Origin of the sequence: Microbacterium sp. A84 (assembly GCF_051842815.1) — a bacterium.
In the GTDB taxonomy this organism is placed as follows: domain Bacteria; phylum Actinomycetota; class Actinomycetes; order Actinomycetales; family Microbacteriaceae; genus Microbacterium.
Map to the genome: position 1 here is coordinate 224,543 of NZ_JBPXMS010000004.1, position 110,925 is coordinate 335,467.

114 protein-coding genes, 3 tRNA genes and 1 pseudogene (2 of these 118 only partly in view) are annotated in these 110,925 nt (G+C 64.6%); 53 read left to right on the top strand and 65 right to left on the bottom strand.

All coding sequences use genetic code 11. The features are described 5' to 3' along the window. Positions 1-349: the end of a LysR family transcriptional regulator gene (locus ACSU04_RS15875; protein WP_439290248.1), read on the top strand. Its footprint begins 542 nt before the window's first position; the window shows 349 of its 891 coding nt (coding positions 543-891); the start codon falls outside the window, past its left edge; the stop codon is at positions 347-349. Here ACSU04_RS15875 and ACSU04_RS15880 read toward each other — a convergent pair whose 3' ends face one another. Further along, complete coding sequence (locus tag ACSU04_RS15880) at positions 350-559, bottom strand: hypothetical protein (protein ID WP_439280649.1); 210 nt, start codon at positions 557-559, stop codon at positions 350-352. Positions 560-749: 190 nt separating this feature from the next. Here ACSU04_RS15880 and ACSU04_RS15885 point away from each other — a divergent pair, with 190 nt between their 5' ends. From ACSU04_RS15885 to ACSU04_RS15895, 3 genes are read left to right on the top strand one after another with little or no spacing between them, the layout of a single operon-like run. After that, positions 750-1,079 (top strand): metal-sensitive transcriptional regulator, encoded by a 330-nt coding sequence (locus ACSU04_RS15885; protein ID WP_439280650.1) that lies wholly within the window; start codon positions 750-752, stop codon positions 1,077-1,079. A gap of 50 nt (positions 1,080-1,129) precedes the next feature. After that, on the top strand, positions 1,130-1,387 hold the full coding sequence (locus ACSU04_RS15890) for a heavy-metal-associated domain-containing protein (RefSeq protein WP_439290249.1): 258 nt from the start codon (positions 1,130-1,132) through the stop codon (positions 1,385-1,387). Positions 1,388-1,396: 9 nt separating this feature from the next. Continuing rightward, on the top strand, positions 1,397-3,670 hold the full coding sequence (locus tag ACSU04_RS15895; protein ID WP_439290250.1) for a heavy metal translocating P-type ATPase: 2,274 nt from the start codon (positions 1,397-1,399) through the stop codon (positions 3,668-3,670). Between the two features lie 181 nt (positions 3,671-3,851). Here the strand turns inward: ACSU04_RS15895 and ACSU04_RS15900 are convergent, their stop codons facing one another. The 5 genes from ACSU04_RS15900 to nrdH form a co-directional block, all read right to left on the bottom strand. Continuing rightward, complete coding sequence (locus ACSU04_RS15900) at positions 3,852-4,622, bottom strand: SDR family NAD(P)-dependent oxidoreductase (RefSeq protein WP_439290251.1); 771 nt, start codon at positions 4,620-4,622, stop codon at positions 3,852-3,854. Positions 4,623-4,890: 268 nt separating this feature from the next. Further along, positions 4,891-5,871: a class 1b ribonucleoside-diphosphate reductase subunit beta gene (gene nrdF / locus ACSU04_RS15905; RefSeq protein WP_439280654.1), complete on the bottom strand. Its 981-nt coding sequence runs from the start codon at positions 5,869-5,871 to the stop codon at positions 4,891-4,893. A 40-nt stretch (positions 5,872-5,911) separates the two neighbouring features. Continuing rightward, a complete protein-coding gene (nrdE, locus tag ACSU04_RS15910) occupies positions 5,912-8,098 on the bottom strand; it encodes a class 1b ribonucleoside-diphosphate reductase subunit alpha (RefSeq protein WP_439280655.1) in 2,187 nt (728 codons plus the stop codon). Then, positions 8,053-8,514 (bottom strand): class Ib ribonucleoside-diphosphate reductase assembly flavoprotein NrdI, encoded by a 462-nt coding sequence (gene nrdI, locus ACSU04_RS15915; RefSeq protein WP_439280656.1) that lies wholly within the window; start codon positions 8,512-8,514, stop codon positions 8,053-8,055. The genes nrdE and nrdI overlap by 46 nt, the downstream gene beginning before the upstream one ends. 9 nt (positions 8,515-8,523) lie before the next feature. Continuing rightward, positions 8,524-8,757 (bottom strand): glutaredoxin-like protein NrdH, encoded by a 234-nt coding sequence (nrdH, locus tag ACSU04_RS15920; RefSeq protein WP_439280657.1) that lies wholly within the window; start codon positions 8,755-8,757, stop codon positions 8,524-8,526. A 410-nt stretch (positions 8,758-9,167) separates the two neighbouring features. Between nrdH and ACSU04_RS15925 the strand changes: the two genes are divergently transcribed. The 4 genes from ACSU04_RS15925 to ACSU04_RS15940 are packed head-to-tail and all read left to right on the top strand — an operon-like array spanning position 9,168 to position 13,179. Then, complete coding sequence (locus ACSU04_RS15925) at positions 9,168-10,334, top strand: MFS transporter (RefSeq protein ID WP_439280658.1); 1,167 nt, start codon at positions 9,168-9,170, stop codon at positions 10,332-10,334. Further along, complete coding sequence (locus ACSU04_RS15930) at positions 10,331-11,230, top strand: sugar kinase (RefSeq protein WP_439290252.1); 900 nt, start codon at positions 10,331-10,333, stop codon at positions 11,228-11,230. Before ACSU04_RS15925 ends, ACSU04_RS15930 begins: the two co-directional genes overlap by 4 nt. A 33-nt stretch (positions 11,231-11,263) precedes the next feature. After that, positions 11,264-12,022, top strand: a complete 759-nt coding sequence (locus ACSU04_RS15935; protein WP_439280660.1) for an alpha/beta fold hydrolase — start codon at positions 11,264-11,266, stop codon at positions 12,020-12,022. Then, positions 12,019-13,179 (top strand): acyl-CoA dehydrogenase family protein, encoded by a 1,161-nt coding sequence (locus ACSU04_RS15940; RefSeq protein ID WP_439280661.1) that lies wholly within the window; start codon positions 12,019-12,021, stop codon positions 13,177-13,179. The genes ACSU04_RS15935 and ACSU04_RS15940 overlap by 4 nt, the downstream gene beginning before the upstream one ends. Positions 13,180-13,293: 114 nt before the next feature. On the opposite strand, the gene ACSU04_RS15945 is transcribed toward ACSU04_RS15940, so the two are convergent. Genes ACSU04_RS15945 through ACSU04_RS15965 form a run of 5 tightly spaced genes read right to left on the bottom strand, consistent with a single transcriptional unit; the run spans position 13,294 to position 18,373 of the window. Continuing rightward, the gene (locus ACSU04_RS15945; protein ID WP_439280662.1) at positions 13,294-14,022 is read right to left on the bottom strand and encodes a FadR/GntR family transcriptional regulator; all 729 of its coding nucleotides are present in this window, start codon (positions 14,020-14,022) and stop codon (positions 13,294-13,296) included. A gap of 37 nt (positions 14,023-14,059) precedes the next feature. Further along, positions 14,060-14,839, bottom strand: coding sequence for a 3-oxoacyl-ACP reductase (locus ACSU04_RS15950; protein ID WP_439290253.1), 780 nt, complete (start codon positions 14,837-14,839; stop codon positions 14,060-14,062). A gap of 27 nt (positions 14,840-14,866) precedes the next feature. Continuing rightward, complete coding sequence (locus ACSU04_RS15955) at positions 14,867-16,228, bottom strand: aldehyde dehydrogenase family protein (RefSeq protein WP_439280664.1); 1,362 nt, start codon at positions 16,226-16,228, stop codon at positions 14,867-14,869. Next, positions 16,225-17,037, bottom strand: coding sequence for a gamma-glutamyl-gamma-aminobutyrate hydrolase family protein (locus tag ACSU04_RS15960; protein WP_439290254.1), 813 nt, complete (start codon positions 17,035-17,037; stop codon positions 16,225-16,227). Before ACSU04_RS15960 ends, ACSU04_RS15955 begins: the two co-directional genes overlap by 4 nt. Next, entirely contained in the window at positions 17,018-18,373 is a 1,356-nt protein-coding gene (locus ACSU04_RS15965) for a glutamine synthetase family protein (protein WP_439290255.1), read from the bottom strand. Before ACSU04_RS15965 ends, ACSU04_RS15960 begins: the two co-directional genes overlap by 20 nt. A gap of 151 nt (positions 18,374-18,524) precedes the next feature. Here ACSU04_RS15965 and ACSU04_RS15970 point away from each other — a divergent pair, with 151 nt between their 5' ends. Further along, positions 18,525-20,069 (top strand): amino acid permease, encoded by a 1,545-nt coding sequence (locus ACSU04_RS15970; RefSeq protein WP_439290256.1) that lies wholly within the window; start codon positions 18,525-18,527, stop codon positions 20,067-20,069. A gap of 19 nt (positions 20,070-20,088) precedes the next feature. On the opposite strand, the gene ACSU04_RS15975 is transcribed toward ACSU04_RS15970, so the two are convergent. Beyond that, positions 20,089-20,361 (bottom strand): metal-sensitive transcriptional regulator, encoded by a 273-nt coding sequence (locus ACSU04_RS15975; RefSeq protein WP_439280668.1) that lies wholly within the window; start codon positions 20,359-20,361, stop codon positions 20,089-20,091. Between the two features lie 170 nt (positions 20,362-20,531). Between ACSU04_RS15975 and ACSU04_RS15980 the strand changes: the two genes are divergently transcribed. Next, positions 20,532-21,809 (top strand): DUF445 domain-containing protein, encoded by a 1,278-nt coding sequence (locus tag ACSU04_RS15980; RefSeq protein WP_439290257.1) that lies wholly within the window; start codon positions 20,532-20,534, stop codon positions 21,807-21,809. An 18-nt stretch (positions 21,810-21,827) separates the two neighbouring features. Here ACSU04_RS15980 and ACSU04_RS15985 read toward each other — a convergent pair whose 3' ends face one another. The 4 genes from ACSU04_RS15985 to hutH all read right to left on the bottom strand — a co-directional run bounded on the left by ACSU04_RS15985 (position 21,828) and on the right by hutH (position 27,229). After that, positions 21,828-22,733 carry an arginase family protein gene (locus tag ACSU04_RS15985; protein WP_439290258.1) on the bottom strand — a complete coding sequence of 302 codons (906 nt, stop codon included), beginning with the start codon at positions 22,731-22,733 and terminating at the stop codon, positions 21,828-21,830. Next, positions 22,730-23,905, bottom strand: coding sequence for an imidazolonepropionase (gene hutI, locus ACSU04_RS15990; RefSeq protein ID WP_439290259.1), 1,176 nt, complete (start codon positions 23,903-23,905; stop codon positions 22,730-22,732). Before hutI ends, ACSU04_RS15985 begins: the two co-directional genes overlap by 4 nt. Positions 23,906-24,015: 110 nt before the next feature. After that, entirely contained in the window at positions 24,016-25,680 is a 1,665-nt protein-coding gene (hutU, locus tag ACSU04_RS15995) for a urocanate hydratase (RefSeq protein ID WP_439290260.1), read from the bottom strand. Continuing rightward, on the bottom strand, positions 25,670-27,229 hold the full coding sequence (hutH, locus tag ACSU04_RS16000; RefSeq protein ID WP_439290261.1) for a histidine ammonia-lyase: 1,560 nt from the start codon (positions 27,227-27,229) through the stop codon (positions 25,670-25,672). Before hutH ends, hutU begins: the two co-directional genes overlap by 11 nt. Positions 27,230-27,281: 52 nt before the next feature. Here hutH and ACSU04_RS16005 point away from each other — a divergent pair, with 52 nt between their 5' ends. The 5 genes from ACSU04_RS16005 to ACSU04_RS16025 all read left to right on the top strand — a co-directional run bounded on the left by ACSU04_RS16005 (position 27,282) and on the right by ACSU04_RS16025 (position 31,581). Then, a complete protein-coding gene (locus ACSU04_RS16005) occupies positions 27,282-28,058 on the top strand; it encodes an IclR family transcriptional regulator (protein ID WP_439290262.1) in 777 nt (258 codons plus the stop codon). Positions 28,059-28,122: 64 nt separating this feature from the next. After that, positions 28,123-29,334: an OmpA family protein gene (locus ACSU04_RS16010; protein ID WP_439290263.1), complete on the top strand. Its 1,212-nt coding sequence runs from the start codon at positions 28,123-28,125 to the stop codon at positions 29,332-29,334. A gap of 45 nt (positions 29,335-29,379) precedes the next feature. Next, entirely contained in the window at positions 29,380-29,925 is a 546-nt protein-coding gene (locus ACSU04_RS16015) for a DUF3060 domain-containing protein (RefSeq protein ID WP_439290264.1), read from the top strand. A gap of 4 nt (positions 29,926-29,929) precedes the next feature. Next, positions 29,930-30,646 carry a response regulator transcription factor gene (locus tag ACSU04_RS16020; protein ID WP_439290265.1) on the top strand — a complete coding sequence of 239 codons (717 nt, stop codon included), beginning with the start codon at positions 29,930-29,932 and terminating at the stop codon, positions 30,644-30,646. Beyond that, a complete protein-coding gene (locus ACSU04_RS16025; protein WP_439290266.1) occupies positions 30,643-31,581 on the top strand; it encodes a sensor histidine kinase in 939 nt (312 codons plus the stop codon). Before ACSU04_RS16020 ends, ACSU04_RS16025 begins: the two co-directional genes overlap by 4 nt. Before the next feature lie 113 nt (positions 31,582-31,694). Here ACSU04_RS16025 and ACSU04_RS16030 read toward each other — a convergent pair whose 3' ends face one another. After that, positions 31,695-31,829, bottom strand: a complete 135-nt coding sequence (locus ACSU04_RS16030) for a hypothetical protein (RefSeq protein WP_439290267.1) — start codon at positions 31,827-31,829, stop codon at positions 31,695-31,697. A gap of 143 nt (positions 31,830-31,972) precedes the next feature. On the opposite strand from ACSU04_RS16030, the gene ACSU04_RS16035 reads away from it, so the two are divergent. Together ACSU04_RS16035 and ACSU04_RS16040 are read left to right on the top strand one after the other, a co-directional pair. Next, positions 31,973-32,893 carry an AEC family transporter gene (locus tag ACSU04_RS16035; RefSeq protein WP_439290268.1) on the top strand — a complete coding sequence of 307 codons (921 nt, stop codon included), beginning with the start codon at positions 31,973-31,975 and terminating at the stop codon, positions 32,891-32,893. A 26-nt stretch (positions 32,894-32,919) separates the two neighbouring features. Then, a complete protein-coding gene (locus ACSU04_RS16040) occupies positions 32,920-33,801 on the top strand; it encodes a metallophosphoesterase (RefSeq protein ID WP_439290269.1) in 882 nt (293 codons plus the stop codon). Positions 33,802-33,886: 85 nt separating this feature from the next. Here the strand turns inward: ACSU04_RS16040 and ACSU04_RS16045 are convergent. From ACSU04_RS16045 to galU, 4 genes are all read right to left on the bottom strand, one after another. Next, positions 33,887-33,959: transfer RNA gene (locus tag ACSU04_RS16045), tRNA-Ala, on the bottom strand. Positions 33,960-34,013: 54 nt separating this feature from the next. Further along, positions 34,014-34,871 carry a hypothetical protein gene (locus tag ACSU04_RS16050; protein ID WP_439280681.1) on the bottom strand — a complete coding sequence of 286 codons (858 nt, stop codon included), beginning with the start codon at positions 34,869-34,871 and terminating at the stop codon, positions 34,014-34,016. Between the two features lie 74 nt (positions 34,872-34,945). After that, positions 34,946-35,575 carry a GNAT family N-acetyltransferase gene (locus tag ACSU04_RS16055; RefSeq protein ID WP_439280682.1) on the bottom strand — a complete coding sequence of 210 codons (630 nt, stop codon included), beginning with the start codon at positions 35,573-35,575 and terminating at the stop codon, positions 34,946-34,948. Positions 35,576-35,596: 21 nt separating this feature from the next. After that, a complete protein-coding gene (gene galU, locus ACSU04_RS16060; RefSeq protein ID WP_439290270.1) occupies positions 35,597-36,484 on the bottom strand; it encodes a UTP--glucose-1-phosphate uridylyltransferase GalU in 888 nt (295 codons plus the stop codon). 91 nt (positions 36,485-36,575) lie between these two features. On the opposite strand from galU, the gene ACSU04_RS16065 reads away from it, so the two are divergent. Genes ACSU04_RS16065 through mscL form a run of 3 tightly spaced genes read left to right on the top strand, consistent with a single transcriptional unit; the run spans position 36,576 to position 37,895 of the window. After that, complete coding sequence (locus ACSU04_RS16065) at positions 36,576-37,172, top strand: 5-formyltetrahydrofolate cyclo-ligase (protein ID WP_439280684.1); 597 nt, start codon at positions 36,576-36,578, stop codon at positions 37,170-37,172. Positions 37,173-37,188: 16 nt separating this feature from the next. After that, positions 37,189-37,461 carry an FmdB family zinc ribbon protein gene (locus tag ACSU04_RS16070; protein ID WP_439280685.1) on the top strand — a complete coding sequence of 91 codons (273 nt, stop codon included), beginning with the start codon at positions 37,189-37,191 and terminating at the stop codon, positions 37,459-37,461. Between the two features lie 26 nt (positions 37,462-37,487). Beyond that, complete coding sequence (gene mscL, locus ACSU04_RS16075) at positions 37,488-37,895, top strand: large conductance mechanosensitive channel protein MscL (protein ID WP_439280686.1); 408 nt, start codon at positions 37,488-37,490, stop codon at positions 37,893-37,895. Positions 37,896-37,956: 61 nt separating this feature from the next. Here mscL and ACSU04_RS16080 read toward each other — a convergent pair whose 3' ends face one another. Both ACSU04_RS16080 and ACSU04_RS16085 read right to left on the bottom strand, forming a co-directional pair. Further along, positions 37,957-38,157, bottom strand: coding sequence for a hypothetical protein (locus ACSU04_RS16080; RefSeq protein WP_439280687.1), 201 nt, complete (start codon positions 38,155-38,157; stop codon positions 37,957-37,959). After that, positions 38,150-41,812 (bottom strand): AAA family ATPase, encoded by a 3,663-nt coding sequence (locus ACSU04_RS16085; protein ID WP_439290357.1) that lies wholly within the window; start codon positions 41,810-41,812, stop codon positions 38,150-38,152. Before ACSU04_RS16085 ends, ACSU04_RS16080 begins: the two co-directional genes overlap by 8 nt. Before the next feature lie 197 nt (positions 41,813-42,009). Between ACSU04_RS16085 and ACSU04_RS16090 the strand changes: the two genes are divergently transcribed. Next, positions 42,010-42,519: a methylated-DNA--[protein]-cysteine S-methyltransferase gene (locus tag ACSU04_RS16090; protein WP_439290271.1), complete on the top strand. Its 510-nt coding sequence runs from the start codon at positions 42,010-42,012 to the stop codon at positions 42,517-42,519. A 71-nt stretch (positions 42,520-42,590) separates the two neighbouring features. On the opposite strand, the gene ACSU04_RS16095 is transcribed toward ACSU04_RS16090, so the two are convergent. Next, on the bottom strand, positions 42,591-44,225 hold the full coding sequence (locus ACSU04_RS16095) for a solute symporter family protein (protein ID WP_439280690.1): 1,635 nt from the start codon (positions 44,223-44,225) through the stop codon (positions 42,591-42,593). Continuing rightward, a complete protein-coding gene (locus tag ACSU04_RS16100) occupies positions 44,222-44,569 on the bottom strand; it encodes a DUF485 domain-containing protein (protein ID WP_439290272.1) in 348 nt (115 codons plus the stop codon). The genes ACSU04_RS16095 and ACSU04_RS16100 overlap by 4 nt, the downstream gene beginning before the upstream one ends. 109 nt (positions 44,570-44,678) lie before the next feature. Between ACSU04_RS16100 and ACSU04_RS16105 the strand changes: the two genes are divergently transcribed. Both ACSU04_RS16105 and ACSU04_RS16110 read left to right on the top strand, forming a co-directional pair. After that, positions 44,679-45,536: a LuxR C-terminal-related transcriptional regulator gene (locus ACSU04_RS16105; protein WP_439290273.1), complete on the top strand. Its 858-nt coding sequence runs from the start codon at positions 44,679-44,681 to the stop codon at positions 45,534-45,536. A gap of 71 nt (positions 45,537-45,607) precedes the next feature. After that, positions 45,608-45,946, top strand: a complete 339-nt coding sequence (locus ACSU04_RS16110) for a histone-like nucleoid-structuring protein Lsr2 (protein WP_439280693.1) — start codon at positions 45,608-45,610, stop codon at positions 45,944-45,946. Positions 45,947-45,953: 7 nt separating this feature from the next. Here ACSU04_RS16110 and ACSU04_RS16115 read toward each other — a convergent pair whose 3' ends face one another. Further along, a complete protein-coding gene (locus ACSU04_RS16115) occupies positions 45,954-46,547 on the bottom strand; it encodes a MarR family winged helix-turn-helix transcriptional regulator (RefSeq protein ID WP_439290274.1) in 594 nt (197 codons plus the stop codon). A gap of 68 nt (positions 46,548-46,615) precedes the next feature. On the opposite strand from ACSU04_RS16115, the gene ACSU04_RS16120 reads away from it, so the two are divergent. Beyond that, entirely contained in the window at positions 46,616-48,790 is a 2,175-nt protein-coding gene (locus ACSU04_RS16120; protein WP_439290275.1) for an MMPL family transporter, read from the top strand. Positions 48,791-48,810: 20 nt separating this feature from the next. Here ACSU04_RS16120 and ACSU04_RS16125 read toward each other — a convergent pair whose 3' ends face one another. The 10 genes from ACSU04_RS16125 to ACSU04_RS16170 form a co-directional block, all read right to left on the bottom strand. After that, complete coding sequence (locus ACSU04_RS16125; RefSeq protein WP_439290276.1) at positions 48,811-49,191, bottom strand: hypothetical protein; 381 nt, start codon at positions 49,189-49,191, stop codon at positions 48,811-48,813. A 9-nt stretch (positions 49,192-49,200) separates the two neighbouring features. Continuing rightward, positions 49,201-50,394, bottom strand: coding sequence for a hypothetical protein (locus ACSU04_RS16130; protein WP_439290277.1), 1,194 nt, complete (start codon positions 50,392-50,394; stop codon positions 49,201-49,203). Positions 50,395-50,469: 75 nt separating this feature from the next. Next, positions 50,470-50,541 (bottom strand) — tRNA-Arg (locus ACSU04_RS16135). Positions 50,542-50,562: 21 nt separating this feature from the next. Continuing rightward, entirely contained in the window at positions 50,563-51,267 is a 705-nt protein-coding gene (locus ACSU04_RS16140; RefSeq protein WP_439290278.1) for an ABC transporter ATP-binding protein, read from the bottom strand. Further along, a complete protein-coding gene (locus ACSU04_RS16145; protein ID WP_439290279.1) occupies positions 51,264-54,122 on the bottom strand; it encodes a hypothetical protein in 2,859 nt (952 codons plus the stop codon). Before ACSU04_RS16145 ends, ACSU04_RS16140 begins: the two co-directional genes overlap by 4 nt. Positions 54,123-54,163: 41 nt before the next feature. Next, complete coding sequence (locus ACSU04_RS16150; RefSeq protein ID WP_439290280.1) at positions 54,164-54,769, bottom strand: hypothetical protein; 606 nt, start codon at positions 54,767-54,769, stop codon at positions 54,164-54,166. Next, positions 54,766-55,296, bottom strand: a complete 531-nt coding sequence (locus tag ACSU04_RS16155; RefSeq protein WP_439290281.1) for an RNA polymerase sigma factor — start codon at positions 55,294-55,296, stop codon at positions 54,766-54,768. The genes ACSU04_RS16150 and ACSU04_RS16155 overlap by 4 nt, the downstream gene beginning before the upstream one ends. An 85-nt stretch (positions 55,297-55,381) precedes the next feature. Continuing rightward, positions 55,382-55,879, bottom strand: a complete 498-nt coding sequence (locus tag ACSU04_RS16160; protein ID WP_439280752.1) for an HNH endonuclease — start codon at positions 55,877-55,879, stop codon at positions 55,382-55,384. Positions 55,880-56,210: 331 nt separating this feature from the next. Then, entirely contained in the window at positions 56,211-57,035 is an 825-nt protein-coding gene (locus ACSU04_RS16165; protein ID WP_439290282.1) for a M23 family metallopeptidase, read from the bottom strand. 259 nt (positions 57,036-57,294) lie between these two features. Beyond that, the gene (locus ACSU04_RS16170) at positions 57,295-57,996 is read right to left on the bottom strand and encodes a metal-dependent transcriptional regulator (RefSeq protein WP_439280754.1); all 702 of its coding nucleotides are present in this window, start codon (positions 57,994-57,996) and stop codon (positions 57,295-57,297) included. A 117-nt stretch (positions 57,997-58,113) separates the two neighbouring features. On the opposite strand from ACSU04_RS16170, the gene serC reads away from it, so the two are divergent. After that, the gene (serC, locus tag ACSU04_RS16175) at positions 58,114-59,226 is read left to right on the top strand and encodes a phosphoserine transaminase (protein WP_439290283.1); all 1,113 of its coding nucleotides are present in this window, start codon (positions 58,114-58,116) and stop codon (positions 59,224-59,226) included. A 78-nt stretch (positions 59,227-59,304) separates the two neighbouring features. On the opposite strand, the gene ACSU04_RS16180 is transcribed toward serC, so the two are convergent. Together ACSU04_RS16180 and ACSU04_RS16185 are read right to left on the bottom strand one after the other, a co-directional pair. Next, positions 59,305-59,943, bottom strand: a complete 639-nt coding sequence (locus ACSU04_RS16180) for a DUF3027 domain-containing protein (RefSeq protein ID WP_439290284.1) — start codon at positions 59,941-59,943, stop codon at positions 59,305-59,307. Further along, entirely contained in the window at positions 59,927-60,307 is a 381-nt protein-coding gene (locus tag ACSU04_RS16185; protein ID WP_439280757.1) for a cold-shock protein, read from the bottom strand. Before ACSU04_RS16185 ends, ACSU04_RS16180 begins: the two co-directional genes overlap by 17 nt. 98 nt (positions 60,308-60,405) lie before the next feature. On the opposite strand from ACSU04_RS16185, the gene ACSU04_RS16190 reads away from it, so the two are divergent. Genes ACSU04_RS16190 through ACSU04_RS16200 form a run of 3 tightly spaced genes read left to right on the top strand, consistent with a single transcriptional unit; the run spans position 60,406 to position 64,122 of the window. Continuing rightward, positions 60,406-60,681 carry a multidrug ABC transporter ATPase gene (locus ACSU04_RS16190; protein ID WP_439280758.1) on the top strand — a complete coding sequence of 92 codons (276 nt, stop codon included), beginning with the start codon at positions 60,406-60,408 and terminating at the stop codon, positions 60,679-60,681. Between the two features lie 2 nt (positions 60,682-60,683). Then, a complete protein-coding gene (locus ACSU04_RS16195; protein WP_439290285.1) occupies positions 60,684-62,423 on the top strand; it encodes a helicase-associated domain-containing protein in 1,740 nt (579 codons plus the stop codon). Between the two features lie 55 nt (positions 62,424-62,478). Then, positions 62,479-64,122, top strand: a complete 1,644-nt coding sequence (locus ACSU04_RS16200; RefSeq protein WP_439280760.1) for a DNA repair helicase XPB — start codon at positions 62,479-62,481, stop codon at positions 64,120-64,122. A 163-nt stretch (positions 64,123-64,285) separates the two neighbouring features. Here the strand turns inward: ACSU04_RS16200 and ACSU04_RS16205 are convergent, their stop codons facing one another. Next, positions 64,286-65,227: a lysostaphin resistance A-like protein gene (locus ACSU04_RS16205; protein WP_439290286.1), complete on the bottom strand. Its 942-nt coding sequence runs from the start codon at positions 65,225-65,227 to the stop codon at positions 64,286-64,288. Positions 65,228-65,346: 119 nt separating this feature from the next. Between ACSU04_RS16205 and ACSU04_RS16210 the strand changes: the two genes are divergently transcribed. The 5 genes from ACSU04_RS16210 (at position 65,347) to ACSU04_RS16230 (ending at position 70,041) form a co-directional block, all read left to right on the top strand. Next, a complete protein-coding gene (locus ACSU04_RS16210; RefSeq protein ID WP_439290287.1) occupies positions 65,347-66,495 on the top strand; it encodes a sensor histidine kinase in 1,149 nt (382 codons plus the stop codon). Continuing rightward, the gene (locus ACSU04_RS16215; protein WP_439290288.1) at positions 66,483-67,178 is read left to right on the top strand and encodes a response regulator; all 696 of its coding nucleotides are present in this window, start codon (positions 66,483-66,485) and stop codon (positions 67,176-67,178) included. Before ACSU04_RS16210 ends, ACSU04_RS16215 begins: the two co-directional genes overlap by 13 nt. An 18-nt stretch (positions 67,179-67,196) precedes the next feature. Further along, positions 67,197-67,883, top strand: coding sequence for a response regulator transcription factor (locus tag ACSU04_RS16220; RefSeq protein ID WP_033106665.1), 687 nt, complete (start codon positions 67,197-67,199; stop codon positions 67,881-67,883). A gap of 17 nt (positions 67,884-67,900) precedes the next feature. Next, entirely contained in the window at positions 67,901-69,610 is a 1,710-nt protein-coding gene (locus ACSU04_RS16225; RefSeq protein ID WP_439290289.1) for a sensor histidine kinase, read from the top strand. A gap of 143 nt (positions 69,611-69,753) precedes the next feature. Continuing rightward, a complete protein-coding gene (locus ACSU04_RS16230; RefSeq protein ID WP_439280766.1) occupies positions 69,754-70,041 on the top strand; it encodes a WXG100 family type VII secretion target in 288 nt (95 codons plus the stop codon). Between the two features lie 63 nt (positions 70,042-70,104). Here the strand turns inward: ACSU04_RS16230 and groL are convergent, their stop codons facing one another. From groL to ACSU04_RS16250, 4 genes are all read right to left on the bottom strand, one after another. Further along, positions 70,105-71,724, bottom strand: coding sequence for a chaperonin GroEL (gene groL, locus ACSU04_RS16235; RefSeq protein ID WP_439290290.1), 1,620 nt, complete (start codon positions 71,722-71,724; stop codon positions 70,105-70,107). 111 nt (positions 71,725-71,835) lie between these two features. Continuing rightward, positions 71,836-72,411 (bottom strand): LytR C-terminal domain-containing protein, encoded by a 576-nt coding sequence (locus tag ACSU04_RS16240; protein WP_439290291.1) that lies wholly within the window; start codon positions 72,409-72,411, stop codon positions 71,836-71,838. Between the two features lie 59 nt (positions 72,412-72,470). Then, complete coding sequence (locus ACSU04_RS16245; protein WP_439290292.1) at positions 72,471-72,728, bottom strand: DUF3263 domain-containing protein; 258 nt, start codon at positions 72,726-72,728, stop codon at positions 72,471-72,473. A gap of 9 nt (positions 72,729-72,737) precedes the next feature. Further along, positions 72,738-73,730 carry a DUF2332 family protein gene (locus ACSU04_RS16250; protein ID WP_439290293.1) on the bottom strand — a complete coding sequence of 331 codons (993 nt, stop codon included), beginning with the start codon at positions 73,728-73,730 and terminating at the stop codon, positions 72,738-72,740. Positions 73,731-73,804: 74 nt separating this feature from the next. Here ACSU04_RS16250 and msrB point away from each other — a divergent pair, with 74 nt between their 5' ends. Beyond that, the gene (gene msrB / locus ACSU04_RS16255) at positions 73,805-74,215 is read left to right on the top strand and encodes a peptide-methionine (R)-S-oxide reductase MsrB (RefSeq protein WP_439280771.1); all 411 of its coding nucleotides are present in this window, start codon (positions 73,805-73,807) and stop codon (positions 74,213-74,215) included. Continuing rightward, a complete protein-coding gene (locus tag ACSU04_RS16260) occupies positions 74,212-74,754 on the top strand; it encodes a nitroreductase family protein (RefSeq protein ID WP_439290294.1) in 543 nt (180 codons plus the stop codon). Before msrB ends, ACSU04_RS16260 begins: the two co-directional genes overlap by 4 nt. A 95-nt stretch (positions 74,755-74,849) precedes the next feature. Here the strand turns inward: ACSU04_RS16260 and ACSU04_RS16265 are convergent, their stop codons facing one another. Next, a complete protein-coding gene (locus ACSU04_RS16265; protein ID WP_439290358.1) occupies positions 74,850-75,764 on the bottom strand; it encodes a DMT family transporter in 915 nt (304 codons plus the stop codon). A 103-nt stretch (positions 75,765-75,867) separates the two neighbouring features. On the opposite strand from ACSU04_RS16265, the gene ACSU04_RS16270 reads away from it, so the two are divergent. After that, on the top strand, positions 75,868-76,524 hold the full coding sequence (locus ACSU04_RS16270; protein ID WP_439290295.1) for an SOS response-associated peptidase family protein: 657 nt from the start codon (positions 75,868-75,870) through the stop codon (positions 76,522-76,524). Positions 76,525-76,527: 3 nt separating this feature from the next. Here the strand turns inward: ACSU04_RS16270 and ACSU04_RS16275 are convergent, their stop codons facing one another. Continuing rightward, positions 76,528-77,250, bottom strand: a complete 723-nt coding sequence (locus tag ACSU04_RS16275; protein ID WP_439280774.1) for a tyrosine-protein phosphatase — start codon at positions 77,248-77,250, stop codon at positions 76,528-76,530. A 66-nt stretch (positions 77,251-77,316) separates the two neighbouring features. On the opposite strand from ACSU04_RS16275, the gene ACSU04_RS16280 reads away from it, so the two are divergent. Next, positions 77,317-77,616, top strand: coding sequence for a hypothetical protein (locus ACSU04_RS16280; RefSeq protein WP_439290296.1), 300 nt, complete (start codon positions 77,317-77,319; stop codon positions 77,614-77,616). A 29-nt stretch (positions 77,617-77,645) separates the two neighbouring features. Here ACSU04_RS16280 and ACSU04_RS16285 read toward each other — a convergent pair. Continuing rightward, a tRNA-Thr gene (locus tag ACSU04_RS16285) sits at positions 77,646-77,721 on the bottom strand. 128 nt (positions 77,722-77,849) lie between these two features. On the opposite strand from ACSU04_RS16285, the gene ACSU04_RS16290 reads away from it, so the two are divergent. Next, positions 77,850-78,524, top strand: coding sequence for an AAA family ATPase (locus ACSU04_RS16290; protein ID WP_439290359.1), 675 nt, complete (start codon positions 77,850-77,852; stop codon positions 78,522-78,524). 54 nt (positions 78,525-78,578) lie between these two features. Here the strand turns inward: ACSU04_RS16290 and ACSU04_RS16295 are convergent, their stop codons facing one another. Beyond that, entirely contained in the window at positions 78,579-79,562 is a 984-nt protein-coding gene (locus ACSU04_RS16295; RefSeq protein ID WP_439290297.1) for a protein-disulfide isomerase, read from the bottom strand. 216 nt (positions 79,563-79,778) lie between these two features. Here ACSU04_RS16295 and ACSU04_RS16300 point away from each other — a divergent pair, with 216 nt between their 5' ends. Beyond that, on the top strand, positions 79,779-80,885 hold the full coding sequence (locus ACSU04_RS16300) for an ABC transporter ATP-binding protein (protein ID WP_439280787.1): 1,107 nt from the start codon (positions 79,779-79,781) through the stop codon (positions 80,883-80,885). Positions 80,886-80,951: 66 nt separating this feature from the next. Beyond that, positions 80,952-82,256 (top strand): DUF4032 domain-containing protein, encoded by a 1,305-nt coding sequence (locus ACSU04_RS16305; RefSeq protein WP_439280788.1) that lies wholly within the window; start codon positions 80,952-80,954, stop codon positions 82,254-82,256. An 83-nt stretch (positions 82,257-82,339) separates the two neighbouring features. Here the strand turns inward: ACSU04_RS16305 and ACSU04_RS16310 are convergent, their stop codons facing one another. From ACSU04_RS16310 to ACSU04_RS16330, 5 genes are all read right to left on the bottom strand, one after another. After that, complete coding sequence (locus ACSU04_RS16310) at positions 82,340-82,978, bottom strand: NAD(P)-dependent oxidoreductase (RefSeq protein WP_439290298.1); 639 nt, start codon at positions 82,976-82,978, stop codon at positions 82,340-82,342. 26 nt (positions 82,979-83,004) lie between these two features. After that, positions 83,005-84,015 (bottom strand): 23S rRNA (guanosine(2251)-2'-O)-methyltransferase RlmB, encoded by a 1,011-nt coding sequence (gene rlmB / locus ACSU04_RS16315; RefSeq protein WP_439290299.1) that lies wholly within the window; start codon positions 84,013-84,015, stop codon positions 83,005-83,007. Beyond that, positions 84,008-85,411: a cysteine--tRNA ligase gene (gene cysS, locus ACSU04_RS16320; protein WP_439280791.1), complete on the bottom strand. Its 1,404-nt coding sequence runs from the start codon at positions 85,409-85,411 to the stop codon at positions 84,008-84,010. Before cysS ends, rlmB begins: the two co-directional genes overlap by 8 nt. A gap of 34 nt (positions 85,412-85,445) precedes the next feature. Beyond that, positions 85,446-86,678, bottom strand: a complete 1,233-nt coding sequence (gene ispD / locus ACSU04_RS16325; protein WP_439290300.1) for a 2-C-methyl-D-erythritol 4-phosphate cytidylyltransferase — start codon at positions 86,676-86,678, stop codon at positions 85,446-85,448. A 125-nt stretch (positions 86,679-86,803) separates the two neighbouring features. Continuing rightward, entirely contained in the window at positions 86,804-87,286 is a 483-nt protein-coding gene (locus ACSU04_RS16330; RefSeq protein ID WP_439280793.1) for a CarD family transcriptional regulator, read from the bottom strand. A 134-nt stretch (positions 87,287-87,420) separates the two neighbouring features. Between ACSU04_RS16330 and ACSU04_RS16335 the strand changes: the two genes are divergently transcribed. After that, positions 87,421-87,891: a DNA modification methylase gene (locus ACSU04_RS16335; RefSeq protein WP_439280794.1), complete on the top strand. Its 471-nt coding sequence runs from the start codon at positions 87,421-87,423 to the stop codon at positions 87,889-87,891. A 75-nt stretch (positions 87,892-87,966) separates the two neighbouring features. Here the strand turns inward: ACSU04_RS16335 and ACSU04_RS16340 are convergent, their stop codons facing one another. Continuing rightward, on the bottom strand, positions 87,967-88,650 hold the full coding sequence (locus tag ACSU04_RS16340; protein ID WP_439280795.1) for a response regulator: 684 nt from the start codon (positions 88,648-88,650) through the stop codon (positions 87,967-87,969). Next, a complete protein-coding gene (locus ACSU04_RS16345) occupies positions 88,647-89,870 on the bottom strand; it encodes a sensor histidine kinase (RefSeq protein WP_439290301.1) in 1,224 nt (407 codons plus the stop codon). The genes ACSU04_RS16340 and ACSU04_RS16345 overlap by 4 nt, the downstream gene beginning before the upstream one ends. Before the next feature lie 198 nt (positions 89,871-90,068). Between ACSU04_RS16345 and phoU the strand changes: the two genes are divergently transcribed. Next, positions 90,069-90,782: a phosphate signaling complex protein PhoU gene (gene phoU / locus ACSU04_RS16350; protein ID WP_439280796.1), complete on the top strand. Its 714-nt coding sequence runs from the start codon at positions 90,069-90,071 to the stop codon at positions 90,780-90,782. A 74-nt stretch (positions 90,783-90,856) separates the two neighbouring features. Here phoU and ACSU04_RS16355 read toward each other — a convergent pair whose 3' ends face one another. Beyond that, positions 90,857-91,600, bottom strand: a complete 744-nt coding sequence (locus ACSU04_RS16355; protein WP_439280797.1) for a phosphoglyceromutase — start codon at positions 91,598-91,600, stop codon at positions 90,857-90,859. A gap of 47 nt (positions 91,601-91,647) precedes the next feature. Here ACSU04_RS16355 and ACSU04_RS16360 point away from each other — a divergent pair, with 47 nt between their 5' ends. Continuing rightward, entirely contained in the window at positions 91,648-92,469 is an 822-nt protein-coding gene (locus ACSU04_RS16360; protein WP_439280798.1) for a class I SAM-dependent methyltransferase, read from the top strand. 6 nt (positions 92,470-92,475) lie between these two features. On the opposite strand, the gene ACSU04_RS16365 is transcribed toward ACSU04_RS16360, so the two are convergent. From ACSU04_RS16365 to ACSU04_RS16380, 4 genes are all read right to left on the bottom strand, one after another. Then, a complete protein-coding gene (locus ACSU04_RS16365) occupies positions 92,476-93,414 on the bottom strand; it encodes a hypothetical protein (RefSeq protein ID WP_439290302.1) in 939 nt (312 codons plus the stop codon). Between the two features lie 120 nt (positions 93,415-93,534). Beyond that, positions 93,535-94,656 carry a CAF17-like 4Fe-4S cluster assembly/insertion protein YgfZ gene (gene ygfZ, locus ACSU04_RS16370; RefSeq protein ID WP_439290303.1) on the bottom strand — a complete coding sequence of 374 codons (1,122 nt, stop codon included), beginning with the start codon at positions 94,654-94,656 and terminating at the stop codon, positions 93,535-93,537. A 2-nt stretch (positions 94,657-94,658) separates the two neighbouring features. Beyond that, a complete protein-coding gene (locus ACSU04_RS16375; protein ID WP_439280801.1) occupies positions 94,659-95,261 on the bottom strand; it encodes an FABP family protein in 603 nt (200 codons plus the stop codon). Positions 95,262-95,430: 169 nt separating this feature from the next. After that, on the bottom strand, positions 95,431-95,721 hold the full coding sequence (locus tag ACSU04_RS16380) for a hypothetical protein (protein WP_439280802.1): 291 nt from the start codon (positions 95,719-95,721) through the stop codon (positions 95,431-95,433). A gap of 136 nt (positions 95,722-95,857) precedes the next feature. On the opposite strand from ACSU04_RS16380, the gene ACSU04_RS16385 reads away from it, so the two are divergent. From ACSU04_RS16385 to ACSU04_RS16420, 8 genes and pseudogenes are all read left to right on the top strand, one after another. Then, positions 95,858-96,544 carry a winged helix-turn-helix domain-containing protein gene (locus ACSU04_RS16385; RefSeq protein WP_439280803.1) on the top strand — a complete coding sequence of 229 codons (687 nt, stop codon included), beginning with the start codon at positions 95,858-95,860 and terminating at the stop codon, positions 96,542-96,544. 54 nt (positions 96,545-96,598) lie between these two features. After that, complete coding sequence (locus tag ACSU04_RS16390) at positions 96,599-98,764, top strand: RNA degradosome polyphosphate kinase (RefSeq protein WP_439280804.1); 2,166 nt, start codon at positions 96,599-96,601, stop codon at positions 98,762-98,764. Further along, positions 98,761-99,723, top strand: a complete 963-nt coding sequence (locus ACSU04_RS16395; protein WP_439290304.1) for an NUDIX hydrolase — start codon at positions 98,761-98,763, stop codon at positions 99,721-99,723. Before ACSU04_RS16390 ends, ACSU04_RS16395 begins: the two co-directional genes overlap by 4 nt. A gap of 150 nt (positions 99,724-99,873) precedes the next feature. Then, complete coding sequence (locus tag ACSU04_RS16400; protein ID WP_439280806.1) at positions 99,874-100,986, top strand: phosphate ABC transporter substrate-binding protein PstS; 1,113 nt, start codon at positions 99,874-99,876, stop codon at positions 100,984-100,986. 115 nt (positions 100,987-101,101) lie between these two features. Next, complete coding sequence (gene pstC / locus ACSU04_RS16405) at positions 101,102-102,073, top strand: phosphate ABC transporter permease subunit PstC (protein ID WP_439280807.1); 972 nt, start codon at positions 101,102-101,104, stop codon at positions 102,071-102,073. Between the two features lies 1 nt (position 102,074). Then, a complete protein-coding gene (gene pstA / locus ACSU04_RS16410; protein WP_439280808.1) occupies positions 102,075-103,169 on the top strand; it encodes a phosphate ABC transporter permease PstA in 1,095 nt (364 codons plus the stop codon). Between the two features lie 28 nt (positions 103,170-103,197). Continuing rightward, complete coding sequence (gene pstB, locus ACSU04_RS16415; protein WP_439290305.1) at positions 103,198-103,977, top strand: phosphate ABC transporter ATP-binding protein PstB; 780 nt, start codon at positions 103,198-103,200, stop codon at positions 103,975-103,977. Between the two features lie 204 nt (positions 103,978-104,181). Then, positions 104,182-104,322: pseudogene (locus tag ACSU04_RS16420) on the top strand (type IV toxin-antitoxin system AbiEi family antitoxin domain-containing protein); the annotation flags it as partial. Positions 104,323-104,343: 21 nt separating this feature from the next. Here ACSU04_RS16420 and ACSU04_RS16425 read toward each other — a convergent pair. Continuing rightward, entirely contained in the window at positions 104,344-104,481 is a 138-nt protein-coding gene (locus ACSU04_RS16425) for a hypothetical protein (protein ID WP_439290363.1), read from the bottom strand. Positions 104,482-104,517: 36 nt separating this feature from the next. On the opposite strand from ACSU04_RS16425, the gene ACSU04_RS16430 reads away from it, so the two are divergent. Then, positions 104,518-105,066 (top strand): endonuclease domain-containing protein, encoded by a 549-nt coding sequence (locus tag ACSU04_RS16430; RefSeq protein ID WP_439290360.1) that lies wholly within the window; start codon positions 104,518-104,520, stop codon positions 105,064-105,066. Between the two features lie 107 nt (positions 105,067-105,173). On the opposite strand, the gene ACSU04_RS16435 is transcribed toward ACSU04_RS16430, so the two are convergent. From ACSU04_RS16435 to ACSU04_RS16455, 5 genes are all read right to left on the bottom strand, one after another. Then, on the bottom strand, positions 105,174-106,058 hold the full coding sequence (locus ACSU04_RS16435; RefSeq protein ID WP_439290306.1) for an aminodeoxychorismate lyase: 885 nt from the start codon (positions 106,056-106,058) through the stop codon (positions 105,174-105,176). Between the two features lie 228 nt (positions 106,059-106,286). Then, entirely contained in the window at positions 106,287-106,916 is a 630-nt protein-coding gene (locus ACSU04_RS16440; protein WP_439290307.1) for a DNA-directed RNA polymerase subunit beta, read from the bottom strand. Positions 106,917-106,951: 35 nt separating this feature from the next. After that, positions 106,952-107,707: an anti-sigma factor gene (locus tag ACSU04_RS16445; protein WP_439290308.1), complete on the bottom strand. Its 756-nt coding sequence runs from the start codon at positions 107,705-107,707 to the stop codon at positions 106,952-106,954. Further along, a complete protein-coding gene (gene sigK / locus ACSU04_RS16450; protein ID WP_439280814.1) occupies positions 107,704-108,303 on the bottom strand; it encodes an ECF RNA polymerase sigma factor SigK in 600 nt (199 codons plus the stop codon). Before sigK ends, ACSU04_RS16445 begins: the two co-directional genes overlap by 4 nt. An 88-nt stretch (positions 108,304-108,391) precedes the next feature. Then, positions 108,392-110,107 (bottom strand): cytochrome c biogenesis protein DipZ, encoded by a 1,716-nt coding sequence (locus ACSU04_RS16455; protein WP_439290309.1) that lies wholly within the window; start codon positions 110,105-110,107, stop codon positions 108,392-108,394. 151 nt (positions 110,108-110,258) lie between these two features. On the opposite strand from ACSU04_RS16455, the gene ACSU04_RS16460 reads away from it, so the two are divergent. After that, positions 110,259-110,925, top strand: the 5' portion of a protein-coding gene (locus tag ACSU04_RS16460) for a fasciclin domain-containing protein (RefSeq protein WP_439280816.1). The gene runs 8 nt beyond the window's last position; 667 of the gene's 675 nt are visible here — the first part of the coding sequence; its start codon is at positions 110,259-110,261; the stop codon falls past the right edge of the window.

A 110,925-nucleotide genomic window follows, 5' to 3' on the forward strand; every position in this document is an offset into this window, starting at 1 on the left:
GCGCTTGGTAGAGGAGCCGCTGATCGTGATGAGCCGCGCCCACGGCGTGCGCCAGATGTTTGACAACGCGGTGTCGCGGGCAGGACTCTCGTACACACCCGCCACGGAAACCGAGTCGTCATCGCTCGCACTGGCACTCGCTGCGGCGGGCCGCGGGATCTGCGTGCTGTCGGATGACTCCCGCTATGGCTTGCGCACGGTGCCGATTACTGCTCCGGACGGCGACCTCGTCATCACTCTCTATGGAGTATGGGACGACAAGCACTTCGCACACGCACGGATCGAGCAGTGCCTGGAGGAGCTCAGCGACTTCGTCGCCGAGCTATATCCGCAAGCGTCACGCCGCTGATCAGTTGGCGGCGGGGCCACCATCCCAGTTGTTCGAACGACGCGTTGCGCCACTGCGGCCGCCGCGCATGATCCACGCCATCGCCAGGGTGAACAAGAGCAGGCCAGCGCAGAACACGAGCGCCTGAAAGTCGGGCAGGCCGTGCGAGATGCCCATCAGCACGATCCCGCCGATGAAAAGGACCAAGAAGATGATGAAGCTGAGAATCACGGGTGCCTCCTGTAGTGAATGCCCTATCCAGGATACCCGGATGCCGACGCGGAAATGGCTTTCGGGACGGATGCCTCAGCATCCGCCCTGCCGAAGGCGCTATCCGGACGCCGACGGTTGCCTTCCGTTATCGCACGGATACCCCCAGGGGGTAGTTGACACGCATACCCCCCGGGGGTACTCTCGAGTCATGGAGATCGTCGCAGCACCCACCGATGAGCACGTCAATCACGCCTACACCGCGAACAAAGATGCCCTGCTGAAGCGCCTGGGTCGCATCGAGGGGCAGGTGCGTGGGGTGACCCGCATGGTTGACGACGAAAAGTACTGCATCGACATCCTCACCCAGATCTCTGCCATCAATGCGGCCCTGCACAAGGTCAGCCTCGGTCTCATCGAAGACCACGTCTCGCACTGTGTCGTCGACGCTGCGGCTCAATCGGCCAATACCGGTGATCAGTCGTTCGTGGCGGAGAAGGTCGCCGAGGTGACCACTGCCATCGGTCGACTGCTGCGCTAACGGCCCGTCAACTTATTCATCCCCCGAAGAACCCACCAGAGGAGATCCCAATGAGCAATGAATCAGGACGCGAAGCCATGAACCAGAACGACATCACCCTGAAGATCGACGGCATGACCTGCGGCCACTGTGTTTCCTCCGTGACGGAGGAACTCACAGCCGTCCCCGGCATCAGCAATGTCGAGGTCGCCCTCACCGCGGGCGGCACCTCCACCGCAACGATCACCACCACCGCCGCTGTGGAGAACTCAGTTCTTGAAGCCGCGGTCATCGAGGCCGGCTACACGCTGGTCTCTGTAAACGCCTAAGACGGAATCATGAGCAACGAGATCACGGCCCCCGGCAATCAGCGCGTCGTTGAACTGGACATCCAGGGCATGACCTGCGCATCGTGTGTGAGCAGGGTCGAACGCAAACTCGGCAAGATCGAGGGAGTCGAAGCCCTAGTGAACCTGCCGCTGGAGTCAGCGCGCATCACGGTGTCCGAAGACGTGACAGATGAGCAGCTCATCTCCACCGTCGAGTCCGCTGGCTATCAGGCCAAGGTGAAGGTCGATAAGTACGCTTCCGCGGCTGAGACGACTGGCGAGGTCGACTCCTCCCAGAATACGTCGCGCACTGACCACACGACCGCCCACGGCGGCAACGACTTGAAGATCCGTCTGATCGTGGCGGTGATCTTCACCGTGCCGCTGTTCGTGATTTCCATGATTCCCGGAGCTCAGTTCCCGCACTGGGGATGGGTCGCTTTGGTCCTCGCCACTCCGGTGACGTTCTGGTCTGCGTGGCCGTTCCACCGCGCCGCAGCGATCAATGCCCGTCACCTCGCATCCACGATGGACACCCTGGTGTCGATCGGTGTGCTGGCTGCCTACTTCTTCTCGCTCTGGCAGCTGATCAAGGATCCGAGCGTCACTGCCCACATCGACATGGCAATGAGTGACCATGCGCTCTACTTCGAAACCGCAGGCGTCGTGGCGACCTTCCTGCTGCTCGGCCGCTACCTCGAGGCGCGTGCCAAGTCCCGCGCCGGCGATGCGCTGAAGACTTTGCTCGATCTGGGTGCCAAGGAAGCTGTTGTGCTGCGTGATGGCATCGAAGTGAAGATTCCGGCATCCGAGCTGGTTCCCGGTGATGAATTCGTCACCCGCCCCGGCGAGAAGATCGCGACCGACGGCTTCGTCGTTTCCGGCCACTCTGCTGTGGACACCGCTCTGGTCACTGGCGAGTCGGTTCCCGTCGAGGTAGGGCCGGATGACACGGTCATCGGCGCGACCATCAATACGTCCGGCCGGCTGCTGGTGCGGGCGACGCGTGTAGGCAAAGACACGACGCTCGCGCAGATGGGCCGGATGGTCTCCGAGGCGCAGACCGGCAAGGCCCCCATCGCCCGGCTCGCGGATCGTATTTCCGCGGTCTTCGTGCCGATCGTGCTGGCTATCGCCGTGGTCACGTTCGTGCTGTGGATGCTGTTCACCAACGATGTGAACGCGGCTTTCACCGCATCCGTCGCGGTGCTGGTGATCGCCTGCCCGTGCGCACTGGGCCTGGCTACCCCGATCGGGTTACTGGTGGGCACCGGGCGCGGTGCGCAGCTGGGCATCCTGATCCGCGGCCCGCAGGTACTGGAAGACACCCGCAAGATCGACACCGTGCTGCTGGACAAGACCGGGACCATCACGGAGGGCAACCTCGCCGTGACCTCGGTCACCCCGACCGAGGGAGTCAGCCAGGCTGAGCTGCTGGCCCTGGCTGGTGCAGCCGAGTCCGGCTCTGAACACCCGATCGCTCAGGCGATCGTCCATGCAGCGAGGGCCGAAGCGCCGCTCCGTGAGGCCGCCTCGTTCACCTCCGCCCCCGGAGGCGGCGTCCTCTCCACTGTCGGCACCCACACCGTTGTCGTCGGCCGGATGAGCTGGCTGAAGGAGAACGGGGTCGCTCTGACCCAGACGCATCTCTCCGATTTGACCGTCGCACAGCTCAACGGTGCAACGTCGATCATGGTCGCCGTCGATGGACATTTTGCGGGGCTGGTCAACCTGACCGATACCGTCAAGGCGTCGTCCGCTGCTGCAATCGCGAATCTCAAGAGCCTCGGGCTGCGCCCCATCCTGCTCACCGGCGACAACGCAGCGGTGGCACAGCAGGTTGCTGCGAAGGTCGGCATCGCCCCGGAGGATGTCTTCGCTGACGTCTTCCCCGATGGCAAGGCGCAGACCGTTCGCGACCTGCAGGCCAGCGGTCACGTTGTCGCCATGGTGGGCGACGGAGTGAATGACGCTCCGGCGCTCGCTCAGGCAGACCTGGGTGTGGCGATGGGATCCGGCACCGATGTGGCGATCGAAGCGGCGGACATCACGATCATGGGCGACGATTTGGCCCAGGTCGCTCAGTCGATCGAGCTCTCCCGCAAGACGCTGGGCACGATCAAGGTGAACCTGTTCTGGGCGTTCCTCTACAACACGATCGGCATCCCGATCGCGGCCCTCGGATTCCTGAACCCAATGATCGCCGGTGCCGCGATGGCTGCCAGTTCGGTGCTGGTCGTGGCGAACTCGTTGCGGCTGCGCAGCTTCGGCAAGCGCCGGTAGAACTCGCCGAGCTTTTCAACGCCGCCCGCGATATAACGCCCCATTCAACGACAGCCCGAAACTATCCGCTGACAACCGCCGCTCGCTACTCCCGTTGCAGGACTTCGATGAGTCCCGCAACGGGAACGTTCCACAGGACATCGGGGTACGACGCACCGGGATTTGAGCGGTTCAATTCAAACTAGCGGCCGGTGTAGCCGCCGTCGATGTGCAGCACTGAGCCGGTCACATAGCTTGAGCTATCGGAGAGCAGCCAGACGCTACCTTCGGCGACTTCCTCGGGCTTTCCGAAGCGGTTGAGCACCGACAGAGTTGGCGCGACGTCTTCAGCCTTGAGGTTGTTGTCTGCCATCGACTCGAAGAGCATTGGAGTCTCGATCGCGCCGGGCGCGACTGAATTGACCCGGATGTTGTGTGAACCGTTCTCGAGCGCAGCGCTTTTGGTGAGGCCGACGACGCCGTGCTTGGCCGCCGTGTAGACGCCCTGGTTGTATTGCGGGCGGAACGCGTTAGTCGAGGAGATATTCACGATCGATCCACCTTGTGCTTGCTCGATGAGCTGCCGCAACTCGAACTTGAGGCACAGCGCCACGCCCTTGAGATCGACTCCGATGAGACGGTCGAAGTAGCTGTCATCCAATTCTGAGAGCGGCGAGGTGTCGGGCTTGAGCGCCGCGTTGTTGACAGCGCCGTCGAGGCGTCCATACGCTTCGACGGTCTTCTTCACCATGTTTTCAACGGATGCGGAGTCGGATACATCCGTCATCACGAACGTAGCCTCGCCACCTTCGGCCTTGATGCTGTCGACCACGGCTTGACCACCGGCTTCATTGAAATCGGCAACGATCACCTTCGCGCCCGCAGCCGCCGCCAAGCGCGCGGTAGCAGCCCCCATGCCCTGAGCGCTACCAGTGACGATGATGACCTTGTCTTGGAGAACCGGGAATGTCATGTTGACCTCTCTTGCTTGTCGAAATGGTCGAGAGTCGGGTGTGGCCTCGACCGCCACCACCTATTCTCGTACACATGTGAGAGACCCCGAGCGCTCGGCCTGGGAAGCATCGGCCTCGAGACGCTCCTGGCGGCAATCGCGCACTAACCCCAAATTTCGGGTGGCTCCTCTGCCGTATCGAAGAGGGCACGGAAAAGGCCCGAACCCGCGAGATTTCGCAGATCCGGGCCTCTGACCAGGCTTTCAGCCGGGACTCAAAGAGAAGCTCTTAGAAGTCCCAGTCGTCGTCCTCTGTCGCTTCGGCCTTGCCGATGACGTACGACGAGCCAGACCCCGAGAAGAAGTCGTGGTTCTCATCGCCGTTGGGTGAAAGCGCCGACAGAATTGCCGGGTTCACGTTCGTCAGCGTGGAGGGGAACATCGCCTCGTAGCCGAGGTTCATCAGCGCCTTGTTGGCGTTGTAGTGCAGGAACTTCTTGACGTCTTCGGTGAGGCCGACGCCGTCGTAGAGGTCCTGCGTGTACTGCACCTCGTTGTCATAGAGCTCATACATGAGGTTGAAGGTGTACTCCTTCAGCTCATCACGGCGCTCCTGGGTCTCCTTCTCGAGACCCTTCTGGAACTTGTAGCCGATGTAGTAACCGTGCACAGCCTCGTCACGGATGATGAGGCGGATCAGGTCAGCCGTGTTCGTCAGCTTCGCCTTGGACGACCAGTAGATCGGCAGGTAGAAGCCCGAGTAGAACAGGAACGACTCCAGCAGCGTCGAGGCGATCTTGCGCTTGAGCGGGTCATCACCGGTGTAGTAGTTCATGATGATCTGAGCCTTCTTCTGAAGGTTCACGTTCTCGGAGGACCACCGGAAGGCCTCATCGATCTCTTTGGTCGAGCACAGCGTCGAGAAGATCGACGAGTAGCTCTTCGCGTGAACCGACTCCATGAACGCGATGTTGGTGTACACCGCTTCCTCATGCTGAGTGATCGCGTCAGGGATCAGTGACACCGCACCAACGGTGCCCTGGATCGTGTCGAGCAACGTGAGACCGGTGAAGACCCGCATCGTCATGAGCTGCTCTTCCGGCGTCAACGTGTTCCACGACTGGATGTCGTTCGACAGCGGCACCTTCTCGGGCAGCCAGAAGTTATTCACCAGACGGTTCCAGACCTCGAGGTCCTTGTCGTCTTCGATGCGGTTCCAGTTGATCGCCTGTACGTGGTCGACCAGCTTGAGCTTCGGTACGGGAGTCATCCTGCTTCTCTCTTTTACAAAAATCCCTGATCAGCGGGCATTAAAGCATGCAGCTGACGCATTCGGCCATGTCGGTCCCCTCGAGTGCCATCTGGCGGAGGCGGATGTAGTAGATCGTCTTGATGCCCTTGCGCCATGCGTAGATCTGGGCCCGGTTGATGTCACGCGTGGTGGCGGTGTCCTTGAAGAACAGCGTCAGCGAGAGGCCCTGGTCAACGTGCTGCGTGGCCGCAGCGTACGTGTCGATGACCTTCTCGTAGCCGATCTCATACGCGTCCTCGTAGTACTCGAGGTTGTCGTTCGTCATGAACGGCGCCGGGTAGTAGACGCGGCCGAGCTTGCCTTCCTTGCGGATCTCAACCTTCGACGCGATCGGGTGGATCGAGCTCGTGGAGTTGTTGATGTACGAGATCGAGCCGGTCGGCGGCACCGCCTGCAGGTTCTGGTTGTAGATGCCATGCTTCTGGATGCTGTCCTTGAGCCCTGCCCAGTCAGCCTGGGTGGGGATGTGCATTCCAGCGAAAAGCTCCTTGACCTTTTCGGTCTCGGGCTCCCAGGTGCGCTCGATGTACTTGTCGAAGAATTCACCCGACGCGTAGGTGGAGTCCTCGAACCCGTCGAAGGACACGCCACGCTCGATGGACAGCATGTTCGATGCACGCAACGCGTGGAACAGCACCGTGTAGAAGTAGATGTTCGTGAAGTCGATGCCGACCTCAGAGCCGTAGTGCACGTGCTCACGAGCCAGGTATCCGTGCAGGTTCATCTGGCCGAGGCCGATGGCGTGCGAGCGGTCGTTGCCCACCTCGATGGAGCGCACCGAGGCGATGTGGCTCTGGTTGCTGACTGCGGTGAGCCCCCGGATCGCCGTCTCTACCGTCTTACCCAGGTCACCGGCATCCATCGCCAGCGCGATGTTCATCGAGCCGAGGTTGCACGAGATGTCCTTGCCGATCTGGTCGTACGAGAGGTCCTCGTTGTACGTGGTCGGCGTGTTCACCTGCAGGATCTCGCTGCAGAGGTTCGACATGTTGATGCGGCCCTTGATCGGGTTCGCCTTGTTGACCGTGTCCTCGAACATGATGTACGGGTAGCCGGACTCGAACTGGATCTCAGCGATGGTCTGGAAGAACTCACGCGCATTGATCTTCGTCTTCTTGATGCGAGGGTCATCAACCATCTCGCGGTACTTCTCGGTGACCGAGATGTCACCGAAGGGCACTCCGTAGACCTTCTCGACGTCATACGGCGAGAACAGGTACATGTCTTCGCCATTCTTGGCGAGCTCGAACGTGATGTCGGGAACGACGACGCCCAGCGACAACGTCTTGATGCGGATCTTCTCGTCAGCGTTCTCACGCTTGGTGTCAAGGAAGCGCATGATGTCGGGGTGGTGTGCGTTCAGGTAGACCGCACCTGCACCCTGGCGGGCACCAAGCTGGTTGGCGTAGCTGAAGCTGTCTTCGAGAAGCTTCATGACGGGGATGATGCCGCTGGACTGGTTCTCGATCTGCTTGATCGGCGCACCGGACTCACGAATGTTCGACAGCAGCAGCGCCACGCCACCGCCACGCTTGGACAGCTGCAGCGAGGAGTTGATCCCGCGGGAGATCGACTCCATGTTGTCTTCGATACGCAGCAGGAAGCAGCTGACGAGTTCGCCGCGCTGCGCCTTGCCCGAGTTGAGGAAGGTGGGCGTCGCGGGCTGGAACCGGCCGGAGATGATCTCCTCGACCAGATCGATCGCGACCTGCTCCTCACCGTCAGCGAGACCCAGAGCAGTCATCACGACGCGGTCTTCGAAGCGCTCGAGGTAGCGCTTGCCATCGAAGGTCTTCAGCGTGTAGCTCGTGTAGTACTTGAACGCGCCGAGGAAGGTCTCGAAGCGGAACTTCTTCGAGTAGGCGAGGTCGTTGAGCTTCTGGATGAACTCCATCGAGTACTTCTCGATGAGAGCACCCTCGTAGTACTCCTTCTCGACCAGGTAGTCCAGGCGCTCTTTGAGGGAGTGGAAGAACACCGTGTTCTGGTTCACGTGCTGCAGGAAGTACTCCTGCGCAGCACGCTTATCGGCACCGAACTGGATCTTGCCGTCCGCGTCGTAAAGGTTCAGCATCGCGTTGAGCGAGTGATAGTCGAGTCCCTCGTACGCGGGGTTGGCCTTGAACGCCACCCGCTCGGTCACGGTGTCATGCCCTGCATGCTCTTCAACTGCGATACCCACCATCGTTCCAATCCGTCGCTCACGCGATCAACATCGTCTTGCGTGCCGAATACTTCAAGCCGATACAAGTGCGGCACATCACACTTGCGGCTGATGATCTCTCCGGCGAGACAGAACGACTCACCGAAGTTGGTATTTCCTGCGGAGATCACTCCGCGAATATGACGCCGGTTTCGCTCTTCATTGAGGAACCGAATCACCTGTTTGGGTACAGCACCCTTCTCCTCATCACGCCCCTGCCCTCCGCCATACGTTGGCGTGACAAGCACGAAGGGTTCATCGATGAGAAGAGGCTCTTCATTGCGGTGCAACGGGATGCGTTGCGCAGGCAGACCGAGCTTGTCGACGAACCTGGCCGTGTTACCCGAGATGCTGGAGAAATAGACCAGGAGCGGCGCGGCAGTCGCAACGGCGCTCATGACGAATCCTTATGCCAAGCGAGAAGCGAGTTCGTTGATCTTGTCGGGACGGAAGCCCGACCAGTGGTCCTCGTCAGTGACGACGACGGGCGCCTGCATGTAGCCGAGCGCCTTGACCCGCTCGAGCGCCGCAGCGTCTTCAGAGAGGTCGTGAATTTCGTACTCGATGCCCTGTGCATCCAGCGCGCGATAGGTCGCGTTGCACTGAACACAGGAAGGCTTCGTGTAGACCGTAATCGACATCTTTTTCCCCTCAAATCTAGATTTTCCGGCAGACCCCCCACCGGGACTTCAATACTACATATAGGTACGGACATTGAGACTGACCACAAGGGCTAGTAGTTACATCCCTGTAGTTTTCCACCGCTCTCCACTGGTACAACACAGGTTGTCCACCATTTCATCCACAGCCGCGGAAAGAGTTTCAGACCCCGCGAAGCGCATGATCTCGCGGTTCTCCAAAGCCGTTCAGAAATCTATCCACAGGTCGCACGCTACGCGGGGGTTCCGACATCCAATTTCCTGTGGACAAGCCCCTCCGGCGTGTCGCGGCGTGTCTCCATCACACCCACCCGGGTTCCGCTGCCGATGCCCAGTAACGTTGCCTTGTGGCGGGATATCGAGACCTTCTTCGCACCCCTGGAGTGGGGCGCATGATCGCAGCTCAGCTGACGGCGCGTTTCCCCAGCGGCATGGCATCGCTGGCGATCCTGCTGCATGTCGAGCAGCAGACCGGCTCGTATGGCGCCGCCGGCCTCGTGCTTGCGGCGACTTCGGTAGGCCAAGCAGTGTCCGGCCCTGTCACGAGCCGCTGGATGGGCGTGTGGGGCATGCGTCGAGTACTCACTCTCACCGCCACCGTCTGCACGCTCGCCGTACTTGCGCTGGGCCTGCTCCCCCTCAACTTGGCCGGCTATATGGCCTTCGGCCTCATGGTCGGGCTGTCGACTCCGCCGGTTCAGTCGGCGGTGCGCACGATCTATCCCAAGCTGGTCAATTCATCGCAGCTGACACCGCTGTTCTCGCTGGACGCGTCCCTGCAGGAGATCATCTGGATCCTCGCCCCCGTCGTCATCACTCTGGTGTCCACTCAGATCGGCACCACCGAGGGGCTGATGCTGGTCGCGATCATCCTGGTGCTGGGATGCAGCTGGTTCATCACCTCTCCCGAAGTCGGTCGTGTGCGTATCCCCCGCAGCCGTCGCGCCTTCGGCCGCGTGCTGATGAGACCACCTGTGGCGCTGGCGACTGTCATCGGGTTCCTCGTGATCGGCGCCTGTTCTGCCGTAGAGGTCGGTGTGGTCGCCACCTTCGAGCACGGCAGCCTCAAGGCCGGCGTCGTACTGGCGGTCTTCGCCGCCGGAAGCCTCGTCGGCGGACTGTCATTCGGGCACATCCCGATCGGGCCATGGGCGATGGCACGGCGCCTGATCCTCGTGACGGTGGGCCTTGCCTTGACCATGGTGATGCTCAACGCTTTTTGGCTGGGCGGCGCGCTGTTCCTCGCGGGTCTCGGCATCGCCCCTGCTCTCGCCGTGATGTTCGCCATCACCACGGCCAGCGTGAAGTTCAGCGAGACGGCAGAAGCCTTCGGCTGGGCCAGCACCGGCCAGCTCATGGGCGCCGCATCCGGCTCCGCCATCGCAGGATTCCTCGTCGACGGCACCGGCGGACCGCAGGGCGCGTACCTGGCAGCCGTACTGTTCGCTATCGTCGGTGTCATCGTCGCCGTGGTATTTGTTCGGGCACTCCCCGACCTGCGCCATCGAGACCCCAGCCCATTCCCTGACACTGAACCCGTGGCGGTTACCCCTTCATGAACCCTTCTTCCATACCCGAGATCGTCTGCATCGGCGAGACGATGGCGCTCGTGACACCTACGGATGCTGCGCTCTCCCAGGCACGCACGGCATCGCTGGGACTCGCCGGCGCTGAGTCGAACGTCGCTGCGGGGCTCGCCGCTGCCGGCCGGTGCGCGGCATGGGCTTCGCGTCTGGGCAATGATCCTCTCGGTGTGCGCATCTCCTCGGAACTGGAACGACGCGGCGTGGAACTCTGGGTCGAGCTCGATCAGGAGGCACCGACTGGCGTCATGTTCAAGGACCCGGGAGCTGAGGGTTCTGCCGTGCACTACTACCGCCGCGGCTCCGCGGCATCCCGCATGGATGCCGGGTACCTCTCCGCGGAGCGCATTGCGGGGGTCAGGATCGTGCACACCACCGGCATCACTCCCGCCCTCTCCGCCACCTGCCGCCAGATGGTCGATCAACTCTTCATTGATGCACGCGCCGCCGGTGCGCTGGTCTCGTTCGATGTGAATGATCGCCGTGCACTGTGGTCGCTGGCGGATGCTGCGGCCACGCTCGCTCGCCTCGCGAATGCCGCCGACATCGCCTTCGTCGGCCGTGACGAGGCGGAGCGGATCTGGGGCACGGCCACCGCAGAGGAGATCCGCGCATTCCTGCCGGACTGCGCACTGCTGGTCGTGAAGGACGGCGACATCGGCGCCACCGCATTCGACGGTGACGTCGATCCGGTGTTCGTGGCTGCCCCCGTCGTGGACGTCGTCGAACCGGTCGGCGCCGGCGACGCATTCGCTGCGGGCTTCCTCGCCGCCACGCTGGATGGCCTGCCGATGGCAGAGCGACTGCAGGCGGGGCACGTCTCGGCGGAGCGCGTGCTCACGATCGCCGCGGACATGCCACCCATCGACTGAGCACGCTGGCTCTGACGCTCGTAGGCTGGTCCTATGCCCGCACCTGTTCAGCTGCCTCATCTCTCCTGGGGCGCACCCGACTCGCCCAGAACTGCTCTCCTCGTGCACGGGCTCGGATCCTCTGGGGCTCTCATGTGGCGTCTCGGCGATGCGCTCGCGCACGCCGGATGGCACGCGGTAGCCGTCGATCTGCGCGGTCACGGTGAAGCACCACGAACACTGGACTACACGATCGGCGCGTATGCCGGTGACCTCGCAGCGATCGGCCCGACTCGAAGGGGCGCCTGGGATGCCGTCATCGGACACTCACTCGGTGGTGCGGCGAGCACTATGGCCGCGGCATCCGCGTCCTCCTGGACCGACCGGCTGATTCTGATCGACCCGGCCATCCTCGTCAAGGACCGCGACGCCTCGATCATCCGGCGCAGTCAGGAGCGCGCGTTCGCGGACAATCGCATCGATGCCGTGCAGCAAGAGCATCCGCACTGGCACCCGCAGGACAATGAGCTGAAAGTCGATGCCGTCACGCGCGCGAGCGGCTGGGCTGTGGAGCAGACCAGCGCCCAGAACCAGCCGTGGGATGTGCGAGCGGATGCCGCGCGACTGTCGATCCCCACGCACATCATCGGCGCGGATCCGAAGGTCTACAGCCTGTTCACCGGCCACACCGCCGAGAGTGTGCTGGCGTCGAACGCGAACATTTCGATGTCCGTCGTCGCCGGCGCCGGGCACTCCCCGCACCGAGACAAGCCGGATGAGACCATCCGTCAACTTCTGGAGGCACTCGCATGACATTCGATCCCACCACCTTTCTGCCGGACGATCTGCTCGAGCGCATCCGCGACCGGGCGCCGATCCACGACCGGGAGAACACCTTTCCGGAACAGGATCTCGACGAGCTTCGGGATGCCGGATACCTGAAGATCCTTGTGCCCACCGAACGCGGCGGTGCCGGACTCGGCTTGGAGCAGGCAGCGATTCTGCAACAGCGACTGGCAACCGCATCTCCCGCCACGGCGCTCGCGATCAACATGCACCTGGTCTGGACCGGTGTCGCCAAGGTCTTCAGCGACCGCGGCGTCGCGGGGATGGAGTTCGTGCAGGACGGCGCCGCGCGCGGCGAGGTCTTCGCCTTCGGAATCAGCGAGGGCGGCAATGACCTCGTGCTGTTCGGAAGCGACACCTCAGCCACGCCTCACGACGACGGCTCCTATTCCTTTACCGGCACGAAGATCTTCACCTCACTCGCCCCGGTGTGGGACAAACTCGGCCTGCATGGTCTCGATACCACCGATGCGGATGCTCCGAAGCTCGTGTTCGCGTTCATCGACCGCACGGACGCGGTGACGACCAGCGACGATTGGGACACTCTCGGCATGCGGGCGACGCAGAGCCGGACCACCCGTCTCGACGGTGCGGTCGCCGCAGCAGAGCACGTCGTGCGCCGCATCGCACCCGGCCCCAGCGCTGACCCGATCATCTTCGGAATCTTCAGCGTGTTCGAGTTGCTGCTCGCCTCGGTGTACACCGGCATCGCTCGCCGGGCGCTTGACCTCGCAGCCGAGGCCGTCCAGAAGAGACGCTCCAAGAAGACCGGACTGGCGTACAGCCAGGACCCGGACATCCGCTGGCGCATCGGCGACATGAGCCTCGCATACGACGCGTTGCCTCCGCAGATCGCTTCCCTCGCCCGAGACGTCGATGAGCAGGGTGATCACGGTGCACGCTGGTTCACGCTGCTTTCCGGCACGAAGCACCGCGCTGTGGTGATGGCCAAGCATGTGGTGGATCAGGCGATCCTCACCGCGGGCGGCAGCGCGTACTTCTCCTCGAACGAGCTCTCTCGCCTCTACCGCGACGTGATCGCGGGGATGTTTCACCCGTCTGATCCGGAATCGGCGCACTCCACCGCGGCGAGCGCAGTGCTCGGGCCGCTCGAAACGCCCTGAACCTTGCACACTTGCAGTACCAAAGCACGGATGCAAGGCGAAACACCGTGATTTCGCCCTGCAGGCGTCCGATCGCCCTGCATCCGTGCCACGCCGAGCCGCGAAGGGCGCCCCTCAGGCCAGGAAACCCCGCAGCAGCGCCTCGGATCCGGCGAGGTGGTCGCGCATCGCGTCTTCCGCGGCGTCCGGCTGTCCCATCAGGATGGCCGTGATGATCCGATCATGCTGCTCACCGGAGTGCTCGATATTGCGCGGAAGCAACGGGAAAGTGTCGAGCCAGGCGTTGATCCGCGCCCGATTCTCGGCGACGAGCGCCACGAGCGACGGAATGCCGGTGGCCTCGGCGATCTCCAGGTGTAGCAGCGTGTCCAAACGACGGTATTCCTCGGGTCCTGCCGGCAGCGCCGCCTCATGTCGTGCCCACAGCCGAGCTCTCGTGCCGGCGTCGAGTGTGCGCCCGGCTGCGGCCCGGGCTGAGCCGCTCTCCAGCACGAACCTCAACCCCAACACGTCATCGAGCTCCGCGGGGTCCGTGTGTCCGGAATCAGCGGGCATCGGCAGCGGGTCGGCGACGAAGGTGCCGCCGTACCTGCCGCGCCGAGGCTCGAGGTAGCCCGCATCGGCGAGCTCGCGGATCGCTTCGCGCACGGTGTCGCGGCTCACCCCGTAGGACGCGGCGAGCTCCCGCTCCGGCGGCAACGAATCTCCGGGGGCGACCACTCCGAGACGCACCGTCTGCACGAGCCGTGCAACCGTGTCCTCCAGCGCATTGCCACGCCGGAGCGGCCGAAAAACGGCCTTGCGAACCTCAATGAGGTCGCGCTCGCGTGGGTTCTCGCTCATGGTCTCATTTTCTCAAAGCCGACTTCACAGCCGGCACTCACAGCGGCGTGACGTACGCGTTTGTGATGCCACCGTCGACAACGAAGGCGCTGCCGGTGATGAACGATGCGTCATCCGAGGCGAGGAAGGCGACGGCCGCCGCCAACTCCTCTGGCTCGGCGAACCGACCCATCGGCACGTGCACGAGGCGGCGCTGCGCGCGCTCAGGGTCCTTCGCGAACAGCTCCTGCAGCAGCGGCGTATTGACCGGTCCTGGGCACAGCGCGTTCACGCGGATGCCCTGACGGGCGAACTGCACGCCGAGTTCACGCGACATCGCCAGCACTCCCCCCTTCGAGGCGGTGTAACTGATCTGCGAGGTGGCCGATCCGAGCAGCGCAACGAAGGATGCCGTGTTGATGATCGACCCGCGTCCGGCTGGAACCATGTGACGAAGGGCTGCGCGGCTGCACAGGTAGACGCTCTTCAGGTTGACGTCCTGCACGAGGTCCCAGGCCGGCAGTTCGGTGGTCTCGATCGAGTCGTCGGATGCCGGTGAGATACCGGCATTATTGAATGCGATATCGATGCGGCCGAATTCCTCGGCGACGCCGTCGAACAGGGTGTTCACCATGGCTTCGTCGGCCACGTTCACTGGACGAAAAACACCGCCTATTTCGCTGGCAGCGGCCTCGCCGGCGATGGGGTCCATATCGGCGATGACGACGAACGCGCCCTCGGCGGCGAAGCGGCGTGCGGTCGCGAACCCAATGCCGCTCGCGCCGCCGGTGATGATCGCAACGCGGTCCTTGAGACGCTGGGTCAGATCGATGGTCATGTGCATTTCCTTCAGTACAGGTGGTGGTCAGGAGGCGTCGGTCGCGAAGAAGACGTTCTTCGTCTGGGTGAAGTGCTCGGCAGCATCCGGCCCGAGCTCGCGCCCGAGACCGGAGGATTTCATCCCGCCGAACGGTGTGGCGTAGCGCACCGAGGAGTGCGAGTTCACCGAGAGCACGCCAGCGTGTACGCCCTGGGCCACGCGCATCGCACGGCCCAGATTCTCGGTCCACAGCGAACCGGCGAGTCCGTAGACCGTGTCGTTCGCCAGGCGGATGGCGTCGGCTTCGTCGTCGAAGGGCAGCACCGACAGGATCGGTCCGAAGATCTCGTCCTGGGCGATCCGGTCGCCGGGCCCGGCGAGCACGACGGCGGGCGCGAACCAGAATCCGTCCCCGCTCGGCGCGCTCCCTCGGTAGGCGATGTTCGCGCCGTCGAGAAAGGATGCCACGGTGTCGCGATGCGACGCAGAGATGAGCGGGCCCATATCCGTGCTCTCCTGGCTCGGATCGCCGACCTTCCAGCTCTGCACTGCGGGTTCGAGCAGCTCGAGGAAGCGATCGTAGACACTGCGCTGCACGAGCAGACGACTACGGGCGCAGCAGTCTTGGCCGGCGTTGTCGAACACCGAGCCTGGTACGGCGGCTGCGGCCTTCTCGAGATCGGCATCCTCGAACACGATGTTCGCGGACTTGCCACCCAGCTCCAGGGTGACCGGTTTCAATGCTCTGGCACAGCCCGCGGCGACGTCGACTCCGACCTCGGTGGAACCGGTGAACACGACCTTGCGCACATCCGGATTCGTGACGAAGCGCTGTCCGACGACCGAGCCCGAGCCGGTGATGACCTGGAAGAGCCCCTCGGGCAGGCCAGACTCGACAGCGAGCTCACCCAGACGGAGCGCAGTGAGAGGAGTGAGCTCGGCCGGTTTGAGCACAACAGCATTGCCCGCGGCGAGCGCCGGAGCGAATGCCCACGACGCGATCGTCATCGGGAAGTTCCACGGCACGATCACCCCGACGACGCCGTAGGCCTCGTGGAAAGTGACATCCAGTCCACCGGCGACCGGGATCTGCCGACCGGAAAGCCGCTCCGGGTCAGCGGAGTAGTAGTTCAGCACCTGGGCCACATGACTCGCCTCCCAGCGAGCTGAGCCGATCGGATGCCCAGAGTTGAGCACCTCGAGCTGGGCAAGCTCTTCGGTCGCGGCCTCGACGTGGCGGGCGAAGGAGCGCAGGGCCTCGGCGCGTGCGGCCGGCGCCAGCGATGCCCAGCGGCGCTGGGCGACGACGGCGCGCGCGATCGCGGCATCCACCTCATCGATGCTCGCGCGTGAGACGTCGCGAATGGCCGTCGCGGTCGACGGGTTGATCACGGTGAATGCGCTCATCGCACGCCCTCCTTCTGCTGATGCTGTACGTTCTGAATCTTTTGCGCGGCGAACTCGCGAGCCTCGGCGACCAGTCCCTCGAACAGATGCCGGTTCTCGGCGTTCTCCTCCGGATGCCACTGCACGCCGACGAGATAGCCGTTGGCGGTGTCCTCGAAGGCCTGCACGAGGCCGTCGTCCGTGCGCGCAGAGACGGTGAGCCCTTCGCCCAGGCGGTCGATGCCCTGGTGGTGGTAGCTGTGCACGCGGAACGCGCCGTCTGTTAAAGCCGCGCCGATCACGTCGGCGAGCATCGTGCCAGGAACGACCGCGACGTCATTCGATGCGAAGACTCCGCCGCCGAGCTTGTACCGATCGGTGCCGAGAGACTCCGGCAGGTGCTGCTGCAGCGAGCCGCCGCGGGCGACGTTCACGAGTTGCAGTCCGCGGCAGATCGCCAGCACCGGCATCCGTCGACGCTCTGCGGCACGGAAAAGGGCGAGCTCCCACGCATCGCGGTCGACACGCGCGGCGTCTGTCATCGGGTGACGCTCGGCCCCATAGAGCTCGGGCTGCACGTCTGCACCTCCGGTGAGGATGAGCCCGTCGAGACCAGCGATCGCGGCATCCGCCACTTCCGCTGCCTGTGGGGGCAGCAGCATCGCGATGCCACCGGAGGATGTGACGCTCAGCAGATACTGCTCCGGTAAGAACGCGGCGCGCACATCCCACACGCCCTGCGTTGCGCGCTCGAGATAGGTGGTGACGCCGATCAGCGGAAGGCGTGCACGCTCATCGCCTTTCGAGTGTTCAGAGTCGTTCGAAGCCACGGACGCGCTCCCAGTCGGTGACGGCGGCGTCGAAGGCCTCGACCTCGATGCGCGCCTGGTTCAGATAGTGCTCCACGACGTCATCCCCGAAGGCTGCGCGCGCGATCTTCGATTCGCTGAACAGCCGAGCCGCATCCCGCAGCGTCGTCGGAAGATGATCGACGTCGGCGGCGTAGGCCGAGCCCTCCAGGCGCGGCGGGAGCGTCAGTTCGTTCTCGATGCCGTACAGACCTCCCGCGATGATCGCGGAGATGCTGAGATACGGATTCACGTCACCGCCCGGCACGCGATTCTCGACCCGCAGCGACGGACCATGACCGACCACACGCAGCGCGCAGGTGCGGTTGTCGATCCCCCATGCCACACCTGTGGGTGCGAAGCTGCCCTCGGCAAATCGCTTATAGGAGTTGATCGTCGGCGCGTACAGCAGTGTGAACTCGCGAAGAGTGGCGAGGATGCCGGCGATCCAGTGCTCCATCTCCGGGCTGAAACCGTACTCACCGTCGCCCGCCATGACGGATTTGCCATCGGCATCCCGCAGCGAGAGATGGATGTGACAGCTGTTGCCCTCGCGCTCATTGAACTTCGCCATGAACGTGAGCGACTGGCCGTGCTGCTCTGCGATCTCCTTCGCACCGTTCTTGTAGATCGTGTGCTGATCGGCGGTCTCGCGCACCTCGGCGTAGCGGAAGGCGATCTCCTGCTGACCGAAGTTGCACTCCCCCTTCACACCCTCGTTGTATAGCCCCGCGCCGTCCATGCTGTTGCGGATGTCGCGCAGCAGCGGCTCGAGGCGAGTGGTGGCGAGCAGGTTGTAGTCGACGTTGTAGTCACTCGTCGGTGTGAGGCCTTCGTACTTGCGCGCCCAGGCCTCGCGGTAGGTGTCCTCGAAGACGATGAACTCGAGTTCCGTGGCGGAAAAAGCTGTCCAGCCGCGCTCGGCGAGACGGTCGCGCTGCCGGTCGAGGATGGCGCGGGGCGAGGGCGCGACAGGTGTGCCGTCTGCCCAGACGAGATCGGCGATGACGAGCGCCGAGCCCTCAATCCACGGGATACGACGCAGCGTCGCAGGATCCGGACGCAGCCCCATGTCGCCGTAGCCCTTGTCCCAGCTCGACATCGCGTAGCCGTCCATCGTGTTCAGGTCGACGTCGACGGAGAGCAGATAATCGCACGATTCCGCGCCGTGGTCGAGCACCTCTTCCTGGAAGAGTCTGGCGGAGATGCGTTTACCGGCGAGGCGTCCCTGCGCATCTGCGAAGGCGACGATCACGGTGTCGATCTCGCCCTTCGCGATCGCCTCGTCCAGCTGCTCGACGCTGAGGTTTCCCGGCATGTTCCGCTCCACTCCGTCTGCGCCCGGTGTTCGTCCGAGCACTTCGCACACTAGAACACTTTCAGGTCTAAAGGTAGACGAATCAGACCATTAGGTGTCACAATCTCTCGCAAGGCGCTCCCGCGTCTGTCCAGGTGCGAACGGAGTTCGGATGTCTGAGCAACAAAGTGGGTCCCGCAAGGTCGCTGGGGCGACCTATACACGAGCCGGAAGCGAGTACTTCGCGAAACGCTCGCTCAGGCGCAGCGCCGGCGTGTGGGGCCTGTGGGGGCTTGCAGTTGCCGCCGTCATCTCGGGCGACTTCTCCGGCTGGAACTTCGGCATCGAGTTCGCCGGCTTCGGCGGGATGCTGATCGCCTTCGCCATCCTCGTGATCATGTACTACGGCATGATCTTCGCCATCGGCGAGATGGCATCCGCGATGCCACACACCGGCGGCGCGTACTCCTTCGCCCGTTCGGCCATGGGGCCGTGGGGTGGTCTGGTCACCGGCGCCGCCGAGACCATCGAGTACGTCGCGACCACGGCGGTGATCGTCTACTTCTCCGCGTCCTATGCGAACGGGATTACCTCGGAGCTCCTGGGGCTGACTCTGCCCGGCTGGGTCTGGTACCTGATCCTCTACATCGTCTTCATTGCCCTGAACTCTGCGGGCGCCGCCATTTCGTTCCGCTTCGCGATCATCGTCGCGGTGATCTCGATCGGCATCATCCTCGTCTTCTCGTTCATGGCGCTGTTCTCCGGCGCGTTCTCATGGGATGCCCTGTGGGACATCGTGCCCGACGAGGGGCAGAGCGTATTCCTCCCGCATGGGGTGCTGCCGATCCTGTTCGCGCTGCCGTTCGCGATGTGGTTCTTCCTCGGCATCGAGGAGCTGCCGCTTGCCGCGGAAGAATCGCACAACCCCACCCGCGACATCCCCAAGGCGGGTTTCTGGGCTCGCGGCACGCTCATCATCACAGGCCTGCTGGTGCTCTTCCTCAACACCGGCGTTCTCGGCGCCGAAGCCACCGGCAAGGCCGGTGAGCCACTGCTCGACGGATTCCGCGCGATCGTCGGCGATCAACTGGCCGCAGTCCTCGCCCTGTTCGCCCTCGTCGGCCTGCTCGCGTCACTGCAGGGCATCATGTTCGCCTACGGGCGCAACATGTATTCCCTCTCCCGCGCCGGCTATTACCCGCAGTTCCTTTCCCTCACCGGCAAACGCCAGACCCCGTGGGTCGCGCTCGTTGTCGGCGCCGCGATCGGCTTCATCGCGCTCATCGTGCTTGACGTGCTGGCCGTAGTCGATGAGGCGGGCGCCGGCACCGTCGCCGGTGCGATCGTGCTGAACATCGCCGTCTGGGGCGCCGTGCTGGCGTACGGACTGCAGCTGATCTCGTTCATCATCCTGCGCAAGAAGTTCCCGAACGCCGACCGCCCGTACCGCAGCCCGTGGGGAATCCCCGGGGCGGTCGCCGCTCTCGTGATCGCGGCGCTCATCTTCGTCGGCTTCCTCCTGAACCCGACGTTCGGGCCGGCGATCATCGCCATCGCGATCGTCTATGTGATCATCCTGCTCGGATTCGGACTGTTCTTCCGACACCGCCTCGTGCTCTCACCGGAGGAAGAATACGCGCTCTCCGGCGGCGAGCACGGCGACCCTCAGGCGGAGGGATATGACGCCATGGAGGGCGAGGTATTCGATAAGAAGTAGTCCCCACCGGGGGCGTGGACTACTTCTTATCGAAGTCGAACGCCTTGAGCAGCTCGCCTACAGCCTGCTCGCGCTCCTCGCCGCCCTGTTCGAACATGTCTGTGACGTGCGTACGCAGGTGATTCTCGAGCAGCAGGCGGTTGAGGGACTCGAGCGAGCGCTGGATGGCCCGGGACTGCGTGATGATGTCCATGCAGTACTCCTCGTTCTCGATCATCCTGGTGACGCCGCGCAGCTGTCCCTCAAGGATGCTGGTGCGATGCAGAGCGCGCTTTTTGATGTCTTCGATCACGATCCGAGAGTACCCCGCCCCACTCTCGGGGAACACTTGCAGGGCCCGCGTGGCACACCTGCAGGGCGATCGTACGGATGTCTGGCGAAACGCCGCTGAATGGACCTGCATCCGTGCATCGGCACTGCAAGTGTGCGCGACGAGAACATCGCGCGTGCGAGGATGACGTCATGCCGCGCACCCCACTGGCCTTTCTCTCACCCGCCGATCAGGAGCGACTGCGCGCGCTTCGTCGAATGAAGGCGATCGCGGTCGGTGCGCTGGTGTTCATGGCGGTCGTGTTCGTCATCGCGTTCTGGCTGCAGCAGCGCCAGCCGTGGCTCGGATATGTCCGCGCAGCAGCCGAGGGTGGAATGGTCGGCGGCCTCGCTGACTGGTTCGCTGTCACCGCGCTGTTTCGCAGACCGCTGGGTCTGCCGATTCCGCACACCGCGATCATCCCGAACCGCAAAGACGAGATCGGGCGCACCCTGGGTGAGTTCGTCGAAACGAACTTCCTTGCCGCTGAGGTCGTGCGCACCAAGCTCACCCAGACCGCGATCGCACAGCGCGCCGGCGAATGGCTCCGACAGCCATCGCACGCGGAGCGGGTTGCCGCCGAAGGCTCGACGATCGCGATTGCCGTCCTCAATGCACTCAGCGACGATGACGTCCGCGATCTCATCACAGACCTTGCGCGCGAGCATCTGGTCGATCCGGAATGGGGCCCGCCCGCCGGCGCCTGGCTCGAGAAGATTGTCGAAGCGGATGCCCATCACGGCGCAGTTGACCTCGCCGCAGACAGCATCTCGACGTGGCTGGATACCAACGGCGAGGCCTTTGCCGGCCTCATCTCCCGGCGCCTGCCATCGTGGGTTCCCAAGCTCGCGCACCGCTTCGTCGACGAGACCGTTTATCACGAGGCCGTCAAGTTCGTTCATGCGGTGCAGGCCGATCCGCAGCATCCGGCCCGCCTCGCGATCGACGGATACCTTGGCCGCCTTGCCGACAACCTACAGAACGACCCCGCCACCCGCGCAAAGTTGGAGAACGCGAAAGCGTCACTTTTCGACAGCCCCCGCGTGGGTGCGCTGGCCACGGAGGCCTGGAACACCGCGAAGGCGGGCCTGCTGAAGTCCCTCGCGGATCCTGCGAGTGGTCTGCGCGCACGCGCGGCGCAAGCAGTACAGGAAGTCGGCGAGCGGCTGACGACGGATGCTGCGCTGCAGAAGCGCGTGGATACCTGGGTGTCCGACGCCGCAGTGTTCCTCGTCGATCGTTACCGGCACGACATCGCGTCGATCATCACCGACACCGTCGAGCGCTGGGATCCGGCCGAGACGACGGAGAAGATCGAGCTCATGGTCGGTCGCGACCTGCAGTACATCCGACTGAACGGCACCGTGGTGGGTGCGCTGGCTGGGCTCGCGATCTTCACGATCGCACACGCCGTGATTCCGGGGGTGTGAGCTTCGACCCCTGTCCGCTCAGCGCGCGGCGAGGCCGGCGAGCATCTCCAGCACGCACAGCGCTGCGAGGCGCACGGTGCGGCCGTCGGCAGAGTCTGCGGTGGCATCCACCTCGGCGATGTCGGCGCTGACGATGCGGGCGTCTGCGGTGAGAGCACGCACCAGCGCACGCAACTCGAAGGCGGCAAGCCCACCGGGCACGCTCGCCGGGCATCCGGGAACTGCCGAACGATCGGCCGCGTCGACATCGACGTCGAGATGGATCCGAGCCTCGGCATCCACTCCTGCGATCTCGTGCGCCTCGCTGACGACGTCGGCGAGACCGCGGCGACGCAGCTCGTCCAGGGTGATGACGCGGATGCCCCAGTCCGCTGCGCGCTGCGCGTAGGCGGCGGAGTTCGCATAGTCGGCAATGCCGATCTGCACGATCCGCGTCGGGTCGATGCGTTCTTCGGTCGGGGCATCCTGCACCAGCCGACGCACGGGCGATCCGTTGGAGACCCCCTCGCGCAGATCGAAGTGGGCGTCGATCGTGATGAGTCCAGTGGCGGCAGCGCCGCGCGCCACCGGGTAGGTGAGGGAGTTGTCACCGCCGAGCGCGATGACAAGCCTTGCCGCCGCCGACAGTTCGGCGACGCGGGCGATCGTGGCGGTGATTCCGGTATCGCTGTCCGGCTCGTCGATATCACCGGCATCCGCGATCCGCAGCGCAGCGTTCAGATCGACAACGGGCGGGCCCATCAGCGTCGCACTGTATCGAGGAAGGGCCTCGCGGATCGCCGCCGGTGTCGCGTGTGCGCCGGTCGGTGAGAGCGAGGTGCGCCAGGTCGGTACGCCGAGGAGCACGGCATCCGCTCGGTCTCCGGGCTCGAACGAGGGCCAGCCGCCCGCGCGTGGCCAGAGGTCATCGTGTGTGAGGGTCATGGGTATCGCTCGCCGTCCTTCCAGACCTGTCGCACCAGCGGTACGCCGGGACGATATGCCAGGTGCACGTGCGTCGGGGCGTTCAGCAGCACCAGGTCGGCGCGCGCGCCGGGTCGGATGATGCCGATGTCATTGCGGCGCAGTGCTCGCGCGCCGCCGGCCGTCGCTGCCCAGAGCGCTTCGGCCGGCGTCATGCCCATGTCGCGCACGGCGATCGCGATGCAGAACGGCATCGACGAGGTGAAGCTCGACCCAGGATTCGTGTCGCACGCGAGAGCGACGGTGACGCCGGCATCGATCAGCCGACGTGCGTCCGGATAGGGCTGCCGAGTGGAGAACTCGACGCCGGGCAATAACGTCAGCACGGTGTCGGATGCCGCGAGCGCGGAGATGTCATCATCCGTCAGGTAGGTGCCGTGATCGATGGATGCCGCGCCGAGTTCGACAGCCAGCTGCACTCCCCCGCCCGGGCCGAGCTGGCTGGCGTGCACTCGCGGCACGAGGCCCCTCGCTATTCCGGCTTCGAGCACGCGCCGAGACTGCTCGACGGTGAAGGCGCCGGTCTCGCAGAAGACGTCGATCCACCGCGCGTGTGGAGCGCAGGCATCCAGCATCTCCCCGATGACCAGGTCGACGTACTCGTCCGAGCGGTCTGCGTACTCCGCGGGGACGACATGTGCGCCCAGGAACGTCACCTCCGGAGTGACCTCGGCGGCGAGCTGCACCAATCGCTCCTCGGTGTTCACGTCTAGGCCGTAGCCACTTTTAATCTCGACGGTCGTCGTGCCCTGGGCGAGCAGCTCATCAACGAATCCGCGCAGCCGTGTGCGCAACTCGTCCTCTGTCGCTGCCCGTGTCGCCGCAACGGTGGATCGTATGCCGCCCGCGGCATACTTCTCCCCCGCCATGCGCGCCTCGAACTCCGCCGCGCGATCGCCCGCGAAGACGAGGTGGCTGTGGCTGTCGACGAATCCCGGAATGATCGCGCGTGCCCCAGCATCCACCACCTCCGTTTCCTGCCCATGGGTGGTTGGGGCGGATGCTGCCGGCCCGACCCACGCGATGCGTCCATCCTCGATGAGCACCGCCGCGTCACGCAATATCCCGCACTGGTCGCCGTCCGCGTCGACGTTGGTCACCAACTCCCCAATGTTCGAGATCAAGGTGCGCATCGTCTACCTCTTATCAGTCGTCGAGTGGGCGTTGGTGGCTCGAAAATCCCGCAAAACCGAGCCACGAGCGCCCACTCGCAAGGGGTGGGGGGTTGGGGTTGGGGTGGCGGTCATGGCATGGGGAGCTTTAGGCCGCGGGTGCGGGCTACTTCGCGGGCACGTTCGTATCCGGCATCCGCGTGGCGCATGACGCCGGTGCCCGGGTCATTCGTGAGCACACGTTCGAGCTTCTCGGCCGCCAGTGCCGTGCCGTCGGCAACACACACCTGCCCGGCATGGATGCTGCGGCCGATCCCGACCCCGCCACCGTGGTGCAGCGAGACCCAGGATGCCCCGGATGCCGTGTTCAGCAGCGCATTCAGCAGCGGCCAGTCGGCGATGGCGTCCGAGCCGTCGGCCATGGCCTCGGTCTCACGGTACGGCGAGGCGACCGACCCGGCATCCAGGTGGTCACGTCCGATGACGATCGGCGCTTTCAGCTCGCCCGAGGCGACCATCTCGTTGAACTTCAGCCCGGCCAGGTGACGCTCCTTATAACCGAGCCAACAGATCCGTGCCGGCAGCCCCTCGAAGTGCACCTTCTCCGCCGCCTGATCGAGCCAGCGGTGCAGGGCCGCATCCTCCGGGAACAGCTCCTTCACCGCCTGGTCGGTTGCTGCAATGTCAGCGGGATCACCCGACAACGCCACCCAGCGGAACGGCCCCTTCCCTTCCGCGAACAGCGGGCGGATATACGCGGGAACGAAGCCCGGGAACGCGAATGCCCTCTCGAACCCGCCCAGCTCGGCCTCGCGCCGGATGGAGTTCCCGTAATCGAAGACGGCGGCGCCGGCATCTTGGAACCCGACCATCGCGGCGACGTGCGCGGCCATCGACTCCCGAGCACGCAACGTGAAATCCTCCGGGTCACGCTCCGCTTCGCCCTTCCACTCACCAACTGAGACCCCGACTGGCAGGTATGCGAGCGGGTCATGTGCGCTGGTCTGGTCGGTGACGATATCGATCGGCACACCCCGACGAAGGAGCTCAGGGAAGATCTCGGCAGCGTTGCCGACCACTCCCACGGAAAGTGCCTCGCCGGCATCTTTGGCGGCGAGGACATCTGCCACGGCCGAGTCCAGGTCGGTCGTGTATCGATCAAGGTAGCCGTGCTCCACGCGACGAGCGAGTCGCGTCTCATCGACGTCGACGATCAGCACTGCACCGCCGTTCATCGTGACGGCGAGTGGTTGCGCCCCACCCATGCCGCCGGCCCCGCCGGTGAGAGTCAGCGTGCCGGCAAGCGACTCGCGACCGAGAGAGCGCGCCACCTCGACGAAGGTCTCGTACGTGCCCTGCAGGATGCCCTGCGTGCCGATGTAGATCCACGACCCCGCCGTCATCTGCCCGTACATGGTGAGCCCGAGCGCCTCGAGCCGGCGGAATTCCGGCCACGTTGCCCAGTCGCCCACGAGATTGGAGTTCGCGATCAGGACGCGCGGCGCCCACTCGTGCGTGCGGAACACGCCGACTGGTTTGCCGGACTGCACGAGCAGGGTCTCATCCGGCTCGAGCTCATCGAGCGTGCGGATGATCGCGTCATACGCCTCCCAGGAACGGGCTGCCTTGCCAGTACCGCCATAGACCACGAGATCTTCCGGATGCTCGGCCACCTCCGGATCGAGGTTGTTCATCAGCATCCGCTTGGCGGCCTCCGCACCCCAACTCTTGGCGGTGCGTTCGTTGCCGCGTGCGGCGTGGATGTCACTCCGAGACAGCGGCGTTTCATGAGACAAGAGCGTTCTCCTTCGCAGTACGAGCAACAGCGCCCGATCGGACGAGCTCGGTGACGGCTTCAATCTCGGGCGAGAGGAACCGGTCGGGGCCGGGCCCGTCGGCGACAGTGCGGACGAGGTCGCGGACGGCGCCGGTCACCGCTCCCGCCTCGAGCGGCGCACGCAGGTCGAGCGCGCGAGCACCGGTGAGCACCTCGATCGCGATCACGCGAGTCAGCCCGTCGATCGCGCGACGGAGTTTGCGGGCCGCAGACCAGCCCATCGAGACGTGATCCTCCTGCATCGCGGATGACGGTATCGAATCGACGGATGCCGGAGCGGCAAGACGCTTCAGCTCGGAGACGATCCCCGCAGCGGCATACTGCGCGATCATGAGGCCGGAGTCCACGCCAACCTCATGTGCGAGGAACGGCGGCAGGCCGCGGTTGCGGGCAGCGTCCAGGGCGCGGTCGGTACGCCGCTCGGAGACGCTGGCGACATCGGCCACCGAGATCGCCAAGAAGTCGAGTACGGCCGCGACCGGAGCACCGTGGAAGTTTCCGTTCGACTCGATCCGGCCGTCCACTGTGATGACAGGGTTGTCGATCACACTCGCCAGCTCACGCGAGGCGATTGTGGCGGCGTGTGCCATCGTGTCGCGCATGACCCCGTGCACCTGCGGTGAGCAGCGCAGCGAGTACGCATCCTGCACTCGGCCGTCTTCCGGGCCCCTGTGGCTGGCGAGAATGGGCGACTCCGCGAGGAAAGCACGCAGATTCGCCGCCGACTTCGCCTGCCCGACCTGCGGGCGCAGCGCCATCAGATCAGCGGCGAATACGGCGTCCGTTCCCAGCTGACTCTCGATCGACATCGCCGCCGCGAGGTCTGCGGTGGTGATGAGGGTTTCGAGATCGTGCAGGGCGAGCAGCAGCATCCCGAGCATGCCGTCGGTGCCATTGATGAGGGCGAGACCCTCCTTCTCCACGAGGACGAGCGGCTCAATTCCTGCGGCCGCGAGCGCCTCGGACGCGGCCTGCAGGATGCCTTCCACCCGCACCTCGCCCTCTCCCATCGCTGCCAACGCGATATGCGCGAGCGGGGCGAGGTCGCCGGAGCAGCCCAGCGATCCGTACTCTCTGACGACCGGGGTGATACCCGCGTTCAGCATGGCGGCATATGTTTCGGCGACGACGGGACGCACACCTGTGCGACCGGATGCCAGGGTCTGCAACCGCAGAAGCTGCAGCGCCCGCACCACCTCGGCCTCAACCTCATCCCCCGTGCCCGCAGCGTGTGAGCGGATGAGACTCGCCTGCAACTGGTGGCGTCGCTCTGGCGCGATGAATGTGGTCGCGAGCGCACCGAAGCCGGTGGAGACGCCATAGTGCGGATCCGGGTCCGCGGCGAGCGCGTCAACGATGCCACGGGTCTCGGCAATCCGGTCGAGTGCCGCGTCATCGAGCATGATCCGCGCACCGTGCCGAGTGATCGCGACGACATCGGCCGGGCTCAAGACATCGGCGCCGACGCGCGCTGCACCGCCGACGAGGATAGGGGGAAACTCTGCCATGGCTTGATTCCACACCCTGGCACTGGCGGCGAATAGAGGCGCATGACATCCTTTGTCTGTGATTCCAGACAGTACAAGCGGAGCGCAGGTTCCCGCTGCCGACCAGACCCTGCGCATTCTGCGGTATCTGGCGGGGCGCCCCGCATCCGTCGCTGCATCCGCGATCGCTCGCGAGTTGGCCTTGCCCCGTTCGACGGTTCACCATCTGCTGAACACCCTCGCCGCGCACGGGTTCGTGCTGCACCTGCGCGAAGAACGACGCTGGGCACTGGGAACGGCGGCATCCGAGCTCGCCGGCGGATTCGCTCGCCAGCAACCGCTGGCACGACTCGGTCGCCCTCTGGTCGCGGCGCTCGCCGACCGTCTGGGAGAGAGCACGCACCTGGCCGTGTTGAGCGGCAGCGACGTGGTCTACATCGTCGAAGAGCGCGCTCCGCGGCGTCCGGCACTGGTCACCGATGTGGGTGTGCGGCTGCCAGCGCATCTGACGGCGACCGGCCGCGCGATGCTGGCTGCGCTCCCCCGCGAGCAGGTGCGGGCGCTGTACCCGGACGCATCGGCGTTCTCCACCCGCACCCACCGCGGACCGAACACGCCCAGAGAGCTCCGCGAGCTGCTGCGCAGCATCCGCGCCGCTGGATTCGCATCGGAGGACGGCGAGGTGACGGAGGGCATGCGATCGGTGGGAGCCGCGGTACGCGACACGTCAGGATGGCCGCTCGCCGCCGTCGCCGCGACCTGGTCGAGCGATACCGGGGCGGCACAAGCGGATGCCGCGAGCGCGGTGATTCAGACCGCAGCAGAGCTCCAGCGCAGACTGCGCCATTGACGTGTCGCAGAACTGCGACATCGGCGCGACAGGACGGCGACATCGGTTCGATACTCTCAAAGGCATGAACACGACCGCACGCCGAGCAGTGGCCGCCCTGAGTACCGCTCTCACGCTTATCGCCGCAGCCGGATGCTCGGACCAGATTCCGGCCGAATCGACGCCGACGGCACCCGCCGCAGTCGAGTCTGAACCTGCGGCGAGCACGCCCGAGCCCGATGCACCCACTGGCCTGCCCACGGTCGCGGGATATGCCGAGGGTGAGTTCCCGCCGGTGCCGCTGTTCCAGCTGCCCGACCTCTCCCTTCTGGACGCGAGTGTCTCTTCCTTCGCGATCGAGGTTCGCGACGACTTCGCGACGATCCCCGGTGTGACGGTCTCTGCCGCGCAGTGCGATGCCGGCGGCAGCGTGATCGCCGGCAACGGCAGCGCCTACCTGTACGGCGACGGCTCGGGCAACTACACCGGCTCTGACGGCAGCATCCAGAACTACGGTGACGGGTCAGGCTCGTTCACTCTCAACGGTGTGACGGTCGACAACTACGGTGACGGATCGGGCACCTACGACGATGGCACCGTCAGCATCCAGAACTACGGCGACGGCTCAGGCGTCTACAGCGATGCCAGCATCAGCGTGAACATCTACGGCGACGGCTCCGGCGTCTACACGGCAGGCGCCGTGGTCATCAACAACTACGGCGACGGATCTGGCAACTACGCAGATGGCTCCGTCAGCATCGAGAATTACGGCGACGGCTCCGGCGTCTACAGCGACGCTGACATCACGATCAACAATTACGGTGACGGGACCGGCACGATCGATGGCGTACCAATCGAGGTCGAACCGATCGCGATCGTGCCGGTGCTCGGAGTCTTTCCTCCCCTGAGCACGCTGCAGCCGATCGAGTCATGCGGCACCATCCTCACCTTCCAGGACGGCGTGCTCTTCGACTTCGACCGCAGCGAGGTGCGCGCTGACGCTGCAGGCACCCTCAAGACCGTCGCAGCCGTGCTGACAGAGTATGACGTGCCCCAGGCGATCGTGTCCGGCCACACTGACGCGATCGGCTCCGACGACGACAACCAGACGCTCTCCGAGGATCGTGCCGCATCCGTGGTCGCCGCTCTGGAAAAGGCCGGAGTCACGTCAGCTCTCACCGCAGAGGGATATGGCGAAACCAGCCCCGTTGCCGCGAACGAGATCGACGGCGAGGACAACGCGGCCGGCCGTCAGCTCAACCGCCGCGTCGAGATCTTCATCCCTGCGGCTCTCTGACCCCATACTTCTGCCCATCTCACCGGTCCCCCTCAAGGAGACAGCATGCTCACCGTCCGTTCACTCGCGATCGCCGCAGCCGTTGGCATCCTCATCACCACGCTCACCGGATGCGCCGTGTCTGTGACCGACCCCGATACGGATACGACGCAGGAGTCCGCCGTTGAGACTGAGCCGCAGGAAGCGGTAGCCAGCGACGAGGATGCCCCGGACGACGCCGAGGACGGCCCCGTGAACGCAGACTCCGGTCCCACCGAGTGGAGCGCCGAGGTCGGCGAGGCCCGCGATGAAAAGCTCGCCTCTGTCATGAAGACCGTGACCTGCGACGGCGACCTCGTCCTCGGAGACAACGAGACCGGGCAGGTCATCCAAATCGAGGGCCCCTGCGAGCACCTCGTTCTCGATATGCACGGCGGCTTCGTCGTAGCGGGAGAGATCACCACCCTGGATATCCGCGGCGTCGGGAACGCGGTGTTTGTCGACGCGGTGACCACGCTCAACGTCACAGGAGACGGCGGCGCCGTGTACTGGCTCGGCCCGACACCGGCTGTGAACGATAGCGGCGCCGGCAACGTGCTCACGGCAGGATGAGTCTGTGGCATCCGACCGACCCCGCCTCCTCCTCGTCGATGATGACGAGGCGATCACCGGCGCGCTGAGCGCGTTCCTGGAGCGCAGCGGCTATGACGTCCACATCGCCGGCGATGGCCGGGCGGGTTTGGATGCCGTGGCCGAACAGGTTCCTGATCTCGTCGTCAGTGACGTCCTGATGCCGCACATGGATGGACGCGAGTTCGTGCGCCTGTTGCGCGAGCGCGACCTCTGGCTGCCGGTGATCCTGCTCACTCAGGTCGGCGAATCGTGGGAGCGCAGCGCGGCACTGGACGAGGGCGCAGACGACTATCTGAACAAGCCGTTCGATCCCCAGGAGCTACTCTCACGCATCCGCGCGGTGCTGCGAAGGGCATCGCAGGGTGCGGGCGGACTGCCGGCAGCGACGAAGTTGCGTGCCGGAGAGCTGCTCCTGGATCGGACGTCCCGTCGGGCGTGGCTGGCGGAGCGCGAGATCACTCTGACCCCCAAAGCGATGACGCTGTTGGAGTACCTGATGACGCATCCGCAGGAGGCGCTACCGCGAGAACGGCTGCTCGCGGCACTGTGGGGCTTTGATTTCGCCAGCTCAAGCCGCGCAGTCGATCATCGGATCGCCGAGCTGCGTCGGGTTCTCGGCGACGACCCGACCACACCTCGCTTCATCGATACCGCACCGGGTCTCGGGTATCGCTTCATCGCCGCGGTGGTGCCAGCGTGAGCGCCGCAAGTCGCTTCGGCTGGAACCCCGCTCACCGTGTCAGATTGGCCGCCGCGGTCATCAGCCCGGTCATACTGGGCGCTGCAGCAGGTGGCATCTTGCTCTTGCTCGGCGAACGCCGCAGCCTGACGATCGCGATGGCGCTTCCCGCCGTCTTCCTGGCCGCAGGCGTCCTGATCAGCCTGATCGTGGGGATCGCCCTACTCGTGCGCTCGCGCCGTCGCCGCAGCAGGGGGCGTGTCGCCACCGCCCACATCGAAGGCGAGGCCGTGGGCCAGCGCACAGAGCGCGAGAGCCATCGCAGGTTCCTGGCCAGGCTCGACCATGAACTCAAGAATCCGCTGACCGCGATTCTCGCGACCGCCGCAGGCCGAGACTCACCGGAATGGCACACAGTGGATGCGCAGGCTCGAAAGCTGGGCACTCTCGTCCGAGATCTGCGCAAGCTTGCCGAGTTGGAGACGCGAGAACTGGAGCGAGAACAGGTTGACCTCGAGGTCGTGCTCGAAGAAGCTGTCGATGCGATCCGCCAGCGCGACGCCGCCTCGGCGGCCCGCATCCGCGTGGACGTGACGCGAGTTCCGTGGACCGTGCCGCCAGTGCATGCCGACATCGATCTGTTGTCGCTCGCTATCGACAACGTCCTCGGCAACGCCGTGAAGTACTCCGCCGAGGGCTCGATCGAGGTTCGGCTTCGCGAGGAAAGCGGATGGGCAGTCATCGAGGTCGCTGACGCGGGACGCGGCATCCCCGCAGTCGATCTTCCCGTCGTATTCGACGAGCTGGCGCGCGCACAGAACGCACGCGATGTGCAGGGCTCAGGGCTCGGTCTCACGCTCGTGTCGACGGTGCTCGCCCGACACGGCGGCGACGTCGCGCTGCGTTCTGTCGAAGGATCCGGCAGCGTGATCACGCTGCGCCTGCCGCTGCGCTGAACCTGAGTCTGCCGCTGCGCTGAACACTCTCGCCGCTGCGCTGGAAAAGGTGGAAGGGGCCGCAGGCTCACCCGCCCGCGACCCCCTCTCAGGAGTCGGATTTCTCCGTCAGATCAGCCAGCCGCGCCCTTGCGGGACTTAATGAAGCTCTCCGGCTCCTGCTTGGCACGCTTGACTGCTCGCTTCTCTTTCAGCGACAGCTTCGCGGATTTCTTACCTGTTCGTTCTGTGGGTGTCTTTCCAGACATCGAGACTCGCTTCCCTCTTATTCGGCTGGCGGGTGTAACCACTGACCATAGCCAGTTCCACGGTGAAGTCAAATTTCCCGGTGAGAAGGAAAAAACGTGTTCTCCGAACCGGTCAGGAGATCCGGAGCGACTACGCTCAGAACGTGCTCGATACACTCACGGGATTCGTTGTCGTCGGGCTCGCGATCGCCGTCGGATATCTCATCGGGCGCATCGACCTTCTCGGCCCGCACGCCCGCCATGTGCTCGGGCGACTGACGTTCTTCGTGCTCTCCCCCTTCCTGCTGTTCACCGTGCTCGCTCAGGCCGATGCATCGATGCTGTTCTCGTCGCTGCTGCCTGTGTCCGCGATCGCTGCGGTCGTGGTCATTGGTGCGCACGCGCTCGTGGCGAAGTACATCTGGAAGCGCAGCGTCGGTGAGACCGTCATCGGTGCGCTGTCGGCTGGGCAGGTGAACTCGAACAACATCGGCATTCCGCTGTCGCTGTATCTGCTGGGCAGCGCCGCGTACCCGGCGCCGGTAATCCTGCTGCAGTTGATGGTGTTCACACCGATCTCGCTGACGATCCTCGACGCCGTCACGAGTGGGCGTACGTCGCCCTGGCGCACCTTCGTGCGCACGGCGACGAACCCGATCATTCTCGGCTCAGCGCTCGGGACCCTCGTCTCGGTGTTCGACATCGAACTGCCGCCGATCGTGATGGAACCGACCACTCTGTTGGCGAACGCCTGCGTTCCGGTGTTGCTGATCAGCTACGGCATCTCACTGCACGGCCAGAAGGTTCTCGGCACCTCGGGGCACCGTAGGGACGTACTGCTCGCGAGCACCTTGAAACTGCTGATCATGCCGCTCGTCGCGTGGGTCACCGCACAGTTCGTGTTCGGTCTGTCCACGCACGAGGTCTTGATCGTCGTCGTTCTTGCGGCGCTGCCGACCGCACAGAACGTCTTCAACTACTCGCAGCGCTACGACATCGGCGAGGCGATGTCTCGCGATACGGTCTTCATCACGACGATCGGCTGCGTACCCGTGCTGCTGATCGCGACACTGCTCTTGGGGTGAGGGCGGGCAACTGGAAGAGTGTCAGCATGAGCGCTCTCCGCATCCTGCACCTCAGCGACACCCATTTCTCCGCAGACGGCGGGCGTCACTACGGCGTCGTCGACACTGCCGAGCACCTGGGCAGAGCACTGGCGCATGTCGAACACCTCACTTTCGACCTGGTCGTCGTCTCAGGCGACGTCAGCGATGACGGCTCTGAGGAGTCGTACCGCCTGGTCAGGGATGCCGTCATCCCCTGGGCCAGAGATCGTGGAGCACGCACGGTGTTCGCGATGGGCAATCACGACCGGCGCGACGCCTTCCGCGCCACGCTGGGTGGCGGACAACCGGATGCCAGTGAACAGGAACTGCCGGGCATCGATCTGGACCGTCCTGTGGCGTCTGTCGCCGAACAGGACGGGTGGCGAGTCATCGTTCTCGACAGCTCGGTGCCTGGCGCGGGATTCGGCACCCTCGAGGCCGCGCAGAAGCAGTTCCTGCGCGAGCTTCTCGCCACCTCCGCGACGCACGGTACGGTCGTGGTCGTGCATCATCCACCGGTCAGGGCGCAGACCGTTCTGCTTCAGGCCCTCGCTCTCGACGAACGTGACGGGCAGGACCTGATCGACATCGTGCGCGGCACCGATGTACGCCTCATCCTCGCTGGCCACTACCACCAGGCCATCACGGAGTTCGTGGGTGGAGTTGCCGTCACTGTTGCTCCCGGCGTGACGAATATCTCCCACGCCTTCGCCGACCCGACCGAGGAATCCGCGATCGACGCTTTCGGCGGCTCGGTCATCACGATCGACGACGACCGGGTGCGCGTGGTTCCGTTTACCGAGCGGCTGACACCGGATGACGTGGTCTTTCACTTCGACGCGGATGTCGTGGCGCAGATCGTTCAGGATGCCGGCCGGCCGGACTGATCGGGCGCACTGAAGCGGCGCTGATCAGAGGAAAACGAAGAAGCCCCGCCGGAGCGGGGCTTCTTCTTACTGTCTCAACACAGTGTGGACCTAAGGGGATTCGAACCCCTGACCTCCTCGATGCGAACGAGGCGCGCTACCAACTGCGCCATAGGCCCATGAACCTCAGCTAGATTATCACGCCCGAAAGGTGCGATGCGCCGCTCGAGAGCTCAGCCGACGGCGCGGCGTTGCAGCAGCTGACGCACGTGTTCTTCGATTTCCGCGTCATCCACGAAACCCATCTTCGCGTACGGCGAGGCGGGCGCCTTGGCTGCGGGGATGGCGACCGGTGCGGGCTGTGCCATCTCTTCCGCGCGCTCACGCAACCGGGCGACGCGTTCGGCACGGCGCAGTTCCTGTTTCGCCTCGATCTCGGCCCGTGCCGTCTGCGCCAGCGAACCGCTGACCGATACCAGCGGCGCGGGCAGCGGGCGGGGCGTCCACGTTGCGCGACCCTGATCATGCAGCGGCGGTGCCACGCGCGCAGCCGCGCTCTCGACGACGACCTCGGCCGGCCGACGAGCCGCACGAAGCGACACGGATGCCATCTTCTGCAGCGTGGCCGCGGCAACGACGGCGAGCGCACCACCGATCCAGATCATCAGCTGCGCGCCACCAATCAGCACCTGCCATACACCCAGCCCCACAAGCACCAGACCGGCAAGCAGCAGAACTGTCGCCACCATGCGTACGTTGCGACGAGCGCGCGCCTGTCGCATCACCGGATCGGCGCGGGTCGCGGCAAGCTCGGCACGAAGGCGCACCAGCTCAGATGCTTCCTTCTCCGACTGCAGACGCTTCACCAGCTTCTGTTGGGCCAGCACGGTGCGTGCGTTGAGCTCGAGGTGCACTTCATTAGGTGTCTCACTCGTTTCCGCCAGCACACGCAGCGCCTGATTCAGGCGCACAGCGTTCCGCTCCGAGGCGTTGTACTGATACCGGCCACGCCACGAGGGCAGCAGGTACAGCATCCAGAGCAGCACCGAGACAAGGACGATGACGCCCCCACTCAGTACTGGCCCATTCATAGGGACAACGGTATGCGACGCAGGCCAGCCTTCGCCTCAGTCGAGGCGCGTGTCGCTCGCGGGAATCATAGTTCTCAGAGCGAGAGCCGGTCTGACGGCGGGATGGTCGCGGCATCCTGCGGTACGAGACCGTTCACCCAGCGCGCCAGAACGCCATCCGGAACGTCCTCGCGGGTGAGCGCGAAAGCGTAATGATCGCGCCAGTCGCCGTCGATGTGGATGTAACGCCGACGCAGCCCCTCGTAGCGGAAGCCGAGCTTCTGCACGATTCGCAGGCTTGCCGTGTTCTCCGGACGGATACAGATCTCCATCCGGTGCAGCCCGTACTCGCGGAAGGCCGCATCCGTGGCAAGCGCCACCGCCGCCGGAGTGATCCCTCGACCGGCGAAGCGCTCACTCACCCAATACCCGATGGTCGCTGAGCACAGCGAACCGCGGGACACTCCCCACACGTTGAGCTGACCGGCGATTTCACCGTCGTATTCCACGACGAACGGGTATCCGCCACCATCGCGGTACTGCTGCAGCAGCCGGCGAATACCGAGCCGCATGTCAAACGATGCGACACCATTCGGTATGGTCGCTTCCCAGCGTTGCAGCCAGGCACGGTTCTGAAGCAGTTCCTGCTGGAGAACACGCGCATCACGGGTGCGGACAAGCCTCAGCTCGACCGGTCCATGACGTCGCCCCTGCACGAATTCCATCCGATCCTCGAACCCGAGCCTCTACAGGCGCGCGCCGAACTCCTTCAACCACGGACGAAGCTCCGGTCCGAGGTCATCGCGGTCGGCTGCGAGCTGCACGATCGCCTTGATGTAGTCGACGCGGTCGCCGGTGTCATAACGACGGCCACGGAAGATGACGCCGACGACGCCGGGGCCATCGGTTTCTGCAGCAAGCTCCTGCAGCGCATCTGTGAGCTGGATCTCCCCGCCCTTGCCAGGCTGGGTACGCTCCAGGATCGGGAACACAGACGCAGGCAGTACGTAACGACCGATGACGGCGAGGTTGGACGGCGCGTCTTCTGCGGCCGGCTTCTCGACGAGACCGGTGACACGGACGATGTCGTCATTGTCTGTGGTCTCGATCGCAGCGGCGCCGTACATGTGAATGTTGGCGGGCTCGACCTCCATGAGAGCGACAACTGCCGCACCGGTGCGCTCGTGCTCCGCGATCATCGTCGAGAGAAGCTCGTCACGCTCATCGATGAGGTCATCACCGAGCAGCACGACGAAGGAGCTGTCGCCGACGTGGGTCCTGGCTCGCAACACCGCGTGGCCCAGTCCCTTCGGCTCACCCTGACGCAGGTAGTGGATATCGGCCAGATCACTGGACTTCATGACCCGCTCGAGGCGATCAACGTCGCCCTTCTCCGTGAGCTTGACCTCAAGTTCGGGGACGGAGTCGAAGTGATTGGAGATGGCGTTCTTGTTACGGCCGATGATTACGAGAATGTCATCAATGCCCGCAGCGACTGCTTCTTCGACCACGTACTGAATGGCGGGTTTGTCGACCACCGGCAGCATCTCTTTCGGCATGGCCTTGGTGGCGGGCAAGAATCGTGTGCCCAGGCCGGCTGCCGGAATTACCGCCTTCATTGACTGTTTTCCCATTGTGCCAGCTTAGTGGGGGTGCGACCTTCGGCCCGGAGCTGCGCCCGACCACTTCGGCCTTCCCCTTCGGCGCGACACGTAGACTCGAAGCATGTCGACTGACATCACGCAGGAGAAGCGCGCGCTGCGCGCGGAGTTGCGCGAGCGACGGCAGTTGCTCTCCGACGCGCAGCGTGAGGCCGCCGCATCCGGTATCGGCGAGCAACTCGACGCTCTCGTTGACGACCATGGCGCAGTTTCGATCTCGTGTTTCCTGTCCACGACCGCTGAACCGGGCACACGCGACTTCGTCACCAGTGCCGTGCAGCGGGGCATCCGGGTACTTCTGCCCATCACCCGCGCCGACGGCCTGCTGGACTGGGCCGTCGCGAACGACTCCGATGCAATTGCAGAAGGACTGTTCGGCCTGCCAGAGCCGACCGGCGAAGTCCTTGGCCCGATCGCGGTGAACGACGTCGATCTGATGATCATCCCGGCCGCTGCCGTCGACATGACCGGCATGCGCCTCGGCTGGGGCCGTGGCTACTTCGACAAGACCATCGGCTCAATGGAGAAATGCCCTCCTGTATACGCCGTGATCTATGATTCCGAGATACTCGATTCCCTTCCGCGAGAGGTGCACGACCAGCCGGTGACCGGCATCGTGACCCCCACGCGGACCCTCACCCTGTCGCCTACGCGGCACTGAACACCCGAAAACGGACATGCCTACCTACGCCTATGCCTGCACCGCGTGCAGCCACGCCTTCGACGCCGTCCAGAGTTTCTCCGACGACACCCTCACCGTCTGCCCCGAATGCGGCGGCGGCCTGCGCAAGCAGTACGGCTCCATCGGGGTCACTTTCAACGGATCAGGCTTTTATCGCACTGATTCGCGGAGTGGCGGTGGCGGAAAACCAAAATCAGAGTCATCATCGAAATCGGAATCGTCGACGAGCGCCGCCCCGGCACCCGCGTCGACTCCAGCCTCGACCTGAGGCCTGCTCAATAGATGGGGGTTCCCATGTTCCAGGGATTCAAAGAGTTCATCACTAAAGGCAACGTGATTGACCTCGCGGTCGCCGTTGTGATCGGTGGTGCCTTCACAGCGATCGTGAACGCGGTCGTTGCCAGCATCATAAATCCACTGGTCGCACTCTTCTTCGTCGCGGATGCCGCTGGCAACTTCGGACCGAAGATGATCGGCCTGTACGGGCAGGAAGTGACCTTCCCGCTCGGTACCCTGATCACCGCGATCATCTCGTTCCTCGCAGTCGCGATCGTCGTGTACTTCGCCATCGTCGCGCCGATGAACAAGTACAACGAACGCCAGGCAGCACGCAATCCCGTCGTCGAGGAGGACACCCTGCCGACCGAGCAGGAGCTGCTCATCGATATCCGCGACGCGCTCCGCAAGGGCGCCGCGAACTGAACCGCAGCATCAGCTAAGGCCCTCATCTCCCCGGGAGGTGAGGGCTTTCTTCATACCGCGCTCAGTAGTGCGGGGGTACGTCGCCGAGCATCCGGTCATCGTTGGGACCGTTTCCCACGATGCTGTCTTTCGCCGGCGCCGTGTGCGTGACCACGTCGGGAGAGGCATCCGTTCCTGGCACCGGCGTCAGTCGCGCACGGCGGCTGCCGGGAACTCGCACGATGCGTTGACGCTCCGCACCAGCGACCTGCTCGTCAGACATCGTCAGAGAGATCGATCGGCTGGGTGTCGTTGTCGGCCTTCACCGCGTCTGCGGCAATGCCGAGCACGGCAGCAATGCGGGATGCCGCCGTCACCGGGTCGCTGTAGAGGTCGAATGCATGCACGCGCACATAGTGCCAGCCGAGGCGGCGCAGTACGTGCGGACGCAGGCGCAGCGTCTCGCGCAGCGATTCTCCGCGCGTCTCCGGGTCAGACTCGATGATGACGGCCTTGCCCTTGTGCTGCGCGACGAGCGGCAGCAGACCGCGATAGTCCACGTCGACCGATGCGCCAAGGCGCCGCAGTTCCCGAGCCAGGGCGAGGGTCAACGGGTCGGCCAGGTCTTCCAAGCGCGACTCACGACTGCGTGTCGCGAGGCCTCCGAGGATCGACATGAGCGTGGACGCCCCGTGCACGAGGCGTCCGTCATCGAATGCCGAGGGACGGATAGAGGAGACCAGCACCATTGAGCGACGCGCCCTGGTCATGCTGACGGTCAACAGTCGTTCGCCGTCCGGCGTTGACAGGTCGCCGAAATCGCTGAGCACACGACCGTGCTTGGTGAGCCCGTAGCCCAGGGAGAAGATCACGCGATCGCGACTCTCGGCCACTGACTCTTCCAGAGTGAGCACCGCGAACGGCTCTGCGGTGTAGCGACCAACGAAGTCTGCGACGTCGGAGCGTCCGGCGAAGGCGGTCGTGACGGCGGCGCGAATGCGTTCGGCATGACGGGCGCTCGCGGTGATCACCATGAGCGATTCCGTCGGGCGGTGCACGGCGTGCTCGACCACCAGCGTCACAACACGGGAGACCTCAGCGTTGGGGCTCTCTACCGCACCGGAGATCGGGTCGGGTGCGCCGACACCACCCTCGACGTAGTCAACAGTGAGGCTTCCTCGTCCGAGGTAAGAACCGGCCCACGGCAAGGAGATGATCTCGCCACCATAGAAGGCATCGTTGATGAGCTCGGCGAGGTCTTCACCGCCCGCGCGGTAGCTGCGGGTGAGCGTCATGACGGGCAAAAGTTCGGCAAGACGTTCGAACACCGAGGTCTCATCGAACGGCAGCTCGGCTTCCCATTCGGTGTCGGCATCCACTGCCATAGCAAAGGGCGTCGGTCGCTGCGTCACCGGATCACCGAAGGCAACGACCTGTCGTGCACGACGGATCGCTGGGGCTGCCTCGGCGAGGTTGATGGCCGCGGCATCCACCAGCAGAACAGTGTCGAACTCGACCGATTCCGGAATCTCGGGCACCTGATATGGAGAGGAGATCCATGCCGGCGCCAACACGTTCATCAGCGTCGGCGCTGCCGAGACGATCTCCGCCGTAGACGGCGTGCCCTGAGTGAGTGCGCGCCGCAGGTGCTGCGACTCTGTGGGCTCATCGACGATACCGATCCGCCACTGATTCGCCAGCTGCCAGGCAAGCAGGGGCCCTGCCATCGAGGCGTGAGCTTCGTCAACAAGACGGAAGTCTCGCTCCAGACGGTCAACGACCGCCGTGTTGGCGCCGAGCAAAGCACGGTTGTCCTGCAACGCGCGCTCCAGCAGAGACTGCCACCAAGCGAACTCGAGTTCTTCGGCGACCTGATCTTCCGCGACGTGCCGCACCGAAAGTTCGGCGAGCAGCGGTTCCAGCCCGAGCGTTGCCAACTTGTCGCGGATGGTGGCACGCTCGACGAGGTTGTCGAACACATCTGAGCGTGCAGCGAGACCAGCCAGGGTGCGCACGAGTCGTTCGACAGGAAGCGCGGCGAGCGGCTCACGGCGTCCGAGAGCGGTGTCGAGCTCTGCCAGCTCGGCACTGACACGCTGCCACGATCCGAGCACCTCGGAGAGGCCGAGCGGCACCTCAGGGGCGACACCGGCATCGACAAAGCGCTGCCATTGCGTACGCTGCTGCTGAATGCGCAGCAGTTCCTCGTGCATCTCGGAGATATGCACGCCGGGGCGCACGTATTCCTTGGCGAGGCGGCGCAGTCGGCGGCGGTTCGCTCCGGAGAGCCCCGGAGCATCGCGCCGAGAGCCATGAGCCTGAATCAACTCGCCCAGCGGGCGCTCGAAAACGGTCGGACTGAAGCGGTCAAGCGATTCGCGGACGCCTTCGAGCAGCCTCAGGTATTCCCCGAGCTCGTCGATCGTTGCGAAGGGCCGCATCCGCGTCTGCGAGATGAGCTCATAGCCGCGTTCCAGTAGCGCGGGAACGCTGGACGCGTGCAACCGACCGGCAAGTTCGTGCGCCGAGCGCGCTGCCTCGGTGCTGCTGAAGCTCACGCCGTACCAGGGCGAGTCATCCGGACCGAAGCGGAACTCCCCCAGGCGCGCGGCCTGCACCAGCGCAGCAGCCGCGTCGGCACGATCGCCAGCGAGGCGGCGGAGTGTTTCTGTGCTCAGCCGCGCGGTCGTCGACGGTGGCACCGGCAACGATGCCAGGCGGGTGAGCTGCCTGGTGGAATCCAGCACGGAGGCGTCGATCCCGGCGACCGGAGCGGTCAGCGCCTTACGGTAATCGAGCAGCACAGCACGCAGCCGCACCAGCGCATCATCGACGTCGCTGACCTTGGGCGCTGTGGCCTTCTCGTTGCGTCCGATCGCGCGAACGAGATCGCGACGGATGCTCGCAGGGGAAACTGCGAGGCTGTCCAGTCCGATTCCTGCCAGACGGTGACGCACGCCGTCGAGCGTGGAACGACGTGCCGACACGACGAGCACGCGCTTGCCTGCGCGGACAAGCTCACCGAGCGCATTGATGACGGTCTGGGTGCCACCGGTGCCGGGGAGCGTGGAGACGACGAGCGAGTGACCGGCCGAGATCCGAGCCAACACTTCTTCCTGCTCGGCGTCGGCGTCGAGCAGGAGCGTGTCGGATGCCGGGGCACGGTCATCCGGACTGGTGATGTGCGGCAGCGGACGTGCGGACGTCACCTGTTCACGGTCGGCGACGTGGCCGGCCAGAGCATTGAGCAGTTGATGATCGAGGGTGCGACTGTCGCGCGCCATCGAGGAGGCGACATCAGCGAAACTCGACACGACAAGCCTCGGCAGCACGGTGAAGGTATCGATCGACTGGGTGGCAACGCGCAGACTGTCGATGACCGGTTGCGGCTTGAAGATGCCGCCGTCATACGCGAGGGAGGCCAGTGCCTCCGCATCGATTGCGATGCCGAAGTGGTCACGCGCGGCCCGCACGAGTTCGGGATTCACCACGAACGCACCCTGCAGCTTCAATTCGAAGTCTGTGTGATGCCGACGGATGGCAAGCGGGCGCAACAGCACTGGGGCTGCGAAATCTACTCCGCCGATGCGCCAGCCGGCGAGACCGACAGCAAGGTGGACCGCTTCGATGCCGCGAACCGTGCGCAACTCAGTGTGCTTGGCCGTGATCCGTTCTGCAGCCAGACGTGCGGTGCGCAGACCGACCTCATCGCGGAACAGGTTGGAGAGCAGCGTGGATTTGCCGGTGATGAACTGCGGCAGGCTCCCCGGGTGAGCCTTGGAGATGTCAATGCCACCCTCGACGGTGTCGCGGTAGTTGACAAGCGGAGATGGTCCGCCGAGATCGGCGGCTTCTGCGCGCAACCGGGTGCGTTCGGCGTCGGCGATGTGAGCGACCTCGATTGCGGTCTGGTTGTCTTGTTGGCTGCCGAGCGTCATCGCGGAATCCGCAGCCTTATCTTCGCGTCGCCACACATAGGCCACACTAGGCTCCACAGGTGCGCGATCCCTGTATTCTGGCCGGGTTTCACCGGATTGGACCACTTTTTCTGCACACCTGCGCACCTTCGCCTGGTTCTCCCCCACCCGTGTGATCAAGGCCTCATGAAGTCGGTGCCACACGTCAGGATGGGGTCATGACATTCCGCTACGACTTCGCACCCACTCCGTTCGGTGATGCGCTGGTGGTGTTCTCGGACGAGGGGATCGTGCGTTTCGACCTTTCCGAGTCGGCAGACCCCTCAGTGCCATGGCTGCTCGAGAACGTCTCCGCACGTCTGCACGATGTGCCAGCACCCGACCCCGGGGCTGCCGATGAGCTTGCACATCTGCTTGACGATCACTTCGCCGGCACCCCGGTACGTTTTCACGAGCACGTGCGCCTCGACTGGCGCCTGGTCGAAGGTTTCCACCGCACGGCGCTTCAGATGATCAACACGATCGAATGGGGCGAGACCATGAGCTACGGCGAAGTTGCAGCTCGCGCGGGCAGCCCCGGCGCTGCCCGCGCAGTCGGCACTGCGTGTCGGCTGACGCCCTTCTCGATCATCGTGCCGGTGCACCGTGTCGTGCGCTCCGACGGCAGCCCAGGTCAGTACGGCGCGCATCCGGAGTACAAGCGCTTCCTGCTCGATCTGGAGCGTTAGACGTCAGGAACCCCCGACGTGTGGGCCGTCGGGAGTTCCTGGTCGATCGCTGATTCTGTTGACGCAGGCGGCTAGTGCTCCACCGCCTTCTCTGCGCCGAAGCCAGTCAGCGACCGCACTTCCATCTCCGCAGCAAGCTGAGGAGATTCGATCGTGCGACTCGTCACCGTTCCGAGCCAGCCAAGGAAGAACCCGAGCGGGATCGAAACGATGCCGGGGTTATTGAGTGGCCAGATAGAGATGTCGATGCTGGGAATCATCGAGGTCTCCGAACCGGAGAACACCGGCGAGAGGACGATGAGCAGGATGGCAGATGCCAGACCGCCGTACATGCTCCACACCGCGCCACGGGTGTTGAAACGTCGCCAGAACAGCGAGTAGAGGATCGTCGGCAGGTTCGCGGATGCCGCAACAGCAAAGGCGAGCGCGACGAGGAAGGCGATGTTCTGCCCCTGTGCGCCGATACCACCGACAATCGCGAGGATGCCGATGACGATCACCGTGCGACGAGCGACCTTCACCTCCGCGTTCGGGTCGGCGTCGACCGGCGATCCATCCGCCTTCTTGCGACCCTTCTGGATGACATTCGCGTAGATGTCATGCGCGAACGATGCCGCCGCTGTAATGGTGAGCCCTGCCACGACCGCGAGGATCGTCGCGAACGCGACTGCGGAGATGAAACCGAGCAGGAGCGGACCGCCGAGATACTGCGCAAGCAGCGGTGCGGCGGAGTTCACACCTCCCGGGGCGGCCTTGATCACATCAGCACCGACCAGCGCGCCGGCACCGTATCCGAGCACCAGTGTCAGCAGGTAGAACCCACCGATGAGCCAGATCGCCCAGACGACGGAGCGACGTGCTTCCTTTGCGGTCGGTACCGTGTAGAACCGCATCAGCACGTGCGGGAGCCCTGCGGTTCCGAGCACCAGGGCAAGGCCCAGCGAGATGAAGTCCAAGGGATTGGCGCCGTATTGAAGCCCCGGCGCCAGGATCGCATCGCCGTTCGGCGAGTTCGCGACCGCCGTTTCGAGCAGCGTGTTCAGGCTGAAGCCGTGCAGGGCGAGCACCCAGATGGTCATCGCCAGGGCTCCGGCGATGAGCAGCACTGCCTTCACGATCTGCACCCAGGTGGTGCCCTTCATGCCGCCGATGAGGACGTAGACGATCATCAGCACACCGACGACGGCGATGACGATCGACTGACCGACCTTGCCGTCGATGCCCATCAGCAGCGAGACCAGACCACCGGCTCCGGCCATCTGGGCGAGCAGGTAGAAGAAGCACACCACGAGCGTTGTGATCGCGGCGGCCATTCGCACGGGGCGCTGCTTGAGGCGGAACGAGAGCACATCAGCCATCGTGAACTTGCCGGTGTTGCGCATCATCTCGGCGACAAGCAGCAACGCCACCAGCCAAGCCACGAGGAATCCGATGGAGTAAAGGAATCCGTCATACCCATTCACGGCGATCGCGCCGCAGATGCCAAGGAAGGATGCGGCAGACAGATAGTCGCCGGCGATGGCGAAGCCGTTCTGAGGACCGGTGAAAGAACGCCCGGCCGCGTAATAGTCGGCCGCCGTCTTGTTGTTTTTGCTGGCACGAATGACGATGAAGAGAGTCACCGCGACGAATGCGGCGAAGATTGAGATATTGAGGACGGGATTGTTCTCACCCGCGGGCGCAGCCGCCAAATGGACGATGTTCATGCCTGTGCCTCCACCTTCTCCAGCTCTTCACGAATTTCTTCCGCTTTCGGATCGAGCTTTCGGTTGGCGAAGGAGACGTATCCCATCGTGATAGCGAAAGTCGTGACGAACTGAGCGAGCCCGAGCAGCAGCCCGACGGTAATATCCCCCCACACTCGCTGGCCCATGAATTCCGTCGCATATGCCCCCAACAGCACGTACGCGAAGTACCAGACCAAAAAGAGCACCGCCAAGGGAAAGATAAATGACCGTTGCGTTCTCTTCAGTGTTTGAAATCTTGGTGACTGCTGAACGGCGATGTAGTCAATACCATCTACCGGTTCCGTATCGATTCGGTCTGTCATGAGGCCTCCTTGCCGCATGTAGGGAGCTCGCACGGCGGTGCCCTGCGAGTGGTAGGGTCGACGCTACGAAACGGGGAACTGCGCCGTCACCCCCGAAAGTAGGTATTTGATGCACACCAGCATCACCCTGGATCCAGAGACCGACCTCGTCGCTCAAGCAGTGCGCGAGCTGGCTCAACGCACCCGCTTCCCCGTCGCCTTCGGCGGCCTGATCGAGGACGGTGTCGTCTCGGTCACCAGCATCGTCGGCACCCGCACCCACAGCCTCGAGGGCCTCAAGGTTCGCTCCGAGCGCGGCTTGGGCGGCCGCGCGATGATGGAGCTGCGGCCCCGCATGACCAGTGATTACGGCTCCTCACAGCACATCACCCACGACTACGACGGTTTCGTGCTCGGCGAAGGTCTGCGCACTCTGCTGGCGCTGCCGATCATCGTGAATGGGCGTTCGCGCGGCGTTCTCTATGCCGGGGCATGGAGCGAAGCACCCATCGGCGGCGTCACAACAGCGCCGGCGATGGCGGTCGCCGATTCTGTGGCATCCGAGCTGCGGGTCCGCGACGAAGTCGATCGACGCCTGCGCTCATTGGCGCCGCGTAGTCCGACCTTCACCGCCTTGCATCGCGAAGAACTGCGTGAGAGCTTTGCCGAGTTGCGCGGCCTGGCAGGAAGTGTGAGAGACCCCCTGCTACGTGAAAGGCTCGCCCGTCTCGAGCAGCGCCTGCTCGCGGTCGCTGGCGATGAAGCACCCGCCACGACAGGTTCAATTCCCACGGTGCATCTGTCTCCACGTGAGACTGATGTGCTCGCGTGCGCCGCGCTCGGCTGCACGAATTCCGAGGTCGCATCCCAGCTCGGACTGCGCGAAGGAACGGTGAAGGCCTATCTCGGCACTGCGATGTCGAAGCTGGATGCTTCCACGAGACATGCTGCCGTCGCACGGGCACGCCGGGCCGGTCTTCTCCCGTGAATGTCAGGAATCATTCTCGATTAACGACTGATTCATTGTCGCCGACATTCTTTCCTGCGTAAGCTGGCGAAATGGCTCGACGTATAGTGCACCAGTTGGTTGACGACATTGATGGAACGATCCTCGGAATCGGTGAGGGTGAGACCGTTCTGTTCTCGCTCAATAGCACCGCCTATGAGATCGATCTGACTTCCGAGAACGCGGATGCATTGCGAGAGGCGTTGGAACCGTACATTTCGGCGGCACGGCGTGCGTCGGCGCCCACTTCACGCGGCACAGGCCGCAAGCGCACAGCTGCTTCTCCGGAGACCGCTGTGATCCGCGAATGGGCGAATGCTCACGGTCACTCCGTTTCCGAGCGCGGCCGTATTCCCCAGGCCGTCGTCGAGGCGTATCGCGCCGCGCACTAACTGCACATCACTCTTCCGCGGAGATTGCCCACGATTCATCATCGAGGGCAATCTCCGTTGTCATGTCGGTGAGAAATCGTGTGACGATCTCACGGTCTGCGTTCGATAGCCGCGCCGCCGCAGTGAATCTACGAGCATGCTGACGCCCCACCGTCTCAACTGCCGATTTCCGAGTCTCCGGCGTGATCGCGATCGCCAAGGCACGGCGATCAGAGGGGTGCGGCGAACGAGTGATGTGTTCGCCTCGCTCGAGGCGATCAAGCAGTTTGGTGGTGGATGCGGTCGAGATGCCGAGGTGCGTAGCAATCGCCCCCGGAGTCGCGACGACCCCACCGTTCTCGCAGGCGATCAGGAAATGCAACGCACGCATATCGGTCTGGTTGAGCTTCATGTAGCGAAGCGACGCCTCTGACAGCTTCTGCTCAGCGTCGCGGAGTCCACCCAGCGCCCGCATCAGTCCGCTGATCTGACGGATATCATCTTCGGACATTCCCGCGCGATCGATGAGCTCTCCGCGCGGATCGCTGACATCGACGTCGTAGATCGCCGAGCCGAACGCGAAAGCGCTCGACTCGGTGGGTTCAGGAGGGACTGCGGGCATGTCCCGATGCTAGCGTGTTCAATGTTTCATGTTAGGTTCTTTTCTTGCCTGGCTAGCAAAGGACAGAAATGATCAACGACACCGCTTCCCCCCGGCGCATTCGCGTGCGCCGCCGCTCACTGGCGCGGGTGCTTATCCCTGCCGCACTGATCCTCGTCTGGCTTATCGGCGCCGGCCTCGGCGGCCCACTGTTCGGAAAGGTCGGCGAGGTCTCCTCGAATGACCAGACCAGCTACCTGCCTTCGAGTGCCGACGCCACCCAGGTGCAAGCGCTTCTCGGCGAGTTCAACGACTCCGATGCAATCCCCGCAATCGCGGTGTTCGTCGGCGACGGTGAACTCTCTGACGCACAGCTCGCCGCCATCGACGATGCCATCGCCGGCGCGCCGGACGTCGAGGGTGTGGCGAACGAGGTCTCCCCCGGCATCCCCTCCGAGGATGGCAAGGCCGTGCAGGCGTTCATCCCGATCTCCAGTGATGCCGAGCTCGGCGACGCGGTATCGGCGCTGGGCGACGAACTGCGTGCGGCGACGCCGGATGACGTGGCGGTGTACATCACCGGGCCCGCAGGCTTCTCCGCAGACCTCGTTGCCGGCTTCGCTGGCATTGACGGACTGCTGCTGGGCGTCGCTCTGCTTGCGGTATTCCTAATCCTGGTGCTCGTCTACCGCTCCGCGCTGCTGCCGATCGTCGTTCTCTCCACCAGCCTGTTCGGCCTGTGTGTGGCGCTGCTAGTGGTGTGGTGGCTTGCGAAGTGGGAGATCCTGCTGCTCAGCGGCCAGACGCAGGGCATCCTGTTCATCCTCGTTATCGGCGCAGCCACCGACTACTCGCTGCTCTTTGTCGCGAGATTCCGTGAGGAACTGCGTCACACGAAGGACAAGGGCGCGGCGACCATGGCTGCGTGGAAAGGATCGCTTGAGCCGATCGCCGCGTCCGGTGGCACCGTGATCGCGGGGCTCCTGTGCCTACTGCTGAGCGATCTGAAGTCCAACAGCACGCTCGGACCTGTCGCCGCCATCGGCATCGTGTTCGCGATGCTTTCCGCTCTCACGCTCCTGCCCGCACTGCTGTTCACGTTCGGACGAGCAGTGTTCTGGCCACGTCGCCCGGCGTTCGAACCCGAAGTCGTGGCAGCGGAGACAGGCGTCGCCACCAAGGGCCTGTGGGCGGCTCTCGCCCGCGGCATCCAGAAGCGCCCACGCGTGATCTGGATCGTGACGACGCTCGTACTCGTCGCTGGGGCGACCGGATTCACTCAGTTCAACGCTTCGGGGATACCGCAGTCAGAACTGGTGCTGGGGGCATCGGAAGCCCGCGACGGCCAGGTCGCTCTGGGCGAACACTTCCCCGGCGGCTCCGGGAGCCCTGCCTACGTGATCGTCGCCGAGGATTCGCTGCAGGAGGTCGCGGATCTGCTGCTGGCGCACGATGGCGTCGAGTCGGTCTCTGTGAATGCGTCGGACTCCCCCAGCGGCACAGCCAGCGTCACCGAGGATGGCATCACCGCGTTCGGTCCCCCAGGAACGCCCGCTCCCGATCCGACCGTCGTCGACGGTGACGTGATGCTGCAGGCGACGCTGAGCGACGCAGCGGATTCGGATGCCGCGGCATCCACGGTCCGAGACCTCCGCACCGAGCTCTCCGAACACGATGCGCTCGTCGGCGGCGTGACGGCGACATCAATCGACACGAATGACACGTCGATCCACGACCGAAATCTGATCATCCCGCTGATCCTGGTCGTAATCCTGGCCATTCTGATGCTGTTGCTGCGCTCGATCCTGGCACCGGTGCTGCTGATCCTCACCACTGTGCTGTCGTTCGGCACCGCGATGGGTGTTGCCGCGTGGGTGTTCAACGGGATCTTCGACTTCCCCGGGGCCGATCCAGCGGTGCCGCTCTACGGCTTCGTGTTCCTCGTCGCCCTGGGGATTGACTACAACATCTTCCTGATGACGCGTGTGCGTGAGGAATCGATCAAGCACGGCACGCGCGAAGGCATCCTGCGTGGGCTGTCGGTCACCGGTGGCGTGATTACCTCGGCCGGTCTCGTGTTGGCAGCGACGTTCGCGGCCCTGTCGGTGATTCCGATTCTGTTCCTCGTGCAATTGGCGTTCATCGTCGCCTTCGGCGTGCTGCTGGATACGTTCATCGTGCGGTCACTGCTGGTTCCCGCACTGTCGTACGACATCGGGCGCGCGATCTGGTGGCCGTCGAAACTCAGTCGCGGAAAGAAATAGCGCTTAGAGACGAAGGCGCGTCAGACGAAGACGGGGATGAACGAGACAATGAGTCCGATCGCGCCGATGGCGGTGAAGACCGTTCCCAGCGTCAGGAAGAAACGTCGCAGCATCGGCGGATGCGTCCGCGCGTGGCTCGAGTTCCGCACGCTCACGAATCCTCGATGCCAGTCGTCCTCCACGTGCTCGTGTGAGGTGAGCGGACGTTCGTGAAATTCCCCGCCGGCGAACCAGCGCGCGGTCACGACGCCATCGCGATCGATCACGGCCATGTCGACGCTTTCCCAGCGTCCTTCGGCGAGCGCGATCATTCCGGCGATCACGAGCAGCGGGATGCCGATGCCAAGCCCGATCCACGACAGCACCTCGCCCACCACGGCGAGAGTGTCGATCATTTGCACAGGTTTAGTTTAGGAGACAAGCGGTGGCGTGTAGACCCACGTCTGCACACTGCGGATGCCTTCCATCGCCGTCCAGTCAGTTCCGCCCAGCACGATGAGTGAATTGTCGGCCCAGATCGCAAAGCCCGCCTCGAGCGGGGCTCCGGACGGACGCTCCAGCGCCGTCCAATGAGACAGCTCATCGTCGTACACATACCCCGATCCGACGGTGAAACGACCGCCACCGAGCGCCGCGTAGATCCACGCATCGGCCAGTGGCTCTGGAGCGGCAGCGAGCGGAGCCCATTCACCTTCGGGGAGTGTGATCGTTCCACCGAATGGATAAGTGCGCCCCCAGTTTCCGTTTGCACCACCATCGGCGCCGCCGAGTTCCGGCGCAACCAGTCTGGTTCCGCTCCACGCCCATTGCCAGCCCCAGATCTGCCCGGTGTCCGGAAGCCGAACCCATTCTCCGGAGTCTGAGTCGTAGAGCGCTGCGAGCGTGATCGGTGGGCCGTCTGACCCTGGGCTCTCGACGAGCTCCCTCCCGGTCAGGACAAGTCCGGCCGGCGTCGGAGTGAGGACTCGTTCAATCGCCGGACCCAGTGGATCTGCGGGGAGTTCCGACCACACTCCGGTGGTGATGTCCAAGACGAGATCTGCGACAACGCCCGACTCATGAGATCCAATCATGAAGAGGATGCGGTCGCCGTCTGGGACCAGGCTCCCCCACGGCACCTCCGGAATGTCCCAACGCTCCCACTCGTCGGCATCCAGGTCGTAGGAGATCAGGGCATCCTCGTCGGCGTTCATCACTTTGATGAACAGTTGCCCCTCTGTAAAGGCGGCGGATGCGCCTGGCGAAATGTCGATGGGCGCATCCGCGATCTTTCGCCACGTGCCGAGAGCAGGGTCAAATGCCGCACCATCGCGCATCAGCCCCGTCGCGAGGCAATCAGCGTTGGGCGGGCACGGCGGTCCGGTCTCACCGCCCACAACAAGAACCTCAGAGCCCGTCCAGGCCGCGACCGCTACACCGCGTGCATCCAGCGGAAAGTCCTCACCGCGGTTCCACCCCGTCAGTGCCGGGGTTGTGGATTCGGTGGCGGGGTCCGTCGTGGAGTCGGCGGTGGGTGTCGAACTCTCGCCCGTGCAGCCGCCGAGCGCAATGCTCAGAATAACGATGCCTGCGGCGATGTGCCACCGATGCCGAAAGTTGCCCATACTCCGTAGTGTCCCACCGACGGGATTCGTCTCAAGGCGGTCACACACCGCCTGTTGCAACTGTCCCGAATAAAGTGCCCCTGGAGGGAGTCGAACCCCCAACCCTTTCCTTAGGACGGAACTGCTCTTCCATTGAGCTACAGAGGCTGGCTCGACCAGTCTAGCCAATCAGGCGAGCTCGGTTCGCTCATCGGCGGCCGCGATCAGGTGCTGGTCGTGTGATGCGACAAGCACGGCGATACCGTCGTCGAGCAACCCGCGCAACAGAGTGATGAGCTGATCAGCCGTGGCGCGATCAAGGCTCGCAGTCGGCTCGTCCGCCATCACCACGGCAGGGCTCAGCAGCAGTGCCCGTGCGAAGGCCACCCGCTGGCGTTCACCACCGGAGAGCCGCTCCGGGAAGTAGGTCGCGCGATCTCCCACACCCAGCCGGTGCAGCAGGTCCCGCGCACGACGCGAGAGTGCACGCGTGCGACGGTCAGGAACGGCGGGCAACAGCACATTCTCGAGGGCCGTGAGCCCTGGCACCAAGCTCCCCCGCTGATCCAGGTACCCGACGTGCCCACGCCTGCGCTCAGTCACAACGTCATCGGCAAGGCCGGTCACCTCCAGCCCCTCCCACAACACGTTGCCAGCGGATGGCGGCACGAGCCCGGCCGCGACCCGCAAGATGCTGGTCTTCCCCGACCCGCTGCGCCCGGCGAGACAGTGCATGCGCCCACGCTCCAACGTCAGGTTGTAGTCGCGGACGATGGACAGCGGATCATCGCCAGGACGCTCGAACTGGATCGTGATGTCCCGCATCTCGATCGCGGGGCCGCCGTAGTCCGCAGCGCCCTTCGACACCGTCGCCGTCTCCTCGGAAATCGTCACAGCGCGGTTCCTCTCGTCCTTGTCATAAAGCTCAGCAGCGCGCTCAGTGCGCCGGCGGCGAGCGCCAACGCGACATGCAACCACGGGTCGGTCCAACCGATTAACAGCGCACCCGCCGCGGCGGCCGCACCAGTGAGAATCAACGCGGGACCGACGATCGCCATACCCTCCGCGCGCTGCGCACGAGCAACCTGCCCACTCGTCCATCCCGCCGCCCGCAGCGTCGCCCATTGTTCCGAGCGCCGCGCGAGATCCAGTCGGCGCACCAGCCGCGCCAGCAATACGCCCCCGACAATTCCCACCGCGCCGAGAATCAACTGCGGGATGAGCATCTGCGTCGCCACAAGCTGCGAGAGGCTGCTGGCTCCCGCAGCCTCCCGGCTCTCCTGGATCGCCTGCGTCAGTGCGGCCGCGGCGAGCCCCACGATGACGATCGCCGATGCATGCACGATGCTCGTCACGGGATGAATCAACGCCTGTCGCAGCCCGAAAGATGTCACCGAGCGCGCCCCGCGACGCCGCGAACGGCTGTCACGTACTCTCGCCAGTCGCGTCTGAGAAGACGAGAGAATCGTGAGCGTGGATGCTGCGACCAGCGCCGCGACCGCGACTCCGGCAGCGACCGCAGCCACCGCGGTCTGCCCGGACAGCATCCACGCAGCACCCGCGATCACGGTAACGATGACCAGCGAGGGAATCTCCTCCGCGGCGAACCACCGTGCCCTGCGCGCTCGCGGAAAGCCGAGCTCGCGCATCACGACGGCCTGTTGCCTGCGCCCTGGGATGGATGCCACCTGCGTGGCCCCGAGCAGAAGAACCCCTGCGGCGAGCGCGACGGCCAGCATCGCCCAGGTTCCCGTCGAGATCGACAGGTTCACTCGGGCCGCTGCCCCCAACTCAGACCAGCGCTGCGTCACCGTGCCGAGGGATCCGACTACCTGTGGGGTGGCGACATCGTCCGTCCCGAATGCATAGTCGTTCACGAGCACGTCGGCATCGGTCGGCGACGAACCCGCGACGATTGCGGCGTTGAACCCGAGATCTTCAATCGACTGGGCCACCTGAATGACCCGTTTGCGCGCCTCGGCCGTATACCCGTCGATGCCAGTCACCCGCACGCGGATCGATGAGATCGGCCGATCGTCTCCCCAGATCGCCGCACTGTGGATCGAACCGATCGCGACCGTCCGCGAAGCAACGAGTCCGAGACCGGTGAGGCTGGGTTCCATGGTTGTGCCGGAGTGCTGGCCGCCGCTCACCTCCGAGCCCACCGGGGCATACGCGCCAAGCGGCACGTAGTTCGCCACATTGTCGTCGACGGCGATGTCATCCGGGTCGAATGCACCAATCGGCACTGCAGCCGCGGACCCGAACTCGCTCATGGTTAAGTCCTTCAGCGTCCGCGGCGTCAGAAAGGCAGACTCCGCGCCCACAACGGTGCCGTCCTCGATCAGCCGAATCCCGTCGATGAAGAAGTCATCATTGATCGCCTCGGCGAATCCGTCCGCATTCAGCTCGACGCCGTCTTTCATGACCGAATACCCCATCGGCGAACCGGATGCTGCCGTCATGATCTGCTGCGCGAAATACAAGTTCGAATCGGCAGGTGCCGCCGCATCCGTCCCCGGCCAACCGACGCCCACCGTGCTGTCGCTGAATGGGTTGAGAATATCGGCGACATCTCCGACTGCCGTGCCGATGCGCTCGCCCGGAGATCCATCTGTGATGGCCTGGGGTATTTCGTAGCCAAAGTCTTCTCGCTTCGTCGTCGGCCCGAACGCCTCCACGTCCACCCGCATCGTCAACGCGGCGACGTCCACGTCGCTGATGATCAGCGGCATAACACCGGATCCCGACAGGCCCTTGGCCACGCTCGCGTCGAAGTCGTCACCGTTTTCGGCGAACAGCGCCCGCAGATCTGCCAGCGCGTCCTCCGGGTATCCCGACAACGACGCGTCCGCGTACCGCAGCATCATGTCTTCGATCTCTGTCGCCCGCGTTCCGCCATCGGCTTCCGCCCACGCACTCAATTCCTGGATGCTCGTGTCCGCATCTGCGGCAATCGAGACCAACGGATCGAGGAAACTACCGCGGTCGCCCAGCAGTGCGCGCTCAGATTCCGGATCCACGAGATCGATGCGCGTGACGGGGTTTGGCGCAGTGAAACCCACCTCGATGCTCGATTCACCCGGATTCGCACGCGAACCACCCCATCCGCCGTTGGAAGGCATACCAGCACTGGCACCGCGCCCAAACCGAGCGCCAGAGCAGCTGTAACGCATCAGCGCCTGATGCCGCTCCGGATCTGCCGTGTACATGGCGCTCCCGCTGGCTCCGAAACTCGACGAAGCGCTACTCGTGCACGCCTGCAGCTCTTCCTCGGTCGGTCCTTGCTCCCCAACCGGATCAAATACCAGCGGAGTGCTCTCCTGCTGAACGATCCGCTCTCCCAACCCGTCATCCGTCGTGAATGTCGTCGTGACCCGGTAGGCCTGCGGCCCCTCTTCTTCAGCGATCAGATCACCGGGGATCAACAGCCCCGCGGTCGAGAACTTCAGCCCGGGAACCAACACGCTTCCGAGTGGCGCCGCCACTCCGACGCCATCGATGGCCTCAACAACATCCCAATCGCCAAGGCTGAGCCCCTCCCCACCACTGCCGAGCGCGTTCGGCGGCAGGAGACCCTCGATCGCGCCCAGCTCATCGGTGGCCGTCACGAGAATGTCGTAGTCGCCGCGCCATTCATCGTCAATCGTCGCCTGCAGCATCAGACCGGCTGAAGACTGCACCCCCGCTGCGGCCAGGCCGGTCACGCACAGCAACACGACCGCCCCGAGGCGCTGTGGTTGCCTCATCAGCCGCGTGAACGGCCCTGGAACTCTCCGGCTGCCACTCTTCACTGCCAACCCTCCGCGCAGGTGGCCTGCGAGGCATCGCCCGTCGCGACGAATACGACGACAGCACGCGACTCGGAGACACAGGTGCGTACATCCGGCAACGGCATCGCAGAGACGGTACCAAAGGATGCCTCGCTCACACGCACGGCATCATCGTCGAGCCTCGTCAGTAGCATCCGCTCGGCGAAGGCCACGAGTTCCTCCGGGCTCGAGTCCGCGAGAATCTCGTCATCCGCAGCAATCATCGTCCGCGCCTGCTCGCACACCATCGCCACATCAAGCGTCGCCCCCGCGGCAAGGCGATAGTTGGCGGTGAAGAACGCGGTCGGCCCAGCATCCGCATCTTCCACGCACCGCAGGTGCGCGGGCTCCGACATCGAGCCCGGACCGCGATCTGCTTCCGACTCGGGAGACTCGAACGCCCCGGTCATCGCGGCCGCCGCCAGCGACCCGCTGAGCACTGTCACAGCTGCCAGCACAGACACTCCCACCCGAGTGCGCCGACGACGTCGACGGTCGATCTCATCGATGCGCTCAGCCACCTGCTCGCCGATCACTCCGAGAGCGGCGTCCAGGTAAATGCCTTCCTTTGGCCGCTCGCTCATGATTCACCCCTCAGCGACAGCCGCAGCACTGCCTTCGCCCGCTGCAATCGCTTGGCAAGCGCTGCGGTCGACACACCGAGATGCTCTGCCGCCTCGTCGTAGGAATATCCCTCGACCAGACACAGATGGATGATGCGCTGATCGATACCGCCGAGCTTTTCGATCGAGTGCCGCACCCAGCTGACCTCCTCGACCCTCTCCTGACGTGTGGCATCCACGGGCAGCAGCGTCTCATCCAGGGACAGCGCCGACCGACGGCGTCGCAGCTGATTTCGTGACAGGTTCCTCGCCGTCACCAGCATCCATGGCAGTGCAGATCGCTCGACGATACGGATATGTCGCAGACGCCGCCAGGCGACCACGAAGACATCCTGAGTGATGTCATCGGCATCCGAATCATCGCGCAGCATGCTCCACGAGTAGAGATACACCGCCTTCGAGTGACGCTCGAATAACGTCGCAAAGGCACCCCGGTCACCTCGTCGGGCGAGCCTGATCAGCTCGGCGTCGGCGTCTTCGATGTACATGGATCCTCGCGGGTCGGGAAAGTCTCTCACCCTGTACTGTCGGGATCCAGCAAATCATGACATCCGAACTTCGGAAATCCGAGTTCTACGCCGCCAGAGCCAAATATGGTTCCCAACACGGATCGCTACGCTCGGTCCCTCGAACTGTCCACGAGGATCCTCGTGGCGGCCGCGGGCTGAACCGCAGCTGCCACTGCATCTCCTGCGGCGTGCGGTCGCTCTTGACGTTGTTGCACCGCAGGCAGCAGGCGACAAGATTCTCCCAGGAATACGCTCCGCCGCGTGAGCGCGGCAGAACATGATCGATCGTGGAAGCTGACTTGCCGCAATAGCCACACCGATGGTCGTCTCGTCTCAGCACGCCGCGTCTGGTTACGGGGACACGCCGGCTCCGAGGGAGGCGAACGTATCTCGCCAGAACGATGACGGCGGGACGATCGTAGGCGCCACCCGCCGCCCAGACAGGATCATCCTCCACGCGTTCCACCACGGTGGCCTTCTGATTCATGACGAGCACCAGGGCTCGTTTGAAGGACACCACCGCGAGCGGTTCATACCCGGCGTTCAGAACAAGTGTGCGCATCGTCTTCCTCTCGATCCGCCGGGACGGCTTCCCGGCACTCTCGACTCACACGACGCCACACGGACGACAGAGGAAAGTACGCAGGAACCAAAAAAGGCGCCGTCTTTACAGACAGCGCCTTTCGCACACGACAAGCTCAGTGCATCCCTGCGGGCAATGCCGAAGAACGTAACGACCGAGTGCATCCATGGTGCGGATGCTCGGTATTCGTTCCATCAGCTTTCTCCCATCCGTGCGACGACGGGTACAGGCTAACCCATCGTGCCGACAGATGACGAAACAGCAGGTGAACGATCAGACGCGTGTTGCGCCGGAGGTCACCAGAAAAAGATCAGCCAGCGTTGGCTGCGAGCCAGGAGTACGGCTCGACGAGCGAGCCTCCGTACCAGACCTCGAAGTGCAGGTGGTTCGCCGTCGAGCGTCCCGTGCTTCCGACGAATCCGATGAGCTGACCGGCGCCAACGCTCTGCCCAGCCTGGACTTGCCGGGAGCCGTAGGTCATGTGGCCGTAGGTCGTGGAAACGCTCTGTCCGCCGACGACGTGATCGATCATGACCGCCACACCGTAGCCGCCGATGCTCTCGGCCGAGGCTCGGACCACACCTGCAGCTGTCGAGTAGATGGGCGTGCCCTGGGGCGCGAGCATGTCGACACCGTTGTGCCCGCCACCGATGGTGCGTCCCTGGTTGTACGAGCCCTGCGGGAGCGGGTAGCGCACTTCACCCGAACCCGGCGAGACCAGCTCGTAGTTGCCAGGGTTGAAGTTCCTCGGTGTGGAAGCCACGGAAGCCGCGGCCGCAGCTGCGGCGCGAGCGGCAGCTGCTTCCTTTTCCTTCTTCTCCGCGATCTCCTCAGGAGTCGTGGCGGTGTACGTGCCACGGTCAAGGGGCGCTGCGGTGGCTTGAGAGGCGACCACAAGCGACTGTGCGTCGTCGAAGGCAACCTGCTGGAGCGTCGCGGTGGCGTCAACCGGAGCGCCGGAAGATGCGAATGAGGGAAGCGCGATTCCAGCAACCAGAACACCGACGGCGCCGAAGATGGCGATCGAGCGCATCGGCTTGATCATCTTGCGTGCGGCGTTACGAGGGGCGACAGCGAGCGGTCGCTTCGGAAGTTTTTCGGGTGTGGTCGTGGTTGATTCAATATCTAGGGCCAAAAGGTGATCCTCCTGCGCCTCGGCGCTCGGGTGGCGCTGGCTCGTCGGCACTTTGCTTATCGGGGCATCTGCTCGGGGCACGCAATGCGATCTATCCGCGAAGATGACGAGCCGGTGAGGCAATCTTCGCGGGTTTGCCGCCAGCGGGCTTTCTTCACTGGCGACTTGTCCGAGGTTACCGGATGATAACGATTCTGTCACCCTGGGTTGTGGACAACCACCCGAAAGCGGGTGCCACACAGCTACCAGGCACGGCCCGTCAGGCCGGATCGCCCACCAAGAAGATGTGCGAAGCAAGCTCAACCGGAAGCTCAAGTGCCTCGTCGTTGCCGTCCATCTGGATCAGCACATAGCCCTCGTTGAAGCGATAGTTGCCGTGCGCACCGGGCAAGACGCCCGCATCGCGCAACTGCTCCAGCAGCTCGGGATCGACCTGCGCCGGCTCGGCGAGACGGCGCACCGTTCCTTCGATCGGCTCACCGGCAGCGTTGAGCTTCTGCACGAGCCCGATGACGCCCTGATCAAACGTGCGCGCGGCAACATCACCGAGCTGGTCAAGGCCAGGGATCGGGTTGCCATACGGCGATTCGGTGGGGTGGCCGAGCAGCTCGATGAGGCGGCGCTCAACCTGCTCGCTCATCACGTGCTCCCAACGGCAGGCCTCTTCATGCACGTAAGCCCAGTCCAAACCGATCACATCCGCCAACAACCGTTCTGCCAGACGGTGCTTGCGCATCACGTCGACAGCCTTGCGCCGGCCAGAGTCGGTCAACTCGAGTGTGCGATCCTCGGCGACGATGACGAGTCCATCGCGCTCCATGCGCCCGACGGTCTGCGAGACGGTTGGACCGGAGTGTCCGAGTCGCTCCGAGATGCGGGCGCGCAGCGGCACGATATTCTCCTCCTCGAGTTCGAGGATGGTGCGGAGATACATCTCCGTTGTGTCGATCAAATCTGCCATTAGGCCCTCCGGGGTCTTCTTAGGTAAGCCTACCTTCCCGCGCAGACGCCGGAGTTGGTCACAGTGAAAGTGGTCACAGTGAAAGTGGTCATGTCCGCGCGCGCCTAGAATCAACGCATGGCGATCGAGATACCCCGTGACCTTCTGCCCGTTGACGGCCGCTTCGGCTGTGGCCCCTCGAAGGTGCGCCCAGCGCAGCTCGAAGCGCTGGTGGCATCCGGTGCCAGCATCCTCGGCACTTCACACCGCCAGGCCCCGGTGAAGAACCTCGTCGGCAGCGTCCGCGAGCAGTTCGCGAGCCTGTTTCGCATTCCGGAAGGTTATGAGATCCTGCTCGGTAACGGCGGATCGACCGCGTTCTGGGATGCCGCAGCATTCGGCCTGATCGAGCGCCGCAGCCAGAACCTCACCTTCGGGGAGTTCGGCGGCAAGTTCGCCAAGGCAGCAGGCGCCCCGTGGCTCCAGGCCCCCGACGTGCGCAAGGCAGAGCCCGGATCGCTCGTCGCGGCAGAGATCGTCGACGGCGTCGACGTTTACGCGTGGCCGCACAACGAGACCTCCACCGGTGTCGCAGCCCCCGTCGAGCGCGTGGCCGCCGACGGCGCCCTCACCGTAATCGACGCGACCAGCGCCGCGGGTGGCATCGACTTCGATGCGACCCAGGCCGATGTCTACTACTTCGCACCACAGAAGAACCTCGGCTCGGATGGTGGCCTGTGGTTTGCTGCGGTATCGCCGGCTGCGATCGAGCGGATCGAGCGGATCGCGGCATCCGATCGCTACATCCCCGAGTTCCTGAGTCTGAAGAACGCGGTCGACAACTCCCGTCTGAACCAGACGCTGAACACGCCGGCACTCACGACCCTGCACTTGTTGGACAACCAGCTGAAGTGGATCAACGACAACGGTGGGCTCGCCTGGGCCGGCGCGCGCACGGCGGAATCGTCACAGGTGCTGTACGACTGGGCAGAGGCTTCCGCTGTCGCGACTCCGTTCGTCGCTGACCCCTCGCACCGCTCCCCCGTCGTCGTCACGATCGACTTCGACGACAGCATCGACGCCGCGGCGATCGCGAAGACACTGCGCGCCAATGGCGTGGTAGACACCGAGCCGTATCGCAAGCTCGGGCGCAATCAGTTGCGCGTCGCGACCTTCGTCTCGATCGAGCCGGATGACGTGCGCCAGCTCACCCGTTCGATCGACTACGTGCTCGCGAACACCGCGGGCTGATCCACGCAACGAAATAGGGGCCGGCATCATGCCGGCCCCTATTTTTGTATGTGTCGTCTTCGTATGTGTCGACGAGGATCACTCCTCTTCGACGGACTCTGCCTCTTCATCGAAAGCGACCACGGTCTCGTCATCGAAAGCCACTAGGGACCCGTCGTCAGCATTCGGCTCATCGATCGCCGAATCGTCAAGCTCGTCGATGTCGACACCGTCGAGGTCGCCAGCGTGCAGCACGCGCGACTCCGAGGGATCGTCGTCGTCGTCAAGATCATCGTCGTCGTCGGACTCGTCTTCATCGGACTCGTCGTCCTCATCGGACTCGTCGTCGGACGCATCAGAGATCTCAGCCGTCTCGCCGGCCTCCAGCGCCGCCGCTGCGGCCTGCTCGGCAAGCTCCACCTGGTGTGCACGATAATCCGCAAGCCGCTCAGCCCACGGCACCCACTCCGGCGCGAGCAACGCACCCTCGTTGGGCATCAACTCGATCTCGAGCACGGTCGGCTCGGCGTCTTCAACGCGCGCCACAGTGACCGTCCAGTACCAGCCCGGGTAGCCCGGCAGGCGGTTCTCGAAGCGCAACGATACGGAGCCGTCGTCCTCTGCCAGGTAGCCCGCAGGCGGGCCAACCGTCGAGGCAGGAGTGATCTCGTGCAGCGCGGCGAGCGCGAGATCGTGCGCACCGATCAGGTGCGCGTCAGGCTCAGGCATCGAGGTCATCAGCGACCTTTCGCAAGACTGCCGCGATCTTGTGACCCTGGGCGCTGGCCGGGTATCGCCCGCGGCGCAAATCGCCGCCGATCCCGTCGAGCAGCTTCACGAGATCCTCGACGATGATCGCCATATCGTCTGCGGGCTTGCGCTTGGCCTTCGAGAGGCTGACGGGAGCTTCGAGCACGCGCACGGACAATGCCTGCAGACCGCGCTTGCCGTCGGCTACACCAAACTCCACTCGAGCCCCTGCCTTGACAGTGGCGTCGGTGGGCAGGGCGGAGGCGTGTAGGAAGACGTCCTGGCCATCATCGCTGGCGATGAAGCCGAACCCCTTCTCGTCGTCGTAGAACCTGACCTTGCCGGTGGGCATGGGAAAACCTCGCTGTGTGATGGTGCCGAAAAATTGCATCGCGTCCATGCGCGACCACCCATCAGCCTACCGGTGTTCCAGGCACTAAGCTGAGACGGATGAGTACGCAGAATTCCGAACCGGAAGTTCCTATCCGCAGGTTGGATCGCACCCTCGCTTACATGGCGTTGACGCTCGCCGCGCTCTCGGTCATCTGCTTCTTCGTCATCATCATCGGCAGCGCGGTCGGAATGGATCAGAACTCCTTCGGCAGCGGCCTCTGGCCTGTCATCGCAGCCATCCCGCTGTACGGTCTGCCCATCGCCTTCGTGATGATCGTCGCCCTACTCGTGATGAGTTTCGTGCGAAAGGGGCGCGCCGCGCGGCGCACCTGACTATGAGCACGCATGCCCGCCCGCTCGCCGTATGGCTGGCTTCTGCGCCCGATTCGCAACTTGCGATGCTCTTCGAGGCGCGCGGTGTGCGCAGCGATGTCGCATGGCTCGATTTCTTTGACGCCGCTGAGGCTCTCCTCGAGCCCGCATCCATTGAGCGGATGCTGCCACGCCTGACCCTCGCGGAGGCGACGGCGTTGCACCGCGCGGCCACCGGTCAAGGCACCAGCGACGAGACCGAGCCGCAGGCCGAGTCGCTTCTGGCACTTGCGCTGCTGCGCCCCGACGGCACACCAGCCCCTCCTGTCGCGGACGCCGTTGCCACTCGAGAGCTTCCGCAGATTACCGAAACAGTATCGACGAGCCCTGCCTCGGAGGAAGCGCACGCCCACTCGGCTGAACGCGCCTTCACCAGCGTCGGCGCGCTTGCCGACGTGCTGCTGCTGGCCAGAGAGTCGCCGCTTGCGCTGCTGACCAGCGGAATCCTGGCAGCGGGAGAAAAGCGACGGATGGCTGACGCTGGCCTTCCCGTCGAGATCCTCGACGATCTCGTCGCACTTGCCGCAACGGCCGCTCTGATCACGACGATTCAGCGTCAGGTACGCCTGACTTCGGTCGGCGAAGCATGGCTGCGGCTCGCTGCCGCCGAGCGGTGGGCGGGGCTCGCTGAAGCCTTCCGTGCGGCGCTGCCCCGCGGATTGCGCACAGCGTCCGGAGGATGGCTGCCCGTACCACTGTGGGCGCACCAGCATCCCTGGGATCCTTCCTGGAATGAACGCAGCGCGACCCTCATCGAACGTGCACGTCTGCTGGGGCTGATCGCCGACGGCGGGGCCGAACCGATGTGGGCATCGTCGTTGCGCGAGGGCGCCCCCGCGGATGCGGCAGCGCTGCAACAGATGTTGCCCACCGAAGTTGACCGAATCTTTCTGCAGAACGATCTGTCCGCGATCGCACCTGGTCCCCTCGCCTCAGCGTTAGATGTGAGGCTGCGAGGCATCGCCGCCAGGGAATCCGCGGCACAGGCATCCTCGTATCGATTCACCGCCGAGTCGGTTTCGCACGCGCTTGCTGCTGGCGAAACGGCAGCCTCCATCCTCGAATTCCTCGGCGAGTTGTCGCTGACCGGCATCCCCCAGCCACTCGAGTACCTCGTCACGCAGACCGCGCAGCGACATGGCCTCGTGCGCGTCTTCACCGATGCCGAAACAGGCCGCACCCGCGTCACGAGCGTGGATGCCACACTGCTCGACGCCGTGGGAGTGGACCAAGTACTGCGTCCGCTGGGGCTCACTCGGGAATCCGGTGGCCTCAGCTCCCGTGTCGGACGTGACACGGTCTACTGGGCTCTGACCGACGCACGCTATCCGGCGTCGATCGTCGGCTCCGACGGCCGTCCCCAGGTCGTCGACCGAAACCCGGCGCCGCCAGAGGAGTCTGCTGCGGCAGCATCCTACGATTCGCTGGTCGCACGTCTGCGTGCACAGCAGGGCCCTGACGCGGATGCTGCGTGGTTGGATCGCGAGCTGGAAGCGGCAGTGCGCGCCAAGGCAGTGCTCCTCATCGAGATTGCGATGCCAGACGGTTCCACCCGCGAACTTCAGCTGGAGGCGAGCGGGTTGGGCGGTGGAAGGCTGCGCGGTCGCGACCGTGCGGCCGACGTCGAGCGCACCCTTCCGGTCAAAAGCATCCGTTCCGCGAAAGTGGTCAGCCCTTCGACAGGCTCAGGGACCGACGGGTGAGAATCCGCGCCCGCGGTGAGACCCCGGACGCGACAGCGCGGTAGACTAGCCTGCTATGTCTGATGGCCCACTGATCGTCCAGAGCGACCGCACCGTCCTGCTCGAAGTCGCACACGCGGATGCCGAGAGCGCCCGCCACGAGCTGGCGATCTTCGCCGAGCTGGAGCGCGCGCCAGAGCACATCCACACCTATCGGATCACCCGTCTCGGCCTGTGGAACGCACGCGCCGCCGGTCACACCGCTGAGGACATGCTGTCCACGCTCGACCGCTGGTCGCGTTTTCCCGTGCCGCCGTCGGTATCGGTCGACCTCCGCGAGACAGTGAACCGTTACGGTCGCCTTGTCATCGAGCGTGACGATGAGGGCACGCTGGTTCTTCGCTCCAATGATCCGGCCGTTCTCACCCAGGTGGCGAACAACAAGCGCATCCAGCCGCTGCTGGTCGGGCATCCCACCCCTGACACCTTCGTGGTCGACGCGTGGGCGCGGGGGCAGATCAAACAGGAACTTTTGAAGATCGGCTGGCCGGCCGAAGACCTCGCCGGTTACACCCCTGGAACGCCGCACGAGATCGACCTCGCCGAGGATGGCTGGCACATCCGGCCGTACCAGCAGGACGCCGTCGACGCCTTCTCCCGGGACGGTTCTGGCGTCGTGGTGCTCCCCTGTGGTGCAGGAAAGACGATCGTCGGCGCGGGGGCGATGGCCGCCACGGGGACAACGACGCTGATCCTCGTGACAAATACGGTCTCCGCACGGCAGTGGCGAGATGAGCTACTCAAGCGCACGTCGCTCACCGCCGAGGAGATCGGCGAGTACTCCGGCCAGGTCAAGGAAGTCAAGCCGGTCACGATCGCGACCTACCAGATCCTCACCGCGAAGAGGAAGGGCGAGTACGCCCACCTGTCGCTGCTCGATGCGATGGACTGGGGCCTCATCATCTACGACGAGGTGCACCTGCTACCGGCCCCCGTGTTCAAGCTGACTGCTGATCTGCAAGCCCGCCGCCGCATCGGCCTGACGGCCACTCTGGTGCGCGAGGACGGCCGCGAGGGCGACGTGTTCAGCCTCATCGGCCCCAAGCGCTTCGACGCCCCCTGGAAACAGATCGAGGCTCAGGGGTACATCTCCCCCGCAGCCTGCTACGAGGTTCGTGTCGACCTGCCGCCGGATGACCGGATGGAGTACGCCGCGGCGACGGATGAAGACCGCTATCGCCTTGCGGCATCGTCACCGGTCAAGATCGCCGCCGTACGGGAGTTGATCGCCAAGCACCCCGGCGAACGCATCCTCGTGATCGGGCAGTATCTCGACCAGCTCGACATCCTTTCCGATGCGCTGAACGCACCGCAGATCACGGGCGCCACGCCGATCGATGATCGTGAGAAGTTGTACCAGCAGTTCCGCGTGGGCGAGATCGAGCTGCTCGTCGTATCCAAGGTCGCGAACTTCTCAATCGATCTGCCCGAGGCATCCGTCGCGATCCAGGTTTCCGGGTCATTCGGATCCCGTCAGGAAGAGGCCCAGCGACTGGGGCGCCTGCTGCGCCCTAAGGAGTCCGGCCACACCGCGAGTTTCTACACGCTCATCGCCCGCGACACCGTCGACCAGGATTACGCGCAGAACCGCCAGCGTTTTCTCGCCGAACAGGGCTATAGCTACACGATCCTCGACGCTGACGCGCTGGCATCCGCGTAGCGGGTCACCGCGTAGCGGGTGACTCGGTGTCGTCTGCCGGGCTGGCGCCGCAGCGCCAGCACGGGCGCACGCGATCGTCCAGCATCGCGCCGCATTCGGGGCAGACCTGGGCGAGCCAGCAGGCAGCGTCACCGCCCATTTCGTCGCCGTTCATGCCGCCAGGTTACTCCGCCGTCGTCGCAGTTGGAGCAGTCATCGTCGGAGCCGTCGGAGCCGTCGCCGTGCGCGCCAGTCCTCGGGTGCGCGCCCAGCGATCAGCCAGAAGCGCATAGACGATCATCGTGATCGCGGATGCGATGAGATCGGCGGGGGCACCCTCGGTCGCGTTGGCGTCGACGAGGGAGAAGCTACCGAGTACGAAGATCAGCACGTTGTTCACGATGTGCATCGAGATCGCCGCTTCGAGTCCTCCGGTGCGCCAGCTCAGCCACGCGGCGACGATGGCGAAGACGCCGACGCTGAGCCCACCCCAGAGATCGTATCCGTGCCCGATGACGAACAACGGCGCCGGCAGCAGGATAGCGAACGCCGGATGCCGCAGCCATCCGCCGATCAGCTGCATGAGGTATCCCCGGAAGACGTACTCCTCCGCTGCTGCCTGTAGCGGCACGAGCAGAAGCACCAGGACGAGCATGAGCGCGATCCCGGGATGCGATGCGTCGATGACGATTGATTCTCCGGAGAGCGCAGCCAACGCGAACAGAACAGCAAAGTAGACCGCGTACACGGCGAGAGCGAGCAACAGGGTGCGCGCCAGCCAGCCCCATCGGATCCGGCCGGCAACCGACGAGAGCAGCCCCGCACCTCGCCCCTCGACGATGCGGGATGCGAGAAAGAGTGCGGGCAGCATCAGGATCAGCGGCACCATCAGCGCGACGAACAACCAGGGCTGATTCAGATCGAAGGATTCGGGACTGTTCAGCCAGGCGTCGAATGCCGACCCGAATCCGGGGTTCTCCGCCGCGACGATTCCCGCCGGTATGAGGATCGCGAACATCAGCGTCAGATACATGGCCGCGCCGAACAGTCCTGTCAGGAGTACCCGCCACCATCGGTATCGCGGGCGAATCCGCGCCAGGCGGTGATATTCGGCAGAAATCGTCATGTGTCGATCTTCGCCCGGCCGGCGCAGGATCCGCATCGACCGAAAGATCGGACGATGCCCGACGCCGGTCATCCTTTCGGTCGATACTCGGCAGCATTCCCGCCGCCTAGTCTTGGTATGTGACCTCTCGTTCGTCTTCTGCACGCAGGCGCAGATGGAGCGACATCTGGCGCTGGGCCGCAGCAGCGGCCATCGGAATGCTGGTGTTCGTCGTCGGCTACGGCGTCGAGTTGGAAACCGTCGATCCGGATGGGCAGGATGCCGCGGCGATCGGCGTACGCATGCTGATCGATCTGGGCCTCGGCGTCGTCGTCCTCGGCCTGTACGCATTCCGCCGCCGTGCCCCGCGACTCATCCCCGCCGTGGCGATCGCGCTGACTGCGTTCTCCTGGCTGGGAGCCGGAGCGGCTGCCGCCCTTCTCGTATTCGTCTCGGCCCGTCGACGACCCCGGGAGATCGCCGTTGCCGCGGCCCTGTACACCGCAGTCAACTGCATCGACATCACGGTGCACCCGTTCGATGACGGCACACCGCTGTGGCTGCTGCTCGTCATCGGCGGAATTCTCACGGGTGCGCTGGTTCTGCTCGGTCTTCTCATCGGCGCACGACGGCAATTGGATGAGGCTGCTGACGCAGCACACACGGCGCAGATCGAGCGGGCGGGCGCCCAAGAGCGCTCGCGTATCGCTCGTGAGATGCACGATGTGCTGGGGCATCGGTTGTCGCTCATCGCTGTGCACGCCGGCGCGCTTGAGTATCGCCGGGATCTCTCCCCACAGCAGGCAGCAGAGGCTGCCGGGGTGATCCGAGAAAACTCCCACCTGGCTCTGGACGAGCTGCGTGATGTGCTGGGGGTTCTTCGTGGCGAGGGTCACGGCGACACGGAGAGCAGTCCGCAGCCGATTGCTGCCGATATCCACACCCTCATCGCGGATGCACGTGCGGCCGGCAACACCATCATTATCAGTGCGCTGGACACCGACGGCATCCCTGCGGCGCTCGGCCGACACCTGTTCCGGATCGTGCAAGAGATGCTCACCAACGCGCGGAAGCACGCTCAGGGCGAGCGCATCTTTCTTCACCTGACATCGGATGCCGTCTCCGGCGTGCGGCTTTCCGCTCAGAACCGGGTGTGCGCGCCCGTCGCCCCGCCCGGTTTCGGGCTCACCGGCGTCGCCGAGCGTGCACGTCTGGCCGGAGGCGAGCTTCTCATCGATGAGGCGGACGGGCTCTTCCGAGTAGAGGTGGTGCTGCCATGGCCGAATTGAGAGTGCTGCTCGTCGATGACGAACAACTCGTGCGCACCGGCCTTCGTCTGCTGTTGGATGGCAGCGATGGCATCCGTATCGTCGGGGAAGCCGCCGACGGCGAGGTTGCAATCGAGGCGGCGCTGCGCCTGCGTCCGGATGTCGTGCTGATGGATATCCGGATGCCTCGGCTCGACGGCATCCGCGCAACAGCACGGATACTCGCCGAGCGCCCCGATGCGCGCATCGTCATGCTGACGACATTCGACGCCGACGCCGAAGTGCTCGGCGCACTGGAGAGCGGCGCAATGGGCTTCTTACTCAAAGACACGCCACCGGTCGATCTGATCGCGGCGTTGCATCAGGTCGCCGATGGCCGGATGATGCTCTCCCCCTCCGTCACCCGCCAGCTGGTCATCGCTGCCACCGACGGTCGGATCGCCGATCGACGCCGGGTCGCGAACAGCCGACTCAGCGAACTCACCGCACGTGAACGTGAGGTAGCAGAGGCAGTCGCACACGGCCTCAGTAACGCCGAGATCGCCGCGAAACTGTTCCTCAGTCTCGCCACCGTGAAGACCCATGTGGGGCGGATCATGGACAAGCTGCCCGCCAACAATCGCGTGCAGATCGCGATCTGCGTGCATGAAGCAGGAGACGACATATCGGGCGCTCCGAAAGATAATCAGCCTTCGCATGGCTGAAGTCACCATAATGGGGACATGACTGATGCGCGCATCCTGGTCGTCGATGACGAGCCCAACATCCGTGACCTGCTTTCCACAGGCCTGAGCTTCGCTGGATTCCAGGTGAAGACGGTCGCGAATGGTGCGGCCACGATCTCTGCTGTCCTCGAAGAGGAACCGGATCTCATCATCCTCGATGTCATGCTCCCCGACATGAACGGGTTCAGCGTGACCAAGCGCCTGCGTGGCGCGGGCTTCACCGCCCCGATCCTCTTCCTCACGGCGAAGGATGACACGCAAGACAAGATCGAAGGTCTGAACGCCGGCGGTGACGACTACGTCACCAAGCCGTTCGCCCTCGATGAGATCGTCGCTCGTGCCCAGGCGATCCTCCGCCGCACGATGCAGGCCGATGAGGAGTCGATCATCCGTGCCGGCGAGCTGTCGATGGATCAGGACACGCACGATGTGTTCGTCGGCAAGGAGCCGATTGAGCTCAGCCCGACCGAGTTCAAGCTACTGCGCTACCTGATGCTCAACCCCAACCGCGTGCTCTCGAAGGCGCAGATCCTCGACCACGTGTGGGAGTACGACTTCAACGGCGATGCCGGCATCGTCGAGAGCTACATCTCGTACCTGCGTCGCAAGATTGATCCGCATACCGAAGAATCTGTCATTCAGACCAAGCGCGGTTTCGGCTACATGCTGAAGGTGGGCAAGTAGCCACCGAAGGGAACGGCATGGGGCAACAGCCTGACGCCGTCACCGGTTGGTGGCGGCGGATCAGCCTTCGCGCGAAGGTCACCGGGGTCACCGTCGCTGTCCTCGCGCTCGGCCTTCTCGTCGCCGGTATCGGCACGGTGCCGCTGCTGCGCAATTCCCTGGTCGAGAACATCAACGCGCAACTGCCGTCACTGGTCACGAGTGACCTCGCCAGCCGCTGGTTCGACATGGAGCTGGTCGACGGTAACCTGGCACTCACCCCATCCGAGACGGCCCCACGCGCGGCCGACTACGTCTTCGCGGTGTATGCCGCCGATGGCACCCTTCTCGCGCAGTCACCCGGGCCGGCGGATACACCGCTGCCAGTTTTCCCCGAGACGTTCACGCTCGAACAGGCCTACGCCCTCGACGGCAAGATTCTCCCCCTGAAGAGTGCGGACGGCAGCGCGTTTCACGCGTCCGTCGCCGGGCGCGGTGGCCCGGACGGCACCCTGTATGTGCAGTACGTCGCGCTGCCTCTGGAAGAGGCCGACCGCATCATCAGCCAGTACTTCGCGGTCTACACGACCGTGGCACTTGTCACGACGCTGGTCGCGGCGCTCCTCATCCGAGGCCTCGTCACGCTCACCTTCCGCCGCCTCGGGCAGGTCGAATCCACCGCAATGCTGATCGCCTCCGGTGACTTCAGCCAGCGCCTCACCGACTTCGAGCCCACCACCGAGGTGGGCCGTCTCAACTTCGCGATCAACACGATGCTCGAGCGAATCGACGAGTCGATCGCGCAGCGTGACCGCACAGTGCGGCACATGCGCCGCTTCATCGGCGATGCCAGCCACGAGCTGCGCACGCCGCTGGTGAGCGTGCGCGGTTATGCGGAGCTCTACCGTATGGGCGCGATCCGTGGCGAAGAAGACACGGCCAGGGCGATGGAGCGCATCGAGAAGGAAGCGATCCGGATGGGCGTGCTCGTCGAGGATCTGCTCGCTCTCGCAAGGCTCGATGAAGAGCCGGAGCTGCAGATCGTGCCGCTCGATCTGCGACCGGTCGCCCGTGACGCCGCGCTCGATCTGCGCGCCACTGCCCCGCGGCGAACGATCACCGTCGTCGACAAGACAGTGGATGCCGTGCCGACCGCCTCGCTGCGAACCCACTCGCCGCGGCCGGAGACTTCCAGCACGCCCACCTCACGGGCGCGCGCTGGCGCACTTGCCCGACTGCGCCGCAAGCCCCGCACTACTGGGCAGGCGATGCCGGAGATCGACTTCACCGAAGCAGAAGATATTCCGGTGCGCACGCCGCCGATCATCCTCGGCGAGGAAAACAAGGTGCGCCAGGTCGTGGCGAACCTGCTGGGCAATGCCCGGCGGTTCTCCGCAGAGGACAGCCCGATCGAACTCGTCGTCGATACGGATCGCGCGGCCGGCACCGGCAGTATCTCGATCGTCGATCATGGCGAAGGCATCCCGCCGGAGATCCGTGAGCAGATCTTCGAACGCTTCTGGCGCGCAGACACATCCAGGGCGCGTGAGACCGGCGGTTCCGGCCTCGGCCTCGCGATCGTGTCATCGATCGTCTCCGCCCTCCACGGCAGCGTACGCGTCGACGAGACGCCGGGAGGGGGCGCGACGTTCACGGTGATCTTCCCGCTCGCGCCTTCTCAGGCGACGCCTGAGCACCTGTTGGAAGACACCCAGCCGCTGGAGCGACTGAACCTCGACGCTCTTTGATCTCTGACGCTCTCTGACGCACACTGGGCTGACTCGTTCTCCACCAATTGGTGACGCTGTCGCTCATCCACGGAACGTGGTTTCTCGCCTCACGCGCCGACCGGCACTCTCGTAACGTATGAGCTCCGACGAAAGGAGTTCCCATGTCCGTATACACCGTCGACACCGAGGCCGTCTTTGCCGCCAACGGTGCCGCAAGAGCCACAATGGAACGATTGCGCAGCGAGTCGCTGGCGCTGAAAGCACAGCTCACCCAGTTGCAGTCTTCGTGGACAGGCGCTGCATCAGTGGCGTTCCAAGGCTGCAGCGATCAGTGGAGTGCCGCCCAGATGCATGTCGAACAGGTGCTGGATTCAATCGGCGTTGCACTGGGATCTGCGGCGACGCAGTACTCAGATGCCGATCAGTACTCGGCAAGCCTCTTTCGCTGACTTACCCCCGAACGCAGAAACGCCCCGGCCGAGGCCGGGGCGTTTCTGTCTGTGCGTGTGGACTTAGAAGTCCATGCCACCCGTCGGGTCGCCAGCCGGAGCTGCGGCCCGCTCAGGCTTGTCGGCGACAACGACCTCAGTGGTGAGGAAGAGACCGGCGATCGAGGCTGCGTTCTGCAGCGCCGAGCGCGTCACCTTGGCGGGGTCGATGATGCCAGCGGCAAACATCTCCACGTACTCACCGGTTGCGGCGTTGAGGCCGTGACCGCTGGGAAGCTCGGAGACCTTGTGCGCGACGACACCGGGCTCGAGACCAGCGTTGAGCGCAATCTGCTTGAGCGGAGCCGAGATGGCGACGCGAACGATGTTCGCACCCGTTGCCTCGTCACCCGTGAGCTCAAGACCATCAAGTGCCTTCGTGCCAGCCTGGATGAGCGCGACGCCACCACCGGGGACGATGCCCTCTTCGACGGCTGCCTTCGCGTTGCGAACGGCGTCCTCGATGCGGTGCTTGCGCTCCTTGAGCTCGACCTCGGTTGCCGCTCCGGCCTTGATGACCGCAACGCCACCAGCGAGCTTGGCGAGACGCTCCTGGAGCTTCTCACGGTCGTAGTCGCTGTCGGTGTTCTCGATCTCGCGGCGGATCTGGGTTACGCGACCCTCGATCTGCTCGGTCTCGCCAGCACCCTCGACGATTGTTGTCTCGTCCTTGGTGATGATGACCTTGCGCGCACGGCCCAGCAGGTCGAGCGTGGTGTTCTCGAGCTTGAGACCAACCTCTTCGGTGATGACCTGACCACCGGTGAGGATTGCGATGTCCTGCAGCTGCGCCTTGCGACGGTCGCCGAAGCCGGGAGCCTTGACGGCAGCCGACTTGAAGATGCCGCGGATCTTGTTCAGCACCAGAGTCGCAAGAGCTTCGCCCTCGACGTCCTCGGCAATGATGACAAGCTCCTTGCCTTCCTGGATCACCTTGTCGACGATCGGGAGAAGATCCTTGATGCTCGAGATCTTCGAGTTCGCGATGAGGATGTAAGGCTCCTCGAACACGGCCTCCTGGCGGTCTGCATCCGTCACGAAGTACGGGTTCAGGTAGCCCTTGTCGAAGCGCATGCCCTCGGTGAGCTCGAGCTCGGTGCCGAAGGTCTGCGACTCCTCGACGGTGACAACGCCTTCCTTGCCGACCTTGTCGATCGCCTCGGCGATGAGCTCGCCGATTTCGGTGTCAGCGGCGGAGATAGATGCCGTAGCGGCAATCTGCTCCTTCGAATCGATCTCCCTGGCGCTGGCGAGCAGCTCCGCGGTGATCGCTGCAACAGCCTTCTCGATGCCGCGCTTGAGCGAGATCGGGTCGGCGCCGGCTGCGACGTTGCGCAGGCCTTCACGAACGAGTGCCTGAGCGAGGACGGTCGCGGTGGTGGTTCCATCACCTGCGACGTCATCGGTCTTCTTGGCGACCTCCTTGACGAGCTCCGCACCGATCTTCTCGTACGGGTCGTCCAGCTCGATCTCCTTGGCGATCGACACACCGTCGTTAGTGATCGTGGGAGCGCCCCACTTCTTCTCAAGCACGACGTTGCGACCGCGCGGGCCGAGGGTCACCTTGACAGCGTCGGCGAGGATGTTGAGGCCGCGCTCGAGACCGCGACGGGCCTCCTCATCGAAAGCGATGATCTTTGCCATGAGTTTTGTCGTCCCTCCTGGACGTAGACGTTCTGGTTAGCACTCACAGTACGAGAGTGCTAACGCCCATTCTGGCACTCGACCCCATCGAGTGCAAGCCGCGGAGGGTGCTTATTCTGCGGGAGTCTCCACAGACTCGGGCTCGACGCTCGAGCGATCAAGGCCGATGACGACGACAAGCTGCTTCTGCTCGGGGTCATTCGGGTCAGCATAGAAATCGCTCTCCGAGACCTGAGCTCCGCCGATCACGTCAGCCAGGCCGATCGCGGCCAGCTGGTCTGCCTCTGCCACGTAGTAGACGGTTGTCTCGGCGAAGTCCTGCTGACCGGCCTCGCCGTAGCTCACTGAATCGGCGGGCCATCCGTTGTTCAGCAGGGTGTCACGCAACTGCACGTCGAGTCCAGACTCCGGCGTGGCGTTGAGCACGAGTACTGAGTAGGACGTGTCGACGACGCCCGCAACTTCGGGTGCGGGGGCTCCGGTGGAATTCGCACCAGGGAACAGCGTGATGCGCCCCATCAGCATCAGCGCGACGAAAATACCGACGACGATGATCACGAGCGCTGCGACAAAAGACCACAGCAACACGACCCAGCCGTTCATTCCTGGGGCCTCGGCTCGATGCGCTCCTACGCGTCCTGAGGAACGGGGAACATCATCGAAGCGGTCTTTGACAAGCTGGGGCACTCGTCGATGCTATCTGTCGAGGCCTTGGAATCCACACATAGCGCACCGGGAGAGACGCATCAGCCGGCAAATCCACGCATCCGCGCCACGCGCTTATCCGTCCTGTTCTCGCGCAGCCGACGCAGTCGACGCACCAGAAGGGGGTCATGATCGAGTGCCTGCTCTGTGTCAATCAGCCTGCCGAGCAGTTGATAGTAGCGAGCGGGACTCATCCCGAGCTTCGTACGGATGGCCTCTTCCTTCGCGCCACCGTGCCGCGGCCAAGCGGATTCCAGCGCGAGGATCGCGCGGTCGCGATCGGTGAGGTCTCCGAGCATGCGTCCAGGCTAAGGGCGATTCTCCGGCGAACCAGCGCGCCACTCCCACCAGCGCCCCAATGGGTCCGCGGCCGCACGTACTTTCCCGTCGATCGCGACGACGAACCCCGGCCAGGTATCGGCATCGACCGGCGGATGCCAGACGTCATGCAGTGTCGGCGTGTCGATCGTGATCCAGCGGGCCGGCAGTTGCTGCAGTTGTGCGATCAGCGCGTGCCTTGATGCCCAGGGGATGTGGGCGAGTACGCCGGGCGTTGTGATGACGAGCGTCGCGTCTGGCGGAGCGGATGCCGCGAGCGCCGCCACCTCAGCTCCGGCGTCACCGCGCACCATCCGCGGCGGATCGGCCGCGACGATATCGAGGGCCGCAGCGATCCGCGCTTCTCGGCCCGTCTCCCCCGGCCAGACGAGTCCCTGCAGCCAGGCACGGTCTCTCGGGTCGCCGGCGTCGAGCGGGTCAAGATCGATCCCGGCACGCCAGACGATCCGCGGCATCCGCACCGGCGGCATCGGCCCACGCACCTCGCTGGTGAGCACCACTTCGGAGGGGCCGCCATCCGGATCGAGAGCCGCGCGCAGTGTGCCGTCGGTGTCAACAAAACGATATGAGTAGCGATCGGGGTAGAGACAGAGGCCACCCGACGCCCCGAGTTCGAGCAGCGCGATTGGTCCGTCGATCTCGGAGAGCACCGGAAGCAGTGGTGCAAGGCGCAGCGGCTCGTTGGTCTGCACCCGGCGCGCAGAGCACTCGGCGACAATCTCGTCTGAGTGCGCGAGCAGGAATGCCCGCCACTTCTCGAAGCCCTCCAGTGGCGCGCCCAGCATCCGCGTCACCGCGAACACGAGTGGCGGCTGCCTGCGCGTGTCAGGAATGCGGGCGAGCACCGCCCGCACTTCGGAGTCAGCGGCGACCCCAGCGGCCCATTCTTCGTACAGCGCAGAGCGGCCGGGCGCCTCCTCGCGCGCAAAACGGTCGTAGCGTTCGCGCACAGCATCCGTCATCCATCCATTCTCGCCCGGTGATCGGCCCACGGCTGCCCGACGCGGTGGACAATGGAAGAGACATAGGAGGCCCCATGGACTACAACGTGAAGAAGACGGATGCCGAATGGCGCGAAGAACTCGGTGACGAAGAGTTCGCGGTGCTGCGCAAAGCCGCGACCGAACGCGCCTGGACGGGCGAGCTGCTCGATGAGAAGCGTGGCGGCCTGTACACCTGCGGAGCCTGCGGAACAGAACTGTTCAAGAGCGGCACGAAGTTCGATTCGGGATGCGGATGGCCGAGCTTCTACGAGTCGATCCGCCCGGACGCGGTGCAGCTCATCGAGGACAACACGCTCGGCATGCAGCGCACGGAAGTCCGCTGCGCGAACTGCGGTTCACACCTCGGTCACGTTTTCCCGGATGGTTTCGGCACCCCCACTGGCGACCGGTACTGCATGAACTCGTTGTCGCTGAACTTCACGCCCGAGGCTCCCCAGGCGTGAGCGCGCTCGACGCGGCCCTAGCCCGGCAGTCCTGGTCGAAGGTCACCGAGGACGCACCAACCAGCGACGAGCTACTGCCACTGGTGGCCGCGGCAGGTCGCGTTGCCGACCATTCCTCTTTGCGGCCGTGGCGCCTGATCGAACTGCGCGGCGACGATCGCGTGGTGCTCGGGGAGGCCATCGCGAAGGCACAGAGCGACAAGAGCCCTTCGTCGAAGCCGCTGCGTGCCGCACTGCTGATCGCTGTGGTGGCGAGCTACCAAAAGAGCGACAAGGTGCCGCGGTGGGAGCAGGAGGCCGTCGCCTCCGGCGTCGCACACACGCTCAGCTTGCTGCTGGATGAGGCCGGATGGGGCGTCATCTGGCGCACCGGCGGCTACACGCGCTCGAAGGCTGTCGCAAAGGCGCACGGGCTGAAGAAGAACGAGGAGCTACTGGGGTGGCTCTACGTCGGCGGCAAGCCGCAGGGCAAGAAGCCTGGTCGCCGCAAGAGCGTCGACGCCCGTGACCTGTTGACCCGGATGCCTGCGAAGAAGTAGCGGCTCGGGTCGGTTCGGGCAGGGGTCGCGGATGGTCGCATCCCGCGCACCTAAGCGGCAATCTGCGCCACCTCCCGTCCGGGCTCGGGCGATTCTCAGCGCTGTCGGCGCCGCCAGGGCATGGCCACGACAACGGATGCCACGGCAACGAAGACCATCCCGATCAGCTGCCACAGCGCCGGCCCCGCCGCGGCCGGCCAGAGCAGGTCAATCACGACTGAGGCGACGAGCTGTCCGAGCACGGATCCGAGCCCGAGCAGCAGCACACCCGTGTGGGCGACGATCGCCGCGCCCAGCAGGATGTACACGAATCCCAGCAGTCCACCGAGATACAGCCAGGGTTCGAGTGGCAGTGCCTGCGGCAGCCCGCGTACTGCGACGCTGACGCCCGCTGCGACGCACAGCACGAGGGTTCCGGTGATGAAGCTCATCAGCGTCGCGGTCATCGGAGACTGCACGCGTTGCGCGAGGCGTCCGTTGGTGGCCGACTGCCACGCGATGCCGACACCAGCGGCGAATGGCAGCAGAAGCAGCCACAGCGGTGTGTCGGCGAGCACGTCTCCCCCGAGCGAGACGCCGACCGCGGCGAGCGCGAAGACACCACCGAGCACGCGTCCCGGCGTGACCGCGACGACGCCGGCCGGTCCGAATCCGATGCGGTCGAGGACAAGACCGTGCAAGGTCTGGCCTGCCACGACGCCGACGGTGAAGAGTGAGACTCCGAGGACACCCGCTGTCACACCCTGGGTGGAGACCGTGAGTGCTCCACACGCGCCGCCGAGCAGCATCCATGTCGGGATCGTGCGCGAGCGAATGCCGCGCCACAGCCGACCGGCACCGGCGCGCGCTGATGGCAGTGCGATGGTGAAGACGAGCAGGACGACAAGTCCGACGCTGAAGGAGATGAGCCCGGCGAGGATGCCATCGTCGATACGGACTCCGAGCACGCCGTTGATCCGCGCCTGGATCGCGGTCATCGCTCCGATCGAGACGGCACCGCCCAGCGCCAACGGTGCGGAAAGCCTGCGGGTCTCGGTCACTCGTGCACACTACCCGAGCAGACGCTGCTCTTTCTGACCACCGAATGTCTGTGCGCGGCGTTACCCTTGCCGCATGTGCGCAAGCTACGGGCTGGACCCTCGCTTCACCGACGCGGAGCTGCTGGCCGAGGCAGATGCCGATGTCCTCGAGGGGCTGCGCGTCTGGGCCGCGCAGAACGCGGGCGAGACGGTGCGTCCCACCGGAAAGAACCTCCGCAATCTGAGCCCACTGATCGTGCCGCGGGATGCCGGGGCGACTCTGGAGCCCGCGTGGTGGGGTTATCTGGTGAATGGCGAGCCGGCGAAGTTCCCGTCAATCAACACGCGCTCTGAACGGCTGCAGGAGCGACCGGGCGGGTTGAAGAGTCGTGCGGTCGTGCCGTCCACCGGGTGGTTCGAGATGCAGAAGCCCGGCCGGGTGTGGCACGAGTTCGCTCTCGACAACCGTGCATTGTTCGGCATGGCCGCCGTCACGCAGCGTGGTCGCACTGCCGACGGCGAATCGTTCACCTGCTATTCCATCGTGATGCGCCCGGCCCCGGCCCACCTGGCCGACGTCCATGACCGGATGCCGGTGCTCATCCCGACCGCGTTCGCGCAGGACTGGCTGAACGCCGAGGCAGGGCGGGACATCATCGACGAGGCACTGCTGGCTGCGGCATCCCTCGACGAGCGCGTCACAGTGACACCACGGGAGAACGACAAGGGCGAAGCGGATCGACTGTTCTGACGATCACCGCGGCGGCAGTAGCGCCCGCCTCAGCTGATCCCGCACTGCGGCGTCGACGCCCGCGTGCTCCAGGTATGCCAGCGCCCCACCATGCTCGCTGTCGAGCCAGTCGAACATCTCGCTGAGCAGTTCGGGCGGTGAGCCTGCGAGTACGTCGACGAGGTTGTCGGTGACCTTCACACGGAACCATCGCATTTTGCGCAGCATCCGCTGTGTCCACTCCCCCGACAGGTTCGCCGCGGTGGCTGCATAGTCCGACACGATGATGTCGCGGTCGATGTCGAGCGCAGTGAGAATGAGCGCTGAAACCAGGCCGGTGCGATCTTTACCCGCGGTGCAATGCACGACGACCGGGCCTTCGGCGGATGCGACGGCCCGGATGACACGGCCGAGATCCTGTTGATGCCGGGTGAGCACCACGTCGTACACGTCCCGGAGTGTGAGCGTGCTCGGGTCCACGTTGCGCGGGGCACCATCGATGGGAACAGAGAGATACGCGGCACCGGTTCCACGCAGTCGGTCGCGCCCGCCGATACGTCGATCGATTGCCGAACGCAGGTCGATGACCTGCCGGATGCCGAGTTCCACCAGCCGGTTACGGCCGTCGCGGGTGAGGCGGTGCAGAGCATCCGATCGGTAAAGCAGCCCGGGTTTCAGCACACCGGGGGCGACCTCGCGAAAATTGTACGTGCCAGGCACATCGAGGCGGGTGACGGCGGCGTCCATGCCGCAATGCTAGCCCGGGGGCCGACCCACGTCGGATATCGTGGGCGTCACGACAGGGAGAACACCATGGCCGATGAGAAACCCCGCCCTCGCGCGTTGCGTGACGGCACGACCGAACCCCGCTTTGCCGAGCGTTACGCGACGATCGATGAAGTTGCCGCACTGCTCGGCGTCACACCGGTGTCGCTGCGCCAGACGATGCGCCGACGCGATTCTGGGGAAGCGTCTTCGGCCAGCGACGCGTTCATCGACCCGATCGGTAACGTGTCCGGCTATCTGTGGGATCGCGATGATCTGACTCCGACGGCGATCGAGGCGTGGCACAATCGGCCGCGGCGCGGGCGGAAGCCGAACAGCGCGCAGTAGGTGAGAGCGCTGTGACGATTCGTGAGATATGGAGCCGACTGCGGGGTTCGAACCCGCGACATCCTGTTTACAAGACAGGTGCTCTACCAGCTGAGCTAAGTCGGCATGCGCCACCGAAACGATGCCGCACTACAGATTCTATGACACCCAGCTGCCAACTCTGAACGGACAGCGTCGGAGGCACAGTGCAGACTGGAGCGGTGATCCAGCGATTGCCGATTCGACGCGTTGAGATGCATCCGCTCTCACCGCCCCCTCTCGACGCGTGGCCGGCCGCTCTGCCGCCCGTGCGACAGGTACTGGAGAGCGGATGGGACCTCGGCCCGGTCACGGTCCTGACCGGTGAGAACGGCAGTGGCAAGTCCACGCTGGTCGAAGCGATCGCGATCGCTTACGGGTTGAATCCGGAAGGCGGGTCGACCGGAGCCATGCACGCCACGCGCGCGACGGAATCGGCGCTCGGTGAGCATCTGCAACTCGTCCGTGACGGCGGCGCCCCAAAGAAGGGCTTCTTCCTGCGCGCCGAGACCATGCACGGGTTCTACTCGTACCTCGAGGAGGTGGGGATCGGCGGCCCGTTGCACACCCGCAGCCACGGAGAATCGTTCCTCGATCTGGTCGCGGAACGCGAGCACATCCGCGGGCTCTGGATGCTGGATGAGCCCGAATCCGCGCTCTCCGTCTCCGGATGCCTCGCACTGATCGGTCAGTTGCGTGACTTCGTCGCTCGCGGCTCGCAAGTCATTCTGTCCACGCACTCGCCGATCCTCGCGGCATTTCCCGGCGCAGATCGCTACGAGCTCGGCGACTGGGGAATGCGCCGCTCAGAGTACGACGACCTCGACCTGGTACGCACCTGGCGAGGGTTCCTCGATTCACCCGAGCGCTACCTGCGCCACCTCAACTGATCGATCCAGACTCAATCGGTGAAATCCAGACTCGATCGGTAAACGAAACCGAGACTATCCGGCCGGTGTGTCTTCCGGAGCCGGCGTCTCGGTCTCAGCCGGCGTCTCGACCGAAGCCTCAGTCGGCGTCGGAGTCGGAGACGGTGACGCCGCGGCATCCGTGTCGCTGGCGACGGTGAGCACGAACTGCGAGAACTCAGCCGGGTCCTTCAGCGAGCCGACATACGCCTCGCCGTTGACGACGACCATGGGCGCGCTGGTGAGTACGAGATCGTCGGATCCGGCCAGCGGCCCTGCCAGCGCACGAGCGGTTGCTTCCTTCGCCCATGAGACGAAGTCTGCACCCTCGATACAACTGCGAACGACCTTGGGCTCGTCGACGCCTACGGCGACAGCGAGGTCAGCGAGCTCGACATCGGTACGACCGTTACTGTCTACCTCGGGCTGATCGATGAGCAGTTCGTGGTTGAACGCGTAGAAGTTCTCGGGCGAGTGCGTGGCAACGCACGCAGCAGCAGCTGCAGAACGCAACGAGTACTTCGTGCCGTTCGAGCTGGCGGTAAGCATCGACACCGGGTGGTAGGTCACTGTGACCGCATCCTCGTCGATCCAACCGGACAACTGACGGGCGTTGGCTCGCTCAAACTCCCCCGCACCAGGCGAGAGATAGTCGACGTAGATATGCACATCGACGGCAGTCGTCGCTGTGGTGGGCTCCGGCTCGGCCATCTCTTCGGGGGCCTCAGGAGATGGCGTTACGGGCACGCTCTCGCTGACAGCATCCGGAATGTCATGCACGACGATGCCATCGCTTTTCATGCCACTCGGGCTCATGGTCGGCTCTGAGATCGTCGACGTGACGGCCATCGTCACTGCGGTACCAATGGCACCGACGGCAACGATGGCGACCACCCCAATGATGATCCTTCGCACAATGCGCACCCTCGACTGCTGGGCGTGCACCTGCTGGGCCTTCTCCCGAACCACCTCACGGGAATTGCGAGGGGTGGGGACGTTCGGCGTTTCGTCGCTCGACATCGTTCCTCTTGAAAGTCTTGTGGGGACGGGCTCCCTGACGTCCGCTTCGCTGAGCAGGACCACCATCGATGTTAACCAGCCAGGCTGGGAAATACCCAGGTGCCGCCGTTCATGTCATACTGAACTCGGCCCGATGGCGGGCCACGGTGGGCTCATATCCACCGCATCCATCACAACGGATCGTCCGGCACGTACCTGCCGGTGAAGGAGAAAATAATGGCATCCGTAACTTTCGATGACGCCACGCGTCTGTACCCCGGCGGAACCCGCCCGGCGGTCGACAAGCTCAACCTCGAGGTTGCAGACGGCGAATTCCTCGTCCTCGTCGGCCCCTCCGGCTGCGGTAAGTCCACCTCGCTGCGCATGCTCGCTGGCCTCGAAGAGGTCAACGACGGCCGCATCCTCATCGGCGACCGCGACGTCACCGACGTGCCGCCGAAGGACCGCGACATCGCGATGGTCTTCCAGAACTACGCGCTGTACCCGCACATGACCGTCGCCGAGAACATGGGCTTCGCGCTCAAGATCGCGGGCATCGGCAAGGAAGAGCGTGCATCCCGCGTGCTCGAGGCCGCAAAGCTCCTCGACCTGGAGGAGTACCTCACTCGCAAGCCGAAGGCACTCTCCGGTGGTCAGCGTCAGCGTGTCGCCATGGGCCGCGCGATCGTCCGTCAGCCGCAGGTGTTCCTCATGGACGAGCCGCTGTCGAACCTTGACGCCAAGCTTCGCGTTCAGACGCGTACGCAGATCGCGTCGCTGCAGCGTCGCCTCGGCGTCACCACGGTCTACGTCACCCACGACCAGACCGAGGCCCTGACCATGGGTGACCGCATCGCGGTGCTCAAGGATGGTCTGCTCCAGCAGGTCGGCACGCCCCGCGACCTGTACGAGAAGCCGGAGAACCTGTTCGTTGCCGGCTTCATCGGCTCGCCTGCCATGAACCTGTTCTCGACGGATCTCGCCGAGGGTGGCGTGCAGTTCGGCACCGAGGTCGTCCCGCTCGACCGCGACACCGTGGGCCGCGCCAACGGCTCGCAGGTCACGGTGGGCGTGCGCCCGGAGGACATCGTCGTCGGCCCCGCCGATGGCAAGGGTCTCTCGGTCACGGTCGACCTCGTCGAAGAGCTCGGCGCTGACGGCTACCTCTACGGCCACGCAGATGTCAACGGCAAGCGCACCGACCTCGTCGCACGCGTCGACGGCCGCAACCACCCGAGCGCCGGCCAGACGGTCACGCTCGCCGCGACCGCCGGTCACGTCCACGCATTCGACATCGAGTCGGGCCTGCGTCTGAACGACAAGCCGGTCGTCTCGGCCTCGTAAGTTCGTTTCACACGCGGCGCGGGCTCCTTCGGGTCGCCCGCGCCGCGTCGTTTCTCCGGGAGCACCATGCAGGACGCACTGCGCATCACCGCCAGCAAGATCAATCCCGAACTATTGTCGCTGCCATGGTCGACTCCGCTCGCGAAGTGGCCCTCCGAGCGCATCGTTTCGCTCCCCAAGGGCCTCTCCCGACACCTGGTGCGCTTCGCCGATCTCTCGGGTCGCGTCGTCGCGGTCAAGGAGACGACCGCAGAGATGGCCCAGCGCGAGTACGACATGCTCGGAAACCTGGCCCGCCTGGACGTACCGTGCGTTGATCGTGCTGCCGTGATCGCTGGACGAACGGATGCTGACGGCCATCCCCTCCCCGCTGTACTGGTTACTGTCCACCTGCGCTTCTCCATGCCGTACCGGGCACTGTTCACCCGCGTACTGCGCCCTGACACCGCCACCCGACTCGTCGACGCACTCGCTCTTTTGCTCGTTCGCTTGCACAACGTCGGCTTCTACTGGGGTGACGTCTCCCTCTCGAACACGCTTTTCCGGCGCGATGCCGGTGCGTTCGCCGCCTATCTGGTGGATGCCGAAACCGGCGAGCTGCACGAAGAAGGCCTCACCGACGGGCAACGCCTCTACGACCTGGATCTTGCACGCACGAACATCGCCGGCGAAATCATGGACCTCGCCGCGGGCGGGCGGCTCGAGCACGGAGTGGATGCTGTCGCCATCGCCGACGGCATCGTGTCGTCGTATCACTCGCTGTGGGCTGCCCTCACTGCCGAGGAATCCTTCTCTGCAAATGAGACGTGGCGCATCACTGAACGCGTAGAGCGGCTCAACGCGTTGGGCTTCGACATCGACGAGATGTCGATGAAGACCACCGCGGACGGCACGGTTGTGGAAATTCAGCCCAAGGTGGTGGATGCCGGACACCACCAGCGCCGTCTCATCCGCCTGACCGGGCTTGACGTCGAGGAAAATCAGGCCCGTCGCCTATTGAACGACCTTGATGAATTCCGGGCACGCTCGAAGAAGGACTGGGCAGACGAGGAGATGTACGCGCACGAGTGGCTCACGCGCGTGTTCGAGCCCGTCGTGCGAGCGATCCCCTATGACCTGCGAGCGAAGCTGGAGCCTGCAGAGGTCTTCCACCAGGTGCTCGAGCACCGCTGGTACCTGTCCCAGGCAGGCGGTCGCTCTGTTCCGCTCGCGGAGGTGCTGACGTCCTACATCAACGAAGTGCTGCGCCACCGCCGCGATGAGGCGACGATCATGGGACCGCCCACCGAGACGATGTCGCTTCCGGTGATGACCGGCGCGATGCCGATCTCTGCCGAGGACGAAGCCCTCGACTGGCGCGACCTGGTCTAGGGGCTCTCCCTCATTGCGAGTGGGTAGCTGTGGCTCGAGATTCGCAGAAAATCGAGCCACAGCTACCCACTCGCACGCGGTTTTCAGTACCCGACGGCGAAGTTCTCTCGAGTGTGCTTCGGATTCTCGATCTCATCGACGAACGCGACGCCGAGGTCGCGGCCAGAGATGAAGGATTCGCCGTTCTCATCCGTGACCAGAACCGGGCCGCCATCGCGGTATTTCCCGGTGCGCTCGCCCGGCGCCCAGACGCCGAAGCCGCCGGCCGGGTGCACGAAGAACCAGTCTTTTCCACTGGTGTCAGCCCGCAGGTCGTCCAGCACGCCGATGGCTTCAAGCGACTCCGCCTTGAACTCCTCTGGGAAATCGGTGTCGACGAGACGCGCTCCTCCGGGAGCGACGAGGCTGCCGCCGGCGCCACCGACGACGCCCAGACGGACCTCATCAGGCAGCGCGGCGAACAGCTCGGCGGTCGCCGGACGCACCTTGCCCACCATGTCGCCTCGCGGAGCAAGCGCCTGGATCACGACATCGACCTCGCCGATCTGCGCGAGCAGGGCCGGCACGTCGAGGATCGTGCCCTCGATGTACGTCGCGCCCTCCACTGGCTCAGTGGCTGCTGAGCGGGCGATCGAGATCACCGAATGACCGCGAGACACCGCCTCAGCGACGATGTTCGAACCGGCATAGCCGGTCCCTCCGACGACAGCGATACGGGCCATGGGGTCTCCTTCTGATTATTCCTTGGTCAGCGCTGTGCCCGCATCGTCGACACCTGGTACAGCGCAACGGATGCCGCGATGCCAGCGTTCAGCGACTCGGTCGCCGTTGAGATCGGAATCGAGATGATCTGGTCGCAGTTCTCCGTGACCAAGCGCGAAAGCCCCTTGCCCTCAGAGCCCACCACGATGACCACTGGGCGGTCGGCCAGCTGGAGCGAGGGCAATGAGACATCGCCGCCGCCGTCGAGGCCGATGACGAACACGCCCTGCTTCTTGAATTCCTTCAGCTGCGTGGTCAGGTTCGTCGCCATCGCCACCGGGAGGCGCGCTGCCGCGCCCGCACTGGTCTTCCACGCTGCGGAGTTCACACCCGCCGAGCGACGCTGCGGCAGGATGATGCCGTGCCCGCCGAAGGCGGCAGTCGATCGGATGATCGCACCGAGGTTGCGCGGATCGGTGATGCCGTCAAGCGCCACGAACAGCGGCACCTCGCCACGGTCGATGACCTTCTCGAGCAGGTCTTGCGGGTGCGCGTACTCGTACGGCGGCACCTTGAGCGCGACGCCCTGGTGCACGCCGTCGAAGCCGGCCATGCGGTCGAGTTCCTGACGGGTGACCTCCATCACAGGGATGCCGCGGCCCGTTGCGATCGACAGCATCTCCTTCACGCGGTCGTCCATCTCGACGCGCTGCGCGATGTAGAACGCGGTCGCGGGGATCTTCGCCCGCAGCGCCTCGAGTACCGAGTTACGACCGGTGACGTTCTCAGTGTCGTCTCCGGCCTTCGCCTTCGGTGCGCGGTTCGGGTTGCTCCCGCCACCGCTCGACGAGCGTGCGCCGGGCGGACGACCCTTGCCGCCAGCCGCCGCGTACCGCTCGTTTGCGGCCTTGCGCTTGCCTGCGACGTGCCAGGCGCGGTCCTCCGCCTTGGGCGTCGGGCCGCGGCCCTCGAGCGACTTGCGTCCGAGTCCGCCGGTGCCCTTGAGCGGGCCCTTCTTCTTACCGTTGTGTGCGCCGGGGCGCGGTGGCTTAGCCATCAATACTCCAATGAGTTCCGTCTGCTGTGTCTTCCAAAGCAATGCCTGCCGCCGCGAGTGCGTCGCGGATGCGGTCAGCCGTTGCCCAGTCCTTGTCGGCCCGCGCCTGGGCGCGTTGCGTAATCATCGTCTGCACGAGGGCATCGAGAGCGGATGCCTCTGCCCCTCCTGCTGCGGCTGCCACTGCGCCATTCAGCCCGAGCACGTCGAGCATCGCGGCAAGTGCGCGAGCCGCGTGAATCGCGGCATCGGTGTCGCCGGCATCCAATGCGGAGTTTCCCGCCCGTACCGTCTCGTGCACGGCGGCCAAAGCCTGCGGCACCCCGAGATCATCGTCCATCGCTGCTGCGAACGCATCCGGAAGTACTCCGGGCGCGAGCACAGCAGGATCAGCATCCACTGCGCGCAGCACCCGCTGCCGGAACGTGTCGATGCGCTCGAGAGCAGCCTCAGCCTCGGCATATGACGAGTCCGACAGATCAAGGCTCGAGCGGTAGTGCGCAGCGGCAAGTGCGTAGCGGATCACAAGCGGGTCGTGATCGGCGAGCACACTGGCTGCGAGAGTGAAGTTCCCGAGCGACTTCGACATCTTCTGGCCGTCGACGGTGACAAGGCCGTTGTGCATCCAGTACCGAGCGAAGGCGTCACCGGCCGCTGTCGACTGCGCAAGTTCATTCTCGTGATGAGGGAAGCGCAGATCGAGGCCGCCTCCGTGGATGTCGAACTCCGCACCGAGATACCGCTTCGCCATCGCCGAGCACTCGATGTGCCAGCCAGGACGGCCAGCACCCCAAGGCGATTCCCAGATCGCGTCGGCCGGCTCGCCGGGCTTGGCACCCTTCCAAAGCGCGAAGTCCTGCGCGTTCCGCTTGCCTCGGGGGTCAGCATCCTCTGCCGCCTCCATCGCATCGACGCCCTGGCGCGTGAGTGCGCCGTACTGCGCCCACGAATGGACGTCGAAGTAGACATCACCCGATCCGTCGGGCGCAGGGTACGCGTGTCCACGCTCGATGAGGGTGGTGATGAGTTCCTGCATCTGCGGGATGGATGCTGTCGCCCGAGGCTCGTACGTCGGCGCCAGGATGCCGATACCGGCGTACGCCGCGGTGAACTCCTGCTCCATCCGATAGGCCAAAGCCCACCAGGGCTCAGCATCCGTCGCGTTCATCAACACCTTGTCGTCGATGTCCGTGACGTTGCGCACGAAGGTCACCCGACCGTAGCGATGTGCGAGCCAGCGACGAAGAATATCGAAACTCAGAGCCGCACGAACGTGACCGATGTGGGGTCCTGACTGCACCGTCGGACCACATACATACATCGTGATGTTCTCGGGGTCGAGAGGCACGAAGTCGCGCAGCTGCTGTGCGCGAGTGTCATGGAGGCGGAGAGTCACTGAACTAGACTACCGGGGCCGCGCTGAGCGTTTCCTATCGCATGGAATACACAAGTGCGATCGCCGTCGCAGCGATGCCTTCGTCACGGCCCGTGAAGCCGAGCCCGTCCGTCGTCGTCGCGGACACTGAGACTGGCGCGCCGCCCAGCGCCGCGGACAGCACCGCTTCGGCTTCGGCCCGCCGGCCGCTGAACCGTGGCCGATTTCCTTGGAACTGCACCGAGACGTTTCCAATTGCGAAGTCGGCCTCAGCGAGGATTTCACGCGTGCGAGCGAGGAACACCTCACCATGTGCTCCGGCATACTCCGGATGCGCGGTGCCGAAGTGCTGACCAATATCTCCGAGCCCAGCCGCACCCAGGAGTGCGTCCACGATCGCGTGTGCCACGGCGTCGCCATCCGAATGCCCGGACAGCGCTGGCTCCCCCGGCCATTCAAGACCGGCGAGCCAGAGGCTTCCCTCTCCGCCGAAGGCGTGCACGTCTGTGCCGATGCCCACGCGAGGAATGACCGGCCCAGATGCGACCGGGACTGATGTAACCGGCACTGCGACAACGGGCGCTGCGAGAATCTGCCGCGCACGCTCCAGGTCTGCGGGCGTGGTGATCTTGAATGCCATCGGCGATCCTTCGATGTGCCGCACCGGGTGGCCGGCTGCGGCGAACAGGGCGGCATCGTCGGTGTACTCGACTCCTGATGCGAGTGCGTCCGCGTAAGACGCCTCCAGCAGCGCGCGGGGAAAGCCCTGCGGCGTCTGTGCTGCGGCGAGTTCGGAGCGATCGACCGCAGCGACGACGTCGCCAGCATCCACTCGTTTGATGGTGTCGATGACCGCCAGCGCAGGAATGACTCCCGCATCGCGCGTCACGGCACCGACGACCGCATCGATCTGCGCGGGCGGAGTGAGTGCGCGCGCAGCGTCATGCACGAGCACTGTCGTGATGTCGCCCCACAGCGCATCAAGGCCCGCGGCAACCGACTGCTGTCTGGTCTCGCCGCCGACGACGACGCGGCCGAGGTCACGCCGATCCCCGGCTGCTTCGAGCAATGCCGTCTCGGCATCCCCCTCATGTCCAGCAGGGGCGACGACGATGACCTGCGCAGGACCGGCGGCGAACACACCGTCGAGTGCATGGCGAAGCACCGAGCGCGCATCGATGCCGACGAACGCCTTGGGCGCTCGCGCACCCAAACGCGTGCCGGCACCAGCCGCGACGACGATGATCGCCGCAGTGGGCACAGGCAGGAGTTCTGGTACGACGGTCACATGCTCAGGTTACCGTCGCCCCGCTCACGGCCCGAGAATTGGCCCGCAACATGAAAAACGTCGTGCACGCATGTTTTCCATGCGGCACGACGTTTGTCGTGGTCTAGCGGTCTATTTCTCGCGGCTTAGGAAGCCAAGACCTCGTCAAGGATGACGCCGGCCTTTTCCTCGTCGCACTTCTCAGCGAGCGCAAGCTCGGAGATGAGGATCTGGCGCGCCTTCGCAAGCATGCGCTTCTCACCAGCGGACAGGCCGCGGTCCTGATCGCGACGCCACAGGTCACGAACGACCTCGCTGACCTTGATCACATCGCCAGAAGCGAGCTTCTCAAGGTTCGCCTTGTAGCGACGAGACCAGTTCGTCGGCTCTTCCGTGAACGGCGCACGCAGCACCTCGAACACCTGGTCGAGCCCCTCCTGGCCGATGACATCGCGAACGCCGACAAGATCGACGTTCTCAGCGGGCACCTCAATGATGAGGTCGCCCTGGGTGACATTGAGCTTCAGATATTTCTTGGTCTCGCCCTTGATGACGCGATCCTTGACCTCGATGATCGTCGCGGCCCCATGGTGCGGATAGACGACCGTTTCGCCAACCTCAAAAAGCATAAAATCGTGTCCTTTCGGCAACCTACAGAATACCACAGGCAAGATGCGCTAAGGTTTGCCCCCGCAGCGATCCCGAGCAGCCTCTCTGATACCCATAGAATGGGTACGGTTACCCAATGCCTTCAGGAGGACTCGTGAAACTGCGCCTTGTAGCGTCTGCCGCCGTCAGCGCCCTTGTTCTACTCGGGGCGACGGGATGCACCTTCATCACCCCACAGTCGACTGAGGTCAAGTATTCGGCCTCTGACGGGGTGAATGTTGCCGACTCGGACGGGCCGCTCGCGATCCGCAACGCGATGGTCATCGCGACAGAAGACGGCTCCACCGGCAACCTCGTCGCTGCCATCGTCAACGACACGGACAAGAGCGAGACGCTCACCGTGGAGATCGAAGGCCTCGAGCCTCTGACCGTGCGCGTCGGCGCAGGCGACACGCTGAGCCTGGGCGCGAACGCCGAGCCGCTGCGCATCGACGACCTCGACACGATGCCTGGTGCCACCATCGAGATGTACTTCCAGTCTGGAGACGCCACCGGAACCAGCACCGAAGTGCCCGTTCTCGACGGCACGCTCTCCTACTACGCAGACCTGGTTCCGAAGGACTGACGCTGATCCTCGTCAGCATCTGCTGACAGCAAGAGAGGCCGGCACCCACACGGGTGCCGGCCTCTCTTGCGTCGTTCAGCCCTCGAAGCGATAGCCCAGTCCGCGCACGGTCACCAGCATGACCGGCTCACTGGGGTTCTCCTCGATACGTGAACGGATGCGCTTGATGTGCACATCCAGCGTCTTGGTGTCTCCGAAATAGTCGCTGCCCCACACTCGATCGATCAGCTGACCGCGCGTGAGAACTCTGCCGGAGTTGCGCATCAGCAGTTCAAGCAGCTCGAATTCCTTGAGCGGCATGTTGATCTCGCTTCCGGCGACGGAGACCGTGTGCCGATCGATGTCGAGAGCGACTCTGCCACCGTCGAGCACGCGTTCGTCGAGATCGTTGTCAGCCTGCACGACTCGGCGCAGTACCGCACGCATGCGCGCGAGCAGTTCACGAGACGAGTACGGCTTGGTGATGTAGTCATCCGCGCCCAGTTCCAGCCCGACGACGATATCCACCTCGGAATCCTTCGCGGTGACCATGATGATCGGAACCGTAGAGGTCGACCGAATCTGGCGGCACACCTCAGTGCCCGGCATCCCCGGGAGCATGAGATCGAGCAACACGATGTCGGCGCCGCGTTCACCGAACGCGGTGAGGGCGCCGGGACCGTCCTCTGCGATCTCCACCTCATAGCCCTCACGGCGCATCAGGTATGCCAGCGGGTCGGCGAGGTCTGGTTCGTCCTCGACGATCAGGATGCGAGTCATTCGGTCTCTCCGTTTCGGATGCGTGCGGATACGGCTTCCTTGGCCGCTTTCCGCGCGCGCTTCTTCTTGTTCTTCCGGTCGGATTCTTCCGATTCCGGGGCTTCGATTCGTGGTAAGACAATGGTGAACGTCGATCCGCGGGCGGGGCGCGACCACAGACGCACCTCTCCCCCGTGTCGCTGGGTGGCGTGCTTGACGATCGAGAGCCCGAGGCCAGTGCCGCCGGTTCGCCGCGAGCGTGCTTCGTCGGCACGGTAGAACCGCTCGAAGATGCGATCGCGGTCAGACTCGTTGATTCCGATGCCCTGATCCGAAACGGCGATCTCGACCGTCCGACCCTCGATCTTGACACCGATGCCCACGCGCGACCCCTTCGGCGAGTACACGATCGCGTTCGCGATGAGGTTGCTGACCGCCTCGATGAGAATCTGCACGTCGCCACGAACAAAAGCGCCTCGATCGCCGCCGCGGAGGAGGTCGACGCCGGCGGAATCTGCCTGTACGGCGTGCGCCTCGACGGATGCGGTGATGACCTCATCGATGGCGACCGGATCGAAATCGGTGATCCCATCAGCTGCCTGCAGACGCGACAGGCTCATGATGCGACCGGTGAGCTGGCCGAGGCGGGAGGCTTCAGCCGAGATACGCGCGGCGAAGATGCGCACCTGCGCCGGATCGTCTGCCGCCGATTCGATCGCCTCGGCGAGCAGGCTCACCGCACCGACCGGAGTCTTCAGCTCGTGGCTGGTGTTGGCGACGAAGTCGCGGCGCACCTGATCCAGCCGTTCCTGCTCGGTGACATCGCGGATGATCAGCAGAGTCAAGCGTGGGCCAAGGGTGCTGGCTCGCGCCGACACCAGTCGTGGATCCAGGCTCACGCCTGGCCGCGTGATTCGCATCGTCTCTGTGGTGGATGCCCCGGTGGAGCGCACCGTACGCACAAGCTGACGCAGCTCTTGGTTGTCGAGCGTTGCACCGACGTCGATACCGAACCGTGCGGCGGCATGTGAGGTCGCGAGCACAAGCCCCGACGTGTCGATGACACAGGCCGCGTCGTCCATGCTGTCCAGTACGTCCGCAGTTCCCTGCGGGACCGTGGCAGCTGATTCCTCCACGACCTTGGCTCTCGCCCGATATGCCCAGACGATGAGCACTGACAGCCCGGCGCCGATCACCAAACCCATGGCAAGGGCAAGGAGCGCGATCTGCGGCGTGGTCATTCCTCCAGCGTAGGGTGCGTTCACCTCGACTTCAGCGAGTTTCCGCATCAGAACGGGAAGCCGAGAACTAGTATTCACGTACTGGGCACCGTCCGTTAACCTTTGACGAACACAATCAATGAGGGCGCGCGCACATGGCAGTGCCCTCCATCGGCCGGTCGAAACCGCCCGAGATCCGAATGAAAGGTTGCGCCGCACATGCGCGAAGTCTTCCACCAGTCCCTCGTGGACCTGCAGTCTCGCCTCGTGGAGATTGCCGACCTCGTCACGGTCTCCATCGACAAGGCCACTCGGGCCTTCGCCACCAGCGACGTCTCCCTCGCTGAAGAGGTGATTGCCGACGACACCAAGATCGACGAACTGGCCGTCAAACTCGACGAGCAGGCCATCGAGATCCTCGCCCGCCAGCAGCCGGTCGCGCGTGACCTTCGCATCGTCGTCTTCGCGCTGCGTGTGAGCGCTTCGTTGGAGCGCATGGGCGACATGTCAGAGCACATCGCTCAGCTTGCTCGCATGCGCTTCCCTGAACGTGCCATCCCGAAGGGGCTCAAGGGCACGTTCACGAAGATGGGCGAACAAGACGTCGAGATCGCCCGCACGCTCTCCGAACTGCTGCGCACTCAGGACCTACGCCTTGCCGATGTCATCCGCAACGCAGATGACGAGGTCGATGAACTGCACGCTCGCGTGTTCGAGAAGGTGCTCAGCGACACCTGGAAGGGTGAAGCCAACGCGACCGTCGATGCCACGCTCGCCAGCCGTTACCACGAGCGCTTCGCCGATCACGCCGTCGCTGTTGCGAAGAAGGTCGTGTACCTCGCCACCGGCGATTGGGACGTCGACGAGGACGACATCGCTCTGGCCGCAGCTGAGGCTGAGGCTGAAGAGAGTGGCGGTAAGGGCCTCGCCTGACGCCCCTGCTTACTGACGAGGCCCCCTGTTGCAGATGCAGCAGGGGGCCTCGTCGTGTACCAGGGGCGTCGGTGTTACTTCTTGCCCTGCGAAGCGACCGCAGCAGCGCCGGCGGCAGCGGCCTCGGGGTCGAGGTAACGGCCAGGACCGGTGGGAACGTTGTTGTCATCGAGCTCGTAGATCAGCGGGATGCCGGTAGGGATGTTCAGCTCGGCGATCTCGTCGTCGCTGATGCCGTCCAGGTGCTTGACGAGACCACGCAGCGAATTGCCGTGCGCCACGACGAGAACGGTCTTGCCCGCCTCGAGGTCAGGAACGATCGCGCTCTCCCAGTAGGGCAGCATCCGGTCGATGACGATGGAAAGCGACTCGGTGCGAGGCACATCGCCGTCGATGCCGACATAGCGCGGGTCATTCACCTGGCTGAACTCGCTGGCGTCGTCGAGCAGGGGCGGCGGTACGTCGAACGAGCGACGCCACAACTGGAACTGCTCTGGACCGAACTCTTCCAGAGTCTGCGCCTTGTCCTTGCCCTGCAGAGCGCCGTAGTGACGCTCGTTGAGCCGCCAGGAGCGGGTCACCGGGATCCACAGGCGGTCGGCAGCATCCAGAGCGATATCCGCGGTCTGGATGGCGCGACTCAGCAGCGAGGTGTGCAAAACGTCGGGCAGCAGGCCGGACTCGGCAAGCAACTCGCCGCCGCGGCGAGCCTCCTCCTTGCCCTTTTCAGTGAGGCGGACATCCACCCAACCGGTGAACAGGTTCAGTTCGTTCCACTCGCTCTGGCCGTGGCGGAGCAGGATGAGGGTGCGCGTCATGGCTCCAGTCTATCGAGAGCCCTCCCCGCCGATGGCAGGATGGATGCATGGCGTCATCTCCACTCGGGCATCCCACCAGGGGCACCACGGGAACCAACAGACTGCGCCGCAATGATCGCTGGATCGCCGCTAGCCCCGCGTTTCGCACTGCCGCAGATCCACTGGTGATCGATCTGGGATTCGGCGCCAGCGGTGTCACCGCGTTCGAGCTGGCGACCAGGCTCGGCCGGGTGCGTCCGGATGCCGAGGTCATCGGTTTCGAGCTCGATCCTGAGCGCGTCGCCACCGCTCGTAGGCAGCTCGATGATGTGCGTGCAGGCCGCACGCCCTTCTCCCCCGATCTTCGCGTCTCCTTCGCACGTGGTGGGTTCGAAGTGCCGCTGACCGGAGGCCGTCGCCCCGCCGCGATCAGGGCGATGAACGTGCTGCGTCAGTACGACGAATCGGAAGTGCCAGCCGCATGGGCATCGATGGCCGCCAGACTCACCCCGCAGGGGCTGTTGTTCGAGGGCACCTGCGACGAGATCGGCCGCATCGCCAGCTGGATCGATGTCGCCCCCGACGGCCAGCCCCAACGCTTCACGATCTCGTTGCGGCTGGCAGAGCTGGAGCACCCCCGCATCGTCGCCGAACGCCTCCCCAAGGCACTGATCCACCGCAACGTGCCCGGCGAGCGCGTGCACGACCTGCTCATCGGCTTGGATCGCGAGTGGGATCGCGCGGCGTCGCTGTCGACGTTCGGTGCGACCCAGCGGTTCCTCGCCACGGTGAAGGCACTCAAAGACCAGGGATGGCCGGTGCTGGGCGGCCGCACTCGCTGGCGGCTCGGTGAGCTCACGGTGCCGTGGAGCGCGGTCGCGCCGCGCTGAGTTCGATCAGCCCCAGCGTTCCTGCAACCACGCCACTCCGGCGAGCGCCTCGCTGCGCTGGAAAGCACGAATCGTGGGCATGTTCGGCGGCGCGGGCCTACGAGCCTGATCGAACCAACGACCGATCGCTCCAGCCAGCACCGCGTCGACTTCCTCAGCCGGCACACCCGCGAACAGTTCGTGAGAGTGCAGCAGGTGTTCTGCATCCACCGTCTCGCCGCGCAGGCGGGCATCTAGGAGATAGAACAGGCCATCGACCCACCGCGCGCCGACGGCGGCCCACGGCCAATCGATGATCCAGGCCTTGCCCACACAATCGATGAGGATGTTGTCGGCACGGCCGTCCAGATGCATCAGGTGCTCACCGTCGACCGCTTCGCATACCCGCGAAGCCGTGTCTTGCAGCCTCTCGCGCATGCCCATCACCCACTGCGGCAGATCCGCACCGCTGTCATCGGCTGCGATCGCCAACCAGCTGTCTCGTTCCGCAGTGAACTCGTCAGTCGCCCGCGGCAGCGACGCGAGTGCCGAGCCGGAGACCACGGGTAATGTCGCAAAAGCATCGAGCACAGCGACCGTGTCGGAACCGTCGAGCGCTGCACCGGGATGGCGGGCCTCCACGTCATCGAGAATCAACGCAACCCAGTCATCCACAATCCAGGACCCAAGCAAACGGGGCGCGCTGACCTCGGCGGGAAGCGCCGACATCACGTCAATCTCACGCGCGTGCAGCTCGAACGCCCCGGAGTTGTGGTCGCGGCGCACCGCTTTCACGAACGCGCGCTGCCCATCCGCCGTCGAGACGCGGTCCGCGCTGCCGGGCGAGAAACCGCCTGCTTGGCTGACCGTCGAGACCACGGGACCGCCGAGGATACGCGCGCACTCGGCGTGAATCCCTTCGGGAAGATCTGCCCAGAGCATGCGGGTTTTGACCTGGTGCGACATCCGTACACGATATCGCGCCGGTGGCGGAAGAAAAACACGGCTCCAAGTTCGATCGCAGCCAGGTTTTCCTTCCCGCATCGGGGGTGGATCCTGGCGTGCGTGCCGAGGGATGCGGCGCGCTCAGGCTCGGCGCGGATCCTGTCCTTCAGGACGACGAGACAGACGGGTCAGCCGCGGCACATCGGCGGTGGCACCAGCATCCGCCGGCACGATCACCTGCTGCGCCGCGGAGACATCGACAGTATCTGTCCGCACGATCAGCTCAGCTGTCGGCGCACGCCGCGACAGTATGGCCAGCGCGATCGGCCCATCTTCGTAGTGACGGGCAACCGAGGTGATGTGCCCGACTTCGGCATCGCCGGCGAAGATCGCAGACCCTGGCTCTGGCAGTACATCGTCGCTGCCGTCGAGGTGGAGCGCGGCGAGGCGACGCGGCGGGTGGCCGAGATTGTGCACCTTCGCGACGGTCTCCTGGCCCCGGTAGCAGCCCTTGTTCAGGTGCACAGCGCTGCGGATCCAGTCGGTCTCGTGTGGCAGCGAACGTTCATCGACTTCACTGGCCCAGCGTGGTCGCCAGGCTGCGATACGCAACGCCTCGGCGGCCAGAATGCCAGCGGCCTCGAATGTGGAGATGGCGGATGCCACGGCATCCGCCTCGACGATCGCCACGCGCCACGCATAGTCGGCGGCCGGGTGTTCCTCGACGTTCGCGTACTGATGTCCGCCCGGCTGCACGACGACCCACGGATCGGACCAGACGAGCGGCGTGTCGCCGGGAGCCGCAGCAATCGCGCGCACCGCGGCATCCGCATCGCCACCGGCGAAGAAACCGAGCAGTTCAAGATCTGTGCGCACGGTCACCGTGACCCGCGAGCGGAAGATCATCCGCTTCAACCAGGCGGCGAGCGGTTCGACGTCAGCGGCGTCCGCGATCAGCCATACGGATGAGCCGTCTTCGAAGACGCCGGCAGCGTGTTCGACGCGTCCCTGAGGATCGAGCACGAGCAGTTCCGTGCTGTCACCGGAGCGCAGCCCTGCGACACCCTGCGAAGTGATGGAGTCCAACCAGCTCAGCCGGTCTTCCCCTGCCACTTCGATCACGCCGCGGTCTCCCAGCGGCGCAACGGCGCTGCCCGACAGCAGCCGACGCTGCTCTCGCATGGGCTCGCCCAGGTGCATGAGAACACCGTCGGTCGCGACCGCGCCGGGTAGCGCCGCAAAAGCATCAATGAGAGTGGGCATGATCAGACCTTAGCCAGACGTGCTGAGGCATGCGACGCCAGCGTCGCGCCGAGAGCTGCGATGTCCCACGCCCAGAGCAGGTGATTGTCGACCAGCCCATACATGCGACTGGCAGCGCCGTACTCTTTGCCGCCGGCACCGCGCACGATCGCGTCCGTGCTGATGTCGACGCGTGGGCCGTTGATTTCACCGAGGTACAGCTCGAGCGCGCCGTCAGAGTGCGCAACCGACACTTCCAGCGGGAAACCGCCCGATTCGCTCCGGAGCTGCTCGACGTCGTGGACAGTACGCGCCGGAGCCGCCTCGATCGGAGGCAGCAAAGCCGGGCCTGCATCAGCTTCTGTCGCGGGACGAGCGATACGCCAGAAGCCGGTTTCGGCGACGAGCGGCACGGATGCTTCGCCCTCTGCCGCAGCCATCCAGCCGGTCGCAGAGTAGTTCAGGTAGCCCGCACCATCGTGGCTGAAACTCACCCGATGGGTGAACTCGCCTTCGAAGCGGTGATCACCTGCGGTGTACTCGATGACTCCGGTGCCTTCCCAGACGCCGATGAGCCAGCTCAGCGGCGCGAGATCAGCCGGAAGATCGGTGGGAAGCCCGAGCATCAAAACTCAGATCAGCGCTGGCCACGGAACAGGTTCCGAAGAACCACACCGGCCACGAAGAAAATCGCGAGACTCGCAAGCCCCAGCAGACCGATGAAGAAGAGTTCCAGAGCGACGAGATCCATGGCCCCACTCTACCCCCGCTGTCGTTGCCCGCGGCGAATGGATCTCAGGCAGGAACCAGGGCTGCCAGAGCGAACCCCGCCGAAACCACACCGAGCAGCAGCAGCGCACCGGTCACGCTCGCGGCGATCCGGAAGATAAACCCCTTGGTCTGGCCGTACCCGAGCTGCAGGGCGAAGGAGAGCAGAATCGCACCGCCGAAACCGACGAGCAACCATTGGACGCGCCATTCCTCAGGCACGAAGATGCCGATCATGACCGCCGCGAGGAGCGCAGCAGCCCACACGACGACGACGCCACTCAGAGGACTGCGCGGTGCGAGAGCGGGTTCAGGCATGACTCCATTGTTACCTATTCGACGCGGATGATGCCCCCACCACGTCACAGCGTCTGCCGTCGCTCGGTATCATTGGCGCACGGCTTCCCCCGATCGCCGTGCAGGGCGTCGGCCTCGTCGCCCGAAAGGAAAGTGCGTGGCCCTGATCCTGGTTCTGACCTCAGCTCCAACTTCGGAGCAGGTTCTGCCCGCCCTCGACCTGCTCAGTCACCGGGTGCGTCAGATCTCTGCAGAACCCGCTCAGCTCGTCAGTGCGCCCGAGAGCGAGATCGTGATCGTCGACGCCAGGCACGACCTCGCCGGCGCGAAATCTTTGTGCAAGCTGCTGCGCACGACCGGCCAGGATGCTCCCCTTCTGCTCGTCGTCACTGAAGGCGGCATGAGCGCTGTCTCCGGAGACTGGGGCATCGACGATGTGCTGCTCACGAATGCCGGACCTGCCGAGACCGATGCGCGCATCCGACTGGCGATCGCTCGCAGCGACGCCAACTCCGCGCCAACTCGAGTGCACGCATCCGGAGTCACGATCGATGAACAGTCCTACTCCGCCAAACTGCGCGGCAAGGCACTGGATCTCACCTACAAGGAGTTTCAGCTCCTGCATTTCCTGGCCACGCATCCGTCACGGGTGTTCACTCGCGAACAGCTGCTGAGTGAAGTGTGGGGCTACGACTACTTCGGTGGCACACGCACGGTGGATGTGCATGTGCGTCGCCTGCGCGCGAAACTCGGCGACCAGGAGCAGATCATCGGCACCGTTCGCAACGTCGGCTACCGCTTCAATGTGTACGACGATGACCAAATGTCGTCGGCGAGCCGCTGACACATCGCGGACTCGTTCACACGTGTGCCACCCGGCGATGCAAAGATGTACAGCATGATCGATCCCGCTTTCGCAGACGCTGGCCTTGGTGACGCCGAGGACGACGACTTCGACGCCGTCGAATCACCGGACTCGTTGCTCCCTGACCATCGCTTTCATGATCGCGAGATCAGCTGGCTCGCGTTCAACCAGCGCGTGCTGGAGTTGGCCGAGGACTCGAGCCTCCCCGAGCTGGAGAGAGCGAACTTCCTGGCGATCTTCGCGAGCAACCTCGACGAGTTCTTCATGGTGCGCGTGGCCGGCCTCAAGCGCCGCATCCTCACCGGCCTCGCTGTTCCCACCAACGTCGGCCGATCGCCTTCCGACGTCCTCACCGATATTTCCAACGATGCCCATGCCCTTCAGCTTCGGCACGCCGTAGCCTGGACCGATCTGGTGCGCCCCGCCCTGGCGGATGCCGGAATCGAGATCACCGAATGGGATGAACTCAGCGATGCCGAGCGCGCGGCTTTCACCGAATATTTCCAGCTGCACGTCTTCCCGGTGCTCATGCCGCTCGCGGTTGACCCGGCGCATCCCTTCCCGTACATCTCCGGGCTTTCACTGAATCTCGCGATCCGCATCCGCAACGCGCGCACCGGCCGTCAGGAGTTCGCGAGGCTCAAGGTGCCGCCCATGCTGCCGCGATTCGTCGAAGTTCCAGGATCCGGCGAGATCAAGCGATTCCTTCGTCTGGAAGAGCTGATCGCCAACCACCTCGGCGACCTCTTCCCCGGAATGGAAGTGCTCGATCACCACGCGTTCCGTCTGACCCGCAACGAGGATGTGGAGATCGAGGAAGACGAGAGCGAGAACCTCATCCAGGCCCTTGAGGCCGAGCTGCTGCGCCGCCGCTTCGGTCCGCCGATCCGTCTCGAGATCACCGATGACATGGACGATGTCACTCTCGACCTGCTCATCAAAGAGCTCGACATCACCGATCAAGAGGTCTACCGCCTCCCTGGCCCGCTTGATATGCGCGGACTCTTCTCGCTCTCGCGCGTGAACCGCCCCGACCTGCGCTACCCGCCGCACCTGCCCACGACCGCGCTGGCCTTCCAGCCGATCGGCTCGAGCACCCGCGCCGACATCTTCTCCGCGATCAGCCAGGGCGATGTGCTGGTGCATCACCCCTATGAATCCTTCGCCACCAGCGTGCAGGCCTTCCTCGAGCAGGCGGCGCGCGACCCGCACGTACTCGCCATCAAGCAGACGCTGTACCGCACCTCGGGTGACAGTCCTATTGTGCAGGCCCTCATCGACGCGGCCGAAGCCGGCAAGTCTGTGCTCGCGCTCGTCGAGGTGAAGGCGCGCTTCGACGAGGCGAACAACATCGTCTGGGCGCGCAAGCTGGAAAAGGCCGGCGTCCATGTCGTCTACGGACTGGTGGGCTTGAAGACACACTGCAAGCTCGCCCTCGTGATCCGCGAAGAAGAGGGCACGCTACGCCACTACTCGCACGTCGGTACCGGAAACTACAATCCGAAGACGAGCCGTGTGTACGAAGATTTCGGGCTCTTCACCGCCGATGCTCAGGTCGGCAAAGACCTCACCAGGCTGTTCAATGAACTCAGCGGGTACGCGATCGAGAAGAAGTTCAAGCGACTTCTTGTCGCCCCCTTGCACCTGCGCAAGGGACTGCTTCGCCAGATCGACAACGAGCGCAAGAACGCGGAAGCCGGCGCACCCGCGCACATCCGCATCAAGGTCAACTCGCTGGTCGATGAAGAGATTATCGATGCGCTGTACCGTGCGAGCCAGGCGGGCGTGAAGGTCGATGTCTGGGTGCGCGGCATCTGCAGCATCAAGGTCGATCTGCCCGGCACCAGCGACAACATCACCGTGCGTAGCATCCTGGGCCGTTATCTGGAGCACTCACGGATCTTCGCCTTCGAGAACGACGGCGACCCGCAAGTGCACATCGGCAGCGCCGACATGATGCACCGCAACCTCGATCGTCGTGTCGAAGCGCTCGTGCGCGTAACCGGCCCCGACCACATCAAAGAACTGCTGTCCTTCTTCGATCTCGCCATGGATGACACGACGAGCTCGTGGCATCTCGGCGCCGAGGGCGTGTGGGATCGCCACTTCGCGGATGCCGATGGAAATCCACTGGTGGATCTGCAGGACTACACGATGAATCAGGTTCGTCGTCGTCGGCGAACGCGCACTGTGCGATGATCACGACGGCTCTGGGCATGCGGGATGACAAGGCTGTGTACGCGGCGGGCGCCGTGGTGTGGCGATTGGTTGAGGGCAAGCTTCGCGTGCTTCTCATCCACCGCACGAAGTATCGCGATGTGACGCTGCCCAAGGGCAAAGTCGATCCGGGCGAGATGCTCGCTCAGACAGCGGTGCGCGAGGTGCATGAGGAAACGGGCATCCGGGTGTTCCTCGGAGTTCCAGTGGGCGTCAGCCGATACTTCATGCGTCCCAAGCGTCAGAAGGTCGTGCACTACTGGGCAGCCGAAGCAACTGACGAAGCGATTCGCAGTTCCACCTTCGTGCCGAACAGTGAAATCGCAGCATTGGAATGGGTGAGCCTGAAAAAGGCTCGAAAGTGCCTCAGCTATCCGGTGGATCTGGAGATTCTGGACGAGTTCGAACGGCTCGTCGACGATGGCGTGCTGCGCACGTTCCCGATCATCGTGCTGCGACATGCGAAAGCGATCGGGCGATCCGATTGGGAAATGTCAGATGCTTCGCGCCCGCTGACCGAGCGCGGCAAGAAGCAGGCCGCGGCCATCGTCGCGCCGCTGCGTGCCTTCGGCGTGCGCAAAATTATCACTAGTGACGCCGTGCGCTGCGTGGAGACGATCACACCGCTCGCGAAGGCCCTGGATCGCAAGCCAGTGGAGACAGAGCGCATCAGCCAGGATGCGTGGGAGGAGGGACGCTCGGACGCCAGGGCCGTAATCGGCAAACGAGTGCGCTCCGGCAAGCCAGCACTGCTGTGCAGTCATGGACCCGTGCTCCCGGACCTTTTGACGGAGCTCGCGCTCGCGACCGGCACCATGCACGGCTCATACCTCGGCAGTGCTTCTGCGCTCGAGGTGGCCGCGTTCTCCGTGGCGCACCTGTCGGCGACGAACCCTGGTTCTGGCATCATCTCGATCGAGACGCACGTTCCGAAGCTCTGACGTTTTCCTGCGCGAGCAGGAGCGACTCCAAGGGGTCGCCAGTCGTTCACCTTCTGTTTACCTGTGCGGGAGAGTCTCGTTAACTGCCGCGCTTAGCGTCACTGTGTGCCCTGCACCGGGCCTCAACCATCCACGATCGAAGGATCCACAGTGAAGATCTCCCGAATCGCCCGAATCAGCGCCATCGGCGCCGTCGCCGCCCTTGCTCTCGCTGGCTGTGCCGCGAACGAAGCTCCTGCTGCCGACACATCCGATGCACCCGCCGAGACCGGCGCGACTGCGCTCTCCGGCACCATCGACGCCACCGGCGCTTCCTCGCAGGCAGCCGCCCAGGAGGCCTGGGTCGCCGCTTTCCAGACCGCCAACGTTGAGGTCACCATCAACTACGAGCCCACTGGCTCGGGCACAGGACGTGAAAACTTCCTCGAGGGCGGCAGCAACTTCATCGGCTCCGACCGCGCGTTCAACGCCGAGGAGATCGCCGCCGGCGGCTTCGGCGCCTGCACCACAGACGACATCATCGAGATCCCCGTCTACATCTCGCCGGTCGCAGTGGCGTTCAACCTCGAGGGCGTCGACACGCTGAACCTGGATGCCGCCACCATCGCGAGCATCTTCGCCGGCACCATCTCCAACTGGAACGACTCCGCGATCGCGACGCTCAACCCCGACGCCACGCTCCCCGATCTGGCCATCTCGCCGGTTCACCGCTCCGACCCGTCCGGCACGCAGGAGACCTTCACCAACTACCTCGCGGCGACCGCTGCAGACATCTGGACCTATGAGGTCTCCGACGAGTGGCCGATCGAGGGTGGCGAAGCCGCTCAGGGTACCTCCGGTGTCGTTCAGGCCATCACCGCCGGCAACGGTGCGATCGGCTTCGCCGACGCTTCACAGGTCGGCGACCTCGGTCAGGTGCACGTCGGCGTCAATGGTGAGTACATCGCGTACTCGGCGGAGGCCGCTTCGCAGCTCGTCGAGGGCGCGACCCTCGAAGATGGCCGCGGCGAGGGTGACCTCGCGTTCGCGGTCGACCCCGCTGCTGCCGCAGACGGCGCATACCCGATCGCTCTGGTCAGCTACCTGATCGGCTGCGAGCAGTACGAAGACGCCAACGTCGCTGAGCTGGTCAAGTCGTACTTCACCTACATCGCCAGCCCCGAGGGCCAGGACGCCGCCGCAGACAACGCCGGCAACGCCCCCATCTCGGACGGCCTGCGCGAGAAGGTCCTCGCCGCGATCGACCTCATCCAGGTCGGCTGATCACCGCCTGATGGCATACAGCTGACGTTGATGCCCTCGCCCCCGAACAGGGTGCGAGGGCATCGACGAGCACGCTACGCTTCACTCCGACTCCTCCGCCCGAAACAGGGAGACCATGAGCACGACCGAGCAGGTACAGTCCGCGCGCACCGATCCGCCGGCCCCGATCAACGCCAAGCAGCGCCTGGGTGATCGGGTGTTCTCCGGCACTGCGCTCAGCGCCGGGATCATCATCCTCGGCGTCCTCGCGGCTGTTGCGGCGTTCCTCATCATCCAGAGCATCCCCGCGTTCCAGGGCGACACCAGCGATAACCACATCCTCAAGGGCGAGTCGTTCTGGACGTACGTCTGGCCACTGGTGTTCGGCACACTCTGGGCCGCGTTCATGGCGCTGGTCATCGCCGCCCCGATCTCGATCGGCATCGCGCTGTTCATCTCGCACTACGCGCCCCGTAAGCTCGCCTCGCTCCTCGGCTACATCATCGACCTGCTCGCTGCCGTCCCCTCTGTCGTCTTCGGCCTGTGGGGCGGATTGGTGCTGGCTCCGATGCTGCAGCCGATCTACGCCTGGCTGAGCGAAAACGCGAGCTGGATCCCGTTCTTCCAAGGCCAGGTCTCCTCCACCGGCAAGACGATTCTGACGGCAGCACTGGTGCTCGCCGTGATGTGCATCCCGATCATGACCGCCATCTGCCGGGAAGTCTTCCTGCAGACGCCCACGCTCCACGAAGAGGCGGCGCTCGCGCTCGGTGCCACCCGCTGGGAGATGGTGCGGATGGCCGTTCTCCCCTTCGCCCGCGGCGGCATGGTGTCTGCGGCCATGCTCGCCCTCGGCCGCGCGCTCGGTGAGACGATGGCGGTCACGATGGTGCTCTCCCCCTCGGCTGTTGTCAGCTTCCTGGTGATCACCGCAACGAACCCGACGCCGATCCCCGCGAACATCGCCCTCGCCTTCCCCGAGGCGCATGGCACCGGCGTCAACACACTGGTCGCAACCGGCCTCATCCTCTTCGTCGTGACCTTCGCGGTCAATGCGGTGGCACGCTGGATCGTCGCCCGCCGCGCCGAGTTCTCGGGAGCGAACTGACATGACCCTCACTGCTGCGCCGGGCGTCGCTCTCGCCCCCAACGTCGCTCTCACCTCAGGCAGGCTTCCGAAGTGGGCTCCATGGGCTCTGCTGCTGCTGTCGCTGGTGATCTCCTTCGCTGTGTTTGGCGTTGCGAGCATCGGTGAGAATCTCGCCGACTTCAACATCGTGGGTGCATCGCTCATCGGCATCCTGATCTACATGGTCCTGATCACGGTTCTCTCGATGATCGTGGAAAGCCGCCGCAAGGCAGTCGATCGACTGATGACGGCGCTCGTCGCCACCGCGTTCCTGATCGCCCTGATGCCGCTCGTCTCGCTGCTGTGGACCGTGGTCTCGAACGGACTCAACCGCTTCGATCCCGAGTTCTTCTCGTTCTCGATGCGCAACGTCGTCGGTGAAGGCGGCGGCATCGTGCATGCCATCTGGGGCACGCTGCTGATCACTCTCACCGCCACCGTGATCTCGGTGCCCATCGGTCTGATGACCTCGATCTACCTGGTCGAGTACGGCCGCGGCAAGCTCGCGAAGGGCATCACGTTCTTCGTCGACGTGATGACCGGCATCCCCTCGATCGTCGCGGGCCTGTTCATCTACGCCGTCTTCTCGGTGATCTTCCGCCCTGGAATCTCGATGGGCATCATGGGCGCGCTGTCGCTGGCGGTGCTGATGACGCCGGTGGTCGTGCGAGGGAGCGAAGAACTCCTGAAGATCGTCCCGAACGAGCTGCGCGAGGCCGCCTACGCGCTGGGCGTGCCGAAGTGGCTGACGATCCTCAAGGTCGTGTTGCCCACCTCTATCGCGGGCATCATGACCTCGATCACCCTGGCGATTGCTCGCGTGATCGGCGAGACCGCGCCCCTGCTGCTGACCGCCGGATTCACGATGAGCGTGAATACGAACATCTTCGATGGGCAGATGATGACTCTGCCCGTGTTCGCCTACAACCAGTACATGAACCAGGGCACGAACCCGGATGCCGCGCTCGACCGCGCATGGGCATCCGCTCTCACCCTGATCCTGATCGTCATGGTGTTGAACCTGCTCGCGCGACTCATCGCGAAGTGGTTCGCCCCGAAGACCTCCGGCCGCTGAGCCGTACCCGATATTTAAGGAATCTCACGTGTCCAAGAGCATCGAAGTCAACGACCTCAACGTCTACTACAGCGATTTCCTCGCTGTGGAGGGCGTGTCCCTCGACATTCAGCCGCGTAGCGTGACCGCGTTCATCGGTCCGTCCGGTTGTGGCAAGTCCACGTTCCTGCGCACCCTGAACCGCATGCACGAGGTGATTCCTGGCGCTCGCGTGCAGGGCGAAGTGCTGCTGGACGGCAAGGACCTTTACGGCCCCGGTGTCGACCCTGTGCTTGTTCGTCGGCAGGTGGGTATGGTGTTCCAGCGTCCGAACCCCTTCCCGACGATGTCGATCAAGGAGAACGTGCTCGCGGGCGTCAAGCTGAACAACAAGCGGATGTCTCGCTCGGATCAGGAGGCGTTGGTCGAGAGTGCGCTCACCGGAGCGAACCTCTGGAATGAGGTCAAGGACCGCCTCGACCGGCCAGGCTCCGGCCTCTCGGGTGGGCAGCAGCAGCGTCTGTGCATCGCTCGCGCGATTGCCGTTGAGCCCCAGGTCATCCTGATGGATGAGCCGTGCTCAGCCCTCGACCCGATCTCCACCTATGCGATCGAAGAGCTGATCGGCGAACTGAAGAACCAGTACACCGTCGTCATCGTGACGCACAACATGCAGCAGGCTTCCCGCGTCTCGGATCGGACGGCATTCTTCAACATCGCCGGCACCGGCAAGCCAGGCAAGCTCATCGAGTACGGCGATACCTCGGCGATCTTCACCACCCCGACGGTGCAGGCGACCGAGGACTACGTGTCTGGCCGGTTCGGGTAGGTCCTCTCCCCTTCTTCCGGCCCTAATCCCAGATGCGCAGGCACGTTTGCGGCGTGTCCCGGATGCGCCGCGCCGCAATTGCATGGTGCCATCTGGGGTTCGGGACGAGTGACTTTCACTGCACAACTCAGAATTCGGCCGAGTTCTCCACGGATCATGGATTTCCGGGGGACATGATTCGCGCGCAGAGCGGATGCTCGGACGATGAGTTTCGCACGCGCATTCACCGTCCTCGCAGCAATCGGGCCCATCGCACGCACTAGCGACCTCCACTCTCATGGTGTGACCAAGCGCGAGCTTGCACGCGCTTGCAAAGCCGGTGAGATCTACCGTGTGAGACAGGGTGTGTACGCCGCGACCGACACATCAGATGAGCTTGTCCACGCGGCGGAACACGGCGGTGTGCCCGCCTGCCTCGTTGCGGGGCGGATGCACGGGCTGTGGGTACTCGAGAACGATGAAATAGACCTCCATGTCTGGGTCGGGCACGCCGGTGAACGACATCAGTGCAGACGAGATGACTGCGGCAACAAACCACGCATGCACTGGGATGATGGCGCGGCCCGGCTCGGCCAGTTACCGCCGGTGCGAAATGCTCTACTCCAGATCGCCGTATGCATGGGCGAGGAATCATTCTTCGTCGCTTTGGAATCCGCCCTCCGGCATAGCTCGCTGCCACCTGATGGGCTGAGATGGCTGGGCGAACGACTCCCCGAAGAGTTACTCTGGCTCCTCGCGTTCGCACACTCCGATGCGGACAGTGGACTCGAATCCCTCGTCCGACTGCGGCTGCATCACCTCGGCATCAGCGTGCAGACTCAGATCTCGATTGAGGGCGTGGGCGAGGTAGACATGGTGATCGGTAACCGGCTCATCATCGAAGCGGACGGGCGCGAGAACCACGAGCGGGAGGCGAAGCGACACAAAGACCTTGTGCGAGATGCGAAGGCGGCCGCGCTCGGATATGAGACCTTGCGGTTCGACTACGCCATGATCGTGCACGACTGGGAGATCGTCAAAGCCGCAATCATCGCCAAGGTCACGGCCAGCGCTCACCTGCGCGCCTCTTTTCAGGTTGCAGTGGGCTGAATCCCGGACGACCCCGGCCATCGGCGGCATGTCGCAGGATCGACACGCCGCCGAGTCACCCGCCCGTCTGGGATCTGGCACGGCCAGCCGGCGGACGGCCGCACGCATCAGTCGCGCGGGGAGAGGAGGTAGTGGTTCAGATCGGATGTCAGTGCGGGCACTGTGGGGATCGGATGAGCGTCGATGGCGGTGATCGGGGCTGCCAGGCGGAGACTCGACACCAGCCATGCGGCATCCGCGCTGGGCAGATCCGTCGCCGGAATCCGGTCGTACCCCGTCTCGAAGCCGCGTCCCGACAGGTATTCGTAGACGCTCAGCTGCGTCGTGCCGTGCAGGATGCCGCCAGCCGGCGCCGGGGTCACGAAGCGGTCTCCGAAGCGGAGGATCAGCGACGCGGTCGGAGCCTCAAGCACGAAGCCATCCGTGGACAGGAAGATCGCGTCCTCTGCCCCTCGCCTGCGTGCCTCGCGCAGCGCCGCCATGTTCACCGCGTACGACAGCGTCTTGGCGCCCAGCAGTAGCCACGGTGCACGCTCGGCCACATCGAGGTCATAACCCCGGTCCAGCGTCACGACGCGCACACCTTCGCTACGCACACGAGAGAAATCGGATGCCGGCGCCGCAGTCACCCACGCCGTCGGAGTCGGACCGTGCTCCACGCCGCGGCTGAGGATCAGTTTGATCACGGCCTCCCCGGGCGGGCACTCCGCAGCGGCCACTGCGACCGCCTGACGCCACTGCTCTTGATGCGGCACCGGAAGGTCGCACAGGTGCGCAGAGTTCGCAAGACGCTCAAGGTGCGCGATGACCTCCTGGGCGTGTCCGTTGATCACGCCGATCGACTCGAACACGCCATCACCGCGCTGCGTACTGAGCTCACCAACGCTGAGAGCGGGGGCCGTGGCATCCACCACCGTGAACGTGTCGGCGTAGTCGGCCCGTTCCTCGTCGGCATGGACGGGATCGATGATCAGGGCGAAGCGCTGGGTCATGAATCGACTCTACGACCAGGATGACGGAGGGAATACCCTCGGCGTCGGGACGTTACAATGGAGTAGCCGGGCCGCATAACCCCGGGCTCCAATTTTTGCCGCTTTGAGCGGCCTCCCGCCGAGAGGCGTTTCTGCGGCCCGGTCTTTCTCTGCCTACGGGCACTCGCCCCTGGCGCTCGCCCCGCAGTCGCTCGCCCATAAACACTCGCCCCGGCGCGACCGTTCGAATCAGGTCAGGCCGCCCACGCGCCACAGCGCGGCCGCCGCGCTGAGGTCATTCGCATACGTGTGCAGACGCCTTGCGCGTGCGGTGAGCTCTGTCGCTCGCACCGGCTCGGTCGCCTCGTAGTCATCAGCGGTGTGTGTCGCACCCGACACCTGCACCCGGCAGAAAGCTGCGGCTCGTTCCAATGCAACAGCGAAGTCGCCCTGGAACACGCCCCGCAGGATCGTGTCGATGAGCGCCACGAGTTCTTCCGGGCTCGCCGGCACCGGTGCTCCAGCGACAACGGCATCCGCCGACGCCAACTCGACTCTTCCGCGCTCGTACAGCAGCGCCGAGGTCTGCGGATCAGTGTGGATCGCAAGCTGCAGCAGATACAGTCGCCACAGCGCGCCGGGCAGCGAGACTGCCGTCGCCGTCGCCCACAGCTCAGCGATGTCGTCGATACCGTGTTCACTGGTGAACGCGATCAGCCGCTTGGCGCTCTCACCGGATTCATCGTCGCGGGCTCGAGTCAGCAGAGCGGATGCAGTGGCGTGGGCCACGCGCTGCGCTTCGGCGGAGTCGGATGCGCCGACGAGCTTGTCGAAGGATGCTGAAGGTCGGCGAACCGGTCGGTGGAACTGCTCAGGCATCCATCCAGGCTACTCGCGCCTCAGGCTACTCGTGCTCAGGCTGTCGGGATCGCGATGATCGGATCCGTCGTAGGCAGGCCTGTCGGCGATCCGCCGGCTTCTTCCACCGTCACGGCGATGACATCGCCCTCGTGCATCGGTCCGTCGAGCAAGGCGGTTGCAGATCCAGCATCCGTGTTGAACAGCCCAGCAGGCACAGGCTCGCCTGCACGCACGAACCACAGCTGATACGACTGTTCCGTGCTGAGCGTCTCGAGGCCTTCGGTGACCAGCACTGCATTTCCGACGGACTCCGACCAGTGGGCGGTAGCGAGCACGCCGGATTCCAATTCGACCGTCGCCTGTTGCGCGTCCGCTGCGGATTCGATCTGTTCCAGAGCGACGATGGATGCTGGTGGCGCCAGCTGCGACGACAGATACACCGCCCCGAACCCGATGCCGACGAGAAGCACGACAGACGCGGCGAGAGTGAACAGCACGCGCGACCATCGCCGCGGCGCGGGTATCTCACCCTCACCCGCATCCGAAACAACCAATTCTGGACGACTCGGTTCGAACGGCTGCTGCGGCGTGGTGGCGATCTGCGCGAGCAGCATGTCGCGAATACCGGCAGGCGGCGCCACGGGCGAGGTGGCATCGGCGAGCATCGCTGCGGTCTCGACGTCTCCTGCCGCGATCGCTGCCCACTCAGGATGCGCGCTGAGGGCGTCCGCATAGCGCTGCTTATCAGCATCCGACAGCGCGTTCAGGGCCTTCCCTGCCGCGAGTTCGGCGAATTCGTTCTCGTTCATGCGTTCACCCCCATTTCGTTCCGAAGTCGTGAAAGTCCGTCTCTTACTCTGGTCTTGACCGTTCCCAGCGGCGCTCCGATGAGCACCGATATCTCGCTCTGACTGTAACCGCCGTAGTACGACAGGACGAGCGCCTCACGCTGCGGGTCAGGAAGCGTCGCAAGTGCTGCGACCACCCGGTCCCCCTCGATGCTCATCTCGACCTGCTCGGCGACGCTGTCGTGTGCAACCCCGATATCGCGGATGCCGACCCGAACGTCGCGATCCGTGCTGGATTGCGATGCTCTGACCCGATCGACTGCCCGACGGTGAGCGATCGTGAGGATCCAGGTTCGTCCGTGCCCTTTGTTCGGAGCGAAGCGCGCTGCGGATTGCCAGATCTCCAGGAAGACCTCCTGAAGCACCTCTTCACTCTGCGAGCGATTGACGAGGACGCGCAGGATGAGTCCGAACACGCGAGAGGAGAGCAGGTCGTAGAGTTCCGCAAAGGCGGTCTGGTCTCCGCCGGCGACGCGGATGAGGAGGTCGGCGACGGGATCTCCTGCCGTGCCGTCCTCGCGCATATCCACGCCGTCGATGACCATCCCCACAAGCATGCCGTATCTCCTCTTCTCCTCCGAACCACGCGCCGATCAGCACGTCATCCCACACCGCTCATCCGCCACACGGCTCATCTGCCACGGCTCATCCGAATGTGAAGGAGTATGCCTGGATGCCGGTCGGAACCTCTACCGTCAGCTCACCGGTCTCACCGTCGGCGGTCTTCAGGAGCTGATACGACTTCGGTGTGCCGTCGACCGAGATCGTGCGTCTCTCGCCGTTCCGGGTGGTGACGATGATTTCTCCCTCGCCGGCGAGCACGATCCTCACCTCGGCGGCCCGGTAGGTCAGACGGATGCTTCCGCCATCGCCTGCGGGAGTCGCGAACTGGGTCGCGATCTCCCACTCCCCCTCCAGGGCGAACGAGTCGGCTGGTTGCTTGTCGGGGAACGCGAAGGTCGTGGTCCCTGCACCGTAGGCGTCGCCGCCGCCGTAGTTGATGTCCTTGGAAGAGCCGAGGAACGTTTCGGGCGTCGTCGAACCGAGCTCCGGCGTCGCATCTGCGACCTCTGTCGGCTCCGGCAGCGTGGCTGCGGGGTCGGCATCCTCAAGCAGTTCGCGGATCATGCTCTCGGTCGCTGCGTAGTTGCCCTCGCCGAACGAAATGTGTCGGACGGTGCCCTCGGCGTCGATGAGGTAATGCGCGGGCCAGTAGCGGTTGCGGTAGTTCGTCCAGGTGGAAAGGTTGTTGTCGAGTGCGACGGGATAGTCGATGCCGAAGTCCTCGATTCCGGCAGCCACGTTGGCCGCATCCTTCTCGAACGCGTACTCGGGGGAATGGATTCCGATGACCTGCAACCCCGCGTCCTTGTACGCCTCATCCCAGGCGACGACATGTGGGAGGGAGCGCTGGCAGTTGATGCACGAGTACGCCCAGAAGTCGATCAGCACGACCTGTCCACGCAGATCTTTCAGGTCGATCGCTTCACCGCCGGGGGTGTTCAGCCACTCCGCTATGCCGCGAATCGATGGCGCCGTCCCGCAGGACTCGAGCTCTTCGGCTCCGTTAGTGCAGTTGTCGAGCTCGCGGTTCTCGTCGGTGACGAGGCCGCCGAGGTCGAGCGCATCGGCCTGCTTGTCTGCCAGGTCTTCTTGGATCCCTGCCGTGTAGTCCGGAACAAGTCGCTGCAGCATCTGCGGCACGTTGAAGACGAGTCCGACAGCGAGTGCGATCATCGCGATGCCCGCAGCGATGCGCAGTCCGCGCTCACGTGTGCGAAATGCTCGGATCCGCTCGACGACACTTCGACCCGCGAGGGCGAAGACGAGAAGGGGAATGGCCACGCCGGTAGCGAAGGAGAACGTGAGTGCCACGGTGCCGATGCCGATCTGACCGGTGGCGCCTGCCACGATGATCGCCGCGAGCACCGGACCGGCACAGGGGACGAAGACCGCGCCGAGCGCGAGCCCGACGCCAAAGCCGCTGCCCTGGTTCTTCACTTCCTTTCGAGACTGAAGACGTTGGAAAGGCCTCTCCAGCAGCCGCTCAAGCTTCGGGACGAGCAGCCCGACACCCAGGAGCGCGAGTACGACGATCCCTACCCATCGGATGATGTCCTGCGGGAGGCCCAGGAGTCCGAGGATGAGGGATCCGACCAGAGTGACCAGGCTGAAGCTCAGAACGAGTCCCGCGATAACGAGATACGGACGACTGCGTCGAGCCGGAACCGTATCCCCTTCGCCTTCAAAACGCGCCGACTGTGCGCCTCCAGTGAGGAAGATGACCGGGAGTACCGGCAAGATGCACGGAGAGATCCCCGTTATGAGGCCGCCGAGCAGCCCGATGATGATGAGGTCCATTTCCTCGCCTTCCGTTGCGGGTACTTCGGATTGAGCGGCCGAATGGATTGGCTCAAAAGTTTTTCAAGAAAGTTCCCATCCGATGTGGGAGGGGCTCCGAAGAATCATCAACGCCACGGGAAGTCCGTGGCTCCGATTCCCGGAGGTAGACATGTTCAGCACCAAGAAGAAGATCACCGCAGCTCTGTCGCTCGGCTTCGCCAGCGTTCTCGTGCTGTCGGGTTGTTCCATGGGCACCGATACTGCCGACGAGGCAGAGCCCACCACACCTGAGTCTTCAGAGACCACGGAAACGACGCCGGAGGCGATGCCCGAGGCCATGGATCCCGCGGCGAACCTCGTCGGCCCCGGCTGCGAGGCGTACGCAGAAGCTGTCCCGGACGGCGGAGGCTCGATCCAGGGCATGTCTCAGGATCCAGTTGCGGTCGCGGCATCCAACAACCCGCTGCTGACGACGCTCGTCGCTGCAGTGAGCGGACAACTGAACCCTGATGTGAACCTCGTTGACACCCTGAACGGCGACGAGTTCACCGTGTTCGCACCCGTGGATGACGCATTTGCGATGATTGACCCCGCCACCATCGAGGGCCTGAAGACCGACTCGGCCACGCTGTCGTCGATCCTCACGTACCACGTGGTTCCCGGCCAGATCGAGCCTGCGGACATCGCCGGCATGCACACCACAGTTCAGGGTGCAGACCTCGAGGTCACCGGCAGCGGGGACGCGTGGATGGTCAACGACGCCAACGTCATCTGCGGTGGAGTCCAGACCGCGAACGCGACCGTATACCTCATCGACTCGGTTCTGATGCCCCCGG

Coding starts and splice junctions, on each gene's coding strand:
- ACSU04_RS15940 (WP_439280661.1), top strand. CDS start 12,019: ATGACATTCGATCCCACCACCTTTCTGCCGGACGATCTGCTCGAGCGC.
- ACSU04_RS16110 (WP_439280693.1), top strand. CDS start 45,608: ATGGCTCGACGTATAGTGCACCAGTTGGTTGACGACATTGATGGAACG.
- ACSU04_RS16340 (WP_439280795.1), bottom strand. CDS start 88,650: ATGACTCGCATCCTGATCGTCGAGGACGAACCAGACCTCGCCGACCCG.
- ACSU04_RS16245 (WP_439290292.1), bottom strand. CDS start 72,728: ATGCTCGGAGACCTCACCGATCGCGACCGCGCGATCCTCGCGCTGGAA.
- ACSU04_RS16015 (WP_439290264.1), top strand. CDS start 29,380: ATGCTCACCGTCCGTTCACTCGCGATCGCCGCAGCCGTTGGCATCCTC.
- ACSU04_RS15965 (WP_439290255.1), bottom strand. CDS start 18,373: ATGCCGGGAAACCTCAGCGTCGAGCAGCTGGACGAGGCGATCGCGAAG.
- msrB (WP_439280771.1), top strand. CDS start 73,805: ATGGACTACAACGTGAAGAAGACGGATGCCGAATGGCGCGAAGAACTC.
- nrdE (WP_439280655.1), bottom strand. CDS start 8,098: ATGGTGGGTATCGCAGTTGAAGAGCATGCAGGGCATGACACCGTGACC.
- nrdF (WP_439280654.1), bottom strand. CDS start 5,871: ATGACTCCCGTACCGAAGCTCAAGCTGGTCGACCACGTACAGGCGATC.
- ACSU04_RS15930 (WP_439290252.1), top strand. CDS start 10,331: ATGAACCCTTCTTCCATACCCGAGATCGTCTGCATCGGCGAGACGATG.
- ACSU04_RS16055 (WP_439280682.1), bottom strand. CDS start 35,575: ATGGAATTCGTGCAGGGGCGACGTCATGGACCGGTCGAGCTGAGGCTT.
- ACSU04_RS16180 (WP_439290284.1), bottom strand. CDS start 59,943: ATGACCTCGATGCCTGAGCCTGACGCGCACCTGATCGGTGCGCACGAT.
- ACSU04_RS16120 (WP_439290275.1), top strand. CDS start 46,616: ATGATCAACGACACCGCTTCCCCCCGGCGCATTCGCGTGCGCCGCCGC.
- mscL (WP_439280686.1), top strand. CDS start 37,488: ATGTTCCAGGGATTCAAAGAGTTCATCACTAAAGGCAACGTGATTGAC.
- ACSU04_RS16080 (WP_439280687.1), bottom strand. CDS start 38,157: ATGTCTGACGAGCAGGTCGCTGGTGCGGAGCGTCAACGCATCGTGCGA.
- ACSU04_RS15935 (WP_439280660.1), top strand. CDS start 11,264: ATGCCCGCACCTGTTCAGCTGCCTCATCTCTCCTGGGGCGCACCCGAC.
- ACSU04_RS15955 (WP_439280664.1), bottom strand. CDS start 16,228: ATGAGCGCATTCACCGTGATCAACCCGTCGACCGCGACGGCCATTCGC.
- ACSU04_RS16115 (WP_439290274.1), bottom strand. CDS start 46,547: ATGCCCGCAGTCCCTCCTGAACCCACCGAGTCGAGCGCTTTCGCGTTC.
- ACSU04_RS16430 (WP_439290360.1), top strand. CDS start 104,518: ATGCACTGGGATGATGGCGCGGCCCGGCTCGGCCAGTTACCGCCGGTG.
- ACSU04_RS16365 (WP_439290302.1), bottom strand. CDS start 93,414: ATGTCGCACCAGGTCAAAACCCGCATGCTCTGGGCAGATCTTCCCGAA.
- ACSU04_RS16280 (WP_439290296.1), top strand. CDS start 77,317: ATGGCCGATGAGAAACCCCGCCCTCGCGCGTTGCGTGACGGCACGACC.
- ACSU04_RS16230 (WP_439280766.1), top strand. CDS start 69,754: ATGTCCGTATACACCGTCGACACCGAGGCCGTCTTTGCCGCCAACGGT.
- ACSU04_RS16300 (WP_439280787.1), top strand. CDS start 79,779: ATGGCATCCGTAACTTTCGATGACGCCACGCGTCTGTACCCCGGCGGA.
- serC (WP_439290283.1), top strand. CDS start 58,114: ATGGCGATCGAGATACCCCGTGACCTTCTGCCCGTTGACGGCCGCTTC.
- ACSU04_RS16185 (WP_439280757.1), bottom strand. CDS start 60,307: ATGCCCACCGGCAAGGTCAGGTTCTACGACGACGAGAAGGGGTTCGGC.
- ACSU04_RS16360 (WP_439280798.1), top strand. CDS start 91,648: ATGGCGTCATCTCCACTCGGGCATCCCACCAGGGGCACCACGGGAACC.
- ACSU04_RS15950 (WP_439290253.1), bottom strand. CDS start 14,839: ATGACCATCGATCTGACCCAGCGTCTCAAGGACCGCGTTGCGATCATC.
- ACSU04_RS16160 (WP_439280752.1), bottom strand. CDS start 55,879: ATGCGCACACTTGTTCTGAACGCCGGGTATGAACCGCTCGCGGTGGTG.
- ACSU04_RS16455 (WP_439290309.1), bottom strand. CDS start 110,107: ATGGACCTCATCATCATCGGGCTGCTCGGCGGCCTCATAACGGGGATC.
- ACSU04_RS15885 (WP_439280650.1), top strand. CDS start 750: ATGGAGATCGTCGCAGCACCCACCGATGAGCACGTCAATCACGCCTAC.
- ACSU04_RS16095 (WP_439280690.1), bottom strand. CDS start 44,225: ATGAACATCGTCCATTTGGCGGCTGCGCCCGCGGGTGAGAACAATCCC.
- ACSU04_RS16275 (WP_439280774.1), bottom strand. CDS start 77,250: ATGGACGCCGCCGTCACCCGCCTCGATGTGCCTGGCACGTACAATTTT.
- ygfZ (WP_439290303.1), bottom strand. CDS start 94,656: ATGCCCACTCTCATTGATGCTTTTGCGGCGCTACCCGGCGCGGTCGCG.
- ACSU04_RS15970 (WP_439290256.1), top strand. CDS start 18,525: ATGTCTGAGCAACAAAGTGGGTCCCGCAAGGTCGCTGGGGCGACCTAT.
- ACSU04_RS15985 (WP_439290258.1), bottom strand. CDS start 22,733: ATGACCCTCACACACGATGACCTCTGGCCACGCGCGGGCGGCTGGCCC.
- ACSU04_RS16205 (WP_439290286.1), bottom strand. CDS start 65,227: ATGACGATTTCTGCCGAATATCACCGCCTGGCGCGGATTCGCCCGCGA.
- ACSU04_RS16040 (WP_439290269.1), top strand. CDS start 32,920: ATGAGCGCTCTCCGCATCCTGCACCTCAGCGACACCCATTTCTCCGCA.
- ACSU04_RS15925 (WP_439280658.1), top strand. CDS start 9,168: ATGATCGCAGCTCAGCTGACGGCGCGTTTCCCCAGCGGCATGGCATCG.
- ACSU04_RS16425 (WP_439290363.1), bottom strand. CDS start 104,481: ATGTCGTTCACCGGCGTGCCCGACCCAGACATGGAGGTCTATTTCATC.
- ACSU04_RS16085 (WP_439290357.1), bottom strand. CDS start 41,812: ATGACGCTCGGCAGCCAACAAGACAACCAGACCGCAATCGAGGTCGCT.
- nrdH (WP_439280657.1), bottom strand. CDS start 8,757: ATGTCGATTACGGTCTACACGAAGCCTTCCTGTGTTCAGTGCAACGCG.
- ACSU04_RS16375 (WP_439280801.1), bottom strand. CDS start 95,261: ATGCTCGGGCTTCCCACCGATCTTCCGGCTGATCTCGCGCCGCTGAGC.
- ACSU04_RS16310 (WP_439290298.1), bottom strand. CDS start 82,978: ATGGCCCGTATCGCTGTCGTCGGAGGGACCGGCTATGCCGGTTCGAAC.
- ACSU04_RS16225 (WP_439290289.1), top strand. CDS start 67,901: ATGGGGCAACAGCCTGACGCCGTCACCGGTTGGTGGCGGCGGATCAGC.
- nrdI (WP_439280656.1), bottom strand. CDS start 8,514: ATGAGCGCCGTTGCGACTGCCGCGCCGCTCCTGGTCTATTTCTCCAGC.
- ACSU04_RS16445 (WP_439290308.1), bottom strand. CDS start 107,707: ATGAACGAGAACGAATTCGCCGAACTCGCGGCAGGGAAGGCCCTGAAC.
- ACSU04_RS16295 (WP_439290297.1), bottom strand. CDS start 79,562: ATGTCGAGCGACGAAACGCCGAACGTCCCCACCCCTCGCAATTCCCGT.
- pstA (WP_439280808.1), top strand. CDS start 102,075: ATGACCCTCACTGCTGCGCCGGGCGTCGCTCTCGCCCCCAACGTCGCT.
- ACSU04_RS15900 (WP_439290251.1), bottom strand. CDS start 4,622: ATGACATTCCCGGTTCTCCAAGACAAGGTCATCATCGTCACTGGTAGC.
- ACSU04_RS16130 (WP_439290277.1), bottom strand. CDS start 50,394: ATGGGCAACTTTCGGCATCGGTGGCACATCGCCGCAGGCATCGTTATT.
- galU (WP_439290270.1), bottom strand. CDS start 36,484: ATGGGAAAACAGTCAATGAAGGCGGTAATTCCGGCAGCCGGCCTGGGC.
- ACSU04_RS15895 (WP_439290250.1), top strand. CDS start 1,397: ATGAGCAACGAGATCACGGCCCCCGGCAATCAGCGCGTCGTTGAACTG.
- ACSU04_RS16435 (WP_439290306.1), bottom strand. CDS start 106,058: ATGACCCAGCGCTTCGCCCTGATCATCGATCCCGTCCATGCCGACGAG.
- ACSU04_RS16010 (WP_439290263.1), top strand. CDS start 28,123: ATGAACACGACCGCACGCCGAGCAGTGGCCGCCCTGAGTACCGCTCTC.
- ACSU04_RS16155 (WP_439290281.1), bottom strand. CDS start 55,296: ATGTACATCGAAGACGCCGACGCCGAGCTGATCAGGCTCGCCCGACGA.
- ACSU04_RS16105 (WP_439290273.1), top strand. CDS start 44,679: ATGCACACCAGCATCACCCTGGATCCAGAGACCGACCTCGTCGCTCAA.
- ACSU04_RS15980 (WP_439290257.1), top strand. CDS start 20,532: ATGCCGCGCACCCCACTGGCCTTTCTCTCACCCGCCGATCAGGAGCGA.
- ACSU04_RS16290 (WP_439290359.1), top strand. CDS start 77,850: ATGCATCCGCTCTCACCGCCCCCTCTCGACGCGTGGCCGGCCGCTCTG.
- hutH (WP_439290261.1), bottom strand. CDS start 27,229: ATGGCAGAGTTTCCCCCTATCCTCGTCGGCGGTGCAGCGCGCGTCGGC.
- sigK (WP_439280814.1), bottom strand. CDS start 108,303: ATGCTTGTGGGGATGGTCATCGACGGCGTGGATATGCGCGAGGACGGC.
- groL (WP_439290290.1), bottom strand. CDS start 71,724: ATGGCAAAGATCATCGCTTTCGATGAGGAGGCCCGTCGCGGTCTCGAG.
- pstC (WP_439280807.1), top strand. CDS start 101,102: ATGAGCACGACCGAGCAGGTACAGTCCGCGCGCACCGATCCGCCGGCC.
- hutI (WP_439290259.1), bottom strand. CDS start 23,905: ATGCGCACCTTGATCTCGAACATTGGGGAGTTGGTGACCAACGTCGAC.
- ACSU04_RS16440 (WP_439290307.1), bottom strand. CDS start 106,916: ATGCCTGAGCAGTTCCACCGACCGGTTCGCCGACCTTCAGCATCCTTC.
- ACSU04_RS16030 (WP_439290267.1), bottom strand. CDS start 31,829: ATGTCTGGAAAGACACCCACAGAACGAACAGGTAAGAAATCCGCGAAG.
- ACSU04_RS16070 (WP_439280685.1), top strand. CDS start 37,189: ATGCCTACCTACGCCTATGCCTGCACCGCGTGCAGCCACGCCTTCGAC.
- ACSU04_RS16390 (WP_439280804.1), top strand. CDS start 96,599: ATGATCGATCCCGCTTTCGCAGACGCTGGCCTTGGTGACGCCGAGGAC.
- rlmB (WP_439290299.1), bottom strand. CDS start 84,015: ATGGCTAAGCCACCGCGCCCCGGCGCACACAACGGTAAGAAGAAGGGC.
- ACSU04_RS16190 (WP_439280758.1), top strand. CDS start 60,406: ATGAGTACGCAGAATTCCGAACCGGAAGTTCCTATCCGCAGGTTGGAT.
- ACSU04_RS16270 (WP_439290295.1), top strand. CDS start 75,868: ATGTGCGCAAGCTACGGGCTGGACCCTCGCTTCACCGACGCGGAGCTG.
- ACSU04_RS16330 (WP_439280793.1), bottom strand. CDS start 87,286: ATGCTTTTTGAGGTTGGCGAAACGGTCGTCTATCCGCACCATGGGGCC.
- ACSU04_RS16250 (WP_439290293.1), bottom strand. CDS start 73,730: ATGACGGATGCTGTGCGCGAACGCTACGACCGTTTTGCGCGCGAGGAG.
- ACSU04_RS16100 (WP_439290272.1), bottom strand. CDS start 44,569: ATGACAGACCGAATCGATACGGAACCGGTAGATGGTATTGACTACATC.
- ACSU04_RS16195 (WP_439290285.1), top strand. CDS start 60,684: ATGAGCACGCATGCCCGCCCGCTCGCCGTATGGCTGGCTTCTGCGCCC.
- ACSU04_RS16150 (WP_439290280.1), bottom strand. CDS start 54,769: ATGAGCGAGCGGCCAAAGGAAGGCATTTACCTGGACGCCGCTCTCGGA.
- ACSU04_RS16065 (WP_439280684.1), top strand. CDS start 36,576: ATGTCGACTGACATCACGCAGGAGAAGCGCGCGCTGCGCGCGGAGTTG.
- ACSU04_RS16220 (WP_033106665.1), top strand. CDS start 67,197: ATGACTGATGCGCGCATCCTGGTCGTCGATGACGAGCCCAACATCCGT.
- ACSU04_RS16050 (WP_439280681.1), bottom strand. CDS start 34,871: ATGAATGGGCCAGTACTGAGTGGGGGCGTCATCGTCCTTGTCTCGGTG.
- ACSU04_RS16215 (WP_439290288.1), top strand. CDS start 66,483: ATGGCCGAATTGAGAGTGCTGCTCGTCGATGACGAACAACTCGTGCGC.
- ACSU04_RS16200 (WP_439280760.1), top strand. CDS start 62,479: ATGTCTGATGGCCCACTGATCGTCCAGAGCGACCGCACCGTCCTGCTC.
- ACSU04_RS15945 (WP_439280662.1), bottom strand. CDS start 14,022: ATGAGCGAGAACCCACGCGAGCGCGACCTCATTGAGGTTCGCAAGGCC.
- ACSU04_RS16145 (WP_439290279.1), bottom strand. CDS start 54,122: ATGAGGCAACCACAGCGCCTCGGGGCGGTCGTGTTGCTGTGCGTGACC.
- ACSU04_RS16345 (WP_439290301.1), bottom strand. CDS start 89,870: ATGACCACGCCGCAGATCGCGCTCCTTGCCCTTGCCATGGGTTTGGTG.
- ACSU04_RS16395 (WP_439290304.1), top strand. CDS start 98,761: ATGATCACGACGGCTCTGGGCATGCGGGATGACAAGGCTGTGTACGCG.
- ACSU04_RS16170 (WP_439280754.1), bottom strand. CDS start 57,996: ATGGCAGATTTGATCGACACAACGGAGATGTATCTCCGCACCATCCTC.
- ACSU04_RS16355 (WP_439280797.1), bottom strand. CDS start 91,600: ATGACGCGCACCCTCATCCTGCTCCGCCACGGCCAGAGCGAGTGGAAC.
- ACSU04_RS16380 (WP_439280802.1), bottom strand. CDS start 95,721: ATGCCTGAACCCGCTCTCGCACCGCGCAGTCCTCTGAGTGGCGTCGTC.
- ACSU04_RS15890 (WP_439290249.1), top strand. CDS start 1,130: ATGAGCAATGAATCAGGACGCGAAGCCATGAACCAGAACGACATCACC.
- phoU (WP_439280796.1), top strand. CDS start 90,069: ATGCGCGAAGTCTTCCACCAGTCCCTCGTGGACCTGCAGTCTCGCCTC.
- ACSU04_RS16305 (WP_439280788.1), top strand. CDS start 80,952: ATGCAGGACGCACTGCGCATCACCGCCAGCAAGATCAATCCCGAACTA.
- ACSU04_RS16090 (WP_439290271.1), top strand. CDS start 42,010: ATGACATTCCGCTACGACTTCGCACCCACTCCGTTCGGTGATGCGCTG.